At 66.1% G+C, this 112,197-nt stretch carries 111 protein-coding genes, 5 tRNA genes and 1 other RNA gene (1 of these 117 only partly in view); 59 read left to right on the top strand and 58 right to left on the bottom strand.

Annotated features, from left to right (window positions below; all coding sequences use genetic code 11):
- Nucleotides 1-492: the 3' portion of a glycoside hydrolase family 10 protein gene (locus tag KQ303_RS04275; RefSeq protein WP_399232859.1), read on the top strand. It extends 723 nt beyond the left edge of the window; only the last 492 of its 1,215 coding nucleotides appear in the window; the start codon falls outside the window, past its left edge; it ends in the stop codon at nt 490-492.
- Between the two features lie 6 nt (nt 493-498).
- On the opposite strand, the gene pepN is transcribed toward KQ303_RS04275, so the two are convergent.
- The 3 genes from pepN to KQ303_RS04260 all read right to left on the bottom strand — a co-directional run bounded on the left by pepN (nt 499) and on the right by KQ303_RS04260 (nt 4,350).
- Entirely contained in the window at nt 499-3,243 is a 2,745-nt protein-coding gene (gene pepN / locus KQ303_RS04270; protein WP_259729268.1) for an aminopeptidase N, read from the bottom strand.
- 54 nt (nt 3,244-3,297) lie between these two features.
- Nucleotides 3,298-3,768, bottom strand: coding sequence for a hypothetical protein (locus KQ303_RS04265; protein ID WP_255140567.1), 471 nt, complete (start codon nt 3,766-3,768; stop codon nt 3,298-3,300).
- Nucleotides 3,769-3,918: 150 nt separating this feature from the next.
- Nucleotides 3,919-4,350: a cAMP phosphodiesterase gene (locus KQ303_RS04260; protein WP_233132727.1), complete on the bottom strand. Its 432-nt coding sequence runs from the start codon at nt 4,348-4,350 to the stop codon at nt 3,919-3,921.
- 269 nt (nt 4,351-4,619) lie between these two features.
- Here KQ303_RS04260 and KQ303_RS04255 point away from each other — a divergent pair, with 269 nt between their 5' ends.
- Together KQ303_RS04255 and KQ303_RS04250 are read left to right on the top strand one after the other, a co-directional pair.
- Nucleotides 4,620-5,783 (top strand): histidine kinase, encoded by a 1,164-nt coding sequence (locus KQ303_RS04255; protein ID WP_094510397.1) that lies wholly within the window; start codon nt 4,620-4,622, stop codon nt 5,781-5,783.
- A 74-nt stretch (nt 5,784-5,857) separates the two neighbouring features.
- Nucleotides 5,858-5,930: transfer RNA gene (locus KQ303_RS04250), tRNA-Glu, on the top strand.
- A gap of 381 nt (nt 5,931-6,311) precedes the next feature.
- Here the strand turns inward: KQ303_RS04250 and KQ303_RS04245 are convergent.
- Nucleotides 6,312-6,782, bottom strand: a complete 471-nt coding sequence (locus KQ303_RS04245; protein ID WP_259729267.1) for an SRPBCC family protein — start codon at nt 6,780-6,782, stop codon at nt 6,312-6,314.
- A gap of 263 nt (nt 6,783-7,045) precedes the next feature.
- On the opposite strand from KQ303_RS04245, the gene petH reads away from it, so the two are divergent.
- The 6 genes from petH to KQ303_RS04215 all read left to right on the top strand — a co-directional run bounded on the left by petH (nt 7,046) and on the right by KQ303_RS04215 (nt 13,745).
- Nucleotides 7,046-8,221: a ferredoxin--NADP reductase gene (gene petH / locus KQ303_RS04240; protein WP_259729266.1), complete on the top strand. Its 1,176-nt coding sequence runs from the start codon at nt 7,046-7,048 to the stop codon at nt 8,219-8,221.
- A gap of 135 nt (nt 8,222-8,356) precedes the next feature.
- Nucleotides 8,357-9,880, top strand: coding sequence for a glucose-6-phosphate dehydrogenase (gene zwf, locus KQ303_RS04235; protein ID WP_259729265.1), 1,524 nt, complete (start codon nt 8,357-8,359; stop codon nt 9,878-9,880).
- 57 nt (nt 9,881-9,937) lie between these two features.
- A complete protein-coding gene (locus tag KQ303_RS04230) occupies nt 9,938-11,227 on the top strand; it encodes a glucose-6-phosphate dehydrogenase assembly protein OpcA (protein ID WP_259729264.1) in 1,290 nt (429 codons plus the stop codon).
- A gap of 36 nt (nt 11,228-11,263) precedes the next feature.
- Nucleotides 11,264-12,748 carry a cobyrinate a,c-diamide synthase gene (locus KQ303_RS04225; RefSeq protein WP_259729263.1) on the top strand — a complete coding sequence of 495 codons (1,485 nt, stop codon included), beginning with the start codon at nt 11,264-11,266 and terminating at the stop codon, nt 12,746-12,748.
- Between the two features lie 2 nt (nt 12,749-12,750).
- A complete protein-coding gene (locus tag KQ303_RS04220; RefSeq protein ID WP_233132726.1) occupies nt 12,751-12,999 on the top strand; it encodes an acylphosphatase in 249 nt (82 codons plus the stop codon).
- Nucleotides 13,000-13,052: 53 nt separating this feature from the next.
- On the top strand, nt 13,053-13,745 hold the full coding sequence (locus tag KQ303_RS04215; protein ID WP_259729262.1) for a GAP family protein: 693 nt from the start codon (nt 13,053-13,055) through the stop codon (nt 13,743-13,745).
- 10 nt (nt 13,746-13,755) lie between these two features.
- Here the strand turns inward: KQ303_RS04215 and KQ303_RS04210 are convergent, their stop codons facing one another.
- From KQ303_RS04210 to folD, 4 genes are read right to left on the bottom strand one after another with little or no spacing between them, the layout of a single operon-like run.
- Nucleotides 13,756-15,237, bottom strand: a complete 1,482-nt coding sequence (locus KQ303_RS04210; protein WP_259729261.1) for an ATP-dependent helicase — start codon at nt 15,235-15,237, stop codon at nt 13,756-13,758.
- Nucleotides 15,234-15,752: a divergent PAP2 family protein gene (locus tag KQ303_RS04205; protein WP_259729260.1), complete on the bottom strand. Its 519-nt coding sequence runs from the start codon at nt 15,750-15,752 to the stop codon at nt 15,234-15,236. Before KQ303_RS04205 ends, KQ303_RS04210 begins: the two co-directional genes overlap by 4 nt.
- On the bottom strand, nt 15,749-16,651 hold the full coding sequence (gene crtE, locus KQ303_RS04200) for a geranylgeranyl diphosphate synthase CrtE (protein WP_255099715.1): 903 nt from the start codon (nt 16,649-16,651) through the stop codon (nt 15,749-15,751). Before crtE ends, KQ303_RS04205 begins: the two co-directional genes overlap by 4 nt.
- A gap of 52 nt (nt 16,652-16,703) precedes the next feature.
- Entirely contained in the window at nt 16,704-17,645 is a 942-nt protein-coding gene (gene folD, locus KQ303_RS04195; RefSeq protein ID WP_259729281.1) for a bifunctional methylenetetrahydrofolate dehydrogenase/methenyltetrahydrofolate cyclohydrolase FolD, read from the bottom strand.
- 62 nt (nt 17,646-17,707) lie between these two features.
- On the opposite strand from folD, the gene KQ303_RS04190 reads away from it, so the two are divergent.
- Nucleotides 17,708-19,816, top strand: coding sequence for an HDIG domain-containing metalloprotein (locus tag KQ303_RS04190; RefSeq protein ID WP_259729259.1), 2,109 nt, complete (start codon nt 17,708-17,710; stop codon nt 19,814-19,816).
- Here KQ303_RS04190 and KQ303_RS04185 read toward each other — a convergent pair.
- Nucleotides 19,731-20,072: a SemiSWEET family sugar transporter gene (locus tag KQ303_RS04185; protein ID WP_094510388.1), complete on the bottom strand. Its 342-nt coding sequence runs from the start codon at nt 20,070-20,072 to the stop codon at nt 19,731-19,733. The two genes, KQ303_RS04190 and KQ303_RS04185, sit on opposite strands and share 86 nt — an antisense overlap.
- A gap of 82 nt (nt 20,073-20,154) precedes the next feature.
- Here KQ303_RS04185 and KQ303_RS04180 point away from each other — a divergent pair, with 82 nt between their 5' ends.
- Together KQ303_RS04180 and KQ303_RS04175 are read left to right on the top strand one after the other, a co-directional pair.
- A complete protein-coding gene (locus KQ303_RS04180) occupies nt 20,155-21,441 on the top strand; it encodes a CbiX/SirB N-terminal domain-containing protein (RefSeq protein WP_259729258.1) in 1,287 nt (428 codons plus the stop codon).
- A 358-nt stretch (nt 21,442-21,799) separates the two neighbouring features.
- Nucleotides 21,800-22,090: a DUF2811 domain-containing protein gene (locus KQ303_RS04175; protein WP_259729280.1), complete on the top strand. Its 291-nt coding sequence runs from the start codon at nt 21,800-21,802 to the stop codon at nt 22,088-22,090.
- A gap of 833 nt (nt 22,091-22,923) precedes the next feature.
- Here KQ303_RS04175 and KQ303_RS04170 read toward each other — a convergent pair.
- From KQ303_RS04170 to KQ303_RS04145, 6 genes are all read right to left on the bottom strand, one after another.
- Entirely contained in the window at nt 22,924-24,606 is a 1,683-nt protein-coding gene (locus KQ303_RS04170; RefSeq protein WP_259729257.1) for a GMC oxidoreductase, read from the bottom strand.
- Between the two features lie 140 nt (nt 24,607-24,746).
- A tRNA-Met gene (locus KQ303_RS04165) sits at nt 24,747-24,823 on the bottom strand.
- Between the two features lie 65 nt (nt 24,824-24,888).
- Nucleotides 24,889-25,872 (bottom strand): asparaginase, encoded by a 984-nt coding sequence (locus KQ303_RS04160; protein ID WP_259729256.1) that lies wholly within the window; start codon nt 25,870-25,872, stop codon nt 24,889-24,891.
- Nucleotides 25,873-25,913: 41 nt separating this feature from the next.
- Nucleotides 25,914-26,417 (bottom strand): CGLD27 family protein, encoded by a 504-nt coding sequence (locus tag KQ303_RS04155; protein WP_259729255.1) that lies wholly within the window; start codon nt 26,415-26,417, stop codon nt 25,914-25,916.
- Between the two features lie 16 nt (nt 26,418-26,433).
- Nucleotides 26,434-26,802 carry a ribosome silencing factor gene (gene rsfS, locus KQ303_RS04150; protein WP_094510382.1) on the bottom strand — a complete coding sequence of 123 codons (369 nt, stop codon included), beginning with the start codon at nt 26,800-26,802 and terminating at the stop codon, nt 26,434-26,436.
- A complete protein-coding gene (locus KQ303_RS04145; protein ID WP_259729254.1) occupies nt 26,795-27,430 on the bottom strand; it encodes a DUF3318 domain-containing protein in 636 nt (211 codons plus the stop codon). Before KQ303_RS04145 ends, rsfS begins: the two co-directional genes overlap by 8 nt.
- A gap of 112 nt (nt 27,431-27,542) precedes the next feature.
- Here KQ303_RS04145 and carB point away from each other — a divergent pair, with 112 nt between their 5' ends.
- Both carB and KQ303_RS04135 read left to right on the top strand, forming a co-directional pair.
- Entirely contained in the window at nt 27,543-30,848 is a 3,306-nt protein-coding gene (carB, locus tag KQ303_RS04140; protein ID WP_259729253.1) for a carbamoyl-phosphate synthase large subunit, read from the top strand.
- A 32-nt stretch (nt 30,849-30,880) separates the two neighbouring features.
- On the top strand, nt 30,881-31,573 hold the full coding sequence (locus tag KQ303_RS04135; protein ID WP_094510379.1) for a DUF3386 domain-containing protein: 693 nt from the start codon (nt 30,881-30,883) through the stop codon (nt 31,571-31,573).
- Nucleotides 31,574-31,677: 104 nt separating this feature from the next.
- Here the strand turns inward: KQ303_RS04135 and KQ303_RS04130 are convergent, their stop codons facing one another.
- The 3 genes from KQ303_RS04130 to KQ303_RS04120 all read right to left on the bottom strand — a co-directional run bounded on the left by KQ303_RS04130 (nt 31,678) and on the right by KQ303_RS04120 (nt 34,103).
- Nucleotides 31,678-31,908, bottom strand: a complete 231-nt coding sequence (locus tag KQ303_RS04130) for a DUF6447 family protein (protein WP_094510378.1) — start codon at nt 31,906-31,908, stop codon at nt 31,678-31,680.
- Between the two features lie 26 nt (nt 31,909-31,934).
- Nucleotides 31,935-32,234: a hypothetical protein gene (locus tag KQ303_RS04125; RefSeq protein WP_094510377.1), complete on the bottom strand. Its 300-nt coding sequence runs from the start codon at nt 32,232-32,234 to the stop codon at nt 31,935-31,937.
- Nucleotides 32,235-32,363: 129 nt separating this feature from the next.
- Nucleotides 32,364-34,103, bottom strand: coding sequence for an ABC transporter ATP-binding protein (locus tag KQ303_RS04120; protein WP_255099724.1), 1,740 nt, complete (start codon nt 34,101-34,103; stop codon nt 32,364-32,366).
- Nucleotides 34,104-34,141: 38 nt separating this feature from the next.
- Between KQ303_RS04120 and KQ303_RS04115 the strand changes: the two genes are divergently transcribed.
- Both KQ303_RS04115 and tpiA read left to right on the top strand, forming a co-directional pair.
- Nucleotides 34,142-34,327: an RNA-binding S4 domain-containing protein gene (locus tag KQ303_RS04115; RefSeq protein ID WP_259729252.1), complete on the top strand. Its 186-nt coding sequence runs from the start codon at nt 34,142-34,144 to the stop codon at nt 34,325-34,327.
- Between the two features lie 29 nt (nt 34,328-34,356).
- On the top strand, nt 34,357-35,097 hold the full coding sequence (tpiA, locus tag KQ303_RS04110) for a triose-phosphate isomerase (protein ID WP_259729251.1): 741 nt from the start codon (nt 34,357-34,359) through the stop codon (nt 35,095-35,097).
- Nucleotides 35,098-35,343: 246 nt separating this feature from the next.
- On the opposite strand, the gene KQ303_RS04105 is transcribed toward tpiA, so the two are convergent.
- Entirely contained in the window at nt 35,344-35,619 is a 276-nt protein-coding gene (locus KQ303_RS04105; RefSeq protein WP_094510373.1) for a DUF3136 domain-containing protein, read from the bottom strand.
- 571 nt (nt 35,620-36,190) lie between these two features.
- Here KQ303_RS04105 and KQ303_RS04100 point away from each other — a divergent pair.
- From KQ303_RS04100 to folP, 3 genes are read left to right on the top strand one after another with little or no spacing between them, the layout of a single operon-like run.
- Nucleotides 36,191-36,388 carry a hypothetical protein gene (locus KQ303_RS04100; RefSeq protein WP_144036871.1) on the top strand — a complete coding sequence of 66 codons (198 nt, stop codon included), beginning with the start codon at nt 36,191-36,193 and terminating at the stop codon, nt 36,386-36,388.
- A complete protein-coding gene (locus tag KQ303_RS04095; protein ID WP_259729250.1) occupies nt 36,385-37,023 on the top strand; it encodes a TPMT family class I SAM-dependent methyltransferase in 639 nt (212 codons plus the stop codon). Before KQ303_RS04100 ends, KQ303_RS04095 begins: the two co-directional genes overlap by 4 nt.
- Nucleotides 37,024-37,031: 8 nt before the next feature.
- A complete protein-coding gene (gene folP, locus KQ303_RS04090) occupies nt 37,032-37,898 on the top strand; it encodes a dihydropteroate synthase (protein ID WP_259729249.1) in 867 nt (288 codons plus the stop codon).
- On the opposite strand, the gene KQ303_RS04085 is transcribed toward folP, so the two are convergent.
- Together KQ303_RS04085 and KQ303_RS04080 are read right to left on the bottom strand one after the other, a co-directional pair.
- A complete protein-coding gene (locus tag KQ303_RS04085) occupies nt 37,882-38,091 on the bottom strand; it encodes a hypothetical protein (RefSeq protein WP_255099728.1) in 210 nt (69 codons plus the stop codon). The genes folP and KQ303_RS04085 overlap by 17 nt on opposite strands.
- 23 nt (nt 38,092-38,114) lie before the next feature.
- The gene (locus tag KQ303_RS04080; RefSeq protein WP_259729248.1) at nt 38,115-42,137 is read right to left on the bottom strand and encodes a magnesium chelatase subunit H; all 4,023 of its coding nucleotides are present in this window, start codon (nt 42,135-42,137) and stop codon (nt 38,115-38,117) included.
- A gap of 147 nt (nt 42,138-42,284) precedes the next feature.
- Here KQ303_RS04080 and dapB point away from each other — a divergent pair, with 147 nt between their 5' ends.
- The 5 genes from dapB (at nt 42,285) to KQ303_RS04055 (ending at nt 45,792) form a co-directional block, all read left to right on the top strand.
- A complete protein-coding gene (gene dapB / locus KQ303_RS04075; protein WP_399232836.1) occupies nt 42,285-43,163 on the top strand; it encodes a 4-hydroxy-tetrahydrodipicolinate reductase in 879 nt (292 codons plus the stop codon).
- Nucleotides 43,164-43,167: 4 nt separating this feature from the next.
- Complete coding sequence (locus tag KQ303_RS04070; protein WP_094510368.1) at nt 43,168-43,812, top strand: hypothetical protein; 645 nt, start codon at nt 43,168-43,170, stop codon at nt 43,810-43,812.
- Nucleotides 43,813-43,966: 154 nt separating this feature from the next.
- Nucleotides 43,967-44,239 (top strand): high light inducible protein, encoded by a 273-nt coding sequence (locus tag KQ303_RS04065; RefSeq protein WP_094510367.1) that lies wholly within the window; start codon nt 43,967-43,969, stop codon nt 44,237-44,239.
- Nucleotides 44,240-44,321: 82 nt separating this feature from the next.
- Complete coding sequence (locus tag KQ303_RS04060; RefSeq protein ID WP_259729247.1) at nt 44,322-45,545, top strand: FAD-dependent monooxygenase; 1,224 nt, start codon at nt 44,322-44,324, stop codon at nt 45,543-45,545.
- A 34-nt stretch (nt 45,546-45,579) separates the two neighbouring features.
- Nucleotides 45,580-45,792, top strand: coding sequence for a DUF2949 domain-containing protein (locus tag KQ303_RS04055; protein WP_094510365.1), 213 nt, complete (start codon nt 45,580-45,582; stop codon nt 45,790-45,792).
- Nucleotides 45,793-45,818: 26 nt separating this feature from the next.
- Here KQ303_RS04055 and KQ303_RS04050 read toward each other — a convergent pair whose 3' ends face one another.
- Complete coding sequence (locus KQ303_RS04050; protein ID WP_255099730.1) at nt 45,819-46,376, bottom strand: adenine phosphoribosyltransferase; 558 nt, start codon at nt 46,374-46,376, stop codon at nt 45,819-45,821.
- Between the two features lie 48 nt (nt 46,377-46,424).
- On the opposite strand from KQ303_RS04050, the gene KQ303_RS04045 reads away from it, so the two are divergent.
- From KQ303_RS04045 to KQ303_RS04030, 4 genes are all read left to right on the top strand, one after another.
- A complete protein-coding gene (locus KQ303_RS04045) occupies nt 46,425-46,970 on the top strand; it encodes a DUF3038 domain-containing protein (protein WP_094510363.1) in 546 nt (181 codons plus the stop codon).
- Nucleotides 46,967-47,602, top strand: coding sequence for a DUF4335 domain-containing protein (locus KQ303_RS04040; protein ID WP_094510362.1), 636 nt, complete (start codon nt 46,967-46,969; stop codon nt 47,600-47,602). The genes KQ303_RS04045 and KQ303_RS04040 overlap by 4 nt, the downstream gene beginning before the upstream one ends.
- A 173-nt stretch (nt 47,603-47,775) precedes the next feature.
- Complete coding sequence (locus tag KQ303_RS04035; RefSeq protein WP_094510361.1) at nt 47,776-48,021, top strand: hypothetical protein; 246 nt, start codon at nt 47,776-47,778, stop codon at nt 48,019-48,021.
- Between the two features lie 10 nt (nt 48,022-48,031).
- Entirely contained in the window at nt 48,032-48,478 is a 447-nt protein-coding gene (locus KQ303_RS04030; protein ID WP_259729246.1) for a hypothetical protein, read from the top strand.
- A gap of 30 nt (nt 48,479-48,508) precedes the next feature.
- Here the strand turns inward: KQ303_RS04030 and KQ303_RS04025 are convergent, their stop codons facing one another.
- Complete coding sequence (locus KQ303_RS04025; RefSeq protein WP_158217396.1) at nt 48,509-48,961, bottom strand: EF-hand domain-containing protein; 453 nt, start codon at nt 48,959-48,961, stop codon at nt 48,509-48,511.
- A gap of 263 nt (nt 48,962-49,224) precedes the next feature.
- On the opposite strand from KQ303_RS04025, the gene KQ303_RS04020 reads away from it, so the two are divergent.
- The 3 genes from KQ303_RS04020 to KQ303_RS04010 all read left to right on the top strand — a co-directional run bounded on the left by KQ303_RS04020 (nt 49,225) and on the right by KQ303_RS04010 (nt 51,787).
- Nucleotides 49,225-49,950: a response regulator gene (locus KQ303_RS04020; RefSeq protein ID WP_094510359.1), complete on the top strand. Its 726-nt coding sequence runs from the start codon at nt 49,225-49,227 to the stop codon at nt 49,948-49,950.
- 3 nt (nt 49,951-49,953) lie between these two features.
- Nucleotides 49,954-51,285, top strand: coding sequence for an ATP-binding protein (locus KQ303_RS04015; protein ID WP_094510358.1), 1,332 nt, complete (start codon nt 49,954-49,956; stop codon nt 51,283-51,285).
- Between the two features lie 82 nt (nt 51,286-51,367).
- Nucleotides 51,368-51,787: a hypothetical protein gene (locus KQ303_RS04010; RefSeq protein ID WP_259729245.1), complete on the top strand. Its 420-nt coding sequence runs from the start codon at nt 51,368-51,370 to the stop codon at nt 51,785-51,787.
- Nucleotides 51,788-51,845: 58 nt separating this feature from the next.
- On the opposite strand, the gene KQ303_RS04005 is transcribed toward KQ303_RS04010, so the two are convergent.
- The 4 genes from KQ303_RS04005 to KQ303_RS03990 all read right to left on the bottom strand — a co-directional run bounded on the left by KQ303_RS04005 (nt 51,846) and on the right by KQ303_RS03990 (nt 53,604).
- Nucleotides 51,846-51,983, bottom strand: coding sequence for a hypothetical protein (locus KQ303_RS04005; RefSeq protein ID WP_259729285.1), 138 nt, complete (start codon nt 51,981-51,983; stop codon nt 51,846-51,848).
- 42 nt (nt 51,984-52,025) lie between these two features.
- Nucleotides 52,026-52,598 (bottom strand): hypothetical protein, encoded by a 573-nt coding sequence (locus tag KQ303_RS04000; RefSeq protein ID WP_259729244.1) that lies wholly within the window; start codon nt 52,596-52,598, stop codon nt 52,026-52,028.
- A 370-nt stretch (nt 52,599-52,968) separates the two neighbouring features.
- Nucleotides 52,969-53,187, bottom strand: a complete 219-nt coding sequence (locus KQ303_RS03995) for a hypothetical protein (RefSeq protein WP_094510356.1) — start codon at nt 53,185-53,187, stop codon at nt 52,969-52,971.
- 153 nt (nt 53,188-53,340) lie between these two features.
- On the bottom strand, nt 53,341-53,604 hold the full coding sequence (locus tag KQ303_RS03990) for a DUF6737 family protein (RefSeq protein ID WP_233132723.1): 264 nt from the start codon (nt 53,602-53,604) through the stop codon (nt 53,341-53,343).
- A 250-nt stretch (nt 53,605-53,854) separates the two neighbouring features.
- Between KQ303_RS03990 and KQ303_RS03985 the strand changes: the two genes are divergently transcribed.
- The gene (locus KQ303_RS03985) at nt 53,855-55,723 is read left to right on the top strand and encodes a GGDEF domain-containing protein (protein ID WP_259729243.1); all 1,869 of its coding nucleotides are present in this window, start codon (nt 53,855-53,857) and stop codon (nt 55,721-55,723) included.
- A 56-nt stretch (nt 55,724-55,779) separates the two neighbouring features.
- On the opposite strand, the gene KQ303_RS03980 is transcribed toward KQ303_RS03985, so the two are convergent.
- On the bottom strand, nt 55,780-56,022 hold the full coding sequence (locus tag KQ303_RS03980) for a hypothetical protein (protein ID WP_094510467.1): 243 nt from the start codon (nt 56,020-56,022) through the stop codon (nt 55,780-55,782).
- Nucleotides 56,023-56,125: 103 nt separating this feature from the next.
- Here KQ303_RS03980 and KQ303_RS03975 point away from each other — a divergent pair, with 103 nt between their 5' ends.
- Complete coding sequence (locus KQ303_RS03975) at nt 56,126-57,319, top strand: glycosyltransferase (protein WP_259729242.1); 1,194 nt, start codon at nt 56,126-56,128, stop codon at nt 57,317-57,319.
- Nucleotides 57,320-57,605: 286 nt separating this feature from the next.
- Here the strand turns inward: KQ303_RS03975 and KQ303_RS03970 are convergent, their stop codons facing one another.
- The gene (locus tag KQ303_RS03970) at nt 57,606-57,827 is read right to left on the bottom strand and encodes a hypothetical protein (protein WP_259729284.1); all 222 of its coding nucleotides are present in this window, start codon (nt 57,825-57,827) and stop codon (nt 57,606-57,608) included.
- Here KQ303_RS03970 and KQ303_RS03965 point away from each other — a divergent pair.
- Nucleotides 57,739-58,413, top strand: coding sequence for a sugar transferase (locus KQ303_RS03965; protein ID WP_259729278.1), 675 nt, complete (start codon nt 57,739-57,741; stop codon nt 58,411-58,413). The genes KQ303_RS03970 and KQ303_RS03965 overlap by 89 nt on opposite strands.
- 11 nt (nt 58,414-58,424) lie before the next feature.
- On the opposite strand, the gene KQ303_RS03960 is transcribed toward KQ303_RS03965, so the two are convergent.
- From KQ303_RS03960 to KQ303_RS03935, 6 genes are all read right to left on the bottom strand, one after another.
- On the bottom strand, nt 58,425-59,561 hold the full coding sequence (locus KQ303_RS03960; RefSeq protein ID WP_259729241.1) for a CobD/CbiB family cobalamin biosynthesis protein: 1,137 nt from the start codon (nt 59,559-59,561) through the stop codon (nt 58,425-58,427).
- Entirely contained in the window at nt 59,558-60,853 is a 1,296-nt protein-coding gene (locus tag KQ303_RS03955) for a hypothetical protein (RefSeq protein ID WP_259729240.1), read from the bottom strand. Before KQ303_RS03955 ends, KQ303_RS03960 begins: the two co-directional genes overlap by 4 nt.
- 16 nt (nt 60,854-60,869) lie before the next feature.
- Entirely contained in the window at nt 60,870-61,865 is a 996-nt protein-coding gene (gene ilvC / locus KQ303_RS03950) for a ketol-acid reductoisomerase (protein WP_094510353.1), read from the bottom strand.
- Between the two features lie 59 nt (nt 61,866-61,924).
- Nucleotides 61,925-62,527 carry an ATP-dependent Clp protease proteolytic subunit gene (locus tag KQ303_RS03945; protein WP_094510352.1) on the bottom strand — a complete coding sequence of 201 codons (603 nt, stop codon included), beginning with the start codon at nt 62,525-62,527 and terminating at the stop codon, nt 61,925-61,927.
- Nucleotides 62,528-62,609: 82 nt separating this feature from the next.
- Nucleotides 62,610-63,281 carry an ATP-dependent Clp protease proteolytic subunit gene (locus tag KQ303_RS03940; protein WP_094510351.1) on the bottom strand — a complete coding sequence of 224 codons (672 nt, stop codon included), beginning with the start codon at nt 63,279-63,281 and terminating at the stop codon, nt 62,610-62,612.
- A gap of 30 nt (nt 63,282-63,311) precedes the next feature.
- On the bottom strand, nt 63,312-64,424 hold the full coding sequence (locus KQ303_RS03935; protein WP_094510350.1) for a PIN/TRAM domain-containing protein: 1,113 nt from the start codon (nt 64,422-64,424) through the stop codon (nt 63,312-63,314).
- Between the two features lie 89 nt (nt 64,425-64,513).
- Between KQ303_RS03935 and hemW the strand changes: the two genes are divergently transcribed.
- Nucleotides 64,514-65,809 carry a radical SAM family heme chaperone HemW gene (gene hemW / locus KQ303_RS03930; protein WP_259729239.1) on the top strand — a complete coding sequence of 432 codons (1,296 nt, stop codon included), beginning with the start codon at nt 64,514-64,516 and terminating at the stop codon, nt 65,807-65,809.
- On the opposite strand, the gene panB is transcribed toward hemW, so the two are convergent.
- Nucleotides 65,691-66,503 (bottom strand): 3-methyl-2-oxobutanoate hydroxymethyltransferase, encoded by an 813-nt coding sequence (gene panB / locus KQ303_RS03925; RefSeq protein ID WP_259729277.1) that lies wholly within the window; start codon nt 66,501-66,503, stop codon nt 65,691-65,693. The two genes, hemW and panB, sit on opposite strands and share 119 nt — an antisense overlap.
- Nucleotides 66,504-66,549: 46 nt before the next feature.
- Here panB and ffs point away from each other — a divergent pair.
- Nucleotides 66,550-66,646, top strand: an RNA gene (gene ffs / locus KQ303_RS03920) — signal recognition particle sRNA small type.
- Between the two features lie 171 nt (nt 66,647-66,817).
- On the opposite strand, the gene ftsZ is transcribed toward ffs, so the two are convergent.
- From ftsZ to miaB, 5 genes are all read right to left on the bottom strand, one after another.
- Nucleotides 66,818-67,978, bottom strand: coding sequence for a cell division protein FtsZ (gene ftsZ / locus KQ303_RS03915; RefSeq protein ID WP_399232828.1), 1,161 nt, complete (start codon nt 67,976-67,978; stop codon nt 66,818-66,820).
- A gap of 169 nt (nt 67,979-68,147) precedes the next feature.
- On the bottom strand, nt 68,148-68,990 hold the full coding sequence (locus tag KQ303_RS03910; RefSeq protein WP_259729237.1) for a cell division protein FtsQ/DivIB: 843 nt from the start codon (nt 68,988-68,990) through the stop codon (nt 68,148-68,150).
- A complete protein-coding gene (locus KQ303_RS03905) occupies nt 68,987-69,397 on the bottom strand; it encodes a hypothetical protein (protein ID WP_259729236.1) in 411 nt (136 codons plus the stop codon). Before KQ303_RS03905 ends, KQ303_RS03910 begins: the two co-directional genes overlap by 4 nt.
- A complete protein-coding gene (locus tag KQ303_RS03900; RefSeq protein WP_259729235.1) occupies nt 69,394-70,491 on the bottom strand; it encodes a D-alanine--D-alanine ligase family protein in 1,098 nt (365 codons plus the stop codon). The genes KQ303_RS03905 and KQ303_RS03900 overlap by 4 nt, the downstream gene beginning before the upstream one ends.
- Before the next feature lie 73 nt (nt 70,492-70,564).
- A complete protein-coding gene (miaB, locus tag KQ303_RS03895) occupies nt 70,565-72,001 on the bottom strand; it encodes a tRNA (N6-isopentenyl adenosine(37)-C2)-methylthiotransferase MiaB (protein WP_311134114.1) in 1,437 nt (478 codons plus the stop codon).
- 122 nt (nt 72,002-72,123) lie between these two features.
- Between miaB and KQ303_RS03890 the strand changes: the two genes are divergently transcribed.
- Nucleotides 72,124-73,269, top strand: a complete 1,146-nt coding sequence (locus KQ303_RS03890; RefSeq protein ID WP_259729233.1) for a dipeptide epimerase — start codon at nt 72,124-72,126, stop codon at nt 73,267-73,269.
- Entirely contained in the window at nt 73,263-74,366 is a 1,104-nt protein-coding gene (locus KQ303_RS03885) for a DUF1611 domain-containing protein (protein WP_259729232.1), read from the top strand. Before KQ303_RS03890 ends, KQ303_RS03885 begins: the two co-directional genes overlap by 7 nt.
- On the opposite strand, the gene KQ303_RS03880 is transcribed toward KQ303_RS03885, so the two are convergent.
- A tRNA-His gene (locus KQ303_RS03880) sits at nt 74,348-74,420 on the bottom strand. The genes KQ303_RS03885 and KQ303_RS03880 overlap by 19 nt on opposite strands.
- Before the next feature lie 43 nt (nt 74,421-74,463).
- Here KQ303_RS03880 and KQ303_RS03875 point away from each other — a divergent pair.
- Genes KQ303_RS03875 through KQ303_RS03865 form a run of 3 tightly spaced genes read left to right on the top strand, consistent with a single transcriptional unit; the run spans nt 74,464 to nt 77,718 of the window.
- Nucleotides 74,464-74,925, top strand: coding sequence for a DUF4359 domain-containing protein (locus KQ303_RS03875; protein WP_259729231.1), 462 nt, complete (start codon nt 74,464-74,466; stop codon nt 74,923-74,925).
- Complete coding sequence (locus tag KQ303_RS03870) at nt 74,922-76,232, top strand: amidohydrolase family protein (RefSeq protein WP_259729230.1); 1,311 nt, start codon at nt 74,922-74,924, stop codon at nt 76,230-76,232. The genes KQ303_RS03875 and KQ303_RS03870 overlap by 4 nt, the downstream gene beginning before the upstream one ends.
- 43 nt (nt 76,233-76,275) lie before the next feature.
- Nucleotides 76,276-77,718, top strand: a complete 1,443-nt coding sequence (locus tag KQ303_RS03865; RefSeq protein ID WP_259729229.1) for an FAD-binding oxidoreductase — start codon at nt 76,276-76,278, stop codon at nt 77,716-77,718.
- A gap of 70 nt (nt 77,719-77,788) precedes the next feature.
- Here the strand turns inward: KQ303_RS03865 and KQ303_RS03860 are convergent, their stop codons facing one another.
- The 5 genes from KQ303_RS03860 to murA form a co-directional block, all read right to left on the bottom strand.
- Nucleotides 77,789-78,421: a pentapeptide repeat-containing protein gene (locus KQ303_RS03860; protein ID WP_259729228.1), complete on the bottom strand. Its 633-nt coding sequence runs from the start codon at nt 78,419-78,421 to the stop codon at nt 77,789-77,791.
- Between the two features lie 20 nt (nt 78,422-78,441).
- A complete protein-coding gene (locus KQ303_RS03855) occupies nt 78,442-79,701 on the bottom strand; it encodes a folylpolyglutamate synthase/dihydrofolate synthase family protein (protein WP_259729227.1) in 1,260 nt (419 codons plus the stop codon).
- A gap of 83 nt (nt 79,702-79,784) precedes the next feature.
- Entirely contained in the window at nt 79,785-80,972 is a 1,188-nt protein-coding gene (locus tag KQ303_RS03850; RefSeq protein ID WP_259729276.1) for an aspartate aminotransferase family protein, read from the bottom strand.
- 85 nt (nt 80,973-81,057) lie between these two features.
- Nucleotides 81,058-81,139: transfer RNA gene (locus KQ303_RS03845), tRNA-Leu, on the bottom strand.
- 71 nt (nt 81,140-81,210) lie between these two features.
- Nucleotides 81,211-82,512: a UDP-N-acetylglucosamine 1-carboxyvinyltransferase gene (gene murA, locus KQ303_RS03840; RefSeq protein WP_259729226.1), complete on the bottom strand. Its 1,302-nt coding sequence runs from the start codon at nt 82,510-82,512 to the stop codon at nt 81,211-81,213.
- A 170-nt stretch (nt 82,513-82,682) separates the two neighbouring features.
- Here murA and KQ303_RS03835 point away from each other — a divergent pair.
- The 5 genes from KQ303_RS03835 to trpC all read left to right on the top strand — a co-directional run bounded on the left by KQ303_RS03835 (nt 82,683) and on the right by trpC (nt 86,554).
- Nucleotides 82,683-82,766, top strand: a tRNA-Leu gene (locus KQ303_RS03835).
- Between the two features lie 74 nt (nt 82,767-82,840).
- Nucleotides 82,841-83,089: a hypothetical protein gene (locus KQ303_RS03830; RefSeq protein ID WP_094510338.1), complete on the top strand. Its 249-nt coding sequence runs from the start codon at nt 82,841-82,843 to the stop codon at nt 83,087-83,089.
- A 229-nt stretch (nt 83,090-83,318) separates the two neighbouring features.
- A complete protein-coding gene (locus KQ303_RS03825; RefSeq protein ID WP_259729225.1) occupies nt 83,319-84,116 on the top strand; it encodes an RNA methyltransferase in 798 nt (265 codons plus the stop codon).
- A gap of 11 nt (nt 84,117-84,127) precedes the next feature.
- The gene (gene lpdA, locus KQ303_RS03820; RefSeq protein ID WP_255099752.1) at nt 84,128-85,576 is read left to right on the top strand and encodes a dihydrolipoyl dehydrogenase; all 1,449 of its coding nucleotides are present in this window, start codon (nt 84,128-84,130) and stop codon (nt 85,574-85,576) included.
- 69 nt (nt 85,577-85,645) lie between these two features.
- Nucleotides 85,646-86,554, top strand: coding sequence for an indole-3-glycerol phosphate synthase TrpC (trpC, locus tag KQ303_RS03815; protein WP_259729224.1), 909 nt, complete (start codon nt 85,646-85,648; stop codon nt 86,552-86,554).
- Between the two features lie 159 nt (nt 86,555-86,713).
- On the opposite strand, the gene rpsD is transcribed toward trpC, so the two are convergent.
- Nucleotides 86,714-87,322, bottom strand: a complete 609-nt coding sequence (gene rpsD / locus KQ303_RS03810; protein ID WP_255140596.1) for a 30S ribosomal protein S4 — start codon at nt 87,320-87,322, stop codon at nt 86,714-86,716.
- Nucleotides 87,323-87,405: 83 nt separating this feature from the next.
- Between rpsD and yidD the strand changes: the two genes are divergently transcribed.
- From yidD to aqpZ, 4 genes are all read left to right on the top strand, one after another.
- A complete protein-coding gene (gene yidD, locus KQ303_RS03805) occupies nt 87,406-87,672 on the top strand; it encodes a membrane protein insertion efficiency factor YidD (protein ID WP_259729223.1) in 267 nt (88 codons plus the stop codon).
- 28 nt (nt 87,673-87,700) lie between these two features.
- Nucleotides 87,701-88,003 (top strand): glutaredoxin family protein, encoded by a 303-nt coding sequence (locus KQ303_RS03800; protein WP_094510459.1) that lies wholly within the window; start codon nt 87,701-87,703, stop codon nt 88,001-88,003.
- 46 nt (nt 88,004-88,049) lie between these two features.
- Nucleotides 88,050-89,582 (top strand): UDP-N-acetylmuramoyl-L-alanyl-D-glutamate--2,6-diaminopimelate ligase, encoded by a 1,533-nt coding sequence (locus KQ303_RS03795; RefSeq protein WP_259729222.1) that lies wholly within the window; start codon nt 88,050-88,052, stop codon nt 89,580-89,582.
- 137 nt (nt 89,583-89,719) lie between these two features.
- Nucleotides 89,720-90,463 (top strand): aquaporin Z, encoded by a 744-nt coding sequence (gene aqpZ, locus KQ303_RS03790; protein WP_259729221.1) that lies wholly within the window; start codon nt 89,720-89,722, stop codon nt 90,461-90,463.
- A 56-nt stretch (nt 90,464-90,519) separates the two neighbouring features.
- Here aqpZ and KQ303_RS03785 read toward each other — a convergent pair whose 3' ends face one another.
- The gene (locus KQ303_RS03785; RefSeq protein WP_259729220.1) at nt 90,520-91,665 is read right to left on the bottom strand and encodes an aminotransferase class V-fold PLP-dependent enzyme; all 1,146 of its coding nucleotides are present in this window, start codon (nt 91,663-91,665) and stop codon (nt 90,520-90,522) included.
- Between the two features lie 64 nt (nt 91,666-91,729).
- On the opposite strand from KQ303_RS03785, the gene KQ303_RS03780 reads away from it, so the two are divergent.
- A complete protein-coding gene (locus tag KQ303_RS03780; protein WP_259729219.1) occupies nt 91,730-92,998 on the top strand; it encodes a site-specific integrase in 1,269 nt (422 codons plus the stop codon).
- Between the two features lie 286 nt (nt 92,999-93,284).
- Here the strand turns inward: KQ303_RS03780 and KQ303_RS03775 are convergent, their stop codons facing one another.
- Complete coding sequence (locus KQ303_RS03775; protein ID WP_259729218.1) at nt 93,285-93,794, bottom strand: hypothetical protein; 510 nt, start codon at nt 93,792-93,794, stop codon at nt 93,285-93,287.
- 895 nt (nt 93,795-94,689) lie between these two features.
- Entirely contained in the window at nt 94,690-95,253 is a 564-nt protein-coding gene (locus KQ303_RS03770; RefSeq protein WP_259729275.1) for a site-specific integrase, read from the bottom strand.
- A gap of 454 nt (nt 95,254-95,707) precedes the next feature.
- On the opposite strand from KQ303_RS03770, the gene KQ303_RS03765 reads away from it, so the two are divergent.
- The 3 genes from KQ303_RS03765 to KQ303_RS14720 all read left to right on the top strand — a co-directional run bounded on the left by KQ303_RS03765 (nt 95,708) and on the right by KQ303_RS14720 (nt 99,540).
- Nucleotides 95,708-96,262 (top strand): hypothetical protein, encoded by a 555-nt coding sequence (locus KQ303_RS03765; RefSeq protein WP_259729217.1) that lies wholly within the window; start codon nt 95,708-95,710, stop codon nt 96,260-96,262.
- Nucleotides 96,263-96,842: 580 nt separating this feature from the next.
- On the top strand, nt 96,843-99,020 hold the full coding sequence (locus tag KQ303_RS03760) for a virulence-associated E family protein (protein ID WP_259729216.1): 2,178 nt from the start codon (nt 96,843-96,845) through the stop codon (nt 99,018-99,020).
- A 223-nt stretch (nt 99,021-99,243) separates the two neighbouring features.
- A complete protein-coding gene (locus tag KQ303_RS14720; protein WP_399232855.1) occupies nt 99,244-99,540 on the top strand; it encodes a tyrosine-type recombinase/integrase in 297 nt (98 codons plus the stop codon).
- A 769-nt stretch (nt 99,541-100,309) separates the two neighbouring features.
- On the opposite strand, the gene KQ303_RS03750 is transcribed toward KQ303_RS14720, so the two are convergent.
- Nucleotides 100,310-100,585, bottom strand: coding sequence for a tyrosine-type recombinase/integrase (locus tag KQ303_RS03750; RefSeq protein WP_259729215.1), 276 nt, complete (start codon nt 100,583-100,585; stop codon nt 100,310-100,312).
- A 208-nt stretch (nt 100,586-100,793) separates the two neighbouring features.
- Between KQ303_RS03750 and KQ303_RS03745 the strand changes: the two genes are divergently transcribed.
- The 5 genes from KQ303_RS03745 (at nt 100,794) to gltS (ending at nt 105,812) form a co-directional block, all read left to right on the top strand.
- The gene (locus KQ303_RS03745; protein ID WP_259729214.1) at nt 100,794-100,973 is read left to right on the top strand and encodes a hypothetical protein; all 180 of its coding nucleotides are present in this window, start codon (nt 100,794-100,796) and stop codon (nt 100,971-100,973) included.
- A 528-nt stretch (nt 100,974-101,501) separates the two neighbouring features.
- Nucleotides 101,502-102,611: a hypothetical protein gene (locus tag KQ303_RS03740; protein ID WP_259729213.1), complete on the top strand. Its 1,110-nt coding sequence runs from the start codon at nt 101,502-101,504 to the stop codon at nt 102,609-102,611.
- 438 nt (nt 102,612-103,049) lie between these two features.
- Entirely contained in the window at nt 103,050-103,811 is a 762-nt protein-coding gene (locus KQ303_RS03735) for a 20S proteasome subunit A/B (protein WP_259729212.1), read from the top strand.
- Between the two features lie 292 nt (nt 103,812-104,103).
- A complete protein-coding gene (locus tag KQ303_RS03730; protein ID WP_259729211.1) occupies nt 104,104-104,490 on the top strand; it encodes a hypothetical protein in 387 nt (128 codons plus the stop codon).
- Between the two features lie 128 nt (nt 104,491-104,618).
- Nucleotides 104,619-105,812, top strand: coding sequence for a sodium/glutamate symporter (gene gltS, locus KQ303_RS03725; protein WP_259729210.1), 1,194 nt, complete (start codon nt 104,619-104,621; stop codon nt 105,810-105,812).
- 27 nt (nt 105,813-105,839) lie between these two features.
- On the opposite strand, the gene KQ303_RS03720 is transcribed toward gltS, so the two are convergent.
- The 6 genes from KQ303_RS03720 to KQ303_RS03695 all read right to left on the bottom strand — a co-directional run bounded on the left by KQ303_RS03720 (nt 105,840) and on the right by KQ303_RS03695 (nt 111,649).
- Complete coding sequence (locus KQ303_RS03720) at nt 105,840-107,153, bottom strand: carbohydrate porin (RefSeq protein ID WP_259729209.1); 1,314 nt, start codon at nt 107,151-107,153, stop codon at nt 105,840-105,842.
- Entirely contained in the window at nt 107,117-107,560 is a 444-nt protein-coding gene (locus KQ303_RS03715; protein ID WP_259729208.1) for a hypothetical protein, read from the bottom strand. The genes KQ303_RS03720 and KQ303_RS03715 overlap by 37 nt, the downstream gene beginning before the upstream one ends.
- A gap of 168 nt (nt 107,561-107,728) precedes the next feature.
- Nucleotides 107,729-108,850 carry a hypothetical protein gene (locus tag KQ303_RS03710; RefSeq protein WP_259729207.1) on the bottom strand — a complete coding sequence of 374 codons (1,122 nt, stop codon included), beginning with the start codon at nt 108,848-108,850 and terminating at the stop codon, nt 107,729-107,731.
- A gap of 271 nt (nt 108,851-109,121) precedes the next feature.
- A complete protein-coding gene (locus KQ303_RS03705) occupies nt 109,122-109,778 on the bottom strand; it encodes an SOS response-associated peptidase (RefSeq protein WP_259729206.1) in 657 nt (218 codons plus the stop codon).
- A gap of 482 nt (nt 109,779-110,260) precedes the next feature.
- Entirely contained in the window at nt 110,261-110,791 is a 531-nt protein-coding gene (locus KQ303_RS03700; protein WP_259729205.1) for a transposase, read from the bottom strand.
- Nucleotides 110,792-111,040: 249 nt separating this feature from the next.
- On the bottom strand, nt 111,041-111,649 hold the full coding sequence (locus tag KQ303_RS03695; RefSeq protein ID WP_259729204.1) for a transposase: 609 nt from the start codon (nt 111,647-111,649) through the stop codon (nt 111,041-111,043).
- Between the last annotated feature and the right edge of the window lie 548 nt (nt 111,650-112,197).

Below are 112,197 nucleotides of genomic sequence, written 5' to 3'. Positions count from 1 at the left end.
CTGCTGCGGGAGCTGCGAAGGGAACTGCGCCGCAGCAACGACAAGGCGGTGATCAGCCTGTCCCCTGGACCGTTCCGCTTCGCCTACAACCATTGGCTCCAGGACTGGGAAATCTGGGCCCTGGGCAAACTGGTCGACGATCTGGTGGTTCAGAACTACGCCTTTTCGGTGCGCGGTTTCGCCCGTGATCTCGATCAGCCGGCGCTGGTGAAGGCCCGCCAGTGGGGCCTGCCCGTGGAAATCGGCATCCTGGCGGGCTTCGGTGGCCGCACTCCCGACATGGCCACGCTCAATCAGAAGGTGGAGCTGGCGGCCCAGCGGGGTCATGGCGTGATCTATTTCTATTGGGAAGGCCTGTGGGGCAACTACGCCGGGCCCGAGGGAGCTTCCCTCCGGCGCGACGCGTTCACCCGATTGCACCGCCAGGCCTTCGGTCGCGGGCAGAGCCCCGCCAAGGGACAGGCCTCCAGCGCCGGAGCGGCGCCCCGCTGATCGCCTTCAGGCCGCCACCCCTTCGCCGGCGCCGAGCGAACGGCACTGCTCCACCACTTCGCGGGTGTTGGCAGAAATATCCGCCGCAGCCAGCTGCTCCACCGCCGCGCGCATGTGCCCGGCCCGCTCCGGCCCATAGCTCTGCCAGCGGCTGAACAGCTTCGCGAGCCGCGACGCCGTGATCGGGTTGCGCCGATCGAGCGCCACGATCTGCTCGGCCATGAACCGATAGCCCGTGCCATCGGCCGCGTGGAACACCGGCGTGTTGGCAGAAAAGCCCCCCAGCACCGCGCGGATCGCGTTGGGAGCTGCCGGGTCGAAGCGCGGATGGGCCAGCAGAGCTGACGCCCGCTCCAGCCCATCGGCGAAGGGGGCGCTGGCCTCCAGCGCGAACCAGGAATCGAGGATCACTGGCTTCTCCTGCCAGCGTTGGTAGAAGGCCTCCAGCGCGCGGCGACGTTGCTCGCAGGGGTGAACCTGCAGGGCCCGCAGCCCGGCCCGGGCGAGCGTCATCGACGGTCCCTGCACCGCAGCGGCAGCGGCCTCGCGCACGGCCTCATCCCCGGCCGCCGCTCGCCAGCACCAGATCGTGGCGGTCAGGCGCCGCTCACCCTGCCCCTGAGGCCAGGGCTGCTCCCACTGCGGCCGGCAGGCGGCAAGCGCGTCCAGCAACGGCTCCTCCAGGGCAGCGCCGAAGACGCGCTCCAGGTCCAGCAGGGCCGCAAACAGCGCCGGAGGATCCGGCTCGGGGGCCAGATCCTCCAGTTCGGCCATGCCGGGAAGGGCCAGCAGGGCGCTGCGGCTGGCGGGCGGCAAGCTGCTGTCGGTGAGGATCGCGGCAAAGGCAGCGGTAAGCCCACATTCCAGTTCCGGGTCGCTGCGACCGGCGGCCCGGGCCAGCACGGCCTGCCGCAGCAAGGTCTGGCCTGCATCCCAGCGGGCGAAGGGGTCGCTGTCGCAGGCAAACAGGTGCAGCAGTTCGGCATTTGGCCGGGCAAGCTCGAGCCGCACGGGCGCCGAGAATCCCCGCAGCACCGAGAGGGCCGGCGGCGTCGGTCCCGGAGGCAACCCCTCGTAGCGCAGCTGGGTCTCCGCGGCCTCCAGCACGACGGGCGATCCGCCGGTCTGGGGCAGGGCCTGGCCGTCCTCACCCACAAGGGCCAGGGCCAGGGGAATCACCAACGGCTGCTTGTGCGGCTGGCCCGGGGTGGCGGGGGTGTGCTGGCGCAGCACCAGGGCGAGTGCGCCACTGGCGCCGTCCCAATGGCGATCGATCGACACCACGGGGGTGCCGGCCTGGTGATACCAGCGGCTGAACTGCTCGAAACTGAAGGGAAGCGGCGAGGGATCGTCGCCCTTCCCAAGGCTGATCTGCCTATTGATGGGCTGCCCAGCAGCGGTTTGCCCATCGGTGATCTGCTTATCGGCGGTGGCCGCAGAGGCTTCCGTTGCGGCGTCCTGCATGGCCTGCAGGAAATCGGCAGTGGTGGCGGCGGTGCCGTCGTGGCGCTGCACATAGAGCGCCATGCCGCGCATGAAGGTGGCAGGACCCAACAATGTGTGCAGCATACGGATCACTTCCGCACCTTTCTCATAGATGGTGGTGGTGTAGAAATTGTCGATCGCCTGATAGTGATCCGGCTGAATCGGGTGAGCAGTGGGTCCTGCATCTTCCCGGAATTGGGTATTGCGCAGCATCGCCACATCCTCGATGCGCTTGAGATCGGCACCGTGCAGATCGGCGGTGAAGCATTGGTCGCGAAACACCGTGAGTCCTTCCTTAAGGGAAAGCTGGAACCAGTCACGGCAGGTGATGCGATTCCCCGTCCAATTGTGGAAGTATTCGTGGGCAATCACGCTTTCGATGCGTTCGAGCTCACCATCAGTGGCGGTTTCGGCATCGGCGAGCACCAGCTTGGAGTTGAAGATGTTCAGGCTCTTGTTCTCCATGGCGCCCATGTTGAAATGGCGCACAGCCACGATGTTGTATTCATCGAGGTCGTATTCGAGCCCATACACCTGCTCATCCCAGGCCATCGACCGCTGCAGCGAGGCCATCGCATGAGCGGTGTAGGGGGAATCGCCCGGCTCCACATGCAGGCGCAGTTGCACCATCCGGCCACTGGCGGTGGTGAAGCTGCCGCGCACCTCCTCAAGCCGTCCGGCCACGAGCGCGAACAGATAGGAGGGTTTGGGGAAGGGGTCGTCCCAGACCGCGAAGTGGCGGCCATCGGCCAGGGCACCGGCAGCCTGGCAATTGCCGTTGGAGAGCAGCACCGGGTAGCGCTCCTGCTCCGCTTCGATCCGCACCTGGAAGCGGCTGAGCACATCCGGTCGGTCGGGGTGGAAGGTGATGCGGCGGAAGCCTTGGGCCTCGCACTGGCTTGTCACCATGCCGCCGCTGGCATAGAGGCCTTCCAGGGTGGTGTTCGTGTAGGGGTCGATCCTCACCCGACTGGTGAGTACGAACGGCCGCTGCGGCGGCTGGAGCACCACCAGAAGACCCTCCTCCTGGTGGGTGGCGGCAGGCGGAAGTGGTTCCCCGTCGATGGCCAGAGCCTCCAGCTCCAGCCCCACCCCCCTCAGCTCCAACGGTGAAGCGGCTTGAGCAGCTGAAGACGCCCCCACCGCGGGAAGGAACGAAAGGGTCGCTTCCACCAGGCCGTGGTCGGGGAAGAGGCGCACGGTCAAGTCCGTGCGCTCCAGCGCGTAGGGATAAGGCCGGTAATCGGCCAGGCGCACATCAGGCATCGACCCAGGGAAGAACAACCCTCTGATCCTGAAGGGTGCCAGGCAGCGCCGCGATCACCAAGGCAGCGGACTGCGTCCCTGGCCGGCATTGCAACCCACCTGGGAGCCCAGCAGCGCGCCGAGCGGCACTGCCCAGGTCCGGCCCTGGTCGCGGGAGGCGGCATAGCCGATGCCACCGCCGATCACGCCGCCCACGAGCCGGCCGATCGAGCAGCGCTGTTGCAGCGCTTGCGCTTCTTCAAAGGTCTGCGGTGCATTAAAGCCGTTCACCTGCCCCTGATAATCCTGATAAGGGGCGGGGAAGTTCCGCACCGGAATCACTCCCGACTGTGGGAGTGTCTGGGCCACGGGGACCTGGCGATAGACGGGAACCTGGCGGTACACCGGCTGCTGCTGATACACCGGCACCTGCTGGTAGGCCTGGCCAGGAAACCCAAACGACTGAGCCTGGACCGCGAGCGGAGCCAAGGAACCAATGCTGAGCAGGCCGGCGGCCATCAGGGCAGAAGATGACGAGAAGGTCATGACGACGTTGGTGAAAAACACCCCGGAGGGATGCCTTCAGCAAAGCCAGAAGCCCTGAATGAACTGCAACTGACCAGGGGGTCAATCGCATCCGGATGCGACCGCCAGTTGTGAGGTTGGCCTCTATCAAAAAGCCGACCTCTCAGCCACCTACTTCGGGGGTGCCTTTGCAGGCGCAGCTGGTGCAGGTGCGAGCGGGCCAGCTGCCGGCCTTGCGCCAGATCCCTGCTGCTTGATGGCCGCCTCCACCCGCTTCACTACATCCGGCGGCACCTGTTTCGGACAGAGATCCACCGCACCGATCACAGCGGAGTTCACGGCACCGCGCCGCAAATCCTCAATGGTGAGGGTCTGGGTGCCCACCTGCTGGATCTTGCCGCCGTGCAGCCCCTGGAGCACTTGCGCGATGGTTTCACCGGCGATGGCCACGGCCTTGTCGAAGTCCACACCGCCGCCGCGGGCGATGCAAACGTTGACAGCCGCGATCCGCGTATAGAGCTGCATCTGCGCTTCCGTGGCCGGTGCGGTTTGAGCGGCGGCGGGCAGAGACGCGAAGGGGAGCAGCAGGAGGGGGACCGCCACGAGGGACCGGCTCCAGCGGGGCAGAAGACGCAAAGGGGAGGACGCGTGAACCTCCATGGTGCTGCACCAGCCGATGAACTTCAATCGTGCACCAGCCGTGCCTCGCCCACTCTCCACGCCGTCCCGCGCAACCCGCCTGGTTCTCCGGCCGGCCCCCCGCGCCCGAAACCGCCTGCGCCCGCCCGCAGTCCACCAAACCGGCCCAGCGCCCTGCCATGGACTGCGGGTGAACTCATAATGTGGCAATTACGTATTGGACCAGCCAGACGGTGCCTGCTGCGGGGGGGCCTAACCCCACCACCCATCCCCCTGAGGCCTCACCGCCGCCGCGTCGCCCGCTGAAACTGCTGCTGGTGGCGGCGCCGTACCATCTCGCCACCGCCGACCTGCGCGGCGTCATGCACCTGCTCCAGAGCAGCGACAGCGGTTTCGATGTAAAACTTGAAGTGGCCCACCCGGCCGAGCGCCCGGAGCTTTTGGAGCTTCACCGCCTCGTGGCCACCCCGGCCTTGGTGAAACTTGAACCGAAGCCCCGGCAGGTGTTTGCCGGAAACACCGTGCTGCAGCAGCTCAAGGGCTGGCTACCCCGCTGGCAGCAGCGGGAAGTGGTGAGCGGCCTGGGCATGAGCCTGCGCCCCGCAGAAATGGATGGCAGCCGCACGCAGCGGGAACTGCAGCTGGAAGATCAATTGCTGGTGCTGCGCCAGGAGAACGAAACCCTGATCGAGCGGCTGGGGGTGCAGGAACGGCTGCTGCGCATGGTGGCCCATGAACTGCGTACGCCGCTCACCGCGGCCAAGCTGGCGCTGCAGAGCCTGCAGCTCGGCCACATCGACACCACGCGTTGCCGCGACGTGCTCGACCGGCGGCTGGACGACATTGAGCACCTCTCCAAGGACCTGCTGGAAGTGGGGACCACCCGCTGGGAGGCCCTCTTCAATCCCCAGCAGCTTGGGTTGGCCTCGGTGGCGGCGGAGGCGATCCTGGAGCTTGAAAAGCTTTGGGTGGGCCGCGACATCCAGCTGATTACCGACATTCCCGCCGACCTCCCGGCCGTGTTTGCCGATCAGCGGCGCATGCGACAGGTGCTGCTCAACCTGATCGAGAACGCCTTGAAATTCACCCCTGACGGGGGCCAGGTGCACCTCACGCTGCTCCACCGCACCAACCAGTGGCTGCAGGTGAGTGTCTGCGACACCGGCCCGGGCATTCCCAGAAACGAACAGCAGCGGGTGTTCCTGGAGCGGGTGCGCCTGCCCCAGACCTCGGGCACCACCTCAGGCTTCGGGGTGGGCCTGTCCGTGTGCAGGCGGATCGTGGAAGTGCATGGCGGTCGGATCTGGGTGGTTTCTGAGCCGGGAGAAGGGGCCTGCTTCCATTTCACCGTGCCGGTGTGGAACGGTCAGAACGCGGCAGTCGCTTCCCCTCCTTGACGAAGGGCCACTCCGACCCGTAGCTTCCAACACGTCGGATGGAGAGGCTTCGAACGCCCTTCACCCGTGGCCTCGCCCCCATCGTCTAGAGGCCTAGGACACCTCCCTTTCACGGAGGCGACAGGGGTTCGAATCCCCTTGGGGGTATATTTTAAATCTGAATACGATCTTAATTTATTACATTCCAGAACAATCTCTATATTTATATCTTCCTACAGGCAAATCCGGTTCTTTTCTCTTTTCAAGCGTCTGATTTATTCGATCAATCGTTCAGTTCGGGGCAACATCCTCAGCACAGTTCACCCAGCTCAGTTCAGGGCATCACCCTTTGGGCGGGCCGTCCTGCTCAGCGCGAGCCATGATTACTCACCGGAAGCTAACCATTGCAGGGAGCACACTCTCTCCGTGACGGCATCAAGGCTCGATCCTCTGGGGGATCTGAGGCTCAGCATGTCGGCATTCCATTCCCTGTGAGTTTCCGCCACGAGGCCAGCGGCTGTAAGCCCAGCCAGGCACCGCCTGGTGGTCTCAGAGGCGGCCCGAGCGGCGCAGTGCTTCCTGTTGCACTGCCCGCAGGTTGGCAGCCAGGTCTTCGCGCAGGCGCTGCTCAATCAGCGCGATCGGCATGCCCGGGCGGCCCTGCACGGTGAGGTCGTAAAGGAGCCGGGAGCCGATCGGATCCGGGCTCACCTGCCACGCCCCTTCAAAACAGCGGAAATCGCCCTGGATCATGGCGAAGCGGAGCATGCCGTGTTCCCGCACTTCCTGGAGCTCCAGTTCCACCCGCGCCGAGAAGCGCAGACCACAGAACTGTTGACAGCCCACCTGCTCCAGACCCACCCGGTCGTCGCGGCGCCACAGCAACCGCGAGGTGGAGAGGTTCGGGATGAAGCGGCTGAGGTTCTCGTAATCCGTGAGCACCGACCAGATCAGGTCGTCCTTGAGGTCGATGCGCAGCTGAACGGCCAGACGGCGGGCCCCCTGGGGCAGGCGCTCCATCTCCTGTTGGATGGTGTCGAGGGGGCAGGAGTGTTGCCCTGTGGCCGGGCTTGACGCAGTGATGAGCGAACCGGCGGAAGACACCACGTAGAAACACCCCAGTGCCGGGGAACGTAGGGGAGAGGACAACCTGTTGTCGCGCACCAAACTTAGCCCTGATGCCCGGATGTCGGCGTCAGGAACCGCGCACCTGCTGGGGAGCCGGTTGTGGCTTCGGAGCGTTGCCTAAGATCTGACAGCCTTTTTCCGCAGTGAGTCGCTTCATGCGCACCTCGACCGCCGCGCTTCGCCAGTCCGATGCCCGCATGTTCACCCTGGTGGTGGAAGGGCTGCAGGGTCCCGGAGAGCGAGCGGCCGAACGTCGCTTCATGGTGCCGCTGTCCCGGATGCAGGCCACGCTGCGCCTGATCAACCAGCAGGGAGGACGACTGATCTCGGTCACCCAATCCGACCAGGCCCCCACCCCATCTCCTGACCCCGGCCCCTCCGACCCGGTCGCCCCCCCCGCCATCGCTCCTGTGACCACCACCGCCGCCAAAGAACCGGGCAAGCACGAGGCCGTGCCCGTGAACCTCTACAAGCCGAAGGACCCCTATGTGGGCACCGTGCTCGGCAACTATTCCCTGCTCGCCGAGGGGGCGATCGGCCGGGTGAACCACATCACTTTCGACCTCTCCGAGGGCAAGCTCCACTACGTGGAAGGCCAGAGCATCGGCATCATTCCCGATGGCACCGACACCAACGGCAAACCACACAAGCTGCGTCTGTATTCGATCGCCAGCACCCGCCACGGCGACAACCTCGAAGACAAAACCGTGTCGCTCTGCGTCCGCCAGCTTCAATACGAGAAAGACGGCGAAACCATCAGCGGTGTCTGCTCCACGTTCCTCTGTGACATCGAGCCCGGCGCCAAGGTGCGGATCACGGGGCCCGTGGGCAAGGAAATGCTCCTCCCGCCCGACGAAGACGCCAACGTGATCATGCTGGCCACCGGCACCGGCATCGCACCGATGCGAGCCTATCTGCGCCGCATGTTCGATCCCGGCGAGCGTGAGAAGAACCCCCACTACCAGTTCAAAGGCAAGGCCTGGCTGATCATGGGCGTGCCCACCACCGCCAACCTGCTCTACGAAGACGACTTCCAGAGCTACCTGAGCCACTTCCCCGACAACTTCCGCTACACCAAGGCCATCAGCCGCGAGCAGCAGAACCCCTCGGGCGGTCGCATGTACATCCAGGACCGGGTGGCCGAACACGGCGAAGAGATCTTCAACATGATCGAAGACCCCAAGACCCATGTCTACATGTGCGGTCTGCGGGGCATGGAGCCCGGCATCGACGAAGCCATGACCAAGGCCGCCGAAGCCAAGGGGCTGACCTGGTCGGAGCTGCGCCCCCAGCTCAAGAAAGCCGAGCGCTGGCACGTGGAAACCTACTGAGCCGGCCGCTTCCTCCAGGATCGGCCCGCCCTCTGGGCGGGCTTTTTTTTGCCGAAACCCCCACATAGCCGCCTGGGCACTCCGTGGGTGGCCGGTTCCCGGCTTTCGTGGAGGGATCAGGCCCGCCCTTCCCCCATGACCGCCGTCCTCACCAATCCGCTCAGGGTCGGGTTGCGCCAGGAGCGGGTGATCTCGCCCCAGTGTCTGGTGATCTTCGGCGCCAGCGGCGACCTCACCCACCGCAAGCTGATTCCGGCGCTGTTCGAGCTGTTTCGTCAGCGGCGCCTGCCCAGCGAGTTCGCCGTGCTGGGCTGCGCCCGCCGCCCCTGGAGCGATGAAGAGTTCCGCGCCCGCATGACCGAGGCCCTGGCGGAGGAGGTGGCCGACCACGCCAGCGCCTGGGAGCAGTTCAGCAGCGGCCTCTTCTACGAGCCGGTGGACCTGCAGGTGCCTGAGCATCTGGTGCGGCTGGGCCAGCGGCTCGAGGCCATCGACCGGCTGCGGGCCACTCGCTCCAACCGCACCTTCTACCTGTCGGTGTCGCCCACCTTCTATGGCAGCGGCTGCCGCGCCCTCGCCGATGCCGGCCTGCTGAGCGACCCGCAGCGCAGCCGGGTAGTGATCGAGAAGCCCTTCGGCCGTGACTACGGGAGCGCCGAGAAGCTCAACCGAATCGTGCAGGCCTGCGCCCAGGAAAACCAGGTCTTCCGGATCGACCACTACCTGGGCAAGGAAACGGTCCAGAACATCCTGGTGCTGCGCTTCGCCAACACCATCTTCGAGCCGATCTGGAACCGCAACTTCATCTCCAGCGTGCAGATCACCGCCGCAGAAACCGTGGGAGTGGAGGAGCGGGCCGGCTACTACGAGAGCTCCGGCGCCCTGCGGGACATGGTGCAGAACCACCTCACCCAGATGCTGGCGCTCACCACCATGGAAGCGCCGGGCCGCTTCGACCCGGAAGCGATCCGCAACGAGAAGGCCAAGGTGCTGCAGGCCGCCCGCCTCGCCGATGAGGCCGAGCCCTGGAACTGCTGCGTGCGCGGCCAGTACGGCCCCGGTGGCTCCCGCAGCCGGCCGATCAAGGGCTACCGGGAGGAACCCGGGGTCAACCCGAACAGCACCACCGAAACCTATGTGGCGATGAAGCTGTTCATCGACAACTGGCGCTGGCAGGGGGTGCCCTTCTATCTGCGCACCGGCAAGCAACTGCCGAAGCGGCTCAGCGAGGTGGTGCTCACCTTCCGTGAGGCGCCGGTGCACCTCTTCGACGCCGCCGGCGGCAGCCCCACCGCCAACCAGCTGATCCTGCGCATCCAGCCCAACGAGGGCGCCGAATTCCGCTTCGAGGTGAAGGCACCGGGATCGGGCATGCGCAGCCGGCCGGTCGACATGCAGTTCTCCTACGACGAATCGTTCGGGGAACCCTCCGATGAGGGCTACGTGCGCCTGCTCGCCGACGCCATGCTGGGAGATCCCACCCTGTTTACCCGCGGCGATGAGGTGGAAGCGGCGTGGCGCCTCTACACCCCCCTGCTGGAGCTGATCGAGGACAGTCCCTGGCAGCTGCCGGTCCAGCCCTATGAGGCCCGCACCTGGGGCCCCGCCGCTGCCGACAGCCTGCTCGCCAGCGACAACCTGGTCTGGCGCCGCCCCTGAACGCCTCGGCCTCCACCATCCACATCCGTCCCGTCCCCCCTCCCTGCCCTTCCTTCCATGAGCCCCCAACTGACCCTTCAGGCCCCGGTGGAACTGCCGCCCCCCGAGCTCACCGGGTACCTGGAGAAGCTCTGGCAGCACGACCTGGGGCACAGCAGTGGGGCCAGCACCTTCACCCTGCTGGTGTGGCAACCGGCCTGGGTGGAACAGCACCTGGTGCGGCTGGGCCGGCTGGAAGGCCCGGTGACCGGGGTGGTGCGTCCGGAAGTGCTGGAGGCGGCCCGTGAAGCGGTCGACTTCTGTGGCCTTCCCCCCAGCACCTCGCCGATGGCTCCAGAACTGGCCTGGGCGCTGGGCGAGCACGCGGGGGTCGACCACGTCGGCGAAGACCTGCGCGGCCAACACGTGGAATCGGCGATCAGCGCCTACCAGCCGCGCCGGCTGATCACCCTGGCGCCCACGCTCAGCAATAGCGCCGGCCTGGAAACGCTTGTGGCGGCCTACTGCCCCCTCAGCGAGGAAGGCAACAACGGCGCCACCTGCGGAGATGTGGTGGTGCTGCGCGGCGACTTCGACGCCCTGCGGCAGGGCCTGAGCCTGCTGCAACCCCTGGTGCCCGACGACCTGCCCTGCTGGGTGTGGTGGAACGGTTCGCTGGAGGAAGCGCCCGATCTGCTGGCGGCCCTCAGCAGCCCGGGGCGCCGGCTGGTGATCGACAGCGCCCTCGGTCCGCCGCGCCGCTGCCTTGATCTGCTGGAGGAGCGCGTCAACAGCAGCACCGCCGTCAACGACCTCAACTGGCTGCGGTTGCGCGGCTGGCGGGAGTCGCTGGCGATGGTGTTCGATCCCCCCGGTCGGCGCGAATCGCTAAGCCACGTGGTGCACCTCGACATCGATGTGGAGGGCAGCCATCCGGTGCAGGGGCTGCTGCTGGCCGCCTGGATCGCCGACCGACTCGGCTGGCACTTTGTGACCAGTTACAAAATGGACGGTGACTCCATCGGCGCCGACTTCGAGCGCAGCGACGGCAAGGAAGTGCGCCTCAAGCTGATGCCGGTGCCGGTGGGGATCCCCAGCAGCCACCCGGGCACGATCGTGGGGTTGCGGCTGATCTGCGAACCCGACGATCGCAAGCCGCTCTGCGTGATCCTCTGCTCGGAAACCGGCGGCTGCATGCGGCTGGAGGCCGGCGGCGTGGCGCGGATGGAGCTGGCGGAAGATGTGGTGCCGAAGGTGCCCGGGTCCGATGAGATGGAAATGGGGCGGCTGCTGGGTGGCGGCCACGACTCCACCACGCCGCTGCTCGCCGCCGCTGCTCCGCTGGCAGCCAAGCTGCTGCCGAACTGAGGCGGTCCTGAACCCAGCGGCGGGGGGCCGGCACTGATGGCCTGCCTGATTGCGGCCCCCTGCAGCGGCAGCGGCAAAACGCTGCTCAGCCTGGCGCTCACGGCCCTGCTGCGCCAGCGCGGCCGCAGCGTCCAGACCTTCAAGGTGGGGCCCGACTACCTCGATCCCCAGTTGCTGGCCCGGGTGAGCGGCCGGCCGTGCCGCAACCTCGACCGCCTGCTCTGCGGCCCCGAATGGGTGGAGCGCAGTTTCCACTGGTGGGGCCGTCAGGCCGACCACTGCCTGGTGGAGGGGGTCATGGGCCTGTTCGACGGCCGCGGGCCCGGCGACGAGGGCAGCTCCGCCGAGCTGGCCGTCGCGCTGCAGCTGCCGGTGGTGCTGGTGGTGGAAGCCAGCCGCCAGGCCGGATCGGTCGCGGCGCTGGTCAACGGTTTCCGGCACCATCGCCGCGACCTCACCATGGCCGGGGTGGTGCTCAACGGCGTAAGCACCGCCCGGCACCAGGCGCTGCTGAGCGAAGCGCTCGCCGCCATCGGCATGCCGGTGCTGGGCCTGCTGCCGCGCCACCCCAGCCTGAGCCTGCCGTCACGGCACCTGGGGCTGCTGCCCGCCCATGAGCTCCACGACCTCACGCGCACCTGCGGAGAATGGGCAGCGCTGGCCGAGCAGCACCTTGATCTCGCGCAGCTGCTGCCCCTGCTGGCACCCCCCGCCAGTTCACCAGAGACCGCCTCCGGCGGCGATCCGATCCAATGGGCGCTCGGGCTCGAACACGAAACCCCAGCACCCGAGCCCGTGCGTGTGGCTATTGCCGCCGATGCCGCCTTTCACTTCCGCTACCCGGAAGCCACCGAACTGCTCGAAGCGGTGGGGGTGGAGCCGCGGCTTTGGCAGCCCCTGGCCGATGCGCCGCTGCCGCCGGATTGTCAGGGGGTGATCCTGCCGGGCGGCTACCCGGAGCTTCACGCACCGGAACTGGCTGCCGCCCGGCACAGCCTGGCTGACCTGCGGCGTGCCGCAGCCGCCGGCCTGCCGATCTACGCCGAATGCGGTGGCCTGCTGCTGCTGGGGCAGGCGTTGGAGGATCCAGAGGGCCAGCCCTACCCGATGGCTGGCCTGCTGCCGTTCACGGCCCGACGCGGGGCACTCCAGCTCGGCTACCGGCAGGCCACCCCCAGACACGACGGGCTGGTGGCACGCTACGGAGAATCTGTCTGCGGCCACGAATTCCACCGCTGGGAGCTGCACCCCACTCCCACGGCAGCCTCTGTGTCGGGCGGCAACGGTGTGATGGACGGAATCAAGCCGCTGTGGCAGCTTGAGGGATGGGGTTGCCCGCCGCGGAGTGAAGGATGGACGACGCGCACGCTTCACGCCAGCTGGCTTCACCTCCACTGGGCTGGGTGTTCGGCGATCTGCCGGCGCCTCCACGACGCAGCCCGGCGGACAGCTCCGTTCGCCGTGGCGGCGGCAGCCGCCGCAGCGCCGGCTCCCTGGCCTCCAGGGAGCGCTGGCAGCTGATCGTGCGCGGCCATGTGCAGGGTGTGGGCTACCGCCAGGCCTGCTGCCGCGCCGCTGCCGCGCTCGGCGTGGCGGGCTGGGTGCGCAACCGCAGCGATGGTTCGGTGGAGGTGCAGGCGGAAGGCCCGAACCAGCAGCTGCTGGATCTGCGGCTCTGGTGTGAGTCGGGGCCGCCCGGTGCACTGGTGAGTGAGGTGATCCCCAGCCTGATGCCGATCGCTGGCGACGACTGGTTCGAGATCCGCCGCTGAGCGCGGCGTGTGCGTCATCCTGGCCGGGACCGCCAACGCACCCTGGCGCCCCGATGCACGACCCCTCGCTCTGGACCGAACTGATCGCCTACGGCAGCGGCATCAGCCTCAGCCCGATCCATGTGGGCCTGCTGCTGCTGTTGCTTCTCGGTGAGCACCCCCTGCGGCGGGGTGGCCTGTTCGTGCTCAGCTGGGTCGTCACGATCGCCGTGATGGTGACCATGCTGCTCACCCTGGGCCACGGCCTGCTGCTCACCATGGAGCAGGGCAGCAGCCACCGCACGGGGCTGGATCTGATGGGGGCCGGAGCCCTGCTCACCCTGGGGGTGCGGGAGCTGCTGCCGACCAGCCGCGGCGCTGGTCCGGAGGAAGCTCCAGGCTGGACGCGTCAGCTCGACCGTTTCTGCCGCCTGCCCCTGCCGCTGCTGATCGGCGCGGGGGCGGCGCTGGAGGTGGTCAGCCCGGACGACCTGTTCCTGATGGCCAAGGGGGCATCGGCGCTGCTGGCGGCTCAACTGGGCCGCGGGCAGGAGCTGCTGATGGCCGCAGTCTTCACCCTGGCGTCCAGCCTGCTGCTGCTGGTGCCGTTCCTGGCGGTGGCCCTGGCCCGCGAACGCATGCTGCCGCGGCTCGAGAGCGCCAAGAAGCTGCTGTTCGCCCGGGGGGATCTGGTGGTGGGCGGCCTCAGCCTGGCGCTGGCGGCCTACCTGACCTGGCAGGGCATCGAAGGCCTGCGCATGGTCTGAGCCGCCGGGCTCAGGCCTCGGGGTCTGCCAGCCAGCGGCTCCAGCAGTCGCGATCGGCTCTGGAGCCTGCTCCCGCCACCATCCATACCGCCGTGCGCGCCCGGCTCACCGCCACGTACACCAGCTGCCGGCGCAGCTGCAGATCGGAGGGCCAGAACACATCGTCGGCGATGAACACCTCACCAAAGCTGCTGCCCTGGCTGCGGTGCACCGTGAGCACGGCCGCCGGCGCCAGGGAGGCGAAGGCATCCCGCACCAGGAAGTAGCGACGCCAGAGACCGCGGGCTTCCTTCTTGCCCAGCGCCCTGGCCTGCTGCCGCAGCTGCGCCAGCACCCCTTCCAGCTGCCGCCGGGCCGGGGAGCCCGCCGCCGGCAGCAACCGCAGCGACAGCTCCCCGTCGGGCTGCTGCACGGTCACCAGCTGGGTGTCGATCACCGGCGCGGTCAGCCCGTCGAAGAGCTCCAGCACCTCCCGGCCCGCCAGGCCGAACTCCGCCAGATCGCAACGCTCGGGCTTCACGTCGCGCACCACCAGCTCCCGGTTCGACGCCAACACCATGTCCGGTTCCTCGCCCCCCTCCGCCCCCTCCCGGCAGGCGGGCGCCATCACCGCCATGCGCGTGATCAGCACTTCACCCGGCAACACCGGCAGCTGGTCGGCCATCTCGCCGTGGATGGCGCGCCGGGCGAGGGGCACCAGCTGCTCAAGGCTGCGGTTCGTGTAACAGAGGATGCGGGCCTGGTCGGGGTTGTCCCCCTCGGCGGCGCGGCGCAGGGCCTGCTGAGCCGCCGCCAGCCAGGCGGAGCGCTCCAGCAGGGCCACCATGCCCTCCGGCTGCCGGATGGCCGGCAGCTGGGGCGGCAACCGGCAGGGCAGCCGCTCCTCCCGCAGGCCGGTGGCCAGGCGCAGCACCGGGCCCTGGTGGCGCACCACCTGCTCGAGCCGGGCCAGCTCGGCCCGCTGCAGATCGAACACGGGGCTGAGCGGTTCCCCCACGGGCGGCAGCTGGGCGGGATCGCCCACGAACACCAGCCGGGTGCCGTAGGGATGGGCGCAGCGCAGGGCGATCTGCAGCAGGGTGCTGTCCACCATCGAGGCCTCATCGATCAGCACCAGGGCCAGCGGCTCCAAGGCCACCGCCGTCTGCTCGGTTTCCTCACAGATCTCGCGGCCGCCATCACGGCGCAGCTTCAGACGCAGCAGCCGGTGCAGGGTGGAGGGGAACCAGGTGGGCCTAAGGCCACTGAGCTCGAGGTAGTGGCGTAGCACGCCCACCGCTTTGTGGGTGGGAGCCACCACGGTCCAGCAGAGGTCCCGGCGCTCCACCTCCGCCAGAAAGGCCATCGAGAGGTACGTCTTGCCGGTCCCGGCGTAGCCGCTCAGCACGAAAGGCCGGCCATCGGCAGGAGCGTCCAACCAGGCCACGAAGGCCTTGACCGCCTGGCGCTGACCTGGCGTGAAGGCTTGGGCGTCAGCGGAAGGAAGGCTCAAGCCAGCGGCAACCAGCCCCAGCTCTGGGCGATCTGCAGCGGGGAACCCGCCAGGGCCAGACCGGTGAGGGCGATGGCGGGGCCCATCAGGCTGCCGGCCAGCACCTCCAGGCGCGTGTGGCCCAGGTTTTCCTTCAGCGGCTTGGCTGGTGCGGCGTCCTGCCAGGTGGCAGGCGGCAGGGCATTGATCGCACCAGCCTGTAGCCCGGCGGCCCGACGCACACCGCTGGCGTCGTACATCACCACGAACGCCACTGTGGCGGCAAAGGCGAACAACGGATCATCGAAGCCCTGCTGCCAGCCGATGCCCGCCGCCGCGCCTGTGACCAGGGCGGCGTGACTGGACGGCATGCCGCCGGTTTCGAACAGCACCGCCGGGCGCCAGCGGCGGTGCTCCACCAGCTCGATGAGCAACTTGGAGCATTGCGCCAGACCGCAGGAGATCAGCGCCCAGGCCAGCACACCATTGCCAAGCAGTTGAAACAGGGGAGGGGTTCCGGAGGGGACAGCGATCATCGATCGCGGCTGGTGATGTAGTCGGCCAGGGCCACCAGCGGGCCGGCCTGGGCCAACCAGGGCTGAAGTGCCTCCTTGGACTCCCGCACCAGGGCATCGGCACGGCGACGCGACTCCTCCAGCCCCAGCAGCTTCGGGTAGGTGGTCTTGTCGGCGGCCAGATCCTTGCCGGCCGTCTTGCCCAGCACGGCACTGCTGGCGGTGAGGTCCAGGATGTCGTCGATGATCTGGAAGGCCAGACCGATGCCGCGGGAATAGGTGCGCAGGGCGTCCAGCAGATCGTCCTCGGCGCCGGCGATCAGTGCGCCGGTGAGCACACTGGCCTGCAGCAGGGCACCGGTCTTGTGCAGGTGGATGTATTCGAGTGTGTCGAGATCCACCTGGCGGCCCTCGGATTCCAGATCCACCACCTGGCCGCCCACCAGCCCGGGGGCGCCGGCCGCCAGCGACAGCTCACCCAGCACCCGCAGCAGCCGTTCGGGGGCCACACCGGGGCTGCGCAGCGCCACCATCTCGAAGGCACGGGTCAGCAGGGCGTCGCCGGCAAGGATGGCATTGGCTTCTCCGAACACCTTGTGGTTGGTGGGGCGTCCGCGGCGCAGGTCGTCGTTGTCCATGGCGGGCAGGTCGTCATGGATCAGCGACATGGTGTGGATCATCTCCAGTGCCACCGCGGTGGGAAGCGCCAGGGCACTGGTGCCTCCCGCCAGTTCGCAGCTCGCCAGGCAGAGGATCGGACGCAGCCGCTTGCCCCCCGCCAGCAGCGAGTAGCGCATCGCCTCCCGCAATGACTCGGGCCGCTCCGGGCCGAGGGCGGCATCGAGGGCCTGCTCCACGCGCTGGCGGGACGCCTCCAGGTAGGCCGCGAAATCGAAATCCGTGCTCACCGCCACGGCCATGGGTACCAGCGCACTGCGGCGGATTCTCTCAGGCCACGGCGCCGCTGAGCGCCTATGGCAACAGATCGGCGAGCGGATCTTCCGCCAGAGCTCCAGCCCCATCCACAGCGAGCGCTGGGGCGAAGGTCGCCCGCCAGCTGGCCACCGTGTTGACCAGGAGCATCGTCACGGTCATGGGCCCCACACCACCGGGCACCGGAGTGATCGCCGCCGCCAGCGGCTCCACCTCCTCGAAGCGCACATCGCCGCAGAGCCCGCCGCGGCCGCCGGGCCCCTCAGCCGCTGACGGCGGCAGCCGGTGGATGCCCACATCCACCACCACCGCTCCGGGTTTCACGTGCTCGGCACCGATCAGCCGCGGCCGACCGGCCGCCACCACCAGCACATCCGCCTCGCGGCACAGCGCCGCCAGATCGCGGCTGCGCGAGTGAGCCACGGTGACCGTGGCATTGGCGGCCTGCAGCATCAGCGCCATTGGCTGGCCCACCAGGATGCTGCGCCCCACCACCACGGCACGGGCCCCCTCCAACGGCACCTGGGCGCGCGCCAGCAGGGCCATCACACCGGCGGGGGTACAGCTGCGCGGACCGGGTTCCCCCTTGAGCAGGCGACCCAGGTTGCACGGGTGCAGGCCATCGGCATCCTTGGCCGGGTCGATCGCATTCAGGAGCGGCCCCTCCGCCAGCCCCGGCGGCAGGGGCAACTGCAGCAGGATGCCGTCCACAGCGGGATCGGAATTAAGACGTTGAATTTCGGCGAGCACCGTGGCGGCGCTGCTGTCGGCAGGTAGGTGGGCGCCGTGGCTGGCGATGCCCACCCGGGCCGAGGCCTTCTCCTTGTTGGCCACATAGACGCCGCTGGCCGGATCATCACCGACACGCAGCACGGCCAGCCCTGGCGGCCTACCGGCCCGCTCCAGGCCCGCCGTCACCACCTGCTGCAGGCGCTGCTCGACGTCCTTCGCCAGTTGCCGCCCATCGAGGAGCTTCGCCATGCCCACCACAAACGGTTCAAGGCCCAGCATGCCGACAGACCACGATTGACGTCCTCGCTAGCTTGACCACTTCGGAGGTGGAGCGTGTGCTGCTGCGTCGGCGCATCCAGAGGCTCTGGCAGCGATGGCTCCGGCAGGAATCGCCATGCCAGGCGCTCTGTCCATGGCGCCGACGCGACTGGCTGGCCGTGGCTCTGGTGTGCGTGCTGGTGGCGGGGGTGTCGAGCTGGCCCTGGCTGGTGGAACCGAGCCTGAGGCCGGGAATCCCGGCCCCGCAGAGCACCCGGGCACCGGAAGCCGCCACAGTCGTGGACAGCGACGCCCTGGAGCAGCGGCGTTTTCAGCTGGGCAGCCGCACCCACGTGCAGGTGGTGGATCCCCAGGCCGATCGGGAGCTGCAGCAGCGCCTGGAGCGGCAACTGCGGGAGCTGGAGTTGGTGGCGGCCTCCCCCCAGAACCGGGTGGGGCCGCTCAATCTGAACCCGGTGGAGCAGGCGTGGCTGATCGGCCTCACGCCGCAGCAACTGGCGCAATGGCAGCAGGCGCTGCGGCTGGCCCAGCGGCGCATGCTCAGCCAGGGCATCGTGAGCAGCATCGCCAAGAGCCAGCTACAGGCGGCCGCCGCCCTGCAGCTGGCGCCGCTGGCGGAGCCGGGCCTGGGCCTGGGCAGCCGGCTGCTGGCGGTGAACCTGCAGGGCCGCACCAACCTGCGCACCGATGCCGGCCTCACCCAGGGCTTGATCGAGGAACTGCTCACCCAGCAGGGCATCCCGCGCATCACCGTGGAAAAAGGGGAACTGATCACCCGCCAGGGGGAACCGATCAGCCCCCAGGCCTACGACGTGCTCGATTACTTCGGCCTGGTGAACCGGAGGCCCCTGCTGCGGGCCTGGCTGGGCCATGCCTTCGAAGCCTTCGCCGGCAGTGCGGTGATGGTGCTGCTGCTGCGGCGCTGGCGCGCGAGCCTGGAGCCCCGCCATGCGCTGTTGGCCCTGGGGACCCTGCTGGTGGTGCAGGGCTGCAAATTGTGGCTCGGCAACACCGCCAGCCCGCTGGCGCTGCTGGTGCCCCCCACCCTGCTACTGGCCCAGGCGCTGGGCACTGGCGCTGGCCTGGCCTGGCTGGCGGTGGCCAGCCTGCTGTGGCCCCAACCCCTCGATGGCTTCAACGAGCAGCGCCTGCTGGTGGCCGCCCTGGTGGCGGTGGTGGCGGCGGTGCTGGCAGGCCGGCAGCGCAGCCGCGCCCAGCTGGTGCAGCTGGCACTTGTGCTGCCGGTGGGTGCCCTGGCCCTGCAATGGCTGGTGCTGCAGGTGTCGTATCGGTTGCCCAACAGCGCACGGGTGACGCCCAGCGGCGCAGAGCTGGTGGGAGAGGCGCTGCTGATGGGTGGCCTGCTGATGGGCGGCCTGCTGATGGGACCACTCGTCGAGAGTTTCTTCGGGCTGCTCACGCGCGCGCGGCTGCTGGAGCTGGCCGACCTGGAGCGCCCCCTGTTGCGGCGGCTGTCGATGGAAGCGCCGGGCACCTTCGAGCACACCTTGATGATCTGCGGGCTGGCCGAGGAGGGCGCCCGGGCGATCCAGGCGGACGTCGACATGATCCGCACCGGCGCCCTTTATCACGACGTCGGCAAGTTGCACGCGCCGCAATGGTTCATCGAAAACCAATCGGAAGGCCTCAACCCCCACGAAACCCTCAACGACCCTTTCGCCAGCGCCGCGATCCTGCAGGCCCATGTGGATGAGGGGCTCAAGCTGGCCCGCAAATACCGCCTGCCACGGCCGCTGGCCGATTTCATCCCGGAGCACCAGGGGACCTTGAGAATGGGCTACTTCTTCCATCAGGCCCGGGAGCAGGATCCCGATGTGCCCGAGCAGCGCTTCCGTTATCGCGGGCCCACGCCCCAGAGCCGCGAAACCGGCATCCTGATGCTGGCCGATGGTTGCGAGGCCGCGCTGCGCTCGCTGCCGCCCGGCACCTCGGAACAGGAGGCCCGCGCCATGGTGCGCCGGATCATCGAAGCGCGCCACAGTGATGGCCAGCTCAAGGACAGCGGCCTGAGCCGGGGCGAACTGGAACTGGTGATCAGGGCGTTCGTGCGGGTGTGGAAGCGGATGCGTCATCGGCGGATCCCTTACCCGATCCCCGCCCGGAAGGCCTACAGCGCCTGAGCCCCTGCAGCTTGCGCTCCAGCACCACCGAGGCCGGCAGCAGGGTGATGGCGTTGGCGGCGATCAGGGGGCCGTCACGGGTGATCAGGCCATAGAGCAGCCAGCAGCAGATGCCTGCGGTGAACAGCGTGTACATGCGCAGGGAGATGCCACTGGTGTCGCCACTGCGCAGGGTTTTGATCGCCTGGGGGAAAAAGCTCAAGGTGGTGAGCGCCGCCGCGCCATACCCCAGCAAGGTGGTGGAGGTGGCAGTCATCGGGCCGGGCGCGTTGACCTCAGCATGGCGGAGGCGCCGCAGGGAGGGAGGAGCGATAGGGTCCCCCGAGACAGGTCTTGTGATGGCTCCTCTTCCAGCGCAACTTCTGGCGGGAGCCTCTGCCAACGGCAAGCTCGGCGTGATGGTGTGCGGCCATGGCAGCCGCAACCGTCTGGCCGTCGAGGAATTCGCCCAGCTTGCGATCGGGCTGCAACAACGCCTGCCCCATCTGCCGGTGGCCTACGGCTACCTGGAATTCGCCCGGCCAATCCTGCGCGATGGCCTCGATCAGCTGCGCCAGCAGGGTGTGGAGCATGTGCTGGCCGTGCCAGGAATGCTGTTCGCCGCCGGCCACGCCAAGAACGACATTCCCTCGGTTCTGAACACCTACGCGGCCGAATCCGGTCTGCGCATTGATTACGGCCGCGAGCTGGGTGTCGACCGCAAGATGATCGAGGCTGCGGGTGCCCGCATCCGTGGCGCGCTGCAGCAGGCGGATGCCGCCGCTGCTGCCGCCGGTGAGCCAGCGGTGCCGCTGCACGACACCCTGTTGGTGGTGGTGGGACGCGGCTCTTCCGATCCCGATGCCAACTCCAACGTCAGCAAGGTGACCCGCATGCTGGTGGAGGGGTTCGGGTTCGGCTGGGGCGAAACGCTCTACTCCGGTGTCACGTTTCCGCTGGTGGAACCGGGGCTGCGCCATGTGGTGAAGCTGGGCTTTCGCCGCATCGTGGTGTTCCCCTACTTTCTTTTTTCCGGCGTACTGGTGAGCCGCATCCGGCTGCACAGTGAGCGTGTGGCGGCAGATCATCCCGCCGTGGACTTCGTGCAGGCTCCTTATCTGGGTGACCATCCACTGGTGATCGACACCTTCCATGAACGTGTGGAAGAAGTGGTGCGCGGGGACACCCAGATGAACTGTTCGCTCTGTAAGTACCGGGCGCAGGTGCTGGGCTTCGAAGCGGAGGTGGGTGATCCGCAGCGGAGTCACCACCACCATGTCGAGGGGTTGATTGAATCCTGCACGTTGTGCGAACGCGAATGCACCGGCGCCTGCCAGCCCGATGGGGTGCCGATTCCCCTAGGCAGCGGGCAGGGCCACAGCCATAGCTACAGCCACAGCCAAGGAGATGGACCCGCAGGGGCCCCCGGGCCGGCCCACAGCCACGTACACGGCCCGGACCAGACGGAGCATGGCCCCGTCCACGACCACGCGCATCACCAGGGTCAGCCCCACGACCACGGCCACACCCGTTACCCCCACGCTGACCACCCGCTCGGGCCTCGCAGCCTGACGGCAGCACCCCCCGCCAAGGGAGACCAAGCCGTCTCGCCGACCCCCGGGACTCAAGAGATCCACGGGGCATAAGCCCTGCTGATGTGTCACCGATTTCCCCAGGCACCCATGGTTTTCCCCAGAACGGGAGGGGTTTTTCCACAGGCGAGGTCGGAGAATGGCCTTTCAAGTCCTTGAATCTGGGGATTACGCGGGTTTCCAGGCAGCCTTCTTGACAAACGTTCTCAGTGGCATCAACCGCCAGACCGATTGCCGATGGCCAGCGACGAAGAGGCACCGCAACTGACTTTCTCAAGGCGAGCCGGCATGGGTTTCACCCAGGCCCCCCGCTTTGACGGGCCTGCCGTCGCTGTGGCTATCTGGGCAGGACCAGGGAGCCACGGCATTGAGCGACGCGCTGAACAGGACCACAGGCCAAGGACGCAACGGCATGCGCGGCAGCGAGGCCGCCAGTGGCTCAGGACGGAGTGAGGCCTATCCAGGCGAAGCCGGGGTGGCTGCAGAAAGCCGCGTGAGTCTTGAGGCGGAGATCCCTGAGCTCCTGTTCGACGGCATGCGCGACTTCATCCGCAGCCATCCCCACTGGGACCAGTACCAGCTGGTCAGTTCAGCCCTGGCCAGCTTCCTGTTCCAGAACGGATGCACCGACGGCTGCGTCACCCAGCACTACCTCAACGGTCTGTTCATGCGCAACCAGCCGCCCGAAGGCCGCCTCGTCTGACGGCAGCTTGCCCGGAGTCCAGCGGGGCTGACGCGAGATCAGCCGTCATCGTCCGAGACCAGCAGCCGTGGCCCTAGACCAGCAGCCAGGGCCGATGGGCGCCAGTGAAGCCGGAGACAGGCACGCGTGAATGGACACAGGCCGCCAATGCTGAAGAACGGCCTGTAAAGCTCGCGCTCCTGATCCACCCAAGATCCTCCTCGCAGCCGATTCGGCTGTTGATCCACGCGTCGTTTATTGCACGCGCGATTCAGCCACTCGGTGGTTCCTTGAGCACTTGTCCTCCAGGCCCATTGCTCTGAACAACGCCAGCGAGCACGCAAGCTGCAAGCACGTGGGCGCCAAGCAACGCACCATCAAGTCCTGCACGATGGCTGGCTGCCGATTCACAGACCGCTGATCACTGGATCCCACCTTGATGGTTTCACTGGATCTCACCTTGCTGTTCCAGACGTTGTCGTTCCCAAGCCGCTGTCTCGCGCGTTGCTGACTCGAAACCTGCTGACTCGAAGGTTGCTGCGTCACACGTTGCTGAGTCGCAGTGGCTGCTCAAGCTGCTGATTGGCAGGTTGCAGCTTTACGCGTCGCGGCTTCACTCGGTAAGGGTTTGTCGGCCACCGAACAGCAAACAACCGGCTGAAGGAGAGGTCCTGCGCAGCGGAACACCACAAAATCACAGGCCCGCTGCCTGTGGCGCCAGCAATAAAAAAGCGGAAACCCTAAGGCCCCCGCTTTGGAATCTCCCTTGCCCGACCCGGTTAAAGGTCGCCTGCAAATTGTGCAGGAGGGTCCAGATCGCTTTTGTGGTCGTTGACACCGCCCGCGTGGTCCGGTCAGGACGCGCTCACAGCCTCATCGATCGCGCCAGTGCGCAACCTGTGGGCGGCATGGGCGCAGGCCCGCCAGGTGATTGCCATCTCCGTGAGCGTGGGGCTCTGCCAGCCGGCACTGGGCCAGCAGGCCCCATCGGTGACCAGCAGATTGGGGGCCTGCCAGCAGCGGTTCCAGGAGTCCACCACCCCGGCGTCCGGGCCAGCCGCCATGCGGGCTCCGCCCAGTTCATGGATGAAGTAGCCCGGCGGGGCCGCCTCCGTTGACAACGCCACCCCAAGGCGCAGCAGCGGCTCGGCCAGCGGAAACAGGAACAGATCCTCCAGCGGCCGGATGCAACCACCGGCGGCAGCCACCACCGCCGCCATGCGCGCCTGCATGTGGGCCACCATCCGCGTTTCGTTCTCGCCCCAATGCACGTCGATGTGGGGGGCCGGCAGGCCCCAGGCATCGGTGGCAGTGGCTGAAAGGGTGAGCCGGTTGTGGGCCTGGGGCAGCACTTCCCCCTGGCCGATCAGGAAGCCCACCGCCTCCCTCGGGCGCCGCTTGAACGGAGCCGGCGGATCGAAGCGCTGCACGCCGGCCCAGATGCCGTAGCCGCGGCGGAAGGGCAGAGGCTGGTCATCGGCGCCGAGGTTCACGGTGTTGGGGATGAAGGCACTGCCCGCTCCCGACAGTTCACTGGGGCCGGTCGGGGCTGGCTGATCGGGCAGCGCGAAAAAACGGCAGCTGGAGATGTGATCCATCAGGTGGCACCCGAGGCTGCCGGAGGGGTCCGCCAGCCCATTGGGCTGATGCGCCTCTTCGGAATGGAGCAGGATCCGCACCGATTCCAGCGTGGAGGCGCAGAGCACCACCAGCTGGGCCTGCACCCGCTGCCGCGCACCGCTGGCCTGCTCCACGTACACCACCGCCTCGGCACGGCGGCGGGTGCGATCGAACTCCACATGGCTCACCACCGCCCCCGGACGCAGCGTCACCCGGCCGGTGGCCAGGGCCTGGGCCAGCGCCCCGCCCTGGGAGCAGGAGCGGGGCCAGGGGCCGCTGCCGGGGCGATGCAACGCGAAGCCACGGGAGTGGATCAGCGGCAGATTCAGCTCCCGGGCGATCGCCTGCTGAAGGTGGCGCTCCGCTGGCGTGAACGGCAGCGGCGGCTGAAACTCCCCATCCGGCAGCTGGGGCAGGCCATCGCGGTGGCCGTGCACGCCGTGGAAGCGCTCGAGTCGGGCGTAGTAAGGGGCCAGGTCGGCGTGGGAAAGCGGCCAGGACGGGCCGTGGCCATCCCGCTCGCCCGCCTTGAACTCGTGGTCGGAGAGGCGCAGCGTGATGCCGCCCCAGGTGAGACTCTTGCCGCCCACCTGACGCCCCCGGCTCCAGAGGAAGGGGCGGTCGGGAGGCGTGCTGTAAGGGTTCTCTCGCTCATCCACATACAGCTCCGGGTTGGCCTTCCAGTAGCCCGGATGCTGCACCTGCCGCCACTGCCGGCCGCTGCTGATGTTGGCCACCCGCCTGAGGCTGTTCAGGGGCTCGCTGCCGAAGGCCTGGCGGGCGCTGAGCGCGGGGCCCGCGTCCAGCACCAGCACCCGCAGGCCGGCGCTCGCCAGCACCATGGCGGCGACCCCGCCGGTGGCGCCGGACCCCACCACCACCGCATCAACCAGGGCTCCGGGATCAGCGAGAGGCATCGGCTGGCCAGCAACGGGCGTGGCGTGGCGACCTTAGGCGGCGACAGCCGGTCGTCGAACCAGCGACGCAGGGCCCCGCCTCTGCCCAGACAGCTGCCCATAAAAAACCGGCTGCAGATCCGCAACCGGGGGATGAAAAGTGGTGGCGGGGAGGAGATTTGAACTCCTGACCTTCGGGTTATGAGCCCGACGAGCTACCAGACTGCTCTACCCCGCGTCGCCTCAGACACACTACAAGCCGGGGGTGCCTTCCGGCAATGGGCCGGGTCCTGGGCGCCGGCTTCAGCGCGCCATGGCGTCAAAGCGCAGCTCGCCGCTCACCTCCAGCCGCAGGCCAAGGCCTGGGGCAAGGAACTGATCCTCGAGCTCTTCGAGGGTGAGCGCCGTGAGCCAGTCGAGCTGCCGCAGCAGGTGCAGCGTCACCGCGTGCTTGGCACGGCTGGCGCCGTCCTCCACCTTGATCGCCACTCCCAGCCCCTCGCCCATGCGGGCCAGGCACTGGATCCCTTCGGCGCCCCCCTTGCTCAGCACCAGGCCATGACCCCGCCGCATCAGCTCAGTGTCGAAGCGTCCCTCGCCAGCCACAAGCTCAGGGTGGGCCAGCATGGCCCGACTCAGCCGCTCAAGATCGGGCTGCTCAGAACCGCCCAAGTGGGCAAACAGCAGCGCCATCTGGGCCAGCTGGATCTGCACGGTGGGGGCCCCGCAGTCGTCGCGCGCCGTGAGCAGCTCCGCTCCGGGCAGGCCCAGCAGTTCCCCCACCCCCTTGAACACCTGCTGCTGCAGCGGATGGTCGGGCTGGAGGTAGGTGTCCAGCGCCCAGTTCATGCGGCGGCAGGTGGCAAGAAACGCGGCGTGCTTGCCCGAACAGTTGTGCTGCAGCGGGCTGGCGTCGGGCCGCGGTGGCGGGCACTGCAGCCGTTCGGCTTCCAGGTCGGCGCTCCAGAGGATCTTGAACGCTTCGCGGGCATGGGCCGGCGTGCCGGCGTGGGACGCACAGGCGATCGCCAGGCTGCGGCTGTCGGCACCGGCCAGGTCGGCGGCACCGCTGCTCACATAGGCCTGGGCCTGGAAGGGCTTCAGCGCCGATCGCATGAAGCTGAGCTGCTGGGGATCACCGGCGCGCATCAACACCCGCCCGCGCTTGTCGCAGACAACGGCGTGAACGCGGTGCACCGACTCGGTGATACCGGCACGCAGCAGCCGCACCTCCAGGGGGGGCACGCCTGGCCGCTGGGAGGAGCCGAAACTGGAAGACAAGGACATCGCAGAGGGATCGGCGCCCCGGAAACGACCGGGGCCAAGGTTCAAAGAGCCTGGCAGAGCCAGGCTCCTACCAGCAGCAGTGCAGCGGCCAGGAGCAGGCCCTGGCGGAGACGCTCCAGCACCGGACGCACTTCATGGCGGGCCACCAGCAGGTCCTGCTGGCGCCAGGAGAGGGGCTTCTCCCACACCTGGCCGTCGTACCAGCCGGATTCCTCGTATTCCACCCGCTCGGAGGTGAGGCGCCGGCTCACATAGCTCCAGCCCAGCCACTGGCGGATCAGCAGCAGCAGCGAGGGCAGCACTGCCGCCACCGCCGCCGCCAGCACCAACCGCAACGGCGCGTGGCGCAGGGGCCAGCTGCCGTAGGCGATCAGCAGACACAGCGGCAGTGCAAGCAGCCAGCTGATCGCCAGGGGCTTGAGCAACTGCCGGGAGCTCTGCACCGGCCAGGCGAAGAACCAGGAGGCGAGCAGCTGGCGGTATTCCTCCAGGGGCTGCTGTTCGACGGGCACCGGACAGGTCGAGAGGGGGGAGACCTGAGCCATGGAAGACGCCGGACGGTCAGAGGGAAACAGACTCCTCGGAGCCTAGGAACGGCACCTGCTCGCCGTGTCCCCAGAAGGCTTCCAGGTCGTAGTAGCGCCGTTCGCTGGGGGTGAGCACATGCACGATCAGCTCGCCGTAATCGAGCAGCACCCAGCGCCCTTCGTTCTGGCCCTCCTTGCGCAGCGGCAGCCGGCCCGCATCAGTGAGCAGGCGGTCTTCGACCGAACGGGCGATGGCCCGCACCTGCACATCGGAGAGGCCCGAGCAGATCACGAACCAATCGGCCAGGGAGGACACCTCATCGACCCGGATCAGACGGATGTCCACGGCCTTGCGGTCGTCGCAGGCCTCGGCGGCAAGCCTGGTGAGGCGATCACTATCCATAGACGTTCTCGCTGGTGACGGACTGGCGGCTGCCTTGTTGCTGGGCCATCTCGGCACGGGCGGTGGCCGCACTCTTGCGCAGGGCCTCCAGGCGATCTTCGTAGAAGGCGCGTTTCTTCTTCTTGCGGGTCTGCTCGACCAGTTCCTTCAAGGCGCCACCCAAACTCTTGTAGGCATTGGGCAGGGTGTAGCCGAAGCGGGTGGCCAGGGCAATGGCCCGCTCATCGGCGGCGATCGCATCCTGCAAACGTTTCTCTGAGTTGTTCTTGAGGTAGAGCCGGTAGCCGGCGAAGCCCGACAACCCCAGCGCCATCATCAGCAGCAGGCCGTCCTGCACCCATAGCTCGCCGATGGCGCCGCCAAGGCCGATGGCCAAGGCCGCCATCTCCCAGCCGTCGCGGGGCACCGCATCGTTCTGGATGCGGCCCACCTCATGCCAGAAGAGCAGGTTGCGGTGGTCGAGGGCCAGCTGATCCCAGGCTTCGAGATCCAACTGGATCTCCACCTCATCACGGCCGATCTCCTCGATCGTGACCAGGGGCGGGTCGGCGGAGGCGGCGGCTTCCACGAACACCCAGCTCTGCATCTCCGGAGGAAGCAGCCCCTTGAGGCGCTGGAGTTCGCTCATCGAACCGGCAATGGATAGGAAACCGCCACGTTAGCGAGGACACACGCCCCGGAGGCCAGCCAGCGGGCAGTGGGCGTGAGAGGCTGAGGCCGTTTGGCTTCGAACACCGCCCATGCCCCGCCGCACGGATCTGCGCCGCATCCTGCTGCTGGGCTCCGGACCGATCGTGATCGGCCAGGCCTGCGAATTCGATTACTCAGGCACCCAGGCCTGCAAGGCCCTACGGGCCGAGGGTTTCGAGGTGGTGCTGATCAATTCGAATCCGGCCTCGATCATGACCGATCCGGAAATGGCGGATCGCACCTATATCGAGCCGCTCACCCCTGAAGTGGTGGCGCGGGTGATCGCCATCGAGCGCCCGGATGCCCTGCTGCCCACCATGGGCGGTCAGACCGCCCTCAACCTGGCGGTGGCCCTGGCGGAAGACGGCACGCTCGAGCGCTACGGCGTCGAGCTGATCGGCGCCAACCTGGCCTCAATCAATAAAGCGGAAGACCGCCTCCTGTTCAAACAGGCGATGGAACGGATCGGCGTGGCGGTGTGTCCATCCGGCATCGCCAGTTCGCTCGCCGAGGCCGAACGGGTGGGAGAGGAGGTGGGCGGGTATCCGCGCATCATCCGGCCCGCCTTCACCCTCGGCGGCTCCGGCGGCGGCATCGCCTACAACCCCGAAGAGTTCCGGGCCTTCTGCAAGAGCGGTCTGGAGGCCAGTCCCGTCTCCCAGATCCTGATCGAGCAGTCGCTGATCGGCTGGAAGGAGTTCGAGCTGGAGGTCATGCGCGACCTGGCCGACAACGTGGTGATCATCTGCAGCATCGAGAACCTCGATCCGATGGGGGTGCACACGGGCGACTCGATCACCGTGGCCCCTGCCCAAACCCTCACCGATCGCGAGTACCAGCGCCTGCGCGACCAGTCGATCGCGATCATCCGCGAGATCGGCGTGGAAACCGGCGGCAGCAACATCCAGTTCGCGATCAACCCCGCCAACGGCGACGTGGTGGTGATCGAGATGAACCCGCGCGTGAGCCGCAGCTCGGCCCTCGCCTCCAAGGCCACCGGCTTTCCGATCGCCAAGATCGCCGCCCGGCTGGCGGTGGGCTACACCCTCGACGAAATCCTCAACGACATCACCGGAGCGACGCCGGCCTGCTTCGAGCCCACGATCGACTACGTGGTCACCAAGATTCCCCGCTTCGCCTTCGAGAAGTTCCGCGGCAGCCCGGCGGTGCTCACCACCTCGATGAAATCGGTGGGCGAGGCGATGGCGATCGGCCGCTGCTTCGAGGAATCGTTCCAGAAGGCCCTGCGCTCGCTGGAAACCGGCCACGCCGGCTGGGGCGGTGACCGCCCCGATGCCGAGGTGGAGCCCAGCGACCTGGAACGCCAGCTGCGTACCCCGGCGCCTGAGCGGATCTTTGCGGTGCGTGCCGCCATGGTGGCCGGCCGCAGCGACACCGACATCCACGCGCTCAGTGCCATCGACCCCTGGTTCCTGGCCAAGCTGCGCGGCATCTTCAACGCCGAGCAGGCCCTGCTGCAGGGGCGTGCGCTCAACGACCTGACCAGCGACACATTGCTGGCGCTCAAACAGCTGGGCTTCTCCGATCGCCAGATCGCCTGGGCCACCGGCAGCGACGAACTCAGCGTGCGGCGCCATCGCCAGGCCCTGGGGATCAATGCCGTGTTCAAGACCGTGGACACCTGCGCGGCGGAATTCGCCTCCACCACGCCGTACCACTACGCCACCTACGAGCGGCCGCTGGAGCAGTTGAACGCGGACGGCAGCCTGGCGCCCCTGCCGCCGCAGGACGAGGTGCAGCCCGAAAGTCGCCGCAAGGTGATGATCCTGGGCGGTGGGCCGAACCGCATCGGGCAGGGCATCGAGTTCGACTACTGCTGCTGCCACGCCTCCTTCGCCCTGCAGGAGGAAGGCCTGGCCACGGTGATGGTCAACAGCAACCCGGAAACGGTCTCCACCGACTACGACACCTCCGACCGCCTCTACTTCGAGCCGCTCACGCTCGAAGACGTGCTGAACGTGATCGAGGCCGAGAAGCCCGCCGGGGTGATCGTGCAGTTCGGCGGCCAGACGCCCCTGAAGCTGGCGCTGCCACTGCTGCGCTGGCTGTCCACGCCGGAGGGCATGGCCACCGGCACCCGCCTCTGGGGCACGTCACCGGAATCGATCGACAGTGCCGAAGACCGCGAGCAGTTCGAGGCGATCCTGCGGCGGCTCGACATCCGCCAGCCGCGCAACGGCCTGGCCCGCAGCGAGACGGAGGCCCGTGCCGTCGCCGCCCGGGTGGGCTATCCCGTGGTGGTGCGGCCCAGCTACGTGCTCGGCGGCCGGGCGATGGAGGTGGTGTTCGACGAAGAGGAACTCAACCGCTACATGGTGGAGGCGGTGCAGGTGGAGCCCGACCATCCGGTGCTGATCGACCAGTACCTGGAAGACGCGATCGAGGTGGATGTTGATGCCCTGGCCGATCGCGAGGGCCGGGTGGTGATCGGCGGGCTGATGGAGCACATCGAGCCGGCCGGCATCCACTCCGGTGATTCAGCCTGCTGCCTGCCGGCGGTGTCGCTCTCGCCCGCCGCGCTGGCCACGATCCGCCAGTGGACCGAAGCGCTGGCCCTGGCTCTTGATGTGTGCGGCCTGATCAACCTGCAGTTCGCCGTGCAGCGGGAGCAGGTGTTCATCATCGAAGCCAACCCGCGTGCCTCCCGCACGGTGCCGTTCGTGGCCAAGGCCACCGGCGTGCCCCTGGCCAAGGTCGCCAGCCGCCTGATGGCAGGGCGCACGCTGGCGGAGCTGGGCCTCACCGCCGAACCTCAGCCGCCGCTTCAGAACGTCAAGGAGGCGGTGCTGCCCTTCAAGCGCTTCCCCGGTGCGGACACCCTGCTGGGACCGGAGATGCGCTCTACGGGCGAGGTCATGGGCAGCGGCGCCGATTTCGGCATGGCCTACGCCAAGGCGGAACTGGCCGCCGGCGAAGCATTGCCCACCGCAGGCATGGTGTTCCTCTCCACCCACGACCGCGACAAGGCGGCGCTGGTGCCGGTGGCCCGCAACCTGGCCGCGCTGGGCTTCCGGCTGATCGCCACCACCGGCACAGCCTCGCTGCTGCGCGCCCACGGCCTCGAGGTGGAGGCCATCCTCAAGGTGCATGAAGGCCGCCCGAACGTGGAGGACGCCATCCGCTCGGACCGCATCCAGCTGATCATCAACACCCCGATCGGCCGGCAGGCCGCCCACGACGACAAGTACCTGCGCCGCGCCGCCCTCGACTACGCGGTGCCCACGGTCACCACCCTGGCGGGAGCGCGCGCGGCGGTGGAGGCGATCACCACCCTGCAGAGCCAGGAGCTCACCGTGGCCGCCCTGCAGGACATCCACACCCGGGCCGGCAGCTGATCGCTACGGTGAAGGGCCCCTGCCCGAAACCATTGACCACCACCGCTCCCCCCAGCTCCGTCGTAGCTCCCGGCACCGACATCACCGACCTGTTCCGCGCCGCCTACGAGAACCGCTACACCTGGGAACCCGGCTTCGCCGGTTACCAGGGCCGCTGCGTGTGGGAGCAGGGCGACCGTCGGGTGGAAGGCCGCTTCGTGGTGGGCGCCGACCTCAAGGCCAGCGTGGAGGGGATCGACGACGCCGAAATCAACAAGGCCGTGGCCTCCCAGCTCTGGGAGGTGTGCATCCACCGGGTGCGCCGCACCTTCGAGCAAACCCACAGCGCCAACACCTTCACCGCCGGCGACACCGATGCGGTGGGCCTGGAGGTGATCGTGGGCGGCAAGGGCAGCGGCGACCGCTACCGCATCAAGGACAACGTGGTGACGATGGTGCACCGCCACATCCACGGCACTGTGGTGACGATCTTCACGCTGGAAACCACCGACACGGGCGCCGGCTACCTGAGCCGCCGCTACAGCAGCGCCTACAGCGACCCTGCCACCGGCGTCGCCCGTGGTGGCACCAGCCACTTCACCGACACCTTCGTGCCCCTGGCCGGCATCGGCCCCTGGGTGCTGAGCGAGCGCGTGATCGCCAGCGACGCAGGGAGCGGCGCCTCAGCAGCAGAGGGTGAGGCGGGCGAGCAACGCTTCCGCTTTGAAGACCTGCAGCCGGTCTGATACCAGCCGTTCTGATCGCAGCCGCAAACCCCGGCCCGTCTGCAGCCACGGGCCGGGGGGCGACGCTCGGGGTTAGGGACTCCAGGTACTGGAGCCCACTGCGCTCAAAAGGGCTCCGGCAGGGGCGGGACGGTTTTGAGGCGCTCGTTGAGCTGATGGGCCATCGACTGGCGCCCCACCGCCAGCACCTTCAGGGTGTCTTCGTGCAGGCGGAGCTGGTTGTCGGCCACCTGCATGCCGCGCACCAGTTCCTTGAGGTCGTCGGGCAGCGTGTTCAGGTCGTAGCGCTTGCCCTCGAAGGTGAGCACGGGTGGGTTGGAAGCGGCGTCTGTCAAAGCCAGCACAAAGGGGATCGCTCATTTTACGCCGGCTGGCGCCGCCGTTTGAAGAAGAACATCAGCAGGGGCCCCACCTGCGAGGCTTCCACCATCTCCCACCCTTCCGCGCCCAGCAAATTGAGGAAGAACTGCAGCTGCCCAGCCGGATGACGCGGCGGCGGCGGGGCGCCGTAGAACTCCGGAAACTCGCTGGCGATGAATTCGGGGCTCAAGGCACCTCGCAGCCGCTCACTGGCGGCTTCCGCGCTGGGGGGTTCGGGAGGGGTGCCACTCTCCAGGTTGATGTGGATGACCCGGTATTCCCACAGAGGCAGATCGGTCATGGCCGGCGGTGCGAAGGGGGAGCGAGCGGCGTGGGGAGAAGAGCCGGGTGGGAGCCAGACCAGCAGAAAGCTGGAAGGGAGGCCAGCCAAGCGGCAGGCCGGGCTTGAGCCCGGCGATCCGGGACCTGCTCAGTCCGCCACGCGGATCAGCTGACGCTGGCACAGCTCGCGGTAACGCCCGCCCCGGGCCATCAACTGATCATGGCTGCCCGACTCGACGATGCTGCCGGACTCGAGCACCAGGATCTGATCGGCCTCCTGCACTGTTGCCAGGCGGTGGGCGATCACCAGCACGGTGCGGCCGGCCATCGCCTGGCGCAGGCCCTGCTGCACCGCCTCCTCTGCCTCCGCATCCAGGGCACTGGTGGCTTCATCGAGAAGCAACACCGCCGGATCGCCAAGCACCGCCCGGGCGATGGCCAGGCGCTGCAGCTGACCACCGGAGAAATTGCTGCCCCGCTCCTCGATACGGGCGTCGTAGCCGCCCGGCAGGGCTTCGATGAAACCGGCCGCGTTGGCCAGTGCGGCAGCCTGATGCACCTGTGCATCGGAGGCGACACGTCCGAAGCGGATCGCCTCGGCCACCGTGCCGGAGAACACGCTGCTCTGCTGGGGCACCAGGGCCACGGCACGGCGCAGGTCGCCGGAGCGCAGCCGGGCCAGATCCTGGCCGTCCAGCAGCACCCTGCCCCGCTGGGCGGTGTTGAAGCGCAGCAGTAATGAAAAGAGCGTGCTCTTGCCCGCGCCGGACGGTCCCACCAGCGCCACCAGCTGCCCGGGCTCAGCACAAAGCTCGAGGCCCTGGAGCACAGGGCGCTCGGGGTCGTAGCCGAACCAGACGCCCTCCAGACGCACCTCCCCACGCACGGGGCCCAGGGGCAGGGCGCCTGCATCGTCGGGAGGTTCAATCGGCTCCTGCTCGATCGCCCGCAGCCGCTTGAGCGAGGCCTGGCCCTGCTGGAGTTCGTTGTAGTTGGTCGTGAGGTGGGAGATCGGATCGATCAGCATCAGCAGGGCTGCCACATAGCTGCTGAAACCCTGGCTGGTGAGGCCGCCCGCCTGAATCCGCGAAGCGCCGATCAGCAGCACCGAAAGGATCCCAGCCGCTTCGATGAAGCCCACCACCGGATGCTGGAGCGCCAGCAGTCGCATGGTGCGGTAGCGGGCGCGGCGGTGCAGGTCGATCTCCTGCTCGAAGCGCTGCTGCAGCCAGGTCTCGGCGGCGAAGGCGCGCACCAGCGGCAGGCCTCCGATCGCTTCTCCCAGCAGGCCGGCCAGTTCGCTCACCTGCTTCTGGCTGCGTTCGGCCGCCCCCATCACCTTGGCTCCGAAGGCGCTCACCAGCACGGCCACCAGCGGCGCCAGCAACAGGGTGGCGAGCGACAACTTCCAATCGAGGAAGACCATGTAGCCGAACACCACGATCAGCTGCAGCAGGCTGGGGGTGGTGTCCTGAATCGTCTTGTAGATCACCTCCGCCACCCGGTCGGCGTCTTCGGTGAGGCGGTAGGTGAGATCGCCGGCGGAGAGCTTCTCCAGGGAGGCGAATTCCAGGCGCTGCAGGCGCGCGAACAGCTGGCTGCGCAACGCCTGGCCTACCTGCAGGGCCGGGGAGGCCAGCAGGGTGTCCTGGCCGAACTGGGCCAGCTTCTGCACCAGAAACACCAGCAGGGCCAGGCCGATCGCCCGCAGCACCGCCGGGAAATCACCGGCGCCGATAGAGGGGATCAGCTGACCGGCCAGCCAGGCGAGCAGGGGCCAGCAGGCCACGAAGATCACCATGCAGACCCCGCCGGCGATCAGATTGCGGCGATGGGGCCCGAGCAGCGGCAGCAGCCCGCGAAAACCGGCCGGTGGGGGTGCGAGCATCGGCGAACCTTATCAGCGCCCTTTCGGCGCCTCCCTGGGTGCGGCTTGACCAGTTCCTCAAATGGCAGGGCGTGATGGCCACAGGCGGCGAGGCCAAGCTGCGGGTGCAGAACGGTGAGGTGCGCGTGAACGGCGCCATCGAGCTGCGCCGCGGCCGCCAGCTGCTGGCGGGCGACCGGGTGGAGTGGCAGGGCATTGAGTTGGAGGTACCCCCCTCGGCCTAGGTTGTTGGGCACCTCAGCGAGAGAAGGCGGTGCGCAAGGCGGTGATTGCAGGCAACTGGAAAATGCACATGACCTGCGCAGAGGCGCGGGCCTACGCCGGAAGCTTCGTGCCATTGATGGCCGATCTTCCTGAGGATCGGGTGGTGGTGCTGGCGCCGCCCTTCACCGCCATCGCCGCGCTGAGCGAAGCCCTGGCAGGGAGCGACATCAAGCTCTCCAGCCAGAACGTCCATTGGGACAACGGCGGCGCCTACACAGGCTCCATCTCGGCGGAGATGCTCAAGGAGCACGGGGTGACGTACGCGATCGTGGGCCACAGCGAGCCCCGCAAGTACCACTCCGAGAGCGATGAGCAGATCAATCGCCGCGCCCTCAGCGCCCAGGCGGCCGACCTGATCCCGATCGTGTGTGTGGGTGAAACCGACAGCCAGCGCAGCGCTCGCGAGACCGAGCGGGTGATCCGCCGCCAGGTGGAGCAGAGCCTGGAGGATCTTGATCCCAGCCGAATGGTCGTGGCCTATGAGCCGATCTGGGCGATCGGCACCGGCAAGACCTGCGACGCCGCTGAGGCCAACCGAATCTGTGGCCTGATCCGCAGCTGGGTGGGTTATCCGGATGTGGTGATTCAGTACGGCGGCTCGGTGAAAGCCGACAACATCGACCAACTGATGGCTCAGAGCGACATTGACGGTGTGCTGGTGGGGGGCGCTTCGCTCGACCCGATCAGCTTTGCCCGCATCGCCCAGTACCGCGTGCCGGTCACCATCTGAGCCCTGGCCTGGAGCATCGGATCGGGCCGATCCGAATGGATTCGCCGCTCTCGGCCAGATCGAGTTGCGGCGACAGTTGCCGGCGGAACAGCCATGGAAGTTCAAGCCATCGCGGCCCAGGCCTCGGATGTTCAAGCCATGGCTCAGCAAGCCACGGCTGGTTATGGAAATCAGCTCGCCATCCTGCAGGCTTGAATTCCGGGAGCGGCAACGCCCAATCTGGCGCTGATCAGCTGGACATCAGAATCAGGTGCTGGGAGCGGGGGAGCCGCTGGTGCCCAACGAGCCGTTGTTCGGGAGGTCGCCGTATTCACGTTTCAGCAGCACGTAGAGGTAATCGGGCGACTTATAGCGGGAGGGGTAGCAGTGAAAGATGGTTTCGAGGCGATCCCAGCAGACGGTTCGTTGGATCTTGACGAGGGATTTTCCCTCTCTTACCAGGATGCGGAGGGCCTTGCAATAGAGATGATAATTCGCTTCGAGTTCGCCAACGGTGAGATTGGCCGCGCGCGCTTCGGTCATGTGGTGAACTCCTAGGGATTCACGCCAACTGGCGTGGATGAGAAAAAAGACTTACCGCCTGCCATCCGTAGCGTTGTGGCTGGATGGCCTCTCCACTAACCGCTCTCAACCACGTGGCCATCCCTCATGAAAAACTCAGGCGGGGAACACTCCTTGCGGAGGCCATACCACAAGGGCCGCAGGGGCATTGTCCTCAGCGGCATTGTGCTCCGCAGGCCACTGTGTTCATTCAACCCTGCCATGGGCCCGGGGCATGTTTGTGGCGGACATGGAGGGAACGAAACGCCAACATCAATGCAATGGCTGAAGCGAACGTTCTGCTCCCTGCACGACCCTACGGCGACCCACGCACCACTGCGGTCGCCAGGGAGGCCCGACATCAAGCTTCATTTTCTACATCACGACATATGAAGCAGGCCAGCAGAAATACTCATGCAAACCCACGGCCCACAACGGTGGAACCCACAGACATGGAGCTCATGACTCCGGCAGCAACCGCGCAGGCTCGCTACACAGAATTCACATGGAAACAGCGGCCTTTCCTACAACCAGTGGCATGAATGACAACGCGATGAGCACTCTTTCCTTCCCCTTGCATCCGGATGAATGGCGGCGCATCCGTGAGGCTCTCCGCTACCAGGCCCGCGACCTGCACCATCGCTCCTACGCGGTGGATGCCGTGCGTCGGGAGTTGCTGTGGGAGGAGATGGATCGCTGCCTGCAGCTCGCCGATCGGATCGAGGTCTTGCTGGCGGAGCCGGAACCATGAGCCCGCCTGAGCCGCCGCAGGGTGCCCTTGCCTGGGACCATCGCTACCGGGAGGGAACCGATGCCTGGGAGCTTGGTCAGCCGGCGCCACCGCTGCAGGCGTTTCTTCAGCACCACGCGCTGGCTCCAGAACCTCCGGGGAGGGTGCTGGTGCCGGGCTGTGGGCGCGGCCACGAGGCGGCCCTGCTCGCTGCCGCCGGCTTTGCCGCGGTTGGCCTTGATTTCAGCGCAGCGGCGCTGGCAGAGGCCGAGCGGCTGCACGGCAGCGGCCCCGCGCTGCAATGGCTGCAGGCCGACCTGTTCAATCCTCCGGCGCTTGCCGCTGCAGGGCTCACGGCCGGCAGCCTTGAAGGGGTGCTGGAGCACACCTGCTTCTGCGCCATTGATCCTTCACAGCGGAGCACCTACCTCACCACGCTGCGGGAGTTGCTGGCTCCCGGCGGCTGGCTGCTGGGTCTGTTCTGGTGTCACCCGCGCCCGGGTGGGCCGCCCTACGGCGCCGAGGCCGGCGCCCTGGCTCGGCAGGTTGAGCAGGCAGGGTTCACCAAGGCCTGCTGGGAAGCGGCTGTGGGCTCCGCCAGTGGCCGCAACGGGCAACCACGCGATCATGAGTGGCTGGGCTTGTGGCGGCGGTGAACACGGCAATGGCAACGTCCTCGGCTCCGGCCCTGGCCTGGGGAACGCGCACCTATGTGATGGGGGTGCTCAACCTCACCCCCGATTCCTTCAGCGACGGGGGGCGCTATCCCACGCCGGAGGCGGCGCTGCGCCAGGCCCGGCGCATGGTGGCGGCGGGCGCCGATCTGCTCGACCTGGGCGGTCAGAGCACACGCCCCGGCGCCGCCGAGATCAGCGCCAGCGAAGAAATGGCCCGGGTGCTGCCGGTGCTCGCGCTGATCCGTGCCGCCTTTCCGGACGGCAGAGGGCCGTTGCTGTCGGTCGACACCTTTCGCGCTGCGGTGGCCGAAGCGGCCCTGGCCGCCGGTGCCCACTGGATCAACGACGTCAGCGGTGGGCGGCGCGAGCCGGAGCTGTTACAGGTGGTAGCGGCGGCCGGCTGCCCCTACGTGCTGATGCACAGCCGCGGCGACAGCCGCACCATGCACCAGCTCGCCACCTACAAGGCTGTGACGGCAGAGGTGGGCGAGGAGCTGCTGTGGGCCACGGAGCGGGCCGTGGCCGCCGGAGTGAACACCGCGCAGGTGATCTGGGATCCGGGCCTGGGCTTCGCCAAGACCACCGAACACAACCTCACCCTGGTGCGTGAGTTGAGCCAGTTGCGTGCCGCAGGCTTCCCCCTGCTGGTGGGCCCTTCACGCAAACGCTTCATCGGCGCTGTCCTGGAGGAGCCACGGCCGCGGGCACGCCTGTGGGGAACGGCGGCGGTGAGCGCCTTGGCCATCAGCCAGGGAGCCGATGTGCTGCGCGTGCATGATGTGGGCCCGATCGCCCAGACGGCCCGCATGGTGGACGCCGTCATGAGGTCGCAGGGACTCAGTCTTGAGGGGTGAGGAAGCGGCCGGAGAGGCGCACCGCCAACACCACCGCCGCGATCCCGTACGAGGTGAACGTGATCGCCTGAGCAACCGTGCCGGCGTCATACGCGCCGCGCTCCAGCAGCACGAAATCGGCCAGGGAAGACGCCGTGCCCCAGAGCAGCACCCAGACGCTCACGTAAGCCACACCTTTGAGGGCTGGAGACATAAAAGGACCGCGATGGATGGACCTTAGGCGGTGGTGACCCCTTCAATGCGATCTTCGATCTCCTGGTAAATCTCCTGCAGTTGGGCGATGTTTTCATCGCTGGTTTCCCAGTAGCCGCGGCCGTTAACTTCCAGCAGCGTGCCCACGATGCGGCGGAAGCTGTGGGGGTTGAGCTCCATCAGCCGCTTGCGCATCTCCTCATCGTTGATGAAGGTGTCGTTGGCCTCCTCGTACACGAAGTTGTCGACAGCGCCGCTGGTGGCACTCCAGCCCAGGGTGAAGTTGAGCCGCTTGGCCACCTCACGCACACCCTCGTAGCCGGAGTTGAGCATGCCCTCATACCACTTGGGATTGAGAAGCTTGGTGCGTGAATCGAGGCGGATCGTTTCGCTCAGGGAGCGCACCTGAGCGTTGGCCGTGGTGGTGTCGGCAATGTAGCTGGTGGGGGCCTTGCCGTCGTCGCGCAGGCCGGCGATCAGCTTGGTGGGGTCGGAGTCGAAGTAGTGGCTCACGTCGGTGAGCGAGATCTCCGCCGAATCCAGGTTCTGGAAGGTTACGTCGGCGGTTTTCATCGCCGACTCGAACACCTCCCGGTTCTGATTCATCTCCCCGGGGTTGTCGGCATTGAAGGCGAAGGTTTTGCGGGAGAGGTACATCTCCTGCAGTTCGCCCTCCTCCTCCCAGGTGCTGTTCTCCACCGCCAGGTTCACGTTGGAGCTGTAGCTGCCGCTGGCATTGGAGAACACCCGGGTGGCCGCCTCGCGCAGGCTGATGCCCTGGGCCGCAGCCTGCTCCTGGCTGTGCTTGCGCACAAAGTTCATCTCCATGGGCTCATCGGCCTCGGCGGCCATCTTCACGCCCTGATCGATCAGCCCCATCTGATTGATGAAGAGATCGCGAAACACCCCGGAGCAGTTCACCACCACATCGATGCGGGGGCGCCCCAGCTCCTCCAGCGAGATCAGCTCCAGCTTGTTCACGCGGCCGAGGGAATCGGGCACGGGGCGCACACCGATGAACCAGAGGATCTGCGCCAGCGATTCGCCGTAGGTCTTGATGTTGTCGGTGCCCCAGAGCACGCAGGCGATCGTCTCCGGCCAGGTTCCCTGTTCGGCTCGCTGGCGTTCGATCAGCCGGTCGACCACCACCTTGGCTGCCGCGATCGCGGCGCGGGTGGGAATCGCCTGGGGATCAAGGGCGTGGATGTTCTTGCCGCTGGGCAGCACGCCGGGGTTGCGGATCGGATCACCGCCGGGGCCGGGGATCACATATTCGCCATCAAGAGCCCGCAGCAGGCTCTCCATTTCCATGTCGGCGCAGATCTGCTCGAGACAGAAGCGCAGGTAGCCGAACAGGTTGTCGAGCTCGGCGGCATCCACCCCGGGAAAACCCGCCGCCCGGCAGGCACTCAGCCAGGGGCTGGGCAGCCGCACTCCGAAACGCTCCAGCAGATCGAAGAACCAGCCGAAGTTGCCGCGCAGGTTGACGCGGCCATCGCTGCCGGTGACGGAACGCACCATCGAGGCCACCGCCTTGCGGCACGCCTCGGTGATCGTCTGGTTGAGCTCCACATCCGCCAGCACACCGGCGTCATTGCCTTTGTAGACATCGGTGATCGTGCGGTCCAGGCTTTCGGCCAGCAGGGCCGGCAGGCTGCGGTAGCCCTCCTCTTCCCGCTCAAGGGCGGCGATGTTCACCAGGGTGGCGATCGCCTCCTCGGCGGTGGGGGGCTTGCCGATCGTGTGCAGGCCACAGGGCAGCAGCCGGCTCTCGATCTCCATCAGCTGGCGGTACACCGCCCCCACCACGGCGTCACGGCCATCGAGATCGAGCGCGCTGGCTTCCCCCTCCGGCAGGGTCACGTCCTTGTCGAGGTTGCACTGACGCGCCGTTTCCACGATCGCGTTGACGATCTGCACACCCCTGGAGCTCTCACGCAGCTGCTGGTAGGAACCCACCAGCTCGCCCAGCTCCTTGAGCCCCTTGTAGAGGCCGGCGTTTTCAGCTGGAGGGGTGAGGTAGCTGATTGTGGCGGCGTAGCCGCGCCGCTTGGCGATCGTGGCCTCCGAAGGGTTGTTGGCCGCGTAGTAATAGAGGTTGGGCAGGGCACCGATCAACGAATCGGGGTAGCAGGTTTCGCTCATGCCCATCTGCTTGCCGGGCATGAACTCCAGCGAGCCGTGGGTGCCGAAGTGCAGCACCGCATCGGCGCCCCAAACCTTCTCCAGGTAGGTGTAGTAGGCGGCAAAACCGTGATGAGGGCTGGCGCTGCGGGAATAGAGCAGCCGCATCGGATCGCCCTCGTAGCCGAAGGTGGGCTGCACCCCCACGAACACGTTGCCGAAGTGGCGGCCGTAGATCAGCAGGTTGGTGCCATCGGAGTTGAGGTTGCCGGGCGGCTTGCCCCAGTTCTCCTCGAGCCGCTCGGAATAGGGAGTGAGGCGCTCGTACTCCTCCACGCTCATGCGGTGGGCGATCGCCAGCTCCGGAGCACCCTGCAGCGCTTCGGGGTCATTGATCACCGCTTCCATCAGCGCCTTGGCATCCCGCGGCAGGTTCTGCACGTCGTAGCCCTTGCGCTTCATCTCCTCCAGCACCCGGTGGATCGAGCCGAACACGTCGAGGTAGGCGGCGGTGCCCACATTTCCCTTGTCGGGCGGGAAGCTGAACACCGTGATCGCCAGCTTCTTGTCGATGCGCGGCTTGGTGCGCAGCGAAGCCCAGCGGATCACCCGTTCGGCGATCGCTTCCACCCGGTCCTGCAGGGTGTGGGCCTTGCCGGTGGCGTCGTCGCGGCCGCTGAGCACGATCGGCTCGATCGCGCCATCCAGTTCGGGGATGGCGATCTGCAGGGCCACCTGCACCGGGTGCAGGCCCAGGTCGCTTTCTTCCCACTCCTGGGTGGTCTGGAACACCAGGGGCAGGGCCACCATGTAGGGCCGGTTGAGCTTGGAAAGCGCCTCGATGGCGCGGGGATGGTCCTGGCGGGCCGGGCCGCCGATCAGGGCGAAGCCGGTGAGGCTCACCACCCCATCCACGATCGGCTGCTCGGGATTGAGCGGGTCGTAGAAGAAGGCCTTTACCGGTTTGGAGAAGTCGAGACCACCGCAGAACACCGGGATCACGGTGGCGCCGCGGTATTCGAGCTCCTGAATCACTGCCACGTAGTGGGCGTCATCGCCGGTGACGATGTGGCTGCGCTGCAGCACCAGGCCGATCACCGGGCCACTGCGGGCCTTGTCGCTCAGATCCTGCCGGCTGGCCTGCCAGTTGAGGTATTCCTTGAGGTCTTCGAACATCCCCGGCGCCATCGGGTGCCAGATGCCGAGGTCGGGGAACACCACCGGTTCGGCCACCTCCAGCAACGGGCGGTCGCTCTCACCGCGGGGAAAGGCGTACTTGTCGGCCAGCATCAACAGGAAGTTGCGCAGGTTGTCCGGCGTGCCGCCCAGCCAGTACTGAAAGCTCAGCATGAAGGAGCGGGCATCCTGCGCCTTCTCCACCGGCAGGTACTTGAGCACCGTCGGCAGGGTGTTGAGCAGCTTCAACATCGCGTCCTGGAAGCCGGCCCCATTGGCCTCCTTCCGCTTCTTCATGAAGCTGGCGATGGCGCTCTTGCTCTGGCCCAGCTGCGCCATCGAGAAGGTGCCCAGCTTGTTGAGGCGCATCACCTCGGGCATCGAGGGGAACACCACCACGGCCTTGAGCCGGTCGCGGTGGGGGGCCACGGCCTCCACCACCTTCTGGGCCAGGTCCTCGATGAAGATCAGCGAGGCGATGAACACGTCGGCCGCCGCCACATCGGCGCAGAAGGCGGCGTAGTTCTCCGGATCACGCAGCTCCTCGATCAGGTAGCCGCACAGCTCCACCGCCAGGGCCGGGTTGTGCTCGTTGAGGCTGGTGGCGGCCGTGGTGAGGGCGTTCTGGTACTGGGGTTCGAGCACGACATACACCGCCTTCATCACCGGGCGGCCGTCCGAGCCCGCAGGGGTGGCGCATCCGGCCGGGCTGACCCGACGGCTGGCGGAGCGGACCTGCGTGAACATGGGCGTGCAGATTGAGCAATGTGAAGGAGCCTACGGAAAGCGGCGGCGGCAGGTGGGGTTTCCGGCCAAGGCGTAACAGGCCCGTGCCCAGCCGGCCTGCCCCGCGACGGCCATAGGCTCGCCCCAGCGAAGAGCCTGTCTGCGCCCATGACCGCCACCCCACCACCGGCGCCTGCGATGCCGCCCGCCACTTCGGCGGAGCCGATCCCCGTGGTGGTGGCCGGCGCCCTCGGCCGCATGGGCGCGGAGGTGATCAGGGCCGTGCTGGCCGCCCCCGATTGCGCATTGGTGGGAGCCGTCGACACCACCCCCGGGGCCGAGGGCGACGACGTGGGCGAGCGGCTGGGCCTGGGGCCGCTGGAGCTGGCGGTCACGGCCGATCTGGAAGGTTGCCTCTGCCAGGCCAGCCAGGCGGCCCGCCACCAGAGCGCCGGCGCCGTGCTGGTGGATTTCACCCATCCGAAGGTGGTGTACGAGCACACCCGGGCCGCCATCGCCTACGGGGTGCACCCGGTGATCGGCACCACGGGCCTCTCCCCCACGCAGCTGGAGGATCTGGCCAGTTTTGCCGCCAAGGCGGGCATCGGCGGTGCCGTGATCCCCAACTTCTCGGTGGGCATGGTGCTGCTGCAGCAGGCCGCCGCGGCCGCCGCCCGCTTCTACGACTTCGCCGAACTCACCGAACTGCACCACAACCGCAAGGCCGATGCCCCCAGCGGCACCTGCATCAAGACCGCCGAGCTGATCGAGGAGCTGGGGAAATCCTTCAATGCCGCCCAGGTGGAGGAGAGCGAAACCCTGGCGGGCTGCCGCGGCGGCCGGCGCGAGAGCGGCCTGCGGCTCCATTCGGTGCGCCTGCCCGGTCTGGTAGCCCACCAGGAGGTGATGTTCGGCGCGGCGGGCGAAACCTATACCCTTCGCCACGACACGATCGACCGCTCCGCCTACATGCCCGGAGTGCTGCTCACCGTGCGCCGGGTGCGGCAGCTGCAGGGGCTCGTCTACGGCCTCGAACGTCTGCTCTGAGGCCATGCTGGTTCCCGTCAAGCCCGCTGAGCTCCAGAAACTGATCCCGGCGGTGGCCAGCGGTCCGCAGTTCAACGCCTGCAGCGGCAACCCCCGCAAGATCCTGCAGCGGGTGCTGATCGCCGTGATCGGTGGGGTGATCTCGCTGCTGATCGCCCAGAGCCAGTTCTCCTACCGCTTCGGGCCGGTGTGGCTGGTGGCGGGCTTCGTGTTCCTGCTCTATGTGCTCTGGGGCCCGATCCTGGAGGCGGGGCGCAAGAACAGCGTGCTGCGCCGCTACCCGGCAGGGGCGATCTTCGAAGGGGTGGTGGCCGATCTGTTCACCCGCGAGCTGGTGGAGGAACGGAAGGAGCAGGCCGATGCCCGCGGACGGCTGGAGCTGGTGGAGAACCGTCGCACCTGGCTGTGCCTGGAGCTGGAAGACGACGACGGTTACCTGGGCCAGATCCGCTTCCCGATGGAAAAGAAGCACAAGGTGATCCGCCGGGGCATGGTGATCCGTTGCCTGGCCCTGAGCGAGCGGCCCGATTTCGTGCGCATCGGCGCCCTCACCGACGCCTGGTTGCCGCAGCTGAAGCTCTGGGTCGGCGAGTACCCCTATCTGCTGCGCCCAGCCTTCGAGGAGCTCTGCCTGCGGCGCCTGCGCTGAAGCCCGCCGGCAGCCAGCGCCGTGGCCGCGCAGACACCGGGTCGCCTCCACCGGGGTGCTTGGACTGGGGAGGGCATGCGCCTGAGCATTCGCGACATCCGTTTACGTTGCGCAATATTCTGTTACATTGATCCCATCACCACCGAGGAGCCCCATGGCCCAGGCCACCACCACCGCCCCCGTCTCCGCCACTGAGCGCGCCACCATTCGCGGCGCCACCGTCACCACCGAAGACGGCGGCCGCCTCAATGCCTTCGCCACCGAGCCCCGCATGGAAGTGGTGAGCGCCGAGAGCGGCTGGGGCTTCCATGAGCGCGCCGAGAAGCTCAATGGCCGTATGGCCATGCTCGGCTTCATCGCCCTGCTCGCCACTGAGTTCGCCCTCGGCGGTGAGGCCTTCACCCGCGGCCTGCTCGGCATCGGCTGATCGCCGGCCCGCACGGGCCGGTGGGGATCACCGGCCACGCCCCCTCAACCAGCCGCAGCAGAATTCTGCTGCGGCTTTTTTCATGGGCGATTCCCTGGACCGGCATTCCGACCATCTGACCAGCGAGCTGCAGGCCCGGGTCCGCGGCGCCGGTCCCACCGGCGCCCTGGCCGCCCTGGCCCTGGCCGAGGCCGGCTGGCAGGTGGAGCTGGAGGATCCGCTCACCGCCAGCCAGCTGCTGGCCCGCAACCGCGCCTACGCGCTCACCCATTCCAGCCGCCGTCTGCTGGAGCGCCTGCAGCTGTGGGAGGAGCTCGCTCCGGCGCTGGCGCCGTTCCGAGCCCTGGAACTCCACGACCTCGAGCTGGGCCTACAGGTGCCCTTCACCGCCCGCGATCTCGGCCGTCGGGCAGCGTCATCCTCCACCGCCGTGGCGTCCACAGGTTCAGCCTCCAGCGGCGACGCCGTGGGCTGGGTGGTGCGCCACACGCCCCTGATGGAGCTGCTGCTGAGGCGGCTGGAGGGTGATGGGCGCGTGCAGCTGGCGCTCGGCAGCCCCGGCAGCCAGACACCGGTGGATCTGCTGGTGGCGGCCGAGGGCGCCGCCTCCTCCACCCGTCAGGGCCTGGGTCTGGCCCACTGGCGCCTTCCTTACAGCCAGTCGTGTCTGAGCGTGCAGGTGCGCCTGCGCGGCTCCGCCAGCGATCAGGCCTGGGAGCTGTTCCGCGCCGAGGGCCCCTTCGCCGTGCTGCCCCTGGGCGGCGATCGCTTTCAGCTGGTGTGGAGCGGCCCGGCCCAGCGCATGCGGCGGCTGGAGAGCCTCGACCCCGTGGCCTTTCTCGACCGGCTGGCCGGCGCCCTGCCCGATGGCCTGCAGGCCGACGCTCTCCTGGACGCGCCGCGGGCATTCCCCGCCGCCCTGGAGCTGAGCGGGGGCTTTCACCGGGGCAACACCGTGCTGGTGGGCGAGACCATGCACCGCTGCCACCCGGTGGGGGGGCAGGGCCTCAACCTCTGCTGGCGAGATGTGGCCGTGCTGCACAAACTGGCGGCCCGCACCGCCCGGGGCAGGCTGCGCCTCAGCCGGCTGCCGGCGGCCTACGGCCGTCGCCGTTGGCCCGATGTGCTGCTCACCCTGCTGGCCACCGACGCCCTGGTGCGGCTGTTCTCGAACCGGCAGTGGCCACAGCGCAGCGTGCGCCAGATCGGCCTGGGTCTGCTGGGCCGGCTGCCGCTGCTGCGGCGCCTCAGTCTCCGGACCATGACCCTCGGTCCTTGCCAGCTACTGGCGCGCTGGTCAGAGTGATGGCGAACTCCAGCCGGTGCTTCCCTTCCGGGCCATGGTGAAGAGCACCTCCCCCCAACCGGTGCCGTCGTCCGCGCTGGTGCGTTACCTGCGCCGGGAGCTGGGTCTGAGCGAAAACGCCCTGGCCCTGGGTGTCAAGCAGGCCCAGCTGGAGCAGGCGCCGCTGCCGGTGATTCTCTGGCGGTTCGGGCTGATCAGCCTGGAGCAGCTCGATCAGGTGCTCGGCTGGCAGGACAGCCAGGATTAAGGACGGTTCAGACCTGCCGCCGTCCCTCAGCTGTAAATGATCAGCGACTCCACCGGATGTCCACCGGGCAGCCGCCGGCGGCCCTCCAGGCCGGCCAGCTCGGCCACGAACCCGAAGCCGCAGAGCGCCCCACCGGCCTCCTCCACCAACTGAGCGCAGGCGGCGGCGGTGCCACCGGTGGCGAGCAGGTCATCGACGATCAGCACACGAGCGCCATCGGCGAGGGCATCGTGCTGGATCTCCAGACGATCGGTGCCGTACTCCAGCGCATAATCCACGCCACGCACCTGCCCGGGCAGTTTGCCGGGTTTGCGCACCGGCACGAAGCCCAGCTCCACCACGGTGGCCAGGGCAGTGCCCACGATGAAGCCGCGGGATTCGATCCCCACGATCAGTTCGGGCTGCAACCGCTCGCACACCTCACTCAGCTGGCGCATCACCTCCTGCCAGCCGAGCGGATCACGCATCAACGGGGTGAGATCCCGGAACAGGATGCCGGGCTTGGGGAAGTCAGGAATGTCTCGCACCAGCTGGCGCAGATCGGGCGGCTGTGCCCTTTCGAGCGAAGGAGATAGGGCGGCCATGGCGGGGGCGGATGACGGATCGGCTCAGGCGCTGGCATCATCGCAGCCATGGCCGATGCAACCCTGACTGAATCCCGATCCCCCAGCCGGCTCAACCGGCGCGGACTGGAACGGCTGGATCTGATGCTGTTGAGCGTGGAAGCCCTCGATCTCAACGGGGGAGAAGCGATGGTGTTCATGGCCCGCCAGCTGGGCTTCGGCGACCTCTTCCCCAACCGGGTGGAGCTGTGGAAACGGCGTTGCTACAACCCACTGCGCCTGGCCTGCCGCCGGGGCGAACTGAGCGAAACCGAAACCGACGCGCTGATCTCGGTGCTGTGCGCCCTCGCCGAGCGCATCTATCCCATGCTCCGCCAGCTGCTGTCATCGTCTGAGCCGGATGTGGTGAGCGTCCAGCGCTGGGAATTGTTCCGCCAGCGCCTCGAGGAGCTGGTGCGGGAACGGCTGAACCCCCGCCGCGGGGGGGTTCAGAAGCTCCTTGACCCCGCGGAGGGCGCCCGTCGCCGTCTTCAGCTCGTGCAGAGTCTGGCCCTCGGCGCCGGTGCGGGGGGATTTGACCGTCTCAAGGCCAGCCTTATGGATGCCGCGGCATGAAACAGAGTTATCGCTACGAGCAGACAAGCTGCCGCCTGCGCCTTGATGGCCTTCCGGATCTGTCCGCCTCCCAGGACGGCGATGCGATCGGCATCCTGACGGGCTGGGAACTCGACCTGATCGGGCGGCCGTCGCTGGAGGGAAAACGCAACCATCTTGAGGCCCTGCTGAGCGTGGTGTTGCCCTATGCCCGCCACCTGGTGAGCGGGGTGCCGCGCCGCTTCGGTGGTGAAGGTTCACCGGTGCAGATCGAACCCCTCGGCTCTGGCGAACAGAGCCGGCACCGCCTGCGGCTGTTCAGCAGCCAGCCGGACACGCCTCCCCTCGAACTCGACTTCGACGACGCCGAGCTGGCAGATCTCGTGCGCTGCCTCGACCAGTTGCGGCTCGATCCACGTGTGCAGCTCGGCTTCACAATTCCCACCGAGCTGCCGCTGCAGCGCCGCGAAATCCTCGAGCGGGTACCGCTGCGGCGACGGTTGCTCTCCCCGGCGGCAGGGTTGGCAGCGCTGGTGATCACCTCCTCGCTCAGCCTGCTGGTGCCGCTGCCCAAGCCTGTCGCCCCGGGAGGAGAGACCCGACCGGCCGCCACCAGTGCACCGACGACCCCACCGGCCCAAACCGCCCCCTGAACCAGCAACGAGCGTTGCGATCCCAACACCTGGCCCCCAGAACACCCATTACTCTTTCAATGTGTGATCAACGGCACATGGGGAGACGGCTAGGTCCCATGACCGGAACTGGCACACTCCGCCGGCGGGATCCCATCCGTTGAAGGAAAGAACCAAGCCTTGAACACTGCCCGATGACAAAGAGCTGGTCGGAATTGCGGCGCCGCGTGATTCGCCTCGGAGCCTCCTTGGATGTGGTGGTGCGCAGCGATCCGGAAGTGTGCGGCCTCAGCGGCAAGGACTTCCACCTGTCGCTTCACCACGGCGGCCAGGGCGACTGCACTGTGGAAGGGCTCAGCCTGGTGGATTGTCCGAACGAACTGGTGTTGATTGAGTTCGAGCGCTGGATGCGAGGCGCTGGGTACTCCTTCGACACCTGAGCCTGTGGCGATGAACCGCAAACCCGATCCCGGGTTCACCCCCAAGTCGGTTCGCAAGGTGTTTCGCAAGCGACGCACCCGTTCAACCTTGCGCGAGTGCCTGCTCGCCTTGCTCAACGCGACTATCGGGCTGGGGTTGCTGGTGGCGCTGCTGCAACTTCCCTCTCGGCTGGATTCGCTCCTGCTGGTGAGCAAGGTCATCAGTGCCGTGCTCGCTGGCCTCGGCCAGATCGGGCTGGGCCTGCTGCAGTTGCTCGCCGGGCTGGCCCAGCTGCTGGGCCTGCTGGTGGTGGTGGCGCTGGCCGTCGGTGCCCTGTGGTTGATGGGCAACGGAGTGTTCCGGCTGGTGCGCCTGCTGGTTCCGGGTGTGGGCAACAGCCTGCGGCTACCGCCGGGCATGGGCCGGGCCATGGCCAAGCTCACCACGATCCGTCCGCCCACTCGACCGCCGCACTAACCCGCAAACCGCCTTCATACCCTGCCGGCGTCAATGTCCTGGGGACAGTGAGCGGCGCAACCACCACAGCTCCTCCAACGAAACGCTGCGATCGCGGTTGCGATCCGCTTCGGTGAACTGACGCCACAGCCATGGGAACCCCGCCGCCTCAGCAGGACTGAGCTGGCCGTCGCGGTTGGTGTCGGCGCGCCGAAAGGTGTCCTGCAGGCGGTTGCCGAGGAAGTGACGCTGGTTCGGGGCCAAGTCCGAGGGCAGTAAGTACCCCCGCCGGCCCTGATCAAGCCGATTGAAATTGATTTCCAGAAACGGATGTCCCCTCACTTCGGCCGGGGTCAGGCGGCCATCGCCATCCCGATCCAGCCGCTGAAACCAGGCTTCCAGCTTCTGTTGATACCTCAGCAGTTGCAAGGTCTCCTGGCACTGCACCGCAGCGGGGCTGACCACCAGGCACCACAAGGCAAGCAGGGAAAGCAAGCGCACCATGGGCCACTGCGCCGCAGGGTTGCATCGCGCCAGAACAACGGCGCGCTGGGGGCGGGATCGAGGGCCTGGCCGTGGCATGCGAGCACCTTATGGAGAAGGTGGCGTCATGGGGTGACCGCGAGCCAGCTGATTCTGAGCAAGCCATGACCGGATCCGACCGTTCCCGGCTTGGGTCATCTTTGAACATGTCCCTCGCCCGTGTCCTCAGGCTTGCTCTGGTCATTCCTCCATACAGTCGGTGCAGAACGGGACTTCTCCCAGCCATGAGCCGAGCCCACACCATCTGGGTGGTGGATGACGACCCCGAGCTTCGCCAGCTGCTCAGCAGCTATCTCACCGATCAGGGTTACGAGGTGCGCTGCCTCAACGATGGCCGCCAGCTGATCGCGCGCCTCGAATTCCAGCGCCCCGACCTGGTGGTGCTCGATCTGATGCTGCCGGGCGAGGACGGGCTCACCCTGCTGCGCCGTCTGCGCGACAACCAGGACGACCTGCCGGTGGTGATGCTCACGGCCAAGGGCGAGGCCGTGGACCGGATCATCGGCCTTGAACAGGGAGCCGATGATTACCTCGCCAAGCCGTTCCTGCCGCGGGAGCTCACCGCCCGGATCGAGGCGGTGCTGCGGCGCCGCGGCAACCTGCCGGCGGGCACTCCGGTGGCCGGCGGTGAGCTGGTGGAATTCGGCGACAACGTGCTGGATCTTTCGGCGCGAACGCTTGAACGGGAAGGCAAGAGCATCACGATCACCAGCGGGGAATTCAGCCTGCTGGCCGCTTTCGTGCAGCATCCCCACCGCCCACTGTCGCGTGAACGCCTGATCGAACTGGCCCGCGGTCCAGACAGCGACACCGACAGCCGCAGCATGGACGTGCAGGTGTCACGGGTTCGCCGCCTGATCGAACCTGATGCCAGCCGCCCTCGCTACCTTCAGACGGTGTGGGGCTACGGCTACGTGTTCGTGCCGGATGGGGCCCCACGGGGCCGCTGAGTCATGGCGGCCTCCCTGCGTTCGGCGGCGCTGCTCTGGCGCCTGGGGGGCTTCTTTCTCGGCGGCTGGGGGCTCAGTCTGCTGCTGCTGCAGATGTTGCTCGGCTCCACACTCGGCCGCTCTCAGATCGACCAGATGGGTCCGCAGGTGGCCCTGAATCTGCGCCTTTCGGAGCTGGCACTGGAGCGTTTTCCACCGTCCACGGTTTCCCAGCTCAGCGGCCTGCAGCTCGGGGTGGGGCAACCGCCCCGGCCGCGGCGTCGGCCTTGGTGGCAGGGCCAGGCCAGCGATGCCCTGCTCGACCGCCAGGCCGCCCAACTGCAGCTCGAACTCTGCCGCCGCCTGCCACGCTGTCCGGTGGTGGTACCCACCGAGGGCGAGAACCGCGGGGTGTGGATCGAGCTGGCCTCACCGCTGGAGCCGGTGTGGCTCTATGCCGCTATCCGTCCCCAGCTCGGTTGGCCGCCCGATCCGCAGCTGGTCACACTCTCGCTGGTGAGCGGCAGCATCATGGCGGGCGCCTTGTTTCTGCTGCTCGAAGTGCAGCGGCCTCTGCGGCAGCTAGAGCGGGCGCTGGGCCGCGTCGGCCTGGAAACGCAACCGGATCGTCTCTCCCAGCGGGGAGCGCCGGAGGTGCGGCGGCTGGCAGGGCACTTCAACGCCATGCTCGAACGGCTGGACAACAGCGAACGCGACCGGGCCACGATGCTGGCCGGCATTGCCCACGACCTAAAGAGTCCGCTCACCCGCCTGCGGCTGCGCCTGTCGCTGGGCAAGGGACCGGATCTGGTCAGCAGCGAGCGGGCCAAAGCGGAGGCGGATCTCGACGATCTCGAGCGGATCACTGGCCAGTTCCTGCTGTTCGCTGGCGGCGGCGGCAGCGAGCTGGCCGTGGAGGTGCCGCTCGAAGAGCTGCTGGCGGAACTGGCGGCGCGCTACGACGGTCGCCCGCTCGAGCTCGACCTGACCCCCGTGCAGGCCTGGGTGCAACCGATCGCCCTGGGCCGGGCCGTCGCCAATCTGATCGACAACGCCCTCAGCTACGGGGAGCCGCCGGTGCGGCTCCGGCTGCGCCCTTTGCCTCGGCAGGGTTTCGAGATGGAGGTCTGGGATCAGGGGAAGGGCATCGCCGAAAGCCAGCGTTCCCAGGCCCTCTTACCGTTCCAACGGCTCGATCAGGCCCGCGGCGGCCACGGGCACTGCGGCCTGGGCCTGGCGATTGCCCAGCGGGTCGCCCGCGCCCATGGCGGCGACGTGTCGCTGGTCACCGGCGAGCCCACCGGTTTCTGTGTGCGCTTCACGGGGCATTCGCTGAACCCGCGCCAGGCGAGCTGATTCCTGGCCGTGACGGGGCGGTGATGATGGGCAGACCATCGACTGCCTGCCTCCGCACCGCTGTCCCCCTGCCGCCTTCCCCATGTCCCCACCCCGGTCGTCCGATCTCCCCGATGGCGAAGCCCCCGATGGCGATGACCAAATTGGCGATGCATGGGAAGACGATCTGCAGGAACGGGACGGGGCCGATCCCACTCCGGCGATTCCAGCCACTGCGCCGTTACTGGGGCCTGATGGAACGCTGCTTTACACCGGCAGCGATGGAATGCAGTACATCGTCTGCGGCGACCCCGATGCGGCGGAGCGCGCACGGCTTCTGGGTGCCTTCGAAGCGCTGCGGGCTGGAGCAGGTCCGCTGGAGGAACTGATCCAGGCCAGCCGGAGCTGGCGGGATGCCGCCTGTGGCCGCGGCCTCAGCCAGGAGCAGGCCATCGAGGTGTTGCTGGGCCGGTTGAGGCAGGCACTGGGCGATGGGGCTGATCCTGCCGACGAATCCACTTGAGCATCGACGTGAGCGGCCGGTCTGGACAGGACTGGCCGGGCTATGGCCTGACTCCGCCTCAGTTCAGCCGGGCCAGCCAGAGCCCGGCCAGCTGCCACGACGACCAGAGGAACGCCAGCAGGAAGAGCCAGTTGAGCCAGGCCGGCCGGCGCTTGTTTTCCGGAATCATCTCCGCCGTCCCCACTGAGGCGATCATCGCAGGCGCTGTGAAGCCAGGGCCCATGCGGTGGCAGCGAGCTCAGGGCTCGGGGCAGGACACCAGCCGGTAAGGCAGCTCGCTGCCGGGACACAGCCCCCAGGTGCGCCCGGAATCGGCATGCAGCCAGCGCACCACGCGAGCACCACCTGTTGCACCTGGCGGTTTCGGCTCAACCTGGTCCGCATCGATCAGCTTCTGCGCCGGCATCACCTGCTGCAAGATCGCCTGCTCTGGCAGCGTGATCACGCTGAGGTTCACGGCATCGCGGCGGTAGTCGTAGCGGCAGAAACCCAGGCCCGTGCCCGAGCAGTCACTCAGGCTGGCCAGGCTGTTGCCGGCCAGCTTGCGATCAAGCGCATCCGGCTGGCGCCCGGGGGCCGGGCGCCAGCCGAGCCTGCGCAGATGCCTGTCGGCGGCCAATACCGGCCAGCCCACCCGCAGCAGACCCGCCAACGCCGGCGGCGAGGGAACTGGGGGAGCCGAGCCAGTGAGCAGGGCAGCCCCCAGCAGGCCCGCCAACCCCCCCGGCAGCAGAACAAACGCACGGGAGGAGCACCGGCGCGCGATCCCCTGGGACAGGGCGGGAAATGGAGGGGTGGATCTTCTGCGCATGCCGTGATGGCCACCCGAGCCGTTTTTTCCTTCCTGGGATTCCCTGGCTGGGGAGCCCTTCATCTGCACCTGCCCCATGCGGGCAACCCGGCCGCCGCTGCTCTGCGGTTGGAAACGGCAAGCCTCGACGGCGAGGCCGAACACCCAGGAGCAGGAGGCGCCGGCGGTGGGCTGCTCACGGGCTTTCTGCGTCGCTATGGGGAAGGAGAGCCCGTGCCCTCCCCTGATCACTGTCTTGGCTGCCTCTACCGCTATCGGATCGTGTTCAGGGCCTCAGGCCGCTGGCCCCTGCGGATCTCGATGTGGTCGCGCTCCGAGGATGAGTCCATTTGGAGCCGACGTTGCGGCCCGATGCCCCTGGAGGACTTTGTCAATCGGTTTCATCCGGGAGAGCTCCAGCAGGAATCGGCCCCGGGCGCTTGGCCCGCCTGAGGTCGTGGAGGCCTTCGAGCTGGTTGTACACCGCCAGCAGTTGCAGGCGGATGTGATCGGTGTTCTCGAGTTTGGCGAGGCTGGCCAGAGCCAGCTCAATCTGGGCTTTGCTGTCGATCAGCAACCGGCACTCGTTCGTACCCGGTTCGTAGCTCATGGTGTCGTTCTCTGATCAGGGCTCATGCGGATCGCCATCGGCAGGGTCCCTGCGTTAGCGCCATGAGAGACACCCTATTCAAGGGTCTGGGCACTCCCCTGCTGTCAGATCGGTTGCCATTTCCACAGCTGTTCGTCCGCTGGTCACACCTGGTCACGGGTCCAGGTCCGGGGATTCATTGACGCCCGGATCAGTAACACCACCAGCGTCCATGAGCTGGCCATCTTCGGCAGCAGCAGGCACCAGCACCAGGAACAGCCACCACCACGCCAGTACGGCGGCCACCACCGGTGCGGAGATCCACCAACGAGGCAGCAGCACAAGGCTGGCCGCGCCTATAGCAAGGCCGGTGCCGACGATCGACCAAGGCTGGCACCACCAGGGCTTGTGGCTCCAGAACTGGGCAGATGGGGTCATCAGAAAGCCCAAGAAACATGTTTTTCCATTCTGACGGAGGCCACCGATCACATTCTCAGGGAATGGTCATAGGCACGCGCTCACGGGCAGAGGCGCTTCGGGGGACAGGGCGAAGAACAAGCCCTGTTGACGGCATACAAGCCATCCTGAGGAGGCATGCGAGCGCACAAAATCAGCCGGCAGACGAGGCCCAGTAACGATCCATACGAAACTTGGCAGGCGCGTCAATCATGAAGCATGTATATTAAGTTTGGAGCCATTTCCTTCCGGAAAACACTTTTTGCCGGCCCGCCAACCACATCCCACGATCCCGGCCTTTGCCATACTCCTCTGGGGGGCCATCTTTGGCACCCTGATCAATGTTCCAATTACGATTGGCATTCATATTTTTTTTGGCTCGATCTTTGCCGTTCTTGCTCTCCTCATCTGGCAGCAGTGGTGGGGATTGGCCATCGGCGGGCTCGCAGCACTTGTTACCTGGGCCACATGGGGGCATCCGTGGGGAACAATTATTTATGTTCTTGAAATCACCTGGCTATCGGTTGCCACAAACAGGGAGTCCAAGGCCCAGGAACGCGTGATCAACGATCGCATCATCCTTCACGATCTGACGTTTTGGCTTCTTGCTGGCATCCCACTTACATTCGTTTTCTATCATCTATTCCTGGGAGTTGATCTTACCCCTACTACCCTTATCGCTCTCAAACAGGCCGTCAATGGGGTCCTCAATACGTTGATGGCCGTGTTGCTGGTCCTGGTTTATCGGCTGTGGATCCGACCAAGGCCGGATCAGAGCGTTTCCATACGAACGGCAATATTCGCCTTTGGCCTTCTCTCCTTGCTCACCCCTTCGCTGATTACATGGGGGCTATCTGCGAATCAACTCGTCAAAGTTTCGCAACGCGATGAACTGAACAACTTGGTCAACATTGCTCATGCCTCCCGATCCCTTCCCGATTCCTTTTTGAAAGACAGAGGATCAGATTTTTGGATTGTCAGAGAGCGCGTTGCAATTGAAAGAGAACGCAAAGTCACCACCCAATACAGCCAGACCAAAGTCAGCAGAGTCAATTCAAACCCAGCTCTTTTCCACATCCTGGATCACCAGTACGTGAATGGCAGCGCAAAATTCGTCACTCAGAATGGACTCACGATCTTGATCCCTCAAGACGGTGATGTTCCGCTCATGAAGCTACTGAATAGCTACTGGGAAACAAAAGTTCAAATGCTAAATGATGATACCCAAGGGGCCTCTCCCCTTGCCTCCAATGAGGTGATCACACGCGTTGTCTCTCCAGCGGCCCCACTCATCAGGAAGCTACAGAAGGAATCTTTGCATACTTTTGGCCTTCTTGGCTTGTTGTTGCTTGTGGGAGTCTTGATCACCGAACAGCTTGCAAGGATGTTTGAAAATGAAATCCAGAAGCTATTGAAGCCATTGACATCAGAGCCACGGGCCGAACTCTCAGGAGAATCGAACATGCTGATGCCAACCTTGGCGGTAACCGCAATCAGCGAATTCGCCACAATGATCAATCTGATCAACATGCGAATTCAACGAATCAATCAGCTTACGCTTGAGCTCGCTCGCTCTCGCGATCAGATGGCCGAGCTGAGCATGACAGATGCGCTCACTGGCTGCAGAAATCGGCGTGATTTTCATTTGCGCTTAGGAGAGGAAGTGGCCAGAGCCAAGCGAAGTCAGCATCCCTTGACGGGGATTCTTCTTGATATCGACCACTTCAAGGAGATTAACGATCGCTTCGGACACCCCTTTGGAGACAAAGCACTTCAGGCCGTAGCCCATGCGGTCAGCACCGGCATACGGGCGACCGACTATTGTTTTCGCTATGGAGGCGAGGAGTTTGTGATCCTGTTGATTGACTGCCCACAGGACCGAGCTCTGGTGATCGCTGAATCTTTACGGTTCAAAGTGCAGGAGCTAAGGATCTCTAGCGGAGATGTTGCCACCTCTGTGAGCATGAGTCTCGGAGTCGCTTCACTGCACCTTGAGGAAGACGACGCGGATACCTTCCTGGCACGCATGGACAAAGCGCTTTACACGGCAAAACGCAGCGGACGCAACAGTGTCGTGGTGGCCCCGGCTTCTGAGCACTAAGACCAACCCGGCTGGCTGCGCCCACGGAGAAATGACTCGGTAGCTTTCCGCAGGCCTCAGGAATGGAACAGCAGCACCAAGCCCTTGCGGAGCTGGTGAAACTCGCGCTCCTCCCGGCTCAGATCCAGACCCACCAGCAAGCCTTCCTTCAGTGCCACCTCGAAGGGCGGTACAGCTGGCGGTTGTCCCGCTCGCCAAAGCGCGGCGATGCCTACAGCCGTGGCATGCCACTGGAAGCAGTCGGTCTCGCCGATCGAGGGTTCCTCGAGGGCGTCTTCAAGCAGATCGCGAATCGGCATGGCGACCATGGACTGGGTTCAGCATCCAGACCAGCGGCAGGGATGGCAATCCACTGAGAGCTTTCGTGACCTCGCACGCCATCGGAGCGCCTACCGTGCCGCCATGCCCAGGGTGCCCGACCAGATCGCCCTCGTTCACGAGTGGTTCACCCCCCGGTCCGTGGGCGGCTCGGAGCTGGTGGTCCAGGAAATGGACGCCCTGCTGCATCCGCACCTGTTCGCGCTTGTGGACGGGGAAAGCCGTCGGCCCCAGAGCTGGCTGCACAGGCGCACGATCCGCACCTCCTTCATCCAGCAACTGCCCTGGGGGGTCAGTCACGTGCAGCAGTATCTGCCCCTGCTGCCCCTGGCGATCGAACAGCTCGACCTGCGGGGCTATCCGCTGGTGCTGAGCAGCTCCCATCTGGTGGCCAAGGGCGTGCTCACCGACCCCGAACAGCTGCATGTGAGTTACGTGCACACCCCGGTGCGCTACGCCTGGGACCAGATGCACGCCTACCTGTCGCGCTCCGCCATCGCCCGCGGTCCGCTGGGGCCGCTGCTGCGCTGGCAGCTGCATCAGCTGCGTCAGTGGGACGTGGTCAGTGCCGGCCGCGTCGATCGGATCCTCGCCAACTCCCGCTTCACCGCCCGCCGAATCCGGCGTTACTGGGGCCGCAGCAGTGCGGTGCTGCATCCACCGGTGGCGGTCGATCGCTTCGATTGCCACCTGCCCCGCGACGACTTCTATCTGTCCGTCTGCCGGTTGGTGCCCTACAAGCGGGTGGACCTGATGGTGGAGGCCTTCAACCGCACCGGTCTGCCGTTGTGGCTGGTGGGCGACGGGCCGGAACGGCAGCGCCTGGAGCAGCTGGCGGGTCCGAGCGTGCGTTTCCTCGGGCGCTGCTCCGAGCAGGAGGTGAACGATCTGATGGGTCGCTGCCGTGCGTTTCTGCATGCCGGCCTGGAGGATTTCGGCATCGCCCCGGTGGAAGCCATGGCGGCGGGAGCGCCGGTGATCGGTCTGGGGCAGGGGGGCCTGCTCGACAGTGTCCGTTGCCTCAACAGCGGCAGCACGCACCCCACCGGGCTGCTGTTCGACGCGCCCACCAGCTCCAGCCTCGTTGCAGCCCTGGAGCAATTCGAACAGCAACGCCTCTGGTCCCGGTTCCCGCCCGAGCGGCAACGGGCATGGGCCGAGACCTTCGCCCCCGAGCGCTTCCGGGAGCGGCTGATTGGGTTGCTGGAGCGCTACTGGCAGCAGCACGGGATCCGCCTCCGTCAGGGCCGTCAGCCCCTTCCGTGGGCCGAGGGCTGAGCCACGGCTCCAGGGGAAAGCACACTCTGAGTTGAGCCTGCCGGAGCCGAGCGGCTGGCTTGCCAGAGCGCGCAAAGGTAATCAACGCTCAGAGTTGAACAGAGCCCCATGGTGAGCAGGGCGCTGCGTCGTGCGGCAGTTAGGGTCCAGAACTGTGGACCTCAAGCGTGCTGGGAGGCCCTGGCTGTGCCTCTGGTCTGAGTGACCTTGCTGGCTTGTGGGAGAACAAAACGATTTTTAGAGTTTCAACACCAAGGGGCGAGATGGTGAACGCCAGCAGCAACCCCTACAGACCCGCCACCCTGCCACCGTTCCTGTCCGCATCAGCGACCCCTTCCACCCTTTCCCACTCCGCCGCCCTGTCCGCCACTTCCTCCGCCATCACCCCGCTGCCAGGCAGGAGATCCGCACTCACTGCCGTGCCGACTTCCAGCGAGCGGCCCACCGCGGCGCAATTGATCGAAGCCCAGAGCACCACATCCCGGGTGGTCAAGCGGACCGGTGACATCGTCTTTTCGCTGGCGGTGCTAGGCCTCGGTAGCCCGTTGTTCCTGATGCTGGCAGCCCTGGTAAAGGTGAGTTCGCCTGGGCCGGTGTTCTACGTGCAGCGGCGCATCGGACGGGGCTTCCGCGATTTCGGTTGCATCAAATTCCGCACCATGCGTAAAGATGCTGACCTCATGCTTCAGGCGTTGCTCGATCAATCCCCTGAACTCAAACGCGAATACGGCAAGGATTTCAAACTCAAGGCCGATCCCAGGATCACACCGATTGGCCGCTTTATGCGTCGCTCCAGCCTTGATGAGCTTCCCCAATTCCTCAATGTGCTTCGAGGTGAAATGAGCGTGGTGGGTCCCCGGCCGATCGTCAGGGACGAGCTCAGGCGCTATGGGCGCCGCATGAACGAGGTGCTGGCAGTAAGGCCCGGGATTACCGGCCTCTGGCAGGTGTCGGGGCGCAACAATCTCCGCTACGCCGAACGGGTGCGGATGGATGTGGCCTATGCCCGCCACCGCAGCTTCCGCGCCGATCTTTCGATCATTCTGCGCACTGTGGGGGTGGTCCTCTTCCCCAGAGACCGCGGCGCATACTGAGCAACCAGGAGTCAACGCGGTCTCAGGTCCGCGATGAGCACCAGCAGCGGCAACGCCACCAGCAGCCACAGCAGCTCCAGTTGCCGGGACAGCCGCAACAGGCGCTCCACGCCTGCCTGGTCTGCTGCCGGCCAGCCCGCCCCGAGCACCGGTTTGTCGATCCGCACACCGCCGTAGTGATTGGCGCCGCCAAGGCGCAGGTGGGCGGCGGCAGCGAAGGCCGCCTGTGACACCCCCGCATTCGGCGACGGGTCGGGGCCGCCCTCCCGCAAGGCCAGCCGCAGCTGGGCCACGGCCTGCGAACGGCCGGCCTGCAACAGCGGGAGGGTGAGTGCCACCAGGCGACAGGGCAACCAGGTGAGCAGGTCGTCGAGCCGGGCGCCGGCGGTGCCCAGCCAGCGCAGCCGCCCACGCCGGTACCCCAGCATCGAATCCAGCGTGCTGCTGGCCTTGAAGGCCCAGCCGAGCGCCAGCGGCCCGGGCACAGGCGGCACACCGTGGGCCAGGGTGTGCCCAGTCACGATCAGACCGTCTGCGGAGACCATCAGACCCGCTGCGGGCGGCATCAATCCAGCCATCAGCCAGAGGCCGGCGCCCACAAGGAGCCAGAAGAGCGGGGCAAACAGCCCGTCCACGCTGTTTTCGGCGGCGGTTTCTGCGGCTGCCCGCAGGATGCCGGCCTCGTCCAGCTGGTCGACGTCACGGCCCACGATCCACGCCAGGCGAGCCCTGGCCTCCGCCAGTGCCTCGAGAGAGAGCGGGGCCTCGGCCGGATGCCGCTCCAGCGGCGCCACCGCCGCCCGCACCGCCTGCTCCAGGCTTGCTCCCGCCAGGCAGCTGGTCAGGCCCAGCCAGAGCAGCGGCAGGCCCAGCGCCGGCTGGCGCCAGGCCAGCGCCTCCAGCAGCCAACCGGCGCCAGCACTGCCGCCCACCAAGAGCACGGTGATGCAGGCACCGGCCAGGCGAAGCCGCCCAGGCCGATCGCCGGCCCAGGCTTCGGCGCTCCGACGCAAGACGCTGATCCACCAACCCATCACCTGCACCGGATGCAGCCAGCCGGCGGGATCGCCGAGCCAGCGGTCAAGGCCGCAGGCCGCTGCCACGGTCAGCCAGGCCAGCAGAGCAGCAGCTGCATCGCTGCTGCTCAAGCCAGTCCTCGGCGGCGGCCCGCCAGTGACAGGGGCACGGCGGCGGCGGCGAACGCCAGCACCTGCAGGGGCAGCGCCAGAGGCAGACCAAGCAACTGGGCGGTGCCGCCCATCAGCAGGCTGCCGGCCAGGGCTCCGACACCACTGGAGCGCGCCAGGGTCTGCCACCGCAGCGGCTCGTCCGTGGCGGAGTCATCTGGGTGAGTGTCCAGCGTGGCCACCAGCCGGGCATCGCTCAAAGCGGCCAGGCCCCCCATCGGCAGGAACAGCACCAGGGAGCCCCAGCCCGGCAGCCACTGGGTGCCCGCCAGCGTGAAGGCCAGCAGGAGGTAGGGAAGGCCCCGGGCCGGATGCAGCCGCCACGGCCCGGCGAGCGCCGCTGTGGCAACGAGGGCAGGCGGGGACGGCAGGGAGCCAGCGGGTCCTGCGGCGGCCAGGAGGCGTCCCAGCCCGTAGGCGGTGAGCACCATGCCGAAATCGAAGCAGCTGCCCCCCCCGAGCTGACGCACCCAGAGGGGCAGCAAGCCGAACAGGCTGCCGAACAGAATCCCCTGCAGGCAGCAGCGCCAGTTCAAGGACACGCTGCCGCCAGGGTTGGCCCCAGCGGCCGCCGCCACTGCGGTGGAAGCGGCTACGGCGGTGGCGGCAGAAGCTGTTAAGGCGGTAGAGGATGCTGCTGAGGCGAGATCTGGGCCTGAGCGAGTGGGGAGGTGGCGATGACCCGGGCGACGCGAGAGCAGGGCAGCAGGCAGCAGCGGCAGCAGCAGCACGAGTGCCTGCGAGAACTGCAGCACCGCCTTGCCGATCGGAAACAGCAGGGCCGTGAGCAGGTGGCCCAGCAGGGCGCCGAGCTCGGAGCCGGAGCGCAGACGCCGCATTGAAATCCCCTGGACTCCCACCAGGAACCGCTGCAGCGGCAGCTGGCCGATCTGCAGACCCAGTCCGAACAGCAGCACCGCCAGCAAGGCCAGCGCCAGGGGCAGGACTGCACCGCCGCCGACTGCAGCAGAGGCTGCGCCAGTGGCTGAGGCAGTAGCCGTGGCAGGGTCGAGGTTATGGCGGTGCAGCCCGATGGCCAGCAGCAGCAGGGTGGCGAGCAGTTGAAGCAGGCTGCCCAGCAACGGCTGCTGCGGTAAAGGGAGCAGCGCCGCCGCCGTGGCCAGCACGGGCAGGAGGCTGTTGATCAGCGGCGAGGCCGTGAGGCCGCTCACCAGCCAGGCCGCGGACGCCAGGGTGAGGCTGGCGCTTGCCTGGGCACTTCCCCAGGCCAGGGAAAGCAGGCCGCGGCGCATGGCTGGCTGCTCAGGATCAGGCCACTTTGAGCCAGCTGAACATGGCGCGCAGCCCCTTGCCGACCTTCTCGATCGGATGGTGGGCATCGCGCTCGCGGGCGGCGGTCATGGCGGGCTTGCCCGCCTCACATTCGGCCACGAAGTTGCGGGCGAAGGTGCCGTCCTGGATGTCGGCGAGGATGCGCTTCATCTCCGCTTTGGTGTCGTCGGTGATCAGGCGCGGGCCGCTCACGTAATCGCCGTATTCGGCGGTATTGGAGATCGAATCGCGCATGGCGGTGAGACCGCCCTTCACCATCAGATCCACGATCAGCTTCACTTCGTGCAGGCACTCGAAATAGGCCAGCTCGGGCTGATAGCCGGCATCCACCAGGGTTTCGAAGCCTGCTTTCACCAGTTCGCTGAGGCCACCGCAGAGCACGGCCTGTTCGCCGAACAGGTCGGTTTCGGTTTCCTCCTTAAAGTTGGTTTCAAGGATGCCGGCGCGGGTGCCGCCGATCGCCTTGGCGTAGGCCATGGCCAGGGGCCGGGCCTGGCCGCTGGCATCCTGCTCGATCGCGAACAGGGCGGGCACGCCCTGGCCGTTCTGGTATTCCCAGCGCACGGTGTGGCCGGGACCCTTGGGGGCGATCATCACCACGTCAACGTCCTTGGGAGGCACCACCAGGCCGAAGCGGATGTTGAAGCCGTGGGCGAAGCTGAGGATCTTGCCGGCGCTCAGATGGGGCGCGATTTCGGCGTCGTAGACCTTCTTCTGGGTTTCGTCGGGCAGGAGCACCATGATCCAGTCGGCCCGCTCGGCCGCCTCGGCCACGCTGAGCACTTCCAAGCCATCGGCTTTGGCCTTCTCGGCCGAGCGGCTGCCTTCATAAAGGCCCACCACCACATTCACCCCACTGTCCTTGAGGTTCAGGGCATGGGCGTGGCCCTGGGAGCCATAGCCGATGATGGCCACCGTTTTGCCGTCAAGCAGGCTCAGATCGGCGTCGGAGTCGTAGAAAAGCTGGGCCATCCGGCGAATCGGGCAGGGCAAACAGCGACTTTACGGTCGCGCCCCACCCGACCTCGGGCTCAGACCTCGCTGGGGTGGTCGATCACCCGATCGATCAGCCCGTAAGCCTTGGCCTCGGCGGCGCTGAGGAAGTAGTCGCGGTCGGTGTCCTTGGCGATCTTCTCCAGGCTCTGGCCGGACATGTCCGCCAGGCTCTGGTTGAGCATGTCCTTGATGCGCAGGATCTCGCGCGCCTCGATTTCGATGTCGCTGGCCTGGCGCTGGCTGGTGCCGCCAAGCGGCTGGTGGATCATGATCCGCGCGTGCGGCAGGGCGAGCCGTTTGCCCTTGGTGCCTGCCGCCAACAGGAAGGCGCCCATGCTGGCCGCCAGACCCACGCAGATGGTGATCACCTCCGACTTCACATACTGGATGGTGTCGAAGATCGCCAGACCCGCCGTGACCGAGCCACCCGGCGAATTGATGTAGAGGTAGATCGGTTTGCTGTTGTCGTCGGAATCGAGGTAGAGCATCTGCGCCACCAGGCTGTTGGCGATGCCGTCGTTCACCTCCGAGCCCAGAAAGAGAATGCGCTCCACGCCGAGCCGCGTGTAGATGTCCACCCAGCGCTCGTACTGGCTGCCGGGGAGACGGTAAGGAACGCTGGGGGTGCCGATGGGCATGGCGAGGGAGTGGTGAGGGTGCGGAGAACGTTTCGGGAGCAGGAAGGCGGAAACAAGCAGGCAGGAGCCGGCCCGCACGGCATCAGACGGCGCCAGCCAGCGGCACCGGCACCTTCTGGGTGGTAAGGATGCGGTCGATCAGGCCGTATTCCAGGGCCTCGCGGGGGGTGAGGTAGGTCATGCGGTCGGAGTCCTTGCTGAGCTGCTCCACGCTGCGGCCGGTGGTTTCCGAAAGCATCTCCAGCATGGTGCGCTTGTTGGTGAGCACTTCCTGGGCGCGGATCTGGATGTCGCTGGCCTGGCCGCGGGCGCCGGAGCGGGGCTGGTGCAGCACGATCGACGCATGGGGCAGGGCCGCCCGGTGCCCCTTGGCCCCAGCCGAGAGGATCATCGCGGCGGTGCCCATCGCCTGGCCGATGCAGATCGTGTGCACCGGCGGCTTCACGTAGCGGATCGTGTCGCAGATAGCGAAGGCCTCGGTTTCAAAGCCGATCGCGTCACCGGAATACCAGCTGGTGCCGGTGGAATTGATATAGAAGAAGATCGGCTTCTCGGGATTATCGAACTCCAGATAAAGCATCTGGGCGATGATCAGCTCGGTCACGTCCACGCCCATCTGGCGCTTGGCGTCGTCGTCGGAGAAGAGGGGCAGGCCCAGGTAAACGATGCGTTCCTTGAGCAGCAGCGACGGCAGGTCGGGCGGCGGTGTGCGCATCACGGCGGAATCGCCGTAGTAGGGAGCCGACACCGACATCAGGGAACGCCCGGAAAACCTCTTGGGAGCCTAGCGGGGGCCTGCGGGCTGACGGACCTCGGCGGCAGGTCGGGGATCCTCATGGTCGCAGCGGGCGAACACCATGCGGCCGGTGGGCGTCTGCAGGGCGCCCGTAACGGTGACCGGCAGCCGCTGGCCGATGCGCTTGCGGGCAGCCTCCACCACCACCATGGTGCCGTCTTCCAGGTAACCCACGCCTTGGTCGGCCTCCTTCCCTTCACGCACGATCTTGAGCTGCAGGGCATCGCCTGGTTGCACCTCCGGCCGCAGGGCCACCACCAGGGCGCTGAGGTTCATCACCTTGAGTTCCTGCACCTGGGCCACCTTGGCCAGGTTGTAGTCGGCGGTGAGCAGGGTGCCGCCGGTGTCGGCGGTGAGCTTGAGCAGCTTCTCGTCGGCGCCGCTGCCCTCGTAGCGGGTGCTGTTCACCACCAGGCGGCGGCCGTAGGTTTCGCGCAGCGCCGCCAGCAGGTTGAGGCCGCGCCGGCCCTTGCCCCTTTTCTCGGCGTTGCCGGAATCGGCCAGTTGCTGCAGTTCGTCGATCACCGCCTGGGCAACGATCACCTGGCCCTCCAGCAATCCCGACTCCAGCAGCCCCCGTATGCGGCCGTCGATGATCACGCTGGTATCGAGGATCTTGGCGGTGGCGGGCTGCAGCACCCCTTCGGCCACCAGCAACGCCTCGGCGCTGGAGGGGTTGAACAGGCGCAGCAGGGTGCGGCCGTGCACCTCGGCCAGGTTGTAGCCCAGCACGCCGAAGAACACGTTGCTGAGGATTGCCGCCAACGGCTTGACGAACACCACCTCCCAGGGAAGCGGCAGCAGCAGGATCGGCGCCAGCAGCAGGTTGGCCACCAGCAGCCCCAGGATCAAGCCCACCGCCCGGCTCACCAGCAGGTCGGTGGGCATGGTGCGCACCTGCCGCATCAGCCGGCGGCGCAGCAGCTGGAAGAAGAAGCCCGCCAACAGACCGAAGAAGGCACCGAAACCGCCCAGCACCCAGCGCAGGCCCTCCAGATTGGTGACCTGGATCAGCAGGTTTTCCGGCAGCAGATCCACCCCCAGCCAGCCGGTGGCGGCGCCGGAGATGAGAAACAGCAGCAGGATGAGCGGATCCACCATGGGTTCGGTTGTGGGGTCCCTCAGCTCAGGACCTGCAGCATGCCCGATTCCGGTCGCTTTGACCGGGCGTCGTAACCGACCATTTGGCGATGGACATCCCCACCACAGGTGAATCCCGGGGGCCGCGCAGCGCCTATGTGCATATCCCGTTCTGTCAGCGGCGCTGCTTCTACTGCGACTTCGCCGTGGTGCCGCTCGGCGATCGGGCCGATGGTGCCAGCTCCGGCTCGATCCAGGCCTACCTGAAGCTGCTGCTGAGCGAAATCGCCGCCAGCCCGGCCGGCCCGCCGCTCTCCACGGTGTATCTGGGGGGTGGCACACCTTCGCTGCTCACCGCTGGCCAGATCCGCACCGTGCTGGAGGCGTTGAAGCAGCGCTACGGCATCGCCGCCGGGGCCGAGATCACCCTGGAGATGGATCCCGCCAGCTTTGATCGCCCCCGCCTCGCTGGCGTCCTGGCGGCGGGGGTGAACCGCGTCAGCCTGGGGGGCCAGAGCTTCGATGACGGGGTGCTGGAGCGGCTGGGGCGGCGCCACCGGCGCCGGGATCTTTTGGAAGCGGCCAGCTGGTTGCAGCAGGCGCGCCAGCTCGGTGACCTGCGCAGCTGGAGCCTGGATCTGATTCAGGGCCTGCCGCAGCAGGACCTGGCCCACTGGCGCGGGCAACTGGACCAGGCCCTTGCCCTCAGCCCGCCCCACCTCTCGATCTACGACCTGATCGTGGAGCCCGGCACCGTGTTCGCGCGGCGGCAACAGCAGGGCCAGCTGGAGCTGCCGGAGCCGGATCTGGGCGCCGATCTGATGGATCTCACCGGGGAGCGCCTGCGCGCGGCTGGCTACGGCCACTACGAGATCTCCAACTACGCCACGCCTGGCCACGCTTCCCGCCATAACCGCGTGTACTGGAGCGGCGCGGGCTGGTGGGGCTTCGGCATGGGTGCCACCTCGGCGCCGTACGGCCTGCGACTGGCCCGGCCCCGTACCCGCGCGGCCTATGCCGCCTGGTTGACGGAGGGGATGGAACAGGCCACAGCGATGGATCAGCCGGCAGTTGAGCCCAGCGGTGGCGGCATGGCGTTCGATGAACTGATGATCGTGGGGCTGCGGCGGCGCGAAGGGGTGGCCATGGCCGAGCTGGCCCGCCGCCATGGCCTCAGCAACGCCGACCTCGAGGATCTGCTGGCCCAGCTCTCAGGCGCCCACTGCCGCGAACTGTTGCGGATCGAGGGGGGGCGCTGGCGGCTCAGCGATCCCGCCGGCCTCGCCCTCAGCAATGCGGTGCTGCGGGTGATGGTCGAATGGTGGGAGCAGCGGGCGTCCAGTCTTCCGTCCATTGGCGCAGGGCCTGAACCGCCAGCTGGCGCCCATCGATCAGTGGCGGACTGAACGGCGGCTGCCGGCTGGTCAGCCCGAGCAGATCGGCCGTGACCCGCACCTGGCCGTCGCAGTCGTCGCCGGCACCGATGCCGATCACAGGAATCGCGAGCCTGCCCCGCAGGCTGGAAGCCAGCGGGGCAGGCACATGCTCCAGCACCAGGGCGAAGCAGCCGGCCGCCTCCAGATCCCTGGCCTGGCGCCGCAACCGTTCCTGGCTGATCGGATCGTTCGCCTGGCGCCGGTAGCCCAGCTGGTGCACCGACTGGGGGGTGAGACCGAGGTGCCCCATCACCGGCACGCCACTGCGCACCAGCCGGTCCACCACCTGCACGGTTTCCGCCTCACCGCCTTCCAGCTTCACCGCCGCAGCCTCGGTTTCCTTCAGCACCCGGCCGGCGGCAGCCATGGCCAGATCACCGCCGCACTGATAACTGAGAAAGGGCAGATCACAGATCACCATGGGCCGCTCCGCCGCAGCGCCCTGTAAGCCCCGGCCCACCGCCTTGGTGTGGTGGATCATTTCCTCCAGCGTGACCGGCAAGGTGGTGGCGTGGCCGAGCACCACCATCGCCAGCGAATCGCCCACAAGCACCGCTTCCACGCCGGCGGCCTGCACCAGCGCCGCCGAGAGGGCATCCCAGGCAGTGAGCACCCGGATCGGCAGACCAGCCTGCTTGCGTTGGATCAGATCTGCAGGGCGCAGGGGCACGCGAGCTAGGGCGCAGGCACTCCCTTGCTAGCATCGCCACGACTCGGACCCACGCGGCCCGGACGCCCAAATCTGGTCAGGCCTGGAAGGGAGCAGCCACACGGGATGCTCCAGGCAGGCGTGGTCTCCGGGTCACCCTCTTCAACCCAAGCGTTTCGGCTTTCAACGCAGGCCTTCCGCCGCTGAGACCCGCCGGCCAAGCTGCTACGCCGCTAGCCCTGGATAGAACGGGATCAGCTCGACTGAGATCCGCGCAGGCCGTAGCTCATCGCCAGACGCCCTAAGGAACCCTCGACCTGGCTGACGCTTCACTCCTCGCGGAGGTGGGACTGGCGGTTGAGCAGGAAGGGAGGAATCTTGGCGCCGCGGTGATCGGCGGGGGATTCGGCGGCTGGCGGCGTGGCGAAGGAGGGGGTGGAGCGTTCTGAGCGGTAAGGAGCACCACTCTCAAAGCCAGTGGCGATCACGGTCACGTGGATCTCGCCCTCGAGGCGATCGTCGACGACGGCTCCGATGATGATGTTGGCGTCGGGGTCGACCATGTCGTAGATGACCTCCGCCGCGGTGGTCATGTCCTCAAGGGTCATATCCTTGCCGCCGCTCACATTGATGACACAGCCCTTGGCGCCGTCGATGCGGGCCGATTCCAGCAGCGGGCTGCTCATCGCCGCCTGAGCGGCCTCGATCGCGCGGGAGCGCCCCGAGCCAACGCCGATGCCCAGCAGAGCGGTGCCCGCAAGGGTCATCACCGAGCGCACGTCAGCGAAGTCGACGTTCACCAGGCCCGGTTTGGTGATGATGTCGCTGATGCCCTTGACGCCCTGGCGCAGGACGTCGTCGGCGTGACGGAAGGCTTCCTGGAGGGGAGCGCCGGCAATGGCATCGCGCAGGCGGTCGTTGGGGATGACGATCAGGGTGTCGACGTGCTCCGCCAGACGGGCGATGCCCTCCTCAGCCTGGCGTAGCCGCTTGCGACCCTCGAAACTGAATGGCTTGGTGACGATCCCCACGGTAAGGGCGCCGCACTCCTTGGCCACCTCGGCCAGGATCGGTGCCGCACCGGTGCCAGTGCCACCCCCCATGCCTGCGGCGATGAACACCAGATCGGCACCCTGCATCGCTTCCTGGAGCTCATTGCGGGACTCTTCCGCCGCTTTCTGACCGATGGCAGGGTTACCACCGGCACCGAGGCCGCGGGTGAGTTTCTGGCCGAGCTGCAGCCGGTTCTGGGCCTGGGAGAGGAGCAGGGCCTGGGCGTCGGTGTTGAGCACTCGGAAGCCCACCCCCTGCAGATCGGAAGCGATCATCCGGTTCACGGCGTTGCTTCCTCCACCCCCGACGCCGATCACCTCGATGCGGGCCGTCTGGCTGGGAACGATGCCGTTGCTGCTGGGATGAGAAGAAGTCACGGCGTGTCCGTTGGAGCCAACGTGGTCGACGAGGGGGAGGCCTTCCGGTGCAGTCTCCATCAAGCGCGCTGAACCGTTCATCTCGGACAGCATTATGTCCTTCAGGTGCGGGAAAAGGATTGTCTGATCCCACACATTCGCCCGAATCTTCCATTCTCGCAACCGAGCCCGTCAGGTGAGGAGAAAGGCCTGAGCACACGGGCTGGCAGCTGCAACGGCATCGGTGGTCTCAGTTGGCAGTGGGTGGGGTACGGCGAGGGGCGGCAGACGCAGGCGTGCGCACGGTGAGGCCCAGTTCCGGTCGGTCGGGATCGCTCAGATCGATCGTGTTCACCGGCTTGCCCTTCACCCGGGCGGGAAGCTCCTCTTCCAGATGCTCCAGCACCTCGAGGCGACGGGTGAGCTGGCCGTCTGGGGGCCCCAGGCGCACCTCGCCCAGGTTGCGGGTGAGCAGCACGATCGTGCCGGTGGGCTCGAAACGGATCTGGCTGAGGTTTCCACCCAGCTGTTCCCGTTCAGCCAACACCTGGGCCAGGGGCGCTCGGTAGGCCGGCTGCCAGCCCAGCACCAGCAGGCTGCTGGGTGAGACGCCACCGGATTTGGCCGTCAGCTGGTGGGGGCCGCAGTTCATCCAGTTGCCGAGCCGGTCCACACAGCCCCGCTGGAGGCCGGCAGGGGTGCGGCGTTCAGCCATGGCCACCGCCTGGCGATCGACCAGATCGATGCGCAGACGGGGTGGCAGCATCAGGCGCTGGACGCCCACCTGCTCCACCGGCAACGTCGCCGCCAGCCGATCCTTGAGCTCCCGTGGCTGCAGGCTCAACAGGGTGAGTGGAAAGCGCAGCTGGGCGGCGCGGATCACCTCCTCGCGGCTCACCTGCTCACTGCCGATCACCAGCACCTGATCCGGCCCCCGTAGCGACCAGCCCTGGCGCAGCAGCCCGTACCCCAGACCGGCGGCACCGGCGGAGAGCAGCAGCAGCCGCCAGAAGTTGCGCAGGCGTTCATTGCGGCGCTGAAGGCGCAACTGGCGGCGCCGCTCCACCCCAGGAGGCAGAGGGGCCTGGCTCACAGCTCGCAACGGGAGCGGGCCATCAGGTCGTGCATCCAGCGGCGTGCACGCTCGGCATCGGAGAAGGGCACATCCTTCTGCACCCCGTTGCCCACCAGCCTGAGCCGGCAGCTGCCCTGGCTTTCTTCGGTAAGTGGCGCATCACCGGAACCAAGCGCCATCAGCTCAAGCAATTCCAGCTTGCTGATCTGGAACTCGCCCTGGGGCTTGAGTTGCCCCGCCTCAAACGTGCTCCAGATCAGCTGGCCGTCGCGCAGGAGCGCCGCCCCACAGCCATCGAGCTTGGCCAGCTCCGCCCCCGAGGCCCAGTCGCGGAAGAGGCGTTGCCGCCGGCGCTCCAGCCAGCCCAGCGCCGTGAGCAGCACAAACACCAGCAGCAGAGGGAGCCAGAGCAATCCGTGCGTCATGCCGCCTGAGCTCCTGCCTGCAGATCACGGCGTGATTCTCTCGCCAACTGAACCAACTCGTGCACCAGACCCTCCAGTGGGAGGTCAGTGGCCTCCCAGAGCATCGGATACATGCTCTGGGAGGTGAAGCCCGGCAGGGTGTTGATCTCGTTGAGCCAGAGATCGCCGCTGGCCTCGTCGTAGAAGAAATCCACCCGGGCGAGCCCCTCGGCCGCCACCGCCCGGCAGGCCTCGATGGCCATGGCCCGCGCCCGCTCGCTCACCGGCTCCGCCACCGGCGCCGGGATCAGGGTGTGGCTGAGCCCTTCGCTGTACTTGGCGGTGTAGTCGTACCAGTCGGCATCGAAACGGATCTCGCCGACCACCGAGGCGCGCAGCTGGCGTTTGCCCAGCACGGCGCACTCCAGCTCCCGTGCCGTCACGCCCCGTTCCACCACCAGGCGGTGGTCATGGCGGGCCGCTTCCCGCAGCCCGGCCAGCAGGCTGGGGCGGTCGATCGCCTTGCTGATGCCCACGGAAGAGCCGAGGTTGGCCGGTTTGATGAAGCAGGGGTAGCCGAGATGGTGCTCCAGCCGCTCGAGCAGCTTCAGGGGAACACCCTGGCCCTCCAGTTCTGCGGCATCCACGCCCTGGTAAGCCACCTGGGGCAGACCGGCGGCGGCGAAGGCGGCCTTCATCGCCAGCTTGTCCATGCCCACGGCGGAGCCGAGCACGCCGGATCCCACGAAGGGCACCTGCATCAGGCTGAACAGCCCCTGGATGGTGCCGTCCTCGCCGTTGGGGCCATGCAGCACCGGAAACCACACCTCCACATCAGCGGCGCCGGTGGGCAGGCCCTGGAAGCCGGCGCGCACCGGGGTGGCCGGCAACTGGTCGGCCGCCGGTGGCACGCCCTGGGCCAGCACCGCATCGGCCACCGCCGGCGGCCACCAGTGGCCCTGCAGGTCGATGTAGAAGCAGCAGAGGCGGTAGCGGCCGACGTTGGCGCCACGGCGCAGGGCACCGGCCACCGTGACCGCCGAGCGGATCGAGACCGCGTGCTCCCCGGAGACCCCTCCGAACACCAGTCCGATCGTGCACGGGGCTGAGGGCATGGCGTCAGTCAGGCCGCAGGGCCGAAAGCGAGAGGCCAAACGTATCAGTGCTGGGAAGACGCGGCCCGCCGGCTCAGCAGCTCAGTGCCGGCACACGCGGCAGGCCGGAGAGCGAAAACGCCCGCACCGACTCAATCTTGACCGGCACCAGCGACCCCGGTTGGATCGTCCCTGCCCCCGGTGCTGCTCCCCGCTGCGCCTGGGCTGCCGCAGGGTCAGCCTCAGCGGCGGGGAAAAAGGTGAGCCGATTGGTGCGGGTGCGGCCCATCCACTGATCGGGATGCCTGGGGTTGCGCCCCTCCACCAGCACCTCTTCGGTGCGGCCCAGATAACGCAGGCTCCGCGCCCGGGCGGTGGTCTCCACCAGGGCATTGATCTCCTGGAGCCGTTCCACCTTCACGCCTTCACTCACCTGGCCGGGCCAGCCGGCGGCGGGGGTGCCAGGGCGGGGCGAGTAAGCGGCGGTGTTGACCTGGTCGAAGCCGATCTCCTCGATCAGGGCCAGGGTGCGGCGGAACTGGGCATCGGTTTCGCCGGGGAAGGCCACGATCACGTCGGCACTGATCGCCGCATCGGGCATGCGTTCCCGGATGCGCTCAAGGATGCGGCGGTAGCGCTCCACCGTGTAGCCCCGCGCCATCGCCTTGAGCACGTCGTCGTCGCCGCTCTGGAAGGGGATGTGGAAGTGCTCGCACACCTTGGGCAGCACGGCACAGGCCTCGATCAACCGTTCGGTGAAGTAGCGGGGGTGGCTGGTGGCGAAGCGGATCCGCTCGATCCCCTCCACGTCGTGCACCGCATGCAGCAGGTCGGTGAGGGTGTGCGCGCGGCGGCCCTCCGGGGTGATGCCGGGCAGGTCGCGGCCATAGGCATCGATGTTCTGGCCCAGCAGGGTGATCTCCTTGAAGCCCCGTGCCGCCAGCCCCTCGATCTCCAGCCGGATGGCCTGCGGGGTGCGGCTCTGCTCCTGGCCCCGCACCGCGGGCACCACGCAGTAGGTGCAGCGCTCGTTACAGCCGTAGATCACGTTGACCCAGCCGCAGACGGCGCTGTCGCGGCGGGCGGTGGTGATGTCTTCGAGGATGTGGTGGTCGTCGGTGGCGACCACCTGCTGACCGCTGGCCACCTGCTCCAGCAGGGTGCCGAGCCGGTTGGCGTGCTGGGGGCCCATCACCAGATCAAGCTCGGGCACGCGCCTCAGCAGCGCCGCTCCCTCCTGCTGGGCCACGCAGCCTGCCACCACCAGGGTCAGGTGGGGATTGGTGCGTTTGCGCTGGGCCTGGCGGCCTAGATAGCTGTAGACCTTCTGTTCTGCGTTGTCGCGGATCGTGCAGGTGTTGTAGAGCACCAGATCAGCGGAATGCTCATCGCTGCCTGCGGCGTAGCCCATGGCTTCGAGGATTCCGGCCATGCGCTCGGAATCGGCCTTGTTCATCTGGCAGCCGAAGGTGGTGATCCAGTAGCTGCCTTTGGTGGGTGGGGTCGCGCTCATCGCACCAGTTTCGGCCATGGCATGGATCCCTGGGCAGGGTGCGTCTGCGGATCACGGCGCGAGGAGCCGGGGATGGCGCAAACCACCGGCCATGGCGGAGACTGCCTGTGGGGGGAACCGATGCACGCCCCTTTCCGAGCATGCACGCTCGTCTTCGCCGCTTTTCCCTCACCAAGGCCGTGCCGCTCACGATCAGCCGCGGCACCTCGCGTGGGGTGGAGCGTGTGCTGGTGGAGATTGAGCACGACGGCACCATCGGCCAGGGCGAGGCCGGCGGCTTCGACACCGGCCATCGACGGTTCAGCACCGATGACGTGGCGGCGGAACTGGACGCCCTGTTGCCGCGCCTGGAGAGCCCCGACGCCCTCGGCCGCCCCCGCGATCCGAGCGAGCTGCAGGCCCTTCAGCCCCTGCTCGCGGGGCTTTCGCCGCCGGCCCGCTGCGCCGTCGATCTGGCTCTGCACGACTGGTGGGGCCGCCGTCTGGGCGAGCCGCTCTGGCGCCTCTGGGGTCTCGATCGCCAGGCCTGTACCCCCACCAGCGTCACCCTGGGGCTGGGCACGGTGGAGCAGGTGCGCGCCCGGCTGGTGGGCTGGCAGGAGCGGCTCGGTGTCAGGCCGCGGCGGGTGAAGCTCAAGCTCGGCAGCCCTGATGGTGCCGACCACGACCGGGCCCTGGTGCAGGCGGTGGCCACCACTCTCACAGGGTTCCCCGGCGCCGAGCTGCAGGTGGATGCCAACGGCGGCTGGGACCTGCCCACGGCGCGCCAGCTGATTCCCTGGCTGGCGCAGCAGGGGGTGGTGCTGGTGGAGCAGCCGCTGCCCGCTCTGCAGGATCCGGAGGCCGATGCCGCCGCCTTCGCCGCTCTCGACCTGCACTGCCCGATCCCGCTCGTGGCCGACGAGAGCTGCTGGGATCTGCAGGACCTGCTGCGGCTGGCCCCCCATGTCGATGGGGTGAACCTGAAGCTGCTCAAGACGGGCGGGCTGTCGGAGGCCTGGCTGATGGCGCAGACCGCCCGACGCCTCGGCCTCGATCTGATGCTCGGCTGCTACTCGGACAGCGCCCTGCTCAACGGGGCCGCCGCCCAGCTGCTGCCGCTGGTGCGCTGGCCCGATCTGGACAGCCACCTCAACCTGGTGGACGCCCCCTTCAGCGAGCCGGAGCGGGATGGCGACATCCTGCGCCCCAGCTCCCGGCCGGGCCTGGGTCAGCCCCCCTCAGAGGGTGCCGTCCCCGATGGGACCGCCGCCGGCCCTTCCCCGCCGGAGCCGCCACGGTGCTGAGCGCCTCGGCCCGGGTGGTGCTGCTGCAGCACGATGGCCTCGACAATCTGTCCGGCAAGACGGGCCTGGCGCTGTTGCGCTACCGCAGCGGGCCGATCGTGGCGGTGATCGATCCGGCGCAGGCAGGTCTGCCGCTGGAGCAGGTCACCGGCATCCCCCGCGCCATTCCGGTGGTGGCCAGCCTGGCGGAGGCTCTCCCCTACGGCCCGGAGGTGGCCGTGGTGGGGCTGGCGCCTTCGGGCGGCCTGCTGCCGGAAGCACTGCGCCGCGATGTGGCCGCCGCCCTGCAGGCCGGTCTGCATGTGGCCAGCGGGCTGCACACTCGCCTGGCCGACGACCCCTCGCTGGCGGCCCTGCGCGGTCCCCAGCAGTGGATCTGGGACCTGCGGCAGGAGCCGCCAGGGCTGCAGGTGGCTGCGGCACGCTGCGCAGCCCTGCCCGGCCAGCGCCTGCTCGCTGTGGGCACCGACATGGCCGTGGGCAAGATGAGCGCCTGCCTGGAGCTGGTGGCCGCCGCCCGCCGCCAAGGCCTCGACTCCCGCTTCGTGGGCACCGGCCAGGCGGGCATCCTGATCAGCGGCGGCGGGGTGCCGCTCGATGCCGTGCGCGTGGATTACGCCGCCGGGGCCGTGGAGGGGGCGGTGCTAGAGGCCTGCCAGGCCGGTGGGGGCGGCGACCCGGCCGTGGCGGCCTGCAACGACGGCACCCTGGTGCTGGTGGAAGGCCAGGGCTCGCTCTGTCATCCGGGCTCCACCGCCACCCTGCCGCTGCTGCGCGGCAGCCAGCCCACCGGTCTGCTGTTGGTGCATCGCGCCGGTCAGCGGGCGATCTCGCGGCATCCGACCATCCCCATCCCCCCGCTGCCTCAGCTGATCGCGGCGGTGGAGCAGTTGGCGGCGCTGGGCCGTCCGGGCGGCCTGCCGCCGGTGCGGGTGCGGGCCGTAGCGCTCAACACGGCGCTGCTGGGGGAGGCGGAAGCGGCGGCGGCCTGCGCGGATGGGCAGAAAAAAACCGGACTCCCCTGCGGGGATCCGGTGAGGAGCCGCGCAGCAGCCGATCGACTGGTGGCGGCTTTGAGGGCGAGCGAGGGGACTTGAACCCCCGAATGGCGGCGCCACAAGCCGCTGCCTTAACCACTTGGCTACGCCCGCCGTGGTCTTTGCCAATGTATCAAGTAGCCCCGCCTGCTGCCCCTTGCCCGCCGCGCCCCCATCCGCCTCGCGCCTCTGGCCGCTGCTGGCCGGAGCGGCTGGCCTCGGAGGCACCGCCCTGGCCCTCCTGTTCACCAACCCTCCACCGAACGACTTCGAAAGCTTCGCCGGCGATCAGCTGGTGGAACTGGCGGTGGAGGAGGTCTGCGGCGCAGATGGGCTGCCGATGCCGTTGCGGCTTGTGGTGCAGAACTGCCCGGAGCTGATCCGCAGCCAGTCGCAGGTGCTTGGCGCCCTGGCCCGGCAGGGCACGACGCGGCACAACTTCGGCGTCTTCAGCCTGTACCAGACGGAGATCGGGGGCCAGGAGGTGTTGCCATTCCTGCGCATTCCCCGCTACCGGGTCATCACCCTGGCCGGCGCCGGGCACTTCGTGATCCTCTCCACCTCGAAGGACGGCAGAGAGGAGAACGACGCAGGCGCCACCAGCGACGCCAGACCGTGAGCGCCACACCCCTGCCGCCCCTGCGGCTGCCGCGCTGCCTTCTGGATCCAGGCGCCGTCCACCTGCCGGCAGCTGATGCCGAAGGCCTGGTAGCCGTCGAGCTGGAGCATGCCGAAGGGCGTTTCACCGCGATCAAGCCCTATCCAGCACAGGCCGAGGCACGGCTGCCGCTCGCCCTCACCCCCCTGCTGGAGCCCCACGCCCACCTCGACAAGGCCTTCAGCTGGGAGCGCCATCCCAACCGGACGGGAACGATGGCGGGCGCCCTGGCCGCCAACCAGCGCGAGCATCACGAACGCAGTGTGGAACAGGTGCACGCGCGCGCGGAGCGTGCCCTGGACCAAGGCTGGCGCTACGGCTTGCGGGCCATGCGAAGCCATGTCGACAGCCTCGGCCCAGGCGCCGAGGTGAGCTGGGAGGCCCTGCTCGATCTGCAGCAGGCGTGGGCGGAGCGGCTGCCGCTGCAACTGGTGGCGCTGGTGCCGGTGAGGCACTGGGCCACCGCGGCAGGCGAGCAACTGGCGCGTCAGTTGCTGGGCCGGCGGGGGGAGAGTGCAGCCGCGGCCGGCGGGGTGCTGCTGGGCGGCGTGCTGGGCGCCCCGTTCCCCCCCGACGGCGCCGATGGCGAAGGACTGCGGGCTCTGCTGCGCCTGGCCGATGGCCTGGGTTGCGGCGTGGACCTCCACATCGACGAAAGCGCCGATGGCGCTGGCGCTGGCGTGGCCCTGGCCGCCCGCCTCGTGATCGAGCTCCGTATCGGTGTGCCCGTGTGCTGCAGCCACAGCTGCAGCATGTCCCAGCTACCGGTGCGCCGCCTGCTGCCCCTCGCCGACGCCATGGCCGAGGCGGGGCTGGCGGTGGTGGCGCTGCCGACCACCAACCTCTGGTTGCTGGGGCACCGCGACGGCCACACCCCCGCCCAACGCCCGCTGGCACCGATCCGCCAGCTGCAGCGCGCCGGGGTGACGGTGGCGGTGGGGGGAGACAACGTGCAGGATCCCTGGTATCCGGGCGGAGACTTCGATCCCCTGGACCTGCTGCGCTTCTCCATGCCGGCCGCTCACCTGGCCCCATGGCAGCGCCAGGGCCTGATGCCCTTCACCACCGCCTCCAGCCGCCTGATGGGATTGGCCTGGGACGGGGTGGTGCGACCAGGGGCACCCGCTGATCTGCTCCTGCTGGGCGCCTCCAGCTGGAGCGACCTGCTGGCCCGGCCTGTACCGCGGCGGGTGCTGCGCGCGGGTCGCTGGTTGCCGGCCCCGTCGCCGTCGCCACTGCAGCAACTGCTCGAAGCGCTGCCAGCCTGAGAGCCTGAGAGCCTGCCAGCTTGAAACCACTGCCCCGTTCCCCGTGACCCGCTCCCCTGCCAGCGCACCGGTCGCGCTGCTCCCTGTCGCCCTGCCCGCCGGCCTGCCCACTCCCGTGAGCGCAGAGCGGATCGAAGCGGTGTCCCGGCAGCTCCGTGCCGCCGCCGGCCCCCCGGGCAGCGGCCCCGCTGCGGAGCTGGTGGGGCGAGGCAGCGAGCTTGAGAAACTCTCCCACGACTTCTTCACCTATTCGCCGGTACTCACGCCGCTGCTCAGCGGTCACCACGCCCAGCTGGTGGTGAAGGCCACGCAGCTGGGGCACGTGCAGCAGGTGGCGGCGGCCTGCGCCCAACAGCAGGTGCCGCTCACCGTGCGGGGCGCCGGCACCGGCAATTACGGCCAGTGCGTGCCGCTCGCCGGTGGCGTGGTGCTCGATCTCAGCGGCCTGCGACAGCTGCGGCAGTTCGATGCGGCCAGCGGCGTGCTCACGGCAGAGGCGGGCTGCCTGCTGGGCGACCTCGACCGTCAACTGGCGGCCCGGGGCCGCGCCCTGCGGCTCACCCCCAGCACCTCCCGCAGCGCCACGCTGGGGGGCTTCATCGCCGGGGGATCCGGAGGCATCGGTTCCCTGCGCTGGGGCTTCCTGCGGGATCCCGGCAACCTGCTGGGCCTGGAGATCGTGACGGTGGAGCCCGAGCCGCGGCTGCTGACGCTCGATGCCACCGGCAGCCGGCCGCTCAATCACGCCTACGGCACCAACGGCATCCTCACGGCGGTCACCGTGCCAACCGCCGCCGCCGAGACCTGGCAGCAGCTGGTGGTCGACTTTGCAGACTGGGACAGGGCGCTGGAGGCCGCCAGGCTGCTGCCCTGCGCTGCCCTGGTGCTGCAGGAACTCTGCCTGCTGGAGGCGCCCGCCGCCCGCCAGCTCCCCCTGCCCGGCGGCTGCCCGGCGGCCCGCGGCCACCGGCTGCTGCTGCTGGCCGCCCCCCATGCCCTGCCGGCCCTGATGCCGCTGCTGGATCAACTGGGCGGAGCCCTGGTGTGGCAAGCAGCGGAGGGGGAAAGCCGCGGGTTGCCCCTGCGCGAACTCACCTGGAACCACACCACCCTGCATCTGCGGGCGCAGGACAAGGGCTGGACCTATCTGCAGATGCTGTTGCCCCAGCCGGAAGGGCCGACGCTGGGCGCCTTGAAGCAGCGCTGGGGCGACGACCTGCTCTGGCACCTGGAGGGCGTGCGTCAGCAGGGCCAGCAACGTCTGGCGGCGATTCCTCTGGTGCGCTGGCGGGATCGGGCGGCGCTGCAGGCCTTGATGGAGCAGGCCAGGGACCTGGGCGCCCTGCTCTTCAACCCCCACAGCCTCACGGTGGAAGACGGCGGCTTGGGGGTGATCGATGCCGACCAGGTGGCCGCAAAGATGGCTTATGACCCAGCGGGGCTGCTCAACCCCGGCAAACTGCGCGGCTGGACCAGCTGCGGCTGATCACCCCGCCCACATTCAGACACGCGGACGCCCGGCCATCCCCGGCCAAACAGGGCGGGGCTGCCTGCGCTCAGCCGCACTCCAGGCTGGCCCGGGTGCTGATGCCGGTGAGCGGGTGGGTGCCGCTGGCCCGCTGGCAGAGAGCGCGCTGATCGGCGCGGTCCAGCAGGGCATCGGTGAAGTCGGCGTTCTCCACCTGCGCGCCGCTGAAGCTGCTGCCGGCGGCGATCACCCCGCGCAGCAGGGCACCGCGCAGATCGGTTTCACTGAAGTCAGCCCGGTCCATCAGCGCGTCGGAGAGATCGGCGCCACGGAAATCGGAGCGCGAAAACACTCCCTGCGTGAGGATCGAGCCGTGCAGATCGGCTCCAGAGAAATCGGCATCCCGCCCCAGCGCGCCGGCAAACGACGTGTTGGCGAGCTGCTGACCGCTGAAATCCACGCCGCTCTGGTTGGTGAGCGTGTAATCGACCCGGTCCTGAAACAGAGCGCGCTCCTGGAGGCCCACCCCGGCGGAGGTGTCGAGCGCCAGAGCCGGCAGCGGCCCGAGGCCTGCCCCCAGCAGCAGCGCCGCTACCAGCACGGCCAGTGCGGCCAAGCGCGTGTTCACGGCCAGGGCTGGGCGCACCGCCAGCCAGCGCCAGCCCGGCAGCGTGGCCGCTTCCACTGCCTCTTTACGCACCACCACCTCTCTATGCGTCATTCCCTCTTGATGCCTCACTGTCATCGCTCCAGCACGGACATGCCGTCCTCACTCTCCCCTGCTCCGGGGGCCAGGTCCAGCGTGCCAGCCGCCAGCAGGCTGCCCAGCAGGTAGAGCGAGCCCGCCACCACCACCGGCGGGGCCCCGGCAACGGTCTCCCAGACGGTGGACGCCGCCGCCAGTCCCTCTTCCAGGCTGGCGGCAGCCAGCAGGGCGCTGGCCCGCTCGGGGCAGGCGCTGCGCAGCTCGGCGGCGCTCCAGCAGGCGTGGCCGGGAACGGGCACCAGCCAGCAGCGATCCGCGGGGGCCAGCAGGGCGTGCACCATCTCCGGGCCCTGCTTGTTGGCCAGCATGCCCAGCACCCAGAGCCGGGGCGGCGCCGGCTTGCCCCTGCCGCCACCGTCAAGTTCGGCCCGCAGCGCCTGGGCCGCCGGCAGGTTGTGCGTCCCGTCCAGCAGCAGGGGCAGCTGGCCCCAGCGCGCCCGCTGCCGGCGGCCTGGCCAGCGGGCGGCGGCAAACCCCGCGCTGATCGCCCCATCGGGGAGGTGCCAGCCCTGGCGGCGCAGCACCTGGAGCATCTCCAGCGCCACCGCCGCATTGGTGCGCTGCATGTCGCCCGGCAGACCATGGCGCCAGCGCAGCCGACCCGCCACCAGCTCCTGCCCCTGTTGCTCCAGCGGTCTCACCCAGTGAAGTGGGCAGCCCTGCAGCTGCGCCCGCTGCGCCAGCACGGCCGCCACATCGGGCCGCTGGGGGCCAGACACGGCCGCAGCGGCCCCATGCAGCACGCCGGCTTTTTCAGCGGCGATCGCCGCCTCGCTGTCACCGAGGAATTCAGCGTGGTCGAGGCCGATGCTGGCGAATCCCAGCACGCGGCGATCAGGGTGGACCGTGGTGGCATCCAACCGTCCCCCCAACCCCACCTCCAGCACCACGATCTCCAGCCCGGCTTCGGCGAAGGCCACGAAAGCCGCCGCCGTCACCAGCTCGAACGGGGTGAGATCGTGACGGCACGCCAGCGGCTGCAGGGCCGTCAGCAGATGGCGCAGGTGGGCGGGAGCGATGGGACCGGCCCCCAGCTGGATCCGCTCGCACCAGCTCACCAGATGGGGCGAGGTGTAGAGCCCGCAGCGATGGCCGGCGGCCTGAAGCGCCGCATGGAGCAGCACACAGATCGAGCCCTTGCCGTTGGTGCCAGCCACCTGCACGGCGGCGAAGCGGCGTTCGGGATGGCCCAGCTCCGCCAGCGCCGCCCGCAGACGCACCAGGCCCAGGTCCACCCCGCGACGGCTGAACGGTTCGATCAGGTCAGCGAAGTCGTCGATGGGTGGGAACCGATGAGAAACCGAGGCGTTCGACAGCTTCAGGCGCCGGCCAACGCATCCAGCGTTTGCGCGAGGCGGCTGACCGCCAGGCGCAGGTGCTTGGGCCGGATCACCAGCGGCGGCACGAAGCGCACCACACGCGGGCCGGCGGGCACCACCAGCAGGCCGGCTTCGATCGCCCGCAGGGCAATCGCCGGCGCCGTGAGCTCGCTGTCGGCCTTGAGCACCAGACCCTGCAGCAGCCCCCAGCCGCGCACCCCCTCGAGCTGGTGGGGGCGCTGGTCCACCAGATCCCGCAACAGCGACTGCAGCACCATGCCCATGGCCGCCACATGCGGCACCAGGGTGCGCCGCTCCAGCTCCTGCACCACCGTGAGGGCGGCGCGGCAGGCAAAGGGATTGCCGCCGAAGGTGCTGGCGTGGTCGCCCGGGCGGAAGTGATCCACCGAGCACTTCACGGCCAGGGCTCCGATCGGGATGCCACCGCCGAGGCCCTTGGCGAAGGTGATCGCATCGGGCTCGACGCCGAGTTGCTCGTAGCCCCACAGCGCACCACTGCGGCCCACGCCGATCTGCACCTCATCGAAGATCAGCAGGATGCTGTGCCGGTCGCAGAGCTCCCGCAGGCGACGGAAGAAGGCGGGATCCCCAGGGTTCACCCCCCCTTCGCCCTGCAGCGGCTCGATCAGCACGGCGGCAACGCGGGGGCCGTCGGCCTCGCAGGCCGTCAGCAGCGCCTCGAACGCGGCGATGTCGTTGTAGGGGAAGAAGCGGAAGCCTTCCACCATGGGCTCGAAGCCGTGGTGGTACTTCGGCTGGCCGGTGGCGCTCACCGCCGCCAGGGTGCGGCCGTGGAAGCTGGCCTGGGCCGTGAGGATGATCGGCCGCTCGATGCCCCGCACGGTGTGGCCGTGTTTGCGGGCCAGCTTGATGGCCGCCTCATTGGCCTCGGCGCCGGAATTGCAGAAGAACACCCGATCGGTGCAGCTGCGGCTGGTGATCCAGGCGGCCAGCTCCTCCTGCTCGGGAATCCGGTAGAGGTTCGACACATGCTGCAGGCGGCCCAGTTGCCGTGACAGCGCCTTGCGCATCACACGGTCGCTGTGACCGAGGGTGCAGGTGGCGATGCCGGCGACACAGTCGAGGTAGCGGCGGCCGGCAGTGTCCTGCACCCAAACGCCCTTGCCCTTCGCCAACTCCAGGGGGAAGCGGGCGTACGTGTCCATCACCGGGTCGGGCACCAGCACCAGCGTGGGAGCGGGCCGCGGTGGAGCGGCGATCTCTACGGACATGGGGCTGAGGCTGGAGGGATGGGAGCGGTGGGACTCGAACCCACATGCCCGAAGGCGCTCGATTTTGAGTCGAGTCCGTCTACCAATTCCGGCACGCTCCCGCTCAACGACTGTAGGGGGAGGCGGGAATCAGCCCCTCGCCCGAGCAACGGGCAACCGCCCGAAGCTCCGCTCAGCCATTCACGCGGCGGATCGCCGCGCCGACGCTGTTGAGCTTCCCTTCCAGATCGGCGTAGCCGCGGTCGAGGAACTCCAGGCCCTGCACGCTGGTGGTGCCATCGGCGGCCAGACCCGCCAGCACCATCGCCGCCGAGGCGCGCAGATCGGTTCCCTGCACGGGAGCGCCGCTGAGCCGGGCCACCCCCTCCACGAACGCCGTATTGCCCTGCATGCGGATCGAAGCCCCCATGCGCTGCAGCTCAGCCACATGCTGCAGGCGGTTTTCAAAGATCGTCTCGACGACCATGCTCGTGCCCGAGGCCGTGGCCAACAGGCTCATGAATGGGGCCTGCAGGTCGGTGGGGAAACCAGGGAACGGCTGGGTGCGGAGGTCGAGGGCCTGAATCCGGTCGGCGCGGATGGTCATGCCGATCCCATCCGCTTCCAGCGAGCAGCCGGCTTCTTCGAGCTTGCTGATCACGGCACCGAGGTGGTCGGGGATCAGCGGGGCGACTCGCAGCTCGGAGCGCGTGATCGCCGCTGCCAGCAGAAAGGTGCCGGCCTCGATGCGATCGGGAATCACGGCGTAATCGGCGCCATGGAGCCGCTCGACCCCAACAATCGTGATCGTGGGGGTGCCAGCGCCGCGCACCTTGCCCCCCATGGCGATCAGCAGGCCGGCCAGGTCCACCACTTCAGGCTCGAGAGCGGCGTTGTGGATCACCGTTTCGCCTTCGGCCAGAGCCGCGGCCATCATCAACGTTTCGGTGGCGCCGACGCTGGGGCATTCCAGGTGGATGTGGCCGCCGTGGAGCCGATGGCTGCGGCCGGGCACCACGGCCGAGACCACACCGTGATCAATGGTGACCTGGGCGCCGAGCGCCTTGAGGCCCCGCACATGCTCAATGACCGGACGGGAACCGATCTGGCAGCCACCAGGAAGGGGAATCTTCGCCACACCCAGGCGAGCCAGCAGCGGGCCGATGCAGAAGAAGCTGGCCCGCAGGCTGTTGACCAGTTCGTAGGGGGCGGTGGAGTGGGTGAGATGGGCCCCATCAAGCTCGATCCAGTCGGGACCGCGCTTCACCTTCACGCCGAAGGCACCGAGGATCTCGCCCATCGCCGCGATGTCGGTGAGCGGAGGGATGTTCCGCAGGCGCAGGGGCTGGGTGCTCATCAGGCAGGCCGCCATCAGCACCAGCGCCGAGTTCTTGGCGCCGCTCACGCGCAGCTCGCCGGCCAGACGGTGTCCCCCCAGGATCTCCAGGCGGGGATTGACCATCAGCTGGGGAGCCACGGCGGCGGTCACGGTCATGGCTGATTACATAGCCGATGGTGCCGGCATCTTGACAATTCAGAGGCGCACCGTCTAGCCGTCCGCCCCCTGAACTGTCTTCCGGAGTACCCCGTGGCGTGACGCGGTAGCCGGTGGCCGGCCGTGCAGGCGATGATCTAGGGTTGCTCGGTCGCTGCGGCGGCACGCCAGCGGATGTGGCGGAATTGGTAGACGCGCTAGTTTCAGGTACTAGTGGCAGCAATGTCGTGGGAGTTCAAGTCTCCCCATCCGCATCATTTTTCAGCCCACTCCCTCTGTCCTGTAGGAACCTCCAATCCGGGTTCTCCTCCGTCGCGCTCCCGTTTCCATGATCGTCCTCAAGATCAGCAATTCCTCCGAGGTCGTGGCGGGGAAGATCGGGCGCTTTCTTGAACGCCTCACCCCTGGCGGTTTCGACGAAACCACCGTCGAGGACATTGTGCTGCAGAAGCTCGTTGAAAACCTCCGCGAGGAGGGCATCCGCGGCGAAGTGGCGGCGGTCAAAGGAATGGATCTTCATGCCACCGAACTGGTGATGAAGGATTCCATGCATGTCAGAAAACATCAGGTCTTCTGAACTCCCGCAGGCCGGCGGCCCCTGGCCAGCCCAAGAACTCCGGAAATCCGGTGACCCCAGTCAACCTGGTGAGCCACTGCAATCTGCGGAGCCAAGACAATCTGGCCAATCTGCCGAGCAGAGCCACTATGAGGCCACTGGCCAGCCCTCAGGGTCGCGGGAGCCAGCAACGTTCTTTCGTCCGCTGATCACCAGCCGGCGCAATCCAGTGGTGGGGCGCTTCCGCGCCTTGCATGAATCCCGTGGACGGCGCGAGCAGGGACGCGTGCTGCTGGAAGGCACCCACCTGATCGAGGAAGCCGCCCGACTTGGCCTGGCCGCGGGCGAACTGCTCGCCACACCCGCCTGGATCGAGGCCCATCAGGCCCTGCTGCACCAGCATCCGTCGATGGCGGCGGTGCTGCAGCCGGTGGATGAGGCGGTGCTGGCGGCCGCGGCCACCACCCAGCATCCCGATGGGGTGGTGCTGAGCCTGGCCCTGCCCCGTCCCGCCGCGCCCGCCAGGCCGGGGTTCGTGCTGGCCCTGGAGCAATTGCAGGATCCGGGCAACCTGGGCACCTTGATGCGCACGGCCCTGGCGGCCGGGGTCGAGGCGCTGTGGTTGGCCGGTGGCGCCGACCCCTGGCAGCCGAAAGTGGTGCGCGCCTCCGCCGGCGCGGCCCTCACCCTGCCGCTTGAGCGCCTCGAAGGCCTCGCCCTGCGCCTGCAGCAGGCCCGCGCGCAAGGGGCCCAGGTGGTGGCCACCACCGTGATGGCCCGCAGCGCACCCACCGCCTCTGAGGCCAGCGCCTCTGGGGCCGACACTGCCGCGATTCCCTATTGGCAGCTCGACTGGACGCTGCCAACCGTGCTGTTGCTGGGCAACGAAGGTGCAGGGCTGAGCGCCGACCTGCTCAGCTGTTGCAGCCACCGGGTCACGATTCCCCACAGCGCCGCCGTGGAATCCCTCAACGTGGCCGTGGCGGCCGGGCCCCTGTTGCTGGAACGCTGGCGCCAGCAACAGGAGAGAATGCCGGTCACTCCCTGAGACACGCCCCGGTGAGCGACAGCAGCGCCTCTTCCTTCGACTACGACGTGATCGTGATCGGCGCCGGCTACGGCGGCTTCGATGCGGCCAAGCATGCGGCCGACCATGGCCTGCGCACGGCGATCATCGAATCGCGTGACATGGGCGGCACCTGCGTGAACCGCGGCTGCGTGCCCTCCAAGGCGCTGCTGGCCGCCAGTGGCCGGGTGCGGGAGCTGGCTGATGCCAAGCACCTGCAAGGTTTCGGCATCCACGCCGCGCCGGTGCGCTTCGAGCGGCAGAAGATCGCCGATCACGCCAATCAGCTGGTGGCCACGATCCGCACCAATCTCACCAAGACCCTGGAGCGGTCGGGGGCCGTGATCCTGCGGGGCAAGGGGCGCCTCGACGGGCATCAGCGGGTGGCGGTGCGCCAGAGCAACGGGGTGGAGCAGGTCTTCACCGCCCGCGATGTGATCGTGGCTACCGGCTCGGATCCCTTCGTGCCGCCCGGAATCGAAACCGACGGACGCACGGTGTTCACCAGCGACGAAGCGATCAGCCTGGAGTGGCTGCCCCGCTGGATTGCCATCGTGGGCAGCGGATACATCGGCCTGGAATTCGCCGATGTGTACACGGCACTGGGTTGCGAGGTCACGATGATCGAGGCGCTCGATCGGGTGATGCCCACCTTTGATCCCGACATCGCCAAGATCGCCGCTCGCCACCTGATCGACGGCCGGGACATCGACACCCGCGCCGGTCTGCTGGCCCGCAAGGTGACCCCGGGGGCGCCGGTACGGATCGAACTGGCCGCCATGGCCACCAAGGAGCTGGTGGAGGTGCTGGAAGTGGATGCGGTGCTGGTGGCCACCGGGCGGGTGCCGGTGAGCAAGGATCTACACCTGGCCAGCGTGGGCGTGGAAACCAACCGCGGCTTCATTCCCGTGAACGACCAGCTCCAGGTGCTGGCGGGCGAGACGCCCGTGCCCCATCTCTGGGCCGTGGGCGACGTGACCGGAAAGATGATGCTGGCCCACACCGCCGCCGCCCAGGGCACCGTGGCCGTGGACAACATCCTTGGCCATGCGCGTGCGATCGACTACCGCTCGATCCCGGCCGCCACCTTCACCCATCCCGAGATCAGCTCGGTGGGCCTGAGCGAAGCCGACGCCAAGGCGCTGGCGGCGGCCGAGGGGTTTGAGCTAGGCAGCGTGCGCAGTTACTTCAAGGCCAACTCCAAGGCGCTGGCGGAACTGGAAAGCGATGGGCTGATGAAGTTGCTGTTCCGCAAGGACACCGGCGAGGTGCTGGGCGCCCACATCTATGGATTGCACGCCGCCGACCTGATTCAGGAGGTCGCCAACGCCGTGGCCCGCCGCCAGCGGGTGGGGGACCTCGCCACGGAAGTGCACACCCACCCCACCCTCAGTGAAGTGGTGGAGGTGGCCTACAAGCAGGCGGCCATGGCCGTGGCCTGATGAGGCCTGGCCCACTCACGGGCCGTCTCGGTGCCCGCCCTTACGATCGGCTCCTGTTGCCCTGAGGCTTTGGAGATTCGTCGCCGTCCACCCAATCCGCCGGTGAAGGTGGCCAATCTTCAGTTCGGCATTTCCCATCCCGAGCAGGAGCCCCAGCACATCCTCGAGCGGATCGTCTGGGAGAAAGATCGCGAGGTGGCCGCCGCCAGGGAGCGGGTGCCGCTGGAAACGCTGCAGCGCCAACTGCGCGACCTGCCCCCCACCCGTGATTTCGTCGCCGCGCTGCGGGCGAGCTGCCGCAAGCCCGCGGTGATCGCCGAGATCAAGAAAGCCAGCCCCAGCAAAGGCGTGATCCGCGCCGATTTCGATCCGGTGGCCATTGCCAGGGGCTATGCGGCCGGTGGCGCCAGCTGCCTGTCGGTGCTCACCGACAAGAGATTTTTCCAGGGCGGCTTCGAGGTGCTGGTTGAGGTGCGCCAGGTGGTGGATCTGCCCCTGCTCTGCAAGGACTTCATCCTTTCCCCCTACCAGCTGCACCAGGCACGCGCCGCCGGCGCCGATGCGGCCCTGCTGATCGCGGCGATTCTCACCGACCAGGACGTGGTTTACCTGATGAAGGTGGCCCGTGCCCTGGGGCTGGCCGTGCTGGTGGAGGTGCATGACGCCGACGAGCTGGAGCGGATGCTGCGCCTGCCCGTCTGGTCGGAGCCAATCACGGCGGCTCACACCCTGATCGGCATCAACAACCGCGACCTCACCAGCTTCCACACCGATCTCGCCACCACCGAGCAACTGATGGTCCGTTTCGGCGATCAGGTGCGGCAGCGGGGAGCACTGCTGGTGAGCGAATCGGGGCTGTTCAGCCGCGACGACCTCGACCGGGTGCAGAGCGCCGGCGCCGATGCGGTGCTGGTGGGGGAAGCGCTGATGCGCCAGCCGGATGTGACCGCCGCCTTGGAGCAGCTGATCAGCGGCTGAGGGCGGCTGGCCGCGCCGGCTGAGGCTGAGCCGTCGTCTGCGACGGCTCAGTGCAGTCCTGGCGGAACTGTGAGAGTGCAAGCCAGAGCTCGACCATGAAAAAACCCCGCCGAGGGCGGGGTGTGGTGAACCAAAGCTGGATGGGGAGGATCCCGAGGATCACACCTTGCGGGAGTAGTACTCCACCACCAGCAGTTCGTTGATCTCCAGCGCCACCCATTCACGCTCAATGCGGCCGTTGACCTTGGCCGAGAGCTTGGATTTGTCGAGCTCGAGGTTGGGGGGGATGTTGGAGAGGCCTGGGAACTCCAGGTTGCCTTCAGCCAGCTGCTTGCTGGCCTTGCGCTGACGCACGATGATCACATCACCGGCTCGGCACTGATAGCTGGGGATGTCAACGACGCGGCCATTCACGGTGATGTGGCCGTGGTTCACCAGCTGGCGGGCGCCGGGCACGGTGGGGCCGAAGCCGAGACGGAAGCAGACGTTGTCGAGACGGTTCTCGAGCAGTTTGAGCAGGTTGGTTCCGGTGGAACCTTCCTGGGCGCGCGCTTTCTTCACGTAGCGCACGAGCTGGCGCTCGGAGATGCCGTAGTTGAAGCGAAGCTTCTGCTTCTCTTCCAGGCGGATGGCGTATTCGGAGCGCTTGCGACGGGCTTGGCCGTGCTGACCGGGGGGATAAGCCCGCTTGGCGGACTTACGGGTGAGACCGGGGAGGTCTCCCAAGCGCCGCGTGATCCTCAGGCGAGGGCCGCGGTATCGGGACATCGGGGAAAGCTGTTCAAAGGGATGGACCGGCGCCGCCGTTGACCTGGGAGCATGCTGGAGGTTTCCCTCGGCAGCTCCCGGCAGTGGAACGCCATCCCATCACTCTATCTTTCGGGGCCAACGCCCTCTCCGCCCTGGTCGCGAGGGTGCTTATGGGCCTGATCCAGGCCTACCGGCAGTGGCTGTCTCCCCTGCTGGGGCCCCGCTGCCGCTTCATCCCCAGCTGCAGCGCCTATGGCCTGGAGGCCATCCAACGCCATGGCCCCTGGCGGGGTGGTTGGCTCACGGCCCGCCGCCTGCTGCGCTGTCACCCCTTCACCCCGTGCGGCTGCGATCCGGTTCCCGATTGAAGCTCTCCCCCCACACCCTCCCTTGCTGATGACCGCCACGGCCGGCCTGCCCCCTCTGACGCTCTACCGGCGCGACGGCTGTTGCCTCTGCGACGGGCTGGAGCAACGGCTGCGGGCGCTTGAACCCCGTCCCGACCTGGTGCTGGTGGATGTGGCGAGCGACCCCGCGCTCGAGGCCCGTTACGGGCTGGAGATTCCGGTGCTGGCTGTGCGGCGCGCTGATCAGCTGCAGGAATTGCCGCGGGCATCGCCGCGGCTCAGCGGGGCCGCCCTCGACCGCTGGCTGAGGAAGTGTCTGGCAGCGCTATCGGACGCCCCGGAATCCGCCTAAAACCCTGCGAACCCCGATCCCACGGCAGCGGCTGCCCCCCATCCCCATGACCCAGCCTCTCCATTCCCTCCTGCACCAGAGCGGTCTGGAGGTGCCCCGCACCCTGGGGGATGAGACCGTCACCGGCGTGAGCTGCGATTCCCGCCATGTGGGCGCCGGCACGCTGTTCGTGGGGGTGCCCGGTGGTCAGGTGGACGGCGGCGTGTTCTGGCCCAAGGCGCTGAGCAATGGCGCGGTGGCTGCGGTGATCGGCACGGCGGCCGCCGCCCAGTGCCCGCCCTCCGCCACCGACCCAGTGCTGGTGGTGCAGGGACCGCTGGCGGAAATCGCCGGACGGCTGGCCGCGGCCTTCTGGGGGGAACCCAGCCAGCAGCTGGCCCTGATCGGCGTCACCGGCACCAACGGCAAAACCACCACCACCCATCTGATCGAACATCTGGCAGCCGCCTGCGGCCAGCCGGTCGCCCTGTTCGGCACGCTCAGCAACCGCTGGCCCGGACACAGCGCCACCGCCTCGCACACCACCGCCTTCGCCGACGAGCTGCAGCGGCAACTGGCCGAGGCGGTGGCCGCAGGCGCCCGGGTCGGGGCGATGGAGGTGAGCTCCCATGCCCTTGATCAAGCGCGGGTGGCGGGCTGCCGCTTCGCCGGTGCCGTGTTCACCAACCTCACCCAGGACCACCTCGACTACCACCCGTCGATGCAGGCCTACTTCGAGGCCAAGGCGCTGCTGTTCGCCTCCGAGCGGCTGGCAGGGGGCGCCGTGGTGAACATCGACGACCCGTGGGGCGCGCAGCTGGCGGAGCGCCTGACGGACACCCTCGGCGCGCGACTCTGGCGCTGCTCCCTGGCGACACCGGCCGAAGCGCCGGCGGGGGCGGGCGTGGCGGAGCTGGGTGTGCGTGATCTGGTGGTCGGGGCCGATGGCGTCAGCGGCATCCTGGTGAGCCCGCTGGGCTCAGGGCCGTTCTGCTCGCCGCTGGTGGGGCGCTTCAACCTGATGAACCTGCTGGAGGCGGTGGGCGCCCTGCTGCAGCAGGGGCTGGAGCTGGCCCCGCTGCTGGCGGCGATCGACAGCTTCCGCGGGGTGCCCGGTCGCATGGAGCGGGTGGTGCTGGCTGATGGTGCCGGCACTGACCTGCCGGCGGTGCTGGTGGACTACGCCCACACCCCCGATGGGCTGGAGAACGCCCTGGCCGCCTGCCGGCCCTTCTGCTCCGGCCGGCTGATCTGCGTGTTCGGCTGCGGCGGTGACCGTGACCGCGGCAAGCGGCCCCAGATGGCGGCGATCGCCGCCCGGCTGGCGGATCGGGTGGTGGTCACCTCCGACAATCCGCGCACGGAAGACCCCCAGCGCATCCTCGACGACGTGGTGGCCGGCATTCCCGCCGGCACCGACCTGGTGGTGGAGGGAGACCGGGCCACCGCCATCGCCCTCGGCATCGCCAGCGCCGCGCCCGGCGATCTGGTGCTGATCGCCGGCAAGGGCCATGAGGACTATCAGATTCTTGGCACCACCAAGATCCACTTCGACGACCGGGAAGAAGCGCAGAAAGCGCTGCAGCTCAGAACCGCCTGAGGAGCGAGCGACCTTGCCAGGGGCCGGCAGCCACGCTGGCTGCCCCCCCTGAAAACTGTGCGTCTGAACACACAAACGGCCGAAAACAAGCATCAGGCGGTGAGAAGATCAACCCCGATACCCGCCGCCTGACCCGCATGGCCTCCAGTGTTCCACTGGCGAAGAAGTTCTTCGCTGAACTGATCGGCACCTTCTGGCTGGTGCTCGGAGGCTGTGGCAGCGCCGTGCTGGCAGCGGTGTTCCCCTACGACAACCCCGCCGCCAACCCGCTGGGCCTGGGCTTCCTCGGCGTCTCTCTCGCCTTCGGTCTGACCCTGCTGACCATGGTCTACACCTTCGGGCACATCTCCGGCTGTCACATCAACCCAGCCGTGAGCTTCGGGCTGTGGGCCGGCGGTAAGTTTCCCGGCTCCCAGCTGCTGCCCTATGTGATCGCCCAGGTGCTCGGCGGCGTGATCGCTGGCGGTGTGATCCTGCTCGTCGCCAGCGGCAGGGAGGGCTTCGCCCTCACCGGTGGCAATCCGCTGGCCACCAACGGCTGGGGAGCCCACTCTCCTGGCGGCTACGGCTTCCTGGCCGCGCTGGTGATCGAGGTGATCCTCACGTTCGTGTTCCTGCTGGTGATCATGGGCGCCACCGACCGCCTGGCTCCCGGCGGCTTTGCAGGAGTGCCGATCGGCCTCAGCCTCACCCTCATTCACCTGATCAGCATCCCTGTCACCAACACCTCCGTGAACCCCGCCCGCAGCACCGCCGTGGCGGTGTGGGTCGGCGGCGATGCCATGGCGCAGTTGTGGCTGTTCTGGGTGGCACCGATCGCCGGCGCCCTGCTGGCGGGCTGGGTTCACCGCAACCTGATGGCCTCCGACACGGTCGGCTGAACGCTCCTGGCTCACCGTCGGCGGAACCCTCCTGGGTCACCGCCGGCGCCGGCGCCTCACACCAGCTGACACAGGGCGTCGAGCAGCCGTTCCACTTCGGCTGCGCTGGTAGTCACATGGGTGCAGGCACGCAGACAGGACGGGTCGTCGAGGCTGCGCAGCCAAAGTCCCTGCTTCCCCAGAGTCTCCACCACCGCCTGGGGGTTCTGACCGGCCACGGTGAAACTCACAAGGCCAGCGGGTGGCGCCGCGCTCAGCAGCGGCGTGATCCCATCAATCGCCTGCAGCCCCTGCCACAGCTGGCTGCTGCGCTCCTGGATCAGTGAAAGCCGCTGCTCGCACGAACCCAGCGACTCCAGCAACGCCAGCGAGGTGTGCAACCCGGCCAGCAGCGGCGTGCAGGAGGTGGCCACCTCGAAGCGCCGGCTGTCTGTGTGCCAGGTGCTGCCCCGGTTGGCTTCGTTCGCGAGGCTGCGCCAGCCCCCCAACGTGGGCTGCGAGTCCACCAGCAGCCGTGCCGACAGCGCCACCCCACCCAGCCCTTCAGGGCCGCAGCACCACTTGTGGCCGGTGAAGGCGTAGATGTCGGCCTGGCTGGCGGCTTCAGCCACGGGCAGGCTTCCCACCGACTGGGCCGCATCCACCAGCAACCATGGCTGGCGCCCATGCTCCCGCAGCCGCGCGGCCACAGCCGCGATCGGCATCACCAGACCGGTGTTCCACAGCAGGTGGGAGAGCACCACCAGGCGGGTGCGCGGCGTCAGTGCGGCTTCGAGGGCCGCCAGCACAGCGTCATCCACCGCAGCGGCGGAATCGCCGCGGATCTCCTTCACCGCCAGGGTGTCGAGGCTGAGGCCCTCGCGGCGCGCCAGCTCGCGGCAGGCCGCCACGATGCCAGGGTGCTCGCAATCACTGATCAGCATGGCGTCGCCGTGCTGCAAGGGGAGCCCCCAGAGCGGCAGCACACAGCCACTCGTCACGTTCTCGGTAAGCGCCAACCGATCGGGAGGCACGCCGCAACCGGCCGCCAGAACCCCGCGCAGGCTGCTCAGTTGCGCTGACAGCCATGGCCAGACGTCTGTCGTGAACGGGCCCAGCTCCTGCAGCCGCTGCCAGCTGGCGGTGATCGCCGCGAGCGAGGGCGTCGGCAGCGGGCCCTGGCCGCCGTAGTTGAAGTAGGTCTTGTTGGCCAACGCCGGCATCAGATTTCTGAGCTGGTCTGGACTTAGCGACTCTTGACGTAGCCCAAAATGTGGCCCAAGCTCGGTGCTCAAGGAGGTTCTCGACGTGGTGTTCAGGAAGCATGCCAGCTACATCCGCCAGGGACGCGCGGGCTACCAGCTACAGAGGGGGGTCCCCAAAGCGCTACAGGAGCACATAGGTCGAACTCAATGGAAGGAACCAGGCGGCAAGACCCTCAGGGAGGCTCAAGCGCGAGTTTCGGGTTTTTTGGATCGAACAGACAGGGCTATCGCGGAAGCGAAAGGAGTGGTCAAGTATTCAACCGATGAGGTGATCGACCTAATCCCAAAAGCATTTAAGCTCACAACTTCAGAAGATGTCGAAGACCTAGTGGTTGGGATTGAAATACTTAAAGTCGAGGGGGGCTTGACTCGCGATCAGGCTGACCGGGCAATACGCATTGCCAGAGGACAGGAAGAGCCTCGAAAGTTTCTCACTGCACGAGAGTTGATCGAACAGGCCACACGCTTCAAGAGTCCAGCAGCTCGCACCAAGGAAGGCTGGGAGAAGGCCCTTTTTCGCTTTTTGGATTTCGCACAAGTCGCTTACCCAACGGAAGCAACAAGAGAACATGCTGTGGCCTTCCGTACTCACTTGCTTGAAAAGCTCGCACCTTCCACGACCTCGGTTACGCTCTCTTATCTAGCTGGTTTGTGGTCAATGTTATTAGAAATAGACCCTAATCATGAGCACATTTTCAAAGGTCTCACCAAGAGCATAAAGACAAGAAAGACGACAGGCTTAAAGCATATAGATGATCTAGAGCTGGTTTCACATCCACATGCCTGGAACAGTACCTCAAAATACCTCCCCATTTTTTGGATTCTGTATTTCACAGGCTGCCGCCTTGCTGAGGTTTGCGGGCTGAGAGCAAGTGACATAATGGATGATCGAATCCGAATCAGAAGCCATGAGAAACGTCCAATCAAGACATCTGCATCTGCAAGAGACATCCCGATCCACCCAGACCTCTTCGAGGTTCTTCAACCACTTAGGAGGCAACCGGGTTTAATCTGGTCAAACCTGCAGGACGGTAATCGATGGGGGCACAACCTTCCAAAGCCCTGCAAACAGATCACAGGCACCAACCCGCATGGCCTTCGCCACCGAGCAGCCTCGAAACTGAGGCTAGCAGGCATGAATGAAGCTGTTATAGGAAGGCTACTGGGTCACACGACAAACACAGTGACCGGAGGATATGGCTCCATTCCTTGGGAGATGCTTGTGGATGCTGTGAATTGCCTAGGCGATGATCGTGATCATGGAGACAGGATCACTTCCACATCTGCCTGACGGGAGATCGAGGATTAACGCAGAGAGGGTGATATTGCCCAGGTATTTGCCGGGTCTCTGCATGCAGTTCTATACGAACCAGCTGATGTACCGTGTCCGGCAGTACGACTTCAGCGGTAGTTCTCGGATCGAAAGGCGAATTTAGAACATCTGAAAACCATTGCCACCTCAGGCCTTTATCGAGTGTATAGCCTCTGACTCTAGTGCAGCCGCTAGTGTCTGCAGAACGGGGACGGGCCGAAGGAGAAGTCATTCCGCAGCGAGGGGTGCTGGGGCAGCTGCAGGATCAAGCAGCCGCCTTCCCACAGGGCCAGCAAATCGGCCAGGAACAGATCAGCCCTAGGTCCGTGGCCTGAACGTCCACATCGGTGAGAACCCGACCAAGCGAATCCGGCAGCACCTGCCAGACCAGCCGCGACAGCATGCCGGCGTAGGTGCACAGGGCAGCGCGGAAGAAGCACTTCGGCCGGGCTAATTCCAACCTGTGTTGATAACAGTTCTCCGGCTCCCCCACACCCCGGGGCAGATACACCTGCCGTCGGATGGTTCCATCGGGCAGTTCCAGCAGGATCCAGCAGTCGTACACCAGTTGCAGGCGTTTCCCGGCGTGAATAGCACGGAGAACGCGCAGTTGGAGGCACGGAAGCTTTCCGACTGTCAAAGAACTGATCACCAGGATTGAGCAGTTCGTGGCGGCGTACAACGGACCAAGGCCCCGTTCAGCTGGACCGCCACAGCGGATGTAATCCTTGAGAAGATCCAGCGACTTTGCTCGCAAATCACCGGGATGGGACACCACAGGACCTGCAGGAACTGCTGGAGCCCCCTGAGCCTGGTATGTGTGGCGTGGCATTAGCAGGGCGCACTGCGAACCAACCGGGTGGACGACTTGGTCCTGGGGATTGCGTACTTCACCAATCGACTCAACCTGAGCCAGTTCGAGGCGTCGAAGAGCATCAGCCGGGAGGCCTACGTCCGCATGATCGACCACGTGGAGGCGGGGATCCCACCAGGCTCGCGGACGAGCTGGTGCTGGGGGACACCCGGGAGCAGCTGGAGGAGCGGGGCAAGGCGGGAAGAGCAGGCGCAAAATCGGCCGGCCGGGGGGAGGGACATGTGTCCAAGCAGCACCGGAAGCTCACAAGAGCCGCCCAGAAGCGCCAGGGAAGGGCCTCCAGGGCATCGCGTGCGTGCAACCAGCAGCCCTAGAGGGGGCTTTCCGGGCCTCGCAGGGGCATGTGCCAGAAACTCGCACAGCCTCCAAGCGAGTCTCACGGGTCTACCACCACGAGACCACTCGACTCGGCAGAAGGGTCGCTTTACTCCTTTCGACCACCCAGAGCCTTGTCGACGCCAAGCCAGTCAGGCCAAGGGTTTTCAGAACTTTCCAGTGGCTTGGCGAAAAGAGGGACAAGGCGAAACTGCCGCCCACCTGGTTTCAAGGGATGGATGACGAGCGACCCATTTCCAACAGACCAGCCTTCCCTGAAGAGCTCACATACAGATGCGGGAGATTTTGGCAGAAAAATGCGAATGGTCTACGTCTACTGCCGTTCGTCTCGATCTCCCCCATGGGGTGGGCGGCCTTGGAAATGAGTCGAGATTTGACCCGATTGCGGCCGCACGGTCCGTATCCAAAAGGCCCCCTGCCCAATCCTTGGTGCGCTGTTATCCCAAGCTCTGCCAGCAAGTCAACCGATTGCTTCCAGCACCTCAGCCTCGGAGGCATCCAGGTACTCGCCCAGGCTGCCAAGGGACTTGTGCCCCGTCACCCTCTGCACCACATGAAGAGGAACGCCCCGACGCACCGCCGACTGCGCCAGCGAACGGCGGAAGCTGTGGGTGCTTACTCCCTGGAGACCCAGTGCTGAGCAAATTGAGCGAAGCGCCTTGTCTGCTGCCTGCCGGGTCATCGGCTGGGTTGTGCTGCCCATCGCCGGGAACAGCCGTTCGCTCGGGGCAGGCTGGTGACCGTGCTCATCCGTCCAGGCGATCCGGTAGGCAGCGAGTGCCTCGGCTAGCCGGGGGGAAGTCGGCACCTGTCTGGTGGTCTTCGTCTTCGTGGTGGCGCGGCGGAAGCAGACGACGCCGTTCAGATCCGCCCAGGTCAAAGCCAGGGCCTCACTGATCCGGGCAGCGGTCCAGCGTTGGATAGACCAGAGGGCAGCGTATCGGGGTGAAGGGGCGGCCTTGATCAGGGCGTCGAGTTGCTCATCACTGAGGGCGGCGGCTTTGCCGTTGCGATCGACCTTCAGGAGCGCCTCCCAGACCCTCCGACCCTAGTTGCTGTTCTCGTATAAGAGCAACCTCTAGTGGTGGGATGGGTTTCTGCCGCAATGGCTCAGGGACCGTGAACCAGCCGCCCTATTGCGTCTCAACTGGGCGCAACTACTGAGAATCAACCGAGGTCGCTCTCATCGCCATGGGCCATACACGTAACTGGATCTCCTATGCGCATGAGGCTGTTCCATGGACTGAACCAGCCAAAGCAGTCGAGCTTCACCTAAAGAATAGATATGGATTCTGCCAGTGCCCCTTTACCTAGTCTGCAACGCTTTCACAAGCCACGCAAAGAGACAAGAGACGAAGTAGGTGTAAGCACAGAAGGTGGAGGCCTGCTGCACCTAGCCTTTGGCAGATGTTGCATACTCATCCCCAATGGAGGAAAGTGATTGTGAAGACTTCCTCATCACAGACGGAGGTCGATCCTTGGAAAAAGTCACTGATGTTCGCCACCTTTCGGACTATCTCAAGCCAGACAAGGAGGGCAACACCCTCATCAGGAAAGAGTTGCCGAGAGTAAAAGCCGCTCTTAAGAAGATTCCAGATGGAACTCTTGAGCAGGTGACAGTTTCAAATCGATGGAAAAACCACTATGACACCACAACCCACCCAGCCAGGCGTGGAAGGAGAAACAAAGAACGGATAGGAGGCTATGGGAAAAAACGATCAGAAGAAGTGAAGATTGGCCTCCACAACCAAGAACTGAACATGATCAAAGCACTGGCGACCAAGTTTGGCTGCTCGGAAGCAGAGGCGATAAGGATTGCCATCCATGAGACACAAGCCCGCATGAGAGAAGGCAAGCTCCAGAAGCTATACAGTGACCCCCACTCAACCCTGCTAACAGCATCGGAATCCAAAGTTCTCTGGGTTAGGGATCAGATCGAAGCAGGAGACTGGCGAGAACCGAGTAGATGGAGGAAGGACAGGCAAGAAGAAGAGGACCGTTTCCTGAGTCAGCGGTGGGGGTGGGAGCTCTGAACAAGACACCCCTGTTGAAACAAGGGCCAGATGAACCAAGAACTACTCGGGCGCAGCGGGTTTGAGAGGGAGGCAAGAGAGGTTGCCACCCTAAGGGGAACAGTGCCCAGAGGAAGGCGAGCCGGCCAAAGGAGGGGCCTAAGTCGCCCTTGTCAGGTTTCCAAACCTCTGTTGCAGGCCCATCGACAGGACCTAATTCAACGACCACCGACTCCGAAGGAACCAACCCTTTAGCCAACCTCTGTCAGAGGCATCAAGATCCGAATCGGCAAGGCTGGTTCATCTCCAGTTTCACGGATCTCCTCATACGGGGCCCAACGATCCAAATCATCAACACGACAACTTAGTTTCTCCCCGGAATGTGGACGCCGGAAAAAGATCGCACTGATTACCAGTGGTTTCACCTAATCGGTGAAGGGGGTTCGGCTGGTCACCGGCCCCTTTTTCTTTGATCTGCCACTTCTAAGCCGCGAGATCGGGACTAGCGGCCACGCATCACGACCATCAATACGAAGCTGCACAGCGTGATGCCTGGGGTCGAACCCCTCTGCCTTCGATTCGCCCAACTCTCAGTAGCTGGGTGAACCACGACCGAAGCCAAGTGCCTATTCTATTTTCCTCTCAGCCTAGTGTAAAGAACAAGCCGGAGAAAGCCCCCGGCGCCCTCTTGGCTCAAGGTTGGCAGCCATCTTCAGAAGGAGCCAGCTTCCCTGACCTGCTGAGATGCCTCGAGAGCGGCCATGCCGTAGTCACAAGCCACCTGGATCTCGGCAAGCGTAAAACGGAGAACTGGAGGGGCAGCCAGCTGGTCTTCCTGGACTACGACAACCCACCCAACCTAACCTGGGACCAGGCAAAGGAGCACCCCTTCTTTCGTGAACATGCCATCTTCGGCTATACCACCCCCAGTCATAAAAAGCCGTGGAAAGGTGATTGGTTCCGAATTGTCGGACAGTTCCCCGAGGCCATCAGCGACCTGGACCAATACAAGCGGCTGAGGAAGGAGCTTCAGCCTCTCTTGCCTGCTGAGGATGACCCAGCGTGCCACAATCCCGTGCAGCCGATCTACGGCAACAGCGAAGGTGAATTCCACTGGTTCGATCTTAACCAAGGGAACACGTTTCCGATGGTGGAAACAGTGAACACCACCCAACGAGTTCTCACAGCTGCTGGGCCCTGGACTGCTAATGACAGACAGAAGGCCCTACTTTGCCTAAAGTCTCTGCCTACTCGTCAGATCGGGTGTAACACCTACCAAGTGGCGTTCAAGGCTCTGTGCGCTTTGGTCCACGAGTTCGGACCAGAGGAAGCGGAGCTAATCATTGATGAGGCCGATTGGCGCGGCGAATGGGATGAGGAGGGCGGCGGGTTAACCGCCAAGCTCCACGAGATCGCAACGTCGAGATCTGAAGGAGGTCTTCGTCTTGGCAGCCTGATCCGAATGACCCAAGAGCACCTTGGCACACAGATCGATGAGCTCCAGAAACAATCACGACCCACACCCACTCTAACTATGAGTATCGAGACCGACTTCCAATTAGAAACAGCGCGACGAGCTCAGATTGACAAAGCCCAGAGGCAAAAGGAGGAGCTCACCGCATCGATGGGAAAGATCAGCCACCAGCTGACGCCTGTCGAGGTTCTCAGGTCAGTTTCCAAGCACCTCCCGAATGTTCGCCTCAATATTCGAGATGGTTCGATCCTGAGCGATGCGGGGCTAATTTCTGCCAACCAAGTCAAGTACCTCTACCTGAAGTTCTCGACCGATGAGGAGCGGTGGCCCAAGGAAGGCACGACTGACGCGGTCTACTTCTTGGCACACGAGCACGCATTCGACCCTGTGGAGGAATACCTGAACAAGGTCCTGAAGGACGTGGAGCCGCTACCAAGTGAGCAGTGGAGCCACCTTGACCAACACCTCCTTGGCATTGAAGACCCCATCGCTGCGAGGTTCCTGCCGCGTTACTTGGTTGGCGCCGTTGCTCGGGTGTTCGAGCCTGGTTGCGATGTACGGCAGACACCCGTGTTGATTGGCCCGCAATGGAGAGGCAAGACTGCTCTAGGGCGAATCCTGTTCGGCAAGGACCTCTTTGTTGAGGGGATCGGGAAGCTCGACCGTGATGCCCTGATGAAGTCACACACAGCTTGGGGCGTGGAGCTGGCAGAACTGGATGGGGTCTCCCGACGCTCAGATCAGGAGAAACTGAAGGCCTTTCTCTCAGAGTGCTCGGACGTGTTCCGAGCTCCGTACGAGCCCAAAGATGAGCGCCACGATCGTCGCTTCGTGTTCTGGGCAACGTCGAATGCTCCACCACTACAGGACCCCACAGGCTCCACCAGGTTCGTGTGCATCTCCCTTCCCGATGCAATGCTGCCCCTTGAATGGGTGGAGGAGCATCGGGACGCCATCTGGGCAAGAGCGGCGCAGCAATACTTGGATGGCTTCGAGTGGAGGCGGGTGGATGAAGAAGAGCGCCAGTTGATTGCCTCCCGCAACGACGAGCACCGGGCCGACGACCCCTGGGTTGAGATCCTGGAGACGTTCTTTGCGGGTCGCTCCTCTGGCTGCGACTGGGAGGGAAGCTTCTTACCGGTCACGGCCAACGATCTCTTCAAGCACCTGGAGATACCCATCGAGCGGCGCAATAATCCTCTCTGCCGTCGCTTGATGCAGGCTGCTGCCGTGTGCGGCTGGGTGAAGGAACGGAGACAGGTGGAGGGAGTCAGGAAGGAGGGGTACTGGCCGAAGGAGATGTAAATCCGCAGCGAGGGGTGCTGGGGCCTGCTGCCATAGCGGTGGCACCCCTCTGCCACCCCTCTGCCACCCCTGTGACACATCGACAGATCCCTCTCGTTGCAGGGGGTTTGGCCCTCCTGCCACCCCTGCCACCCCTGCCACCCCTACTTAAGAAGAGTAAAAGAAGAGTAGATGGGATGGACCCCCAGCCACGAGGGGGCGAAGGGAGGACAAGCGTGGAGCCATTTCGGGGTGGCAGGGGTGGCAGCGCCTGAGATCCATTGCCCTGCAGTGGCTCTGCCGGATCGGGTCGGGGTGGCAGAGGGGTGGCAGAAACCCCCTGTGGCCTGGCAGTGCCGACCCGCGTGCCACAAACCGCATGATTCGCCACAACTTTGAGACCCTTCTGCTGGAGCGCAGCCATGTCAACCGCACAATCCAGGAGCTGCTGGAGCACAGCGACGTCAAGACGACCATGATCTACACGCACGTCCTCAATCGAGGGCCTGCGGGAGTGCAGAGCCAGGCGGTTCCTCTGTGAGCAATCGGAAGGATAGGCTGGCAGTGTTATGCAGGTATCCTCGGCTACACCTTTGAAGCCAAGGCCTGCAGCTGAAGGCAGCTGGGAGATTGGAGTACTTTGAGCAGGAGTGATGGGCTGAATGGGTCAAATGACTCGGCAGGATGGGCGTACCGTCGAAATAGAGTTGGGATGACCCTATGTACGATGGGCTTATATAAGCACTAGAGGAAGCGATGCAAACTGAGAAGCCCGTGAAGAAGACACCTTCCGGCCTGGCTCTACGTTTTGTTGCTGGAGCAGGCATGGGCGCTTTGATTACCGCTGTTCCATTCTCAGCTGGTTATGCATCTCAACTCAGCATCTTTCAGATCAGTCTCGCTGGGTTCGTAGTAGTCACTTCAGGGGTAATGAGCTGTCTTTGGGGAGATAAGTTTCTTGACACGGTTTCCAAGGCACTTGACTCCACGTCAGTGTGACTAACCTCTGTGGCTTGTTGCCATGTCGGTGACTAGGCGAGTCTCAGATAATTCTTGAATGTCAGTAATTTCTCCTCGACCGCCTATGGGCATCACAACATCAAGATTCAGCGGGCGCACCTATCTTGCCTTGCCAGAAAGTCTGGCTGTTCTGCGCCGCTGATCTTGGCGTTAGGCGGATAAATCGGCTCCGCTGACCGCGAATGAATCACTCACCCACAATTGTCTTTATACACAGCCCTAAGAGAGGTGCCGAACGCCCAGCACAGAGCGGCAAGGAGGCATGGCCAGATGATGCGGGTATGCATTGCTTATCGCGGGAGTTTGACCTCTTCTGCCGTGCGTTCACCGGTGATCGCAGCCAGCACCTCTTCATCACTGGTACTCAGGTATTCGCCAAAGCTGCCCAGCGACTTGTGGTCGGTCAGCTTTTGGACCACGTGCAGCGGCACTCCACGGCCCATGGCCGACTGGGCCAGGGACCGGCGGAAGGAATGGGTCGAGACGCCTTCAAGGCCAAGGCGGGAGCAGGTCTGGCGAGCACGGCAGCATGGCAGGCCTCGATGGCTTGGAACACCGGTTCCCACTCGACCTCGATCGCTAGCAACCTGCTGGCGAACCGGCCACCCACGTTGGCCTTGGTTTTGAGGTGAGCACCGAGAGCGGCGGCTGGCGCACCCTTCGCCATCCGCAAGGCTGAACCCTGCAAAGGTGAGCCCACAAGCCAGTCCCGCACTGCGCAGGGGTCAATATATCTCCTCAAAATAGCGTCAAAGAGCCACTGTTGCATTTCACTTGAAGAAGCTTGTTGGACCACTGCGTAGAGCATTGATCTATGGCCTGATCAGTTATGGCGGGCTTGTTCTGATCAACAACACAGAGCTGGACCTCCCGAATATGTGGATCGCATATCTGCTGATGTTTATCGGTGTCTATGTGTTGACGCAGTGGCTAGACAAGAAGCTTGGGGATTGAGTATCTCAGGAATGGGCTTCTCTTCATCAGTCGAAGACTAGACCGAGTTTGCAGATCACAACCATTCCACCAGACTCAATCGCGGTGCCGTTGGGGTGGAGCTGGGTCTTGAGGCCGGCCTCCAACAGCACTCGCTCGCAGGGAGCTAGGAGACAGTTGAAACGGCGAGAGAAGGAGCAACTTCTTCATTGCCAGCCAACGAGGTCGAAGACATATGCTTTCGTGTCGAAGCTCAAAAGATGAAAAAAGTCTGGCTATAGGGTCTGAGGACACCATTGTATTCAGGATTTCATCGTGAGTCTGTTTGGTAGAATGTTAGATCTAGTCTCCTCTTTCTCGGCCGTCTTCGTTTCGTTTGGTTGAAGGGTTTGGCTGTTACCGTTGAAGGATTGCTCATTTAACGCTGCGGCTCAGTCTAACCCCAAGCTGCCAGACACTTTGGTGACACCGAGGGCATTTACTGGAAATACTGCACGAGACTCTCTTTCCAGATTGTAACATGGGAGGATGCGCTGGACCCTGTTGTAGATGATTCGAAATCGAGGTGCTGGACATTGGCTGGGAATCCTGCTGTTCTCCCTGGGTGTCGTGCTCCTATCGGCGCTGCCTCTCTGGAGCGCTGGGCAGAGTGGGATTGTTCAGGAGCGGTCCTTGCCAGTCAATCCAGAACAGGAACTAGTTGCCACAAATGGGCTTGGAGTGACAGTCGGCGCTTATATCGAGAACTTACACAGTCTTTCCCTGAGACAGCGGATCTTCTCGGCTGAAGGATATTACTGGCTGGATTGGCCAAGGCCTGTTCAGGAACTTCTCGACTCAAATAAGATAAAACCTGCCGAGATGGTGGAATTAGTCAACGTGGTTAATTCATCAGCAGCGGTCATTGAGCCGGATACGGTTGAGTCAGTCGAACGACCTGATGGCCACTTCAATCAATTGATTCGGTTTTCCGCAAATTTCTACATTCCTACAGTCAACTTAAGGCGATCACCATTCGAGGAGTTGGTGTTGCCGGTGGTTCTTGAGGTTAAGCCGGATGCATTCTCACGCCAGCGCAGCAATCTGATCCTGTTGCCAGATCCGAATCCAACGAATAGCCGACTTGGAAGCTACGCATCAATAAATGGGTACGATATCAGAGATGTACGCTTCATATCATTTAATCACTCCTACGGAACGGATTGGGGCTTGGGCCAGGAAAATCTGAGCTTTTCACGTCTGGCAATTGCTGTGGCAATGAGAAGTGATCCATTTTCGAGCTTTGTAATCTGGATTCTGCCAGTCATCATTGTGATGCTGATTGTTCTGCTCGCGCCATCACTTGATGGGGAGCTTGGTGAGGTTCGTCTAGCAATCCCCTCGACCGCCTTGCTTACCTTAATTTTTTTGCAACAGGCGTACAAGTCTGAAATACCCTCGCTGAGCTATCTCACATTCCTCGATTCCATATATGCCTGCTCTTATGTAACTTCACTACTGCTCTTTATCCTTTTTGTATGGGGATCTAATGTTTACTCAGAAGCTGCAGAAGAGGACAAGGCTTCGGCCGTGATCAAGATCGACAAAATGGATTTAATTTTCCAAAGGGTAGCTCTCGCTGGATTCATTCTCGTAGGCATATTGGCCTGGTATAGCTGAATTTACAGAATTCTTTTGCATAAAACTAACTAGAACTTATTTCGGCCAACAATCTGATGTTCAGCCCTGTGATGGCAGCCCTTACATCCTCATGCATGCAATAAACGGCTGTCACTAGACATGGGTACGAATGGCTATTTCGAATGAGATAAATTCTCTTTTCCAAATCGCCCCAATGTCCCCTCAGGCACCTCCAGGAGGAGGCTCTGGCAGCTAAGCAGGCGCCCTGCCTAGGGACTCCTGAAAAACAGAGTATGCCAAATCGAGACAACTCCCCACGTACCCCTTGCTCCCAACACACTCTGTCCCGCACGATCAAGTCATGATCTTACACAGTTCCCTTCGGCCCAAGTAAATGTGTCACCGGACACCGGATGACCATTTGCGGTCAAGGCAGGGGATAGATTGAAATTGACTAAACTGTTAGCACTAGACGAGATGACCTATTGCATCGGTTACTGGCTGGAGCAGGGGCTGGTGCTTGTCTCCGATTCACGGACCAACGCGGGTGTGGACTACATCTCCAGCTACAGCAAAATGCATGTCTTCCAGCCAAGCCCTGATCGGCTGTTCGTGTTGCTCGCTGCGGGAAGCCTGGCCACAACCCAGGCCGTGATCAGTTGGATCAGCCGCGATCTCGACCGGCCTGCTGATCTTAAGGAAGGAGCAGGCAAGGATCTGCGCCACTGCGATTATCTTTTCGAAGCGGCAGCTTATGTCGGCCGCGTTAGCGTGGCCGTTCAGAAAGAAAACGAAGCGGCCCTGCGGGAGGCTGGGGCGAGCGGCGGAGCTTCCTTCATCCTCGGTGGACAGATCGGCAGCGAGCCCCATGGGCTCTATCTCATCTACTCGCAGGGCAATGCCATTAGGGCGACACGCGAAACGCCATTTCTGCAGATCGGTGAGAGCAAATACGGCAAACCGCCGCTCGATAATGTGGGGAATACCAACCTCTCCCTAGATGATGCCGCCCGGCTCTGCCTGGTCTCGGAAGTGCTCACCCAGCGCTCCAATCTCACCGTCGGTCCACCGTACGAACTGGTGATGATCCCCGCCGGCAGCTTGGCGATTTCCCACCAGATGAAGCTGGACGCCGACGCACCAGAACTTTCGGAGATGATCGAGACCTGGTGCGATGCCCAGAGGGAGGCTCTCTATCGGCTACCCCACTTTCCCTGGGAACGGGCCAAGCAAGCCTAAGCGCAAACGTCTGCACCATGATGAACGGGGCGAACTGCAGCCAATGGTCAGCATCAGAAACCTGGTTCATTATTTGCTCCTTGTGGCCTCTATCGGGATCACCCTGGTGATCTTCAATTTCTACTCCGGCACGATCGCAATTTTCACGGCCGCTGCCCTTCCGGCCGAGCTGCTCAACATTCCAGTCACCGCGCTGTGCCGGTACCTGCCCAGGGGATAGGCGATTGCAGCCGTCTTTCTTGGTGCATTGGAGCTCCTGAGCTACACCTTCCTGGCCCCTGCTGCTCCGCCCATGGCTGCCATTCGTACAATCACACCGATCCTGCTGACTGTCGTCGCAACGGCGGCGTCAAGCGTCTTCAGTGCGCAGGCCGGCTGCTGCTTCCTAATTCCGCTCGGTGGTAGTGGCGATACCGTCGTCTCGAAACGGATCGGGCCGGATCGGGCCCTCGGCAGCACGAACTGGAACACCGATTTCATTGTTGAGCTGCCGTTTCGCCGCTACCAATTCTTCTTCACTTCGGCTTCGAGCGAATGGCCACCTACCCGATCTCTGGCTTCATGCGTTGAACCGATAGAAGCAGTCTGCAGGTCATCAATGAAACGCCCACCTTTGAACCCGGCGTCGGCCGGAAGTTTGGGTCTTTCCAGGCCGTTTTTGGTAAACGTACGAATCTGATGAACTTGCGATTCGGCTCCGGCAGCAGGCCGGCAGCTCTTGGCTTCAGCTACCCTATCACGGTCCAGAGCTGTGAATGATGGTATACAGCCTGCCTGATCATTCTTTTGCCCTGATCCTGATCTCCCATGCACTTTGAGAGCTTCGCCACCTTCAACATCGCCATCGTGGTGTTGGCGATCGGTCGATGGCTGAATAGAAGAATCACTGTTCTACGTGAGTTCAATATTCCAGAACCCGTCACCAGTGGCTTGCTGGTCTGCATTCTGGTGGCCCTAATCCATGCCATAGCGGGCGTTGAGATCAGCTTCAATCTGCTCTCCCGCGATTTCTTGCTGCTCTATTTCTTTGCGGCGATCGGCCTCAACGCCGACATCAAGACCTTGCGCTCGGGTGGATGGCCCCTACTCATCCTCGTAGCGACCACCGTGGGCTACATGATCCTGCAGAACCTCACCGGGATAGGCATGGCCACGGTGCTGGGATTGAATCCACTGATCGGGCTGCTGGGGGGGTCGGTTTCCTTGCTCGGTGGCCACGGCACGGCCATCGCCTGGGCTCCTCGCTTCGCTGAAGCCCATGGCATCAGCAATGCATTGGAGATCGGCATTGCCTGTGCCACCTTCGGGTTGGTGCTGGCCTCCCTGATGGGCGGGCCGATCGCGCGGATCCTCATTCGCCGTCACAAGCTGAAACCCGCCCAGGCTGCGGGTTTAGCGCAGAGCAGCGAAGCGGTAGCTGAACGGGAGGCCGTGACCTATTTCAGCCTGCTGCGAACCCTTTTCTGGCTGAACATGAGCCTGGGTTTGGGGGAATTGCTGCATGAAGGTCTCAAGGCGGCCGGCAGCAACCTGCCCCTGTTTGTTTGCTGTATGTTCGCCGCGATCCTGCTCACCAACACGGTTCCGCGTCTGGGTCGCCTCCAGTGGCCCGCCGGCAGCTCATCCCTGGCGATCGTTTCCGACATTGCCCTGGGCATCTTCCTGACGATGTCCCTGATGAGCCTCCAGCTCTGGACGATCGCTTCGCTCGCGGGTCCCATCCTGGCCATCCTCGCCGCCCAGTTCGTGGTGTCCTTCCTGTTCGCCTTGTTCGTGGTGTTCAAGCTGATGGGCCGCGATTACGAGGCCGCCGTGATCTGCGCTGGCTTCGGGGGGATCTCCCTGGGGGCCACCCCCACGGCGATGGCTAACATGTCCGCTGTGGCCCAGAAGTACGGTGCCGCCAACCGGGCCTTCATCGTGGTGCCCCTGGTGTCGGGCTTCTTCGTGGACATCAGCAATGCCGTGGTAATCCAGCGCTTCCTGAACTGGTTCGGTTGATCCGGTTGCCCCCCAGGGGCGAAAGGATCAGAAGCGAAGCGTCGTCCGGATCAGTCCGGCCCACACCTCCAGACTGGCCCCTTCCGAGCTTCCAGTGAGGGCCCCACGCGGCCGGCTCAGCCAGAAGATCGCCGGCGTCACTGAGAGCTCATCACTGAGCTGGATTCGGTAGAAGAGCTCGAAGGCCAGCCCCCTGTCGTCGAGGCCGGCCTGGCTTGGCGTCTGGATCGCGACCACGTGCGCGGGGGAGCCGATGGCCCACCCCAGGCTGTTGCCCACCCCCAGCACATCGCTCCAGACCAGGCCGGTGTACCAGGAGCGGCTGCGCACTCCCGAGACGCCCGCCACCGCAGGGGTGCCGAAACGGAAAGTGTCCTGGCCCCAGCCGGCGCTGATCGAGGGGAGCCAGCCGGAGGTGCTGGGCTGCCAGTACCCCGCCAGCGACCAGGATCCGAGGTTGCCGTTACTGGCGCCGGCCGCCAGCTGGCTGGCCAGGGGGGTGCCCCTGAGCCTCACCTGGGGGCCGCTCAAGCTGTAGGCCCCGGTGATGTTCCACTGGGGACGGCTCAGGGCCAGCTGGAGGGTGCTGGTCTGGGAGGAGGACCCGGAGAAGAGGCCGCCTCCCTGCTCCGAGCCTCCGGCCCGGCCGGCCACGTAGGCGTAGCCGAGGCTCAGCCCCTGCAGCCCGCCCCTGGGTTGCCACCAGACCCCGAAGCCGCCACCGAGCCGTTTGCTGTAGGTGCCCGGCGATCCGGAGTACTGGAACAGATCCAGGATGGGGGATGGGGTGTAGACGCTCGGCCAGACGGGGAGCATGTCGAGCTGCATGATCCGGGGACCGAAGCTGACGCGGATCTCGGGGCTGAGCGGCAGTTGCAGGTACGCCCTGTTGATGCTCACCAGTCGGCCTGAGCACCCCTCCTCCCCGGCGTTGCAGGCCGGTTCCTGGAAGGCGACATCCAGCCGCGTCAGGGGGGTGGGTGGGTTGGAGAAGAAGCCGGAGGGGCCGAAGTCGCCACTGCGCAGGCGGATCCGGAACAGGTCCTGGCCCGTGAAACTCGTGTCGATCGTGAGCCGAGCGTCGTAGTTAACGCTGAGAGCGTTGAGGAGAGGGAAGCCAACGGCCTTGTTGGAATCCCCATCAACGGCGCTGCCGCCATAGTTAAGGGCTCCCATCACCGCATTCACCTGGGCATGAATGATGGTGGTGGGCGTGAAGTCCTCAGATTCCTGGGCCCTGAGCGGTTCGGCCGCCAATCCACCAGCCAGCCAGCTTGTTGTCAGCCACAGCAGCAGTCGGTAGATCAATGCATTCGAATCAGCAGGGCTGCAAGGGCCCAAGGCAGGGTAGGGGAGAACCATGGCATCCAGATCCGCTCCACCGTGCAGTTGATGATGAACCGCCCCGGTGCTTTCAACTCCGCCTGGGCCTTGCCGTGTGCCGCCTGGCTGGTGGTGTCGCCGTACTTCTCCACCATGCGCAATTGGTCGAGGTCATCACGGATGACGGGGACCTTCAAGAAGGCGAGGTTCATGGCGATGCTGGAGCTCTGGCAATGGCGCCAGCCCTCGGGCCCATCGTTGGACTGATCGAAGAACGGCTGCGCCACCGGATTGCCCCTCGCCGACGGCGGCTGTCCCGCAGGCTTCTCCCTGAACTTGAGCGCCCAGCTCGCCTGCTCATCGAGGATGTCGCCCCTGCCTTCCATCTCGGCGATCGAGCGATATAGGCCCCAGATGCCTGTCACCTGCTGGGGTTCACCCTTGAACTTCTCCCAGCGGGCCTAGTTATGTAGTGCCATCAAGTTGTTCCCGCTGATAAATGGGTGTGAGGGAGAGAGGGTGGTGGTGAACCGCTGGGTCAGACATCGGAACTCGCTGCCATTCCACCGACCTGGCAGGGCATGGCCAGTGGCTCAGAGGGCGTAACGCAGGATCGCGGCGACGCTGGCGTCTTCGGGCAGATCCTCCTGCCGAACCGCCAGCACCTCACCCCCCGAGAGCAGCACCCGCCGGGCGATCTCGTCGTACACGCCGTAGCTTTCTGCGCCGGCGGTCTCCGCCTCGTCAATGCGGCCGTCGGTCTCGTCGATCCGCCCGTTCATCACCCGGTCCATGTCCACCATCAGGCTCTGGACCGCTTCGAACGTCGCGGCTCGGGCGACTTGAGCCACATCGCTGCTGGCACGACCCTCGTTGCTGCGCACAGCGAACCGATCCCGCCAGTCGGCGATCCGCTGGCGGTTCAGCTCGTCGAGAACGTCGCGGGAGGCCTGGGCGAGCTCCGCATCGGAAAGGCGCTCCGGGCTGCCCTCGATGCCAACAGGCGCAAGATGGGGATATGTGTTCACTGAGCGGTAGATCGCCCCGAGGCTGTCGACAGCGGCAAGCACCAGCGGGATCATCTGGCCGGCCAAACGCTCCCGGAGCGCCTGATCCACCAGGCGGGCGTACTGGCGAAGCCGCACCTTCTTGCCTTCCGAGCCCGTGAGCCGGCCGCTGGGGGAACGGTCGTTAATGCTGGCCTTACCTGCCGCCGAGGCTGCATCAATGGGCAGATTTGCCAGCCGCACGTTCGCGGCCGGCAGATCGGCGGAAACTTCGATCAGCCGGACCCCGCCTTCCGCCAGCGCCAGCACGTAGCAGGTGTTGCCGAAGGTGGTTGCGCGGAGAAGGGGTTTGAGGTGGAACCGGTCAGAGACCGCCACCAGCGGTTCGACGGTGGTCGGTAGGCGGTAGCTGATCAGATTCTCCGGCGTGGCGTAGACCACCAGAGCGTGGGCCTGGAAGCGCCAGAACTCGTCGTCATCGATCAAATCATCGAAGGATTCGCTCAGGGCTTCCAATGCGGCCCGATCGGTGCCCGCGGCTTCCAGCTGGACGATCGCCTCACGGGCCAGGGCGCGGAACTCAAGCCGGTCGACGTCAGTGTCCGGGGTGATCGGTGTGGTGGGCAGCACGATCGACACGCTGGGATCGTTGCGGCGCCTGGCCAGCGCAGCGAGATCGTCGCGGGTGGGGAGATCGAGATGAAGCATGCCGCGCCAGGAAAAATCCAGTTCCAATTGTGACCTGTGATCGGTTTTCTGGCCGCTTGAATGGCGGAATGTTCGGTCGGCCGTGATGCGGATCCAAAACAGCTGCAATAGCCAGAAGGCACTGGGTGGTCTCACCCCTCAGCAGCGGCTGGCTCAAGTTGGAGGCATGAACAACATGGTGGGAAATCACAGCTAGACAAGAAGCTTGGGGATTGAGCACCTCAGGGTTGGGCTCCTATTCACCAATCGATGACCAGATCGATTTTGTAGATCACAACCTGTCGGCTGGAATCGCCTCCCAACCGGCGGGATCCCACGTGGCCATCAGCCCCTCCAGCGTCCGCAGCTCGGCTGCTGCTTCCGGCAGCAACCAGGCCTCTTCCAACCCATCAATGATCACCACCGGCATGCGGTCGTGGATCGGACGCAGCAGGGCGTTGGGGGTGGTGGTGAGGAGGCAGCAGGTCTGGAGTTCGCTGCCATCAGGTCCGATCCAGTGGTCCCACAGGCCGCCCAACCAGAACGGGGCGCCGTCCTGGCGGCGGATCCAGTAGGGCTGCTTCTTCCCTTTTGGGCCATGGCCTTCCCCTTCCAGCGGCGGCCGCCATTCGTAGAAGCCATCGGCCGGCAGCAGGCAGCGGTGATGGCGCCAGGGACCACGAAAGAATGGCTTCTGGCTCACCGTCTCGCTGCGGGCATTGATTGGCCGACTCTTGCCGCGGGTGTCCTTCAGCCAGTTCGGCACGAGGCCCCACTGCGCGTAGCCCACCTCCAGCCGGCCCTGCTGCTGCCGCTGGATCAGCAGCGGTTCGCCAGGCCGCACCTGCTGCCGGGGCTGGTACTGCTCGAGGAAACCCTCCGGCAGCGGACCCTTGAGCCTTGGCAGCAACTGATCGATCGTGCTGGTTAGCGAGTAGCGGCCACACATCAGCGGCGCCTGTGGATGCGGTTGGACTGCTTCCAATCTGCGTGCCCTGACTCCTTGCTGAGGGGTTTCGGGGGGAGCGAGTCTGAGGGGACCGTGCCAAACCCACGCTGCCTTGGATCGTCTGGACCCGCGACCGCTGGCGGCCCTATTCGCAGTCCTCTCGATTGGATGGTTGGGGCCGCTGCTAGGAGTTTGTTGCTCATACAGCAGCAGGCCAGCGATCGCAGCGAATTTCGTGCTGGCTGATCCTGGCGGCTACGGACTTTGGCTTCCTGCATTGAGCCCCATCGATGTGGAGCTGATGCAGCCCTGGCCAGGGCTTCTGTCTCTAAGCCCGTCGCTTTCACCAGCTCTTGCTGCTGTAAACGCGTGAACCGGAACAGCTTGAGCAGGTTGTGCATAGCGGCGATCAGGTGCCATTCACCGTCAACCTTCTCCAGGCCCCGCAACAGGAACCGCCGCTGGCCTCGGCCTTCCTTGATCTAGCCATTCACCGGCTCCACGATGGCCTTGCGTCGGGCGTAGATCGCTGCTCCCTTCTTGCTTCTCAGCTTGCGGACCATGCGGGTTCTGGCATCGGCATCCCTGGGGAGCGGCCCGCGTTTCGGCGGTGGAGGCTGGCCGTGAGGAAGTCGGCCGGTGGCGATATAGGCGTCGATGCCCTGATCGGCGCAGACCTTGACGTTGTCCTCGCTCCAGTAGCCCGCATCCATCGTCATCACCGTGGGCACGCCTCCGGCGCTGGCGCCGATGCGCTGCAGCAGGGGTTCCAGGTGCTCGACATCCGGCGGCTGGTTGCTCACGCCCACCGCCACGATCACCTGATGGTCGCTGTCCACCGCCACCTGACAGTTGTAGCCCTGCAGATGCGACCCGCCTGACTGCATCAGATGGCTGTCGGGATCGGTGAAGTTGCGCTGGGTCTTCCTGGTGGGGGTGCCATCGGCCTTCCTGGCCAGGCCACGCCTGGGCATCGCCTCCACAGCCAGAGGCTCCAGGTCCGGTGGTTCCACACCGGCGCTCTCGGCAGCCTCGATCGCCTTCGCCCTTGCAGCTTTGGCCTTGGCCTCTGCAGTCTCAGTCTTCTTGTTCAGCTCGGCCTGCTTAGCCGCTGGTGCATCCGATTCGCGGGCGGCAGTTGCGTTGCCCCTGGCCTCCTCAGCGTCATGTTGCCGCTGACGCGCTGTAGCCGCAGCGGTTTCTGCCTCCATCTCCTTACGGGCCTGACGGATGCGAGCCAGACGGTCCTGGCGCCGCCGAAGTTAATCAGGCAGATCACTGCCACGATTCCCCTTGCCGTAGCGACGATCCTCCTGGGCATCCAGGATTTCGGCCTTGCGCATCAAGGCGTTGATCTCCTGCTGGAGCTCCCTTTCCGCCCTGAGCATCCGCTCATGGCTAATGGCCTTTTGTTTCGAGGCATTGGCCTGAACCTTGGTGCCATCCAGCGCCACATGGCTCAGGCTCACCATCCCGGCTTTCTGACAGAGCCGCAGGATCCGAACGAACAGACCCTTGAGCGCGTCAAGGTTGCGACGCCGGAACTCACTGATGCGGCTGTGGTCTGGCTGCTGGTTGGCCGTCAGCACCCGGAAGGCCAGGTCCTCGTAGCAGCCTCGCTCGATCCTGCGGGAGGAGACGATGCCCACGCAGTACGCATCGAGCAACAGCAGCGTCATCATCCGCGGGTCAAAGCCCCTCTCCCCGCGGGGATCCTTGGCATGAGCAGGGATCATGATCGCGGAGAGATCCAGCTCATCCACCAGATCCAGCAGGAAACACACCTGATGGTCTTCTGAGAGCCAGTCACTTGCTGATGGCGGCAGCAGGGTGGTCTGCCCAGGCTGCCAGGGGCGGAAGGTCTTGGGCATACCCCATTCTCTCGCCCAGATCGATTGCAGCAACTCAGATCTGGGCGGTTACAGGGGCGTCTGTGGAGAGGCTGGCCGCGGTCTACGGGCAACAAACTCCTAACTTTTGGGCAGGTGCGTGGCCGTCTGTGGAGAAGGCGTAGCGCGATCAATGAGCAACATCCTCCTAGCTGCTCCCAATCCTTCCTTCATGGGGAGCGAAGGCGCAATGGCTGGTTTCGGGGAGTGCCCTGCATGGATCCACAGAAATGAAGCAGATCTGCTGATGATGCGCATCAATTCGCCCGGACCAGAAGATGGCTGAGGACTGTCAGCGATGCTGCAGATATAATGCAGGAGAACTAAAGGAAGACGAAAGATCATTGGCGAATCATCGCTCGTGTTCGTGAGCAGACTTAAAGAACACATCCATATCACATGGATGTGAACATCCACAAAGGAGTCAGTCATGGGTATGGGAAAAGACATGAAAGCCACCGCCAAGAACATCGAAGGCAAAGTTCAGGAGGCCACTGGCAACATCACCGGTAACAAGAAGGATCAGGTAG

It is taken from the genome of Synechococcus sp. CS-1333, from assembly GCF_025128015.1.
In the GTDB taxonomy this organism is placed as follows: domain Bacteria; phylum Cyanobacteriota; class Cyanobacteriia; order PCC-6307; family Cyanobiaceae; genus MW101C3.
The sequence above is the reverse complement of the archived record's forward strand: the minus strand, read 5'-3'. Positions and strand labels throughout refer to the sequence as shown.

Coding starts and splice junctions, on each gene's coding strand:
- pepN (WP_259729268.1), bottom strand. CDS start 3,243: ATGCCTGATGTGCGCCTGGCCGATTACCGGCCTTATCCCTACGCGCTG.
- KQ303_RS04265 (WP_255140567.1), bottom strand. CDS start 3,768: ATGACCTTCTCGTCATCTTCTGCCCTGATGGCCGCCGGCCTGCTCAGC.
- KQ303_RS04245 (WP_259729267.1), bottom strand. CDS start 6,782: ATGGAGCGCCTGCCCCAGGGGGCCCGCCGTCTGGCCGTTCAGCTGCGC.
- petH (WP_259729266.1), top strand. CDS start 7,046: ATGCGCACCTCGACCGCCGCGCTTCGCCAGTCCGATGCCCGCATGTTC.
- zwf (WP_259729265.1), top strand. CDS start 8,357: ATGACCGCCGTCCTCACCAATCCGCTCAGGGTCGGGTTGCGCCAGGAG.
- KQ303_RS04230 (WP_259729264.1), top strand. CDS start 9,938: ATGAGCCCCCAACTGACCCTTCAGGCCCCGGTGGAACTGCCGCCCCCC.
- KQ303_RS04225 (WP_259729263.1), top strand. CDS start 11,264: ATGGCCTGCCTGATTGCGGCCCCCTGCAGCGGCAGCGGCAAAACGCTG.
- KQ303_RS04215 (WP_259729262.1), top strand. CDS start 13,053: ATGCACGACCCCTCGCTCTGGACCGAACTGATCGCCTACGGCAGCGGC.
- KQ303_RS04205 (WP_259729260.1), bottom strand. CDS start 15,752: ATGATCGCTGTCCCCTCCGGAACCCCTCCCCTGTTTCAACTGCTTGGC.
- crtE (WP_255099715.1), bottom strand. CDS start 16,651: ATGGCCGTGGCGGTGAGCACGGATTTCGATTTCGCGGCCTACCTGGAG.
- folD (WP_259729281.1), bottom strand. CDS start 17,645: ATGGCGAAGCTCCTCGATGGGCGGCAACTGGCGAAGGACGTCGAGCAG.
- KQ303_RS04185 (WP_094510388.1), bottom strand. CDS start 20,072: ATGACTGCCACCTCCACCACCTTGCTGGGGTATGGCGCGGCGGCGCTC.
- KQ303_RS04180 (WP_259729258.1), top strand. CDS start 20,155: ATGGCTCCTCTTCCAGCGCAACTTCTGGCGGGAGCCTCTGCCAACGGC.
- KQ303_RS04175 (WP_259729280.1), top strand. CDS start 21,800: ATGCGCGGCAGCGAGGCCGCCAGTGGCTCAGGACGGAGTGAGGCCTAT.
- KQ303_RS04170 (WP_259729257.1), bottom strand. CDS start 24,606: ATGCCTCTCGCTGATCCCGGAGCCCTGGTTGATGCGGTGGTGGTGGGG.
- KQ303_RS04160 (WP_259729256.1), bottom strand. CDS start 25,872: ATGTCCTTGTCTTCCAGTTTCGGCTCCTCCCAGCGGCCAGGCGTGCCC.
- KQ303_RS04155 (WP_259729255.1), bottom strand. CDS start 26,417: ATGGCTCAGGTCTCCCCCCTCTCGACCTGTCCGGTGCCCGTCGAACAG.
- rsfS (WP_094510382.1), bottom strand. CDS start 26,802: ATGGATAGTGATCGCCTCACCAGGCTTGCCGCCGAGGCCTGCGACGAC.
- KQ303_RS04145 (WP_259729254.1), bottom strand. CDS start 27,430: ATGAGCGAACTCCAGCGCCTCAAGGGGCTGCTTCCTCCGGAGATGCAG.
- carB (WP_259729253.1), top strand. CDS start 27,543: ATGCCCCGCCGCACGGATCTGCGCCGCATCCTGCTGCTGGGCTCCGGA.
- KQ303_RS04125 (WP_094510377.1), bottom strand. CDS start 32,234: ATGACCGATCTGCCTCTGTGGGAATACCGGGTCATCCACATCAACCTG.
- KQ303_RS04120 (WP_255099724.1), bottom strand. CDS start 34,103: ATGCTCGCACCCCCACCGGCCGGTTTTCGCGGGCTGCTGCCGCTGCTC.
- KQ303_RS04105 (WP_094510373.1), bottom strand. CDS start 35,619: ATGACCGAAGCGCGCGCGGCCAATCTCACCGTTGGCGAACTCGAAGCG.
- KQ303_RS04100 (WP_144036871.1), top strand. CDS start 36,191: ATGAGCACTCTTTCCTTCCCCTTGCATCCGGATGAATGGCGGCGCATC.
- KQ303_RS04095 (WP_259729250.1), top strand. CDS start 36,385: ATGAGCCCGCCTGAGCCGCCGCAGGGTGCCCTTGCCTGGGACCATCGC.
- folP (WP_259729249.1), top strand. CDS start 37,032: ATGGCAACGTCCTCGGCTCCGGCCCTGGCCTGGGGAACGCGCACCTAT.
- KQ303_RS04085 (WP_255099728.1), bottom strand. CDS start 38,091: ATGTCTCCAGCCCTCAAAGGTGTGGCTTACGTGAGCGTCTGGGTGCTG.
- KQ303_RS04080 (WP_259729248.1), bottom strand. CDS start 42,137: ATGTTCACGCAGGTCCGCTCCGCCAGCCGTCGGGTCAGCCCGGCCGGA.
- dapB (WP_399232836.1), top strand. CDS start 42,285: ATGACCGCCACCCCACCACCGGCGCCTGCGATGCCGCCCGCCACTTCG.
- KQ303_RS04070 (WP_094510368.1), top strand. CDS start 43,168: ATGCTGGTTCCCGTCAAGCCCGCTGAGCTCCAGAAACTGATCCCGGCG.
- KQ303_RS04065 (WP_094510367.1), top strand. CDS start 43,967: ATGGCCCAGGCCACCACCACCGCCCCCGTCTCCGCCACTGAGCGCGCC.
- KQ303_RS04060 (WP_259729247.1), top strand. CDS start 44,322: ATGGGCGATTCCCTGGACCGGCATTCCGACCATCTGACCAGCGAGCTG.
- KQ303_RS04055 (WP_094510365.1), top strand. CDS start 45,580: ATGGTGAAGAGCACCTCCCCCCAACCGGTGCCGTCGTCCGCGCTGGTG.
- KQ303_RS04050 (WP_255099730.1), bottom strand. CDS start 46,376: ATGGCCGCCCTATCTCCTTCGCTCGAAAGGGCACAGCCGCCCGATCTG.
- KQ303_RS04045 (WP_094510363.1), top strand. CDS start 46,425: ATGGCCGATGCAACCCTGACTGAATCCCGATCCCCCAGCCGGCTCAAC.
- KQ303_RS04040 (WP_094510362.1), top strand. CDS start 46,967: ATGAAACAGAGTTATCGCTACGAGCAGACAAGCTGCCGCCTGCGCCTT.
- KQ303_RS04035 (WP_094510361.1), top strand. CDS start 47,776: ATGACAAAGAGCTGGTCGGAATTGCGGCGCCGCGTGATTCGCCTCGGA.
- KQ303_RS04030 (WP_259729246.1), top strand. CDS start 48,032: ATGAACCGCAAACCCGATCCCGGGTTCACCCCCAAGTCGGTTCGCAAG.
- KQ303_RS04025 (WP_158217396.1), bottom strand. CDS start 48,961: ATGGTGCGCTTGCTTTCCCTGCTTGCCTTGTGGTGCCTGGTGGTCAGC.
- KQ303_RS04020 (WP_094510359.1), top strand. CDS start 49,225: ATGAGCCGAGCCCACACCATCTGGGTGGTGGATGACGACCCCGAGCTT.
- KQ303_RS04015 (WP_094510358.1), top strand. CDS start 49,954: ATGGCGGCCTCCCTGCGTTCGGCGGCGCTGCTCTGGCGCCTGGGGGGC.
- KQ303_RS04010 (WP_259729245.1), top strand. CDS start 51,368: ATGTCCCCACCCCGGTCGTCCGATCTCCCCGATGGCGAAGCCCCCGAT.
- KQ303_RS04005 (WP_259729285.1), bottom strand. CDS start 51,983: ATGATCGCCTCAGTGGGGACGGCGGAGATGATTCCGGAAAACAAGCGC.
- KQ303_RS04000 (WP_259729244.1), bottom strand. CDS start 52,598: ATGCGCAGAAGATCCACCCCTCCATTTCCCGCCCTGTCCCAGGGGATC.
- KQ303_RS03995 (WP_094510356.1), bottom strand. CDS start 53,187: ATGAGCTACGAACCGGGTACGAACGAGTGCCGGTTGCTGATCGACAGC.
- KQ303_RS03990 (WP_233132723.1), bottom strand. CDS start 53,604: ATGACCCCATCTGCCCAGTTCTGGAGCCACAAGCCCTGGTGGTGCCAG.
- KQ303_RS03980 (WP_094510467.1), bottom strand. CDS start 56,022: ATGCCGATTCGCGATCTGCTTGAAGACGCCCTCGAGGAACCCTCGATC.
- KQ303_RS03975 (WP_259729242.1), top strand. CDS start 56,126: ATGCCCAGGGTGCCCGACCAGATCGCCCTCGTTCACGAGTGGTTCACC.
- KQ303_RS03970 (WP_259729284.1), bottom strand. CDS start 57,827: ATGTCACCGGTCCGCTTGACCACCCGGGATGTGGTGCTCTGGGCTTCG.
- KQ303_RS03955 (WP_259729240.1), bottom strand. CDS start 60,853: ATGCGCCGCGGCCTGCTTTCCCTGGCCTGGGGAAGTGCCCAGGCAAGC.
- ilvC (WP_094510353.1), bottom strand. CDS start 61,865: ATGGCCCAGCTTTTCTACGACTCCGACGCCGATCTGAGCCTGCTTGAC.
- KQ303_RS03945 (WP_094510352.1), bottom strand. CDS start 62,527: ATGCCCATCGGCACCCCCAGCGTTCCTTACCGTCTCCCCGGCAGCCAG.
- KQ303_RS03940 (WP_094510351.1), bottom strand. CDS start 63,281: ATGTCGGTGTCGGCTCCCTACTACGGCGATTCCGCCGTGATGCGCACA.
- KQ303_RS03935 (WP_094510350.1), bottom strand. CDS start 64,424: ATGGTGGATCCGCTCATCCTGCTGCTGTTTCTCATCTCCGGCGCCGCC.
- hemW (WP_259729239.1), top strand. CDS start 64,514: ATGGACATCCCCACCACAGGTGAATCCCGGGGGCCGCGCAGCGCCTAT.
- ftsZ (WP_399232828.1), bottom strand. CDS start 67,978: ATGGAGACTGCACCGGAAGGCCTCCCCCTCGTCGACCACGTTGGCTCC.
- KQ303_RS03905 (WP_259729236.1), bottom strand. CDS start 69,397: ATGACGCACGGATTGCTCTGGCTCCCTCTGCTGCTGGTGTTTGTGCTG.
- KQ303_RS03900 (WP_259729235.1), bottom strand. CDS start 70,491: ATGCCCTCAGCCCCGTGCACGATCGGACTGGTGTTCGGAGGGGTCTCC.
- miaB (WP_311134114.1), bottom strand. CDS start 72,001: ATGGCCGAAACTGGTGCGATGAGCGCGACCCCACCCACCAAAGGCAGC.
- KQ303_RS03890 (WP_259729233.1), top strand. CDS start 72,124: ATGCACGCTCGTCTTCGCCGCTTTTCCCTCACCAAGGCCGTGCCGCTC.
- KQ303_RS03860 (WP_259729228.1), bottom strand. CDS start 78,421: ATGACGCATAGAGAGGTGGTGGTGCGTAAAGAGGCAGTGGAAGCGGCC.
- KQ303_RS03850 (WP_259729276.1), bottom strand. CDS start 80,972: ATGGACACGTACGCCCGCTTCCCCCTGGAGTTGGCGAAGGGCAAGGGC.
- murA (WP_259729226.1), bottom strand. CDS start 82,512: ATGACCGTGACCGCCGCCGTGGCTCCCCAGCTGATGGTCAATCCCCGC.
- KQ303_RS03830 (WP_094510338.1), top strand. CDS start 82,841: ATGATCGTCCTCAAGATCAGCAATTCCTCCGAGGTCGTGGCGGGGAAG.
- rpsD (WP_255140596.1), bottom strand. CDS start 87,322: ATGTCCCGATACCGCGGCCCTCGCCTGAGGATCACGCGGCGCTTGGGA.
- KQ303_RS03800 (WP_094510459.1), top strand. CDS start 87,701: ATGACCGCCACGGCCGGCCTGCCCCCTCTGACGCTCTACCGGCGCGAC.
- KQ303_RS03795 (WP_259729222.1), top strand. CDS start 88,050: ATGACCCAGCCTCTCCATTCCCTCCTGCACCAGAGCGGTCTGGAGGTG.
- aqpZ (WP_259729221.1), top strand. CDS start 89,720: ATGGCCTCCAGTGTTCCACTGGCGAAGAAGTTCTTCGCTGAACTGATC.
- KQ303_RS03785 (WP_259729220.1), bottom strand. CDS start 91,665: ATGCCGGCGTTGGCCAACAAGACCTACTTCAACTACGGCGGCCAGGGC.
- KQ303_RS03740 (WP_259729213.1), top strand. CDS start 101,502: ATGATTCGAAATCGAGGTGCTGGACATTGGCTGGGAATCCTGCTGTTC.
- KQ303_RS03735 (WP_259729212.1), top strand. CDS start 103,050: ATGACCTATTGCATCGGTTACTGGCTGGAGCAGGGGCTGGTGCTTGTC.
- KQ303_RS03730 (WP_259729211.1), top strand. CDS start 104,104: ATGGCTGCCATTCGTACAATCACACCGATCCTGCTGACTGTCGTCGCA.
- gltS (WP_259729210.1), top strand. CDS start 104,619: ATGCACTTTGAGAGCTTCGCCACCTTCAACATCGCCATCGTGGTGTTG.
- KQ303_RS03710 (WP_259729207.1), bottom strand. CDS start 108,850: ATGCTTCATCTCGATCTCCCCACCCGCGACGATCTCGCTGCGCTGGCC.
- KQ303_RS03705 (WP_259729206.1), bottom strand. CDS start 109,778: ATGTGTGGCCGCTACTCGCTAACCAGCACGATCGATCAGTTGCTGCCA.
- KQ303_RS03695 (WP_259729204.1), bottom strand. CDS start 111,649: ATGCCCAAGACCTTCCGCCCCTGGCAGCCTGGGCAGACCACCCTGCTG.